This is a genomic window from Psychromonas sp. psych-6C06 (assembly GCF_002835465.1).
In the GTDB taxonomy this organism is placed as follows: domain Bacteria; phylum Pseudomonadota; class Gammaproteobacteria; order Enterobacterales; family Psychromonadaceae; genus Psychromonas.
Window position 1 is genome coordinate 477,741 of the sequence record NZ_PIZM01000002.1, and the last position, 115,343, is coordinate 593,083.

General features: G+C 39.8%; 103 protein-coding genes (2 of these 103 cut by a window edge). 16 read left to right on the plus strand and 87 right to left on the minus strand.

The window, feature by feature from the left end; genetic code table 11:
- The 8 genes from CW745_RS05335 to CW745_RS05370 form a co-directional block, all read right to left on the minus strand.
- Positions 1 to 251: the beginning of a beta-N-acetylhexosaminidase gene (locus CW745_RS05335; protein ID WP_101107479.1), read on the minus strand. The gene continues 1,660 nt to the left of window position 1, outside the view; only the first 251 of its 1,911 coding nucleotides appear in the window; the start codon lies at positions 249 to 251; the stop codon falls past the left edge of the window.
- Positions 252 to 260: 9 nt separating this feature from the next.
- A complete protein-coding gene (locus tag CW745_RS05340) occupies positions 261 to 1,136 on the minus strand; it encodes an N-acetylglucosamine kinase (protein WP_101107480.1) in 876 nt (291 codons plus the stop codon).
- A gap of 105 nt (positions 1,137 to 1,241) precedes the next feature.
- Positions 1,242 to 2,951 carry a glycoside hydrolase family 9 protein gene (locus tag CW745_RS05345; protein ID WP_101107481.1) on the minus strand — a complete coding sequence of 570 codons (1,710 nt, stop codon included), beginning with the start codon at positions 2,949 to 2,951 and terminating at the stop codon, positions 1,242 to 1,244.
- Positions 2,952 to 3,033: 82 nt separating this feature from the next.
- Complete coding sequence (locus CW745_RS05350) at positions 3,034 to 4,029, minus strand: ABC transporter ATP-binding protein (protein ID WP_101107482.1); 996 nt, start codon at positions 4,027 to 4,029, stop codon at positions 3,034 to 3,036.
- A 30-nt stretch (positions 4,030 to 4,059) separates the two neighbouring features.
- Positions 4,060 to 5,073, minus strand: a complete 1,014-nt coding sequence (locus CW745_RS05355) for an ABC transporter ATP-binding protein (protein ID WP_101107483.1) — start codon at positions 5,071 to 5,073, stop codon at positions 4,060 to 4,062.
- Positions 5,073 to 6,119 (minus strand): ABC transporter permease, encoded by a 1,047-nt coding sequence (locus CW745_RS05360; RefSeq protein WP_101107484.1) that lies wholly within the window; start codon positions 6,117 to 6,119, stop codon positions 5,073 to 5,075. Before CW745_RS05360 ends, CW745_RS05355 begins: the two co-directional genes overlap by 1 nt.
- 4 nt (positions 6,120 to 6,123) lie before the next feature.
- Positions 6,124 to 7,107: an ABC transporter permease gene (locus CW745_RS05365; protein WP_101107485.1), complete on the minus strand. Its 984-nt coding sequence runs from the start codon at positions 7,105 to 7,107 to the stop codon at positions 6,124 to 6,126.
- A gap of 229 nt (positions 7,108 to 7,336) precedes the next feature.
- Positions 7,337 to 9,007 (minus strand): ABC transporter substrate-binding protein, encoded by a 1,671-nt coding sequence (locus CW745_RS05370; protein ID WP_101107486.1) that lies wholly within the window; start codon positions 9,005 to 9,007, stop codon positions 7,337 to 7,339.
- Between the two features lie 683 nt (positions 9,008 to 9,690).
- On the opposite strand from CW745_RS05370, the gene CW745_RS05375 reads away from it, so the two are divergent.
- A complete protein-coding gene (locus CW745_RS05375) occupies positions 9,691 to 13,050 on the plus strand; it encodes a response regulator (RefSeq protein WP_202973157.1) in 3,360 nt (1,119 codons plus the stop codon).
- Here the strand turns inward: CW745_RS05375 and ampD are convergent.
- From ampD to mazG, 4 genes are all read right to left on the minus strand, one after another.
- Positions 13,042 to 13,608, minus strand: coding sequence for a 1,6-anhydro-N-acetylmuramyl-L-alanine amidase AmpD (ampD, locus tag CW745_RS05380; RefSeq protein WP_238596702.1), 567 nt, complete (start codon positions 13,606 to 13,608; stop codon positions 13,042 to 13,044). The genes CW745_RS05375 and ampD overlap by 9 nt on opposite strands.
- 223 nt (positions 13,609 to 13,831) lie before the next feature.
- Positions 13,832 to 15,130: a phosphopyruvate hydratase gene (gene eno, locus CW745_RS05385; protein ID WP_101107488.1), complete on the minus strand. Its 1,299-nt coding sequence runs from the start codon at positions 15,128 to 15,130 to the stop codon at positions 13,832 to 13,834.
- 144 nt (positions 15,131 to 15,274) lie between these two features.
- Positions 15,275 to 16,912 carry a CTP synthase gene (locus tag CW745_RS05390; protein ID WP_101107489.1) on the minus strand — a complete coding sequence of 546 codons (1,638 nt, stop codon included), beginning with the start codon at positions 16,910 to 16,912 and terminating at the stop codon, positions 15,275 to 15,277.
- Positions 16,913 to 17,113: 201 nt separating this feature from the next.
- Positions 17,114 to 17,929, minus strand: coding sequence for a nucleoside triphosphate pyrophosphohydrolase (gene mazG, locus CW745_RS05395; protein WP_101107490.1), 816 nt, complete (start codon positions 17,927 to 17,929; stop codon positions 17,114 to 17,116).
- A gap of 113 nt (positions 17,930 to 18,042) precedes the next feature.
- Here mazG and CW745_RS05400 point away from each other — a divergent pair, with 113 nt between their 5' ends.
- Together CW745_RS05400 and CW745_RS05405 are read left to right on the plus strand one after the other, a co-directional pair.
- A complete protein-coding gene (locus CW745_RS05400; protein ID WP_101107491.1) occupies positions 18,043 to 19,071 on the plus strand; it encodes an efflux RND transporter periplasmic adaptor subunit in 1,029 nt (342 codons plus the stop codon).
- A complete protein-coding gene (locus CW745_RS05405; RefSeq protein WP_101107492.1) occupies positions 19,071 to 22,253 on the plus strand; it encodes an efflux RND transporter permease subunit in 3,183 nt (1,060 codons plus the stop codon). Before CW745_RS05400 ends, CW745_RS05405 begins: the two co-directional genes overlap by 1 nt.
- 328 nt (positions 22,254 to 22,581) lie before the next feature.
- On the opposite strand, the gene CW745_RS05410 is transcribed toward CW745_RS05405, so the two are convergent.
- The 4 genes from CW745_RS05410 to frsA all read right to left on the minus strand — a co-directional run bounded on the left by CW745_RS05410 (position 22,582) and on the right by frsA (position 26,855).
- Positions 22,582 to 23,829: a glutamate-5-semialdehyde dehydrogenase gene (locus CW745_RS05410; RefSeq protein WP_101107493.1), complete on the minus strand. Its 1,248-nt coding sequence runs from the start codon at positions 23,827 to 23,829 to the stop codon at positions 22,582 to 22,584.
- 76 nt (positions 23,830 to 23,905) lie between these two features.
- On the minus strand, positions 23,906 to 25,021 hold the full coding sequence (gene proB / locus CW745_RS05415; RefSeq protein WP_101107494.1) for a glutamate 5-kinase: 1,116 nt from the start codon (positions 25,019 to 25,021) through the stop codon (positions 23,906 to 23,908).
- Positions 25,022 to 25,165: 144 nt separating this feature from the next.
- Positions 25,166 to 25,552 (minus strand): sigma factor-binding protein Crl, encoded by a 387-nt coding sequence (gene crl / locus CW745_RS05420; RefSeq protein WP_101107495.1) that lies wholly within the window; start codon positions 25,550 to 25,552, stop codon positions 25,166 to 25,168.
- Positions 25,553 to 25,595: 43 nt separating this feature from the next.
- Positions 25,596 to 26,855 (minus strand): esterase FrsA, encoded by a 1,260-nt coding sequence (frsA, locus tag CW745_RS05425; RefSeq protein WP_101107496.1) that lies wholly within the window; start codon positions 26,853 to 26,855, stop codon positions 25,596 to 25,598.
- 31 nt (positions 26,856 to 26,886) lie between these two features.
- Between frsA and CW745_RS05430 the strand changes: the two genes are divergently transcribed.
- Positions 26,887 to 28,080, plus strand: a complete 1,194-nt coding sequence (locus CW745_RS05430) for an NnrS family protein (protein ID WP_101107497.1) — start codon at positions 26,887 to 26,889, stop codon at positions 28,078 to 28,080.
- Between the two features lie 43 nt (positions 28,081 to 28,123).
- Here the strand turns inward: CW745_RS05430 and CW745_RS05435 are convergent, their stop codons facing one another.
- Positions 28,124 to 30,088 (minus strand): cation:proton antiporter, encoded by a 1,965-nt coding sequence (locus CW745_RS05435; protein WP_101107498.1) that lies wholly within the window; start codon positions 30,086 to 30,088, stop codon positions 28,124 to 28,126.
- Positions 30,089 to 30,389: 301 nt separating this feature from the next.
- On the opposite strand from CW745_RS05435, the gene CW745_RS05440 reads away from it, so the two are divergent.
- Complete coding sequence (locus CW745_RS05440) at positions 30,390 to 31,271, plus strand: GGDEF domain-containing protein (RefSeq protein ID WP_101107499.1); 882 nt, start codon at positions 30,390 to 30,392, stop codon at positions 31,269 to 31,271.
- Between the two features lie 37 nt (positions 31,272 to 31,308).
- Here the strand turns inward: CW745_RS05440 and tilS are convergent, their stop codons facing one another.
- From tilS to rpsB, 17 genes are all read right to left on the minus strand, one after another.
- Positions 31,309 to 32,631, minus strand: coding sequence for a tRNA lysidine(34) synthetase TilS (gene tilS / locus CW745_RS05445; RefSeq protein WP_101107500.1), 1,323 nt, complete (start codon positions 32,629 to 32,631; stop codon positions 31,309 to 31,311).
- Between the two features lie 20 nt (positions 32,632 to 32,651).
- Positions 32,652 to 36,179, minus strand: a complete 3,528-nt coding sequence (dnaE, locus tag CW745_RS05450; RefSeq protein WP_101107501.1) for a DNA polymerase III subunit alpha — start codon at positions 36,177 to 36,179, stop codon at positions 32,652 to 32,654.
- 183 nt (positions 36,180 to 36,362) lie between these two features.
- A complete protein-coding gene (rnhB, locus tag CW745_RS05455; RefSeq protein WP_101107502.1) occupies positions 36,363 to 36,977 on the minus strand; it encodes a ribonuclease HII in 615 nt (204 codons plus the stop codon).
- Complete coding sequence (lpxB, locus tag CW745_RS05460; RefSeq protein WP_101107503.1) at positions 36,970 to 38,118, minus strand: lipid-A-disaccharide synthase; 1,149 nt, start codon at positions 38,116 to 38,118, stop codon at positions 36,970 to 36,972. Before lpxB ends, rnhB begins: the two co-directional genes overlap by 8 nt.
- A gap of 73 nt (positions 38,119 to 38,191) precedes the next feature.
- On the minus strand, positions 38,192 to 38,992 hold the full coding sequence (gene lpxA / locus CW745_RS05465; protein WP_101107504.1) for an acyl-ACP--UDP-N-acetylglucosamine O-acyltransferase: 801 nt from the start codon (positions 38,990 to 38,992) through the stop codon (positions 38,192 to 38,194).
- A complete protein-coding gene (fabZ, locus tag CW745_RS05470; RefSeq protein ID WP_101107505.1) occupies positions 38,992 to 39,444 on the minus strand; it encodes a 3-hydroxyacyl-ACP dehydratase FabZ in 453 nt (150 codons plus the stop codon). The genes lpxA and fabZ overlap by 1 nt, the downstream gene beginning before the upstream one ends.
- Before the next feature lie 10 nt (positions 39,445 to 39,454).
- Positions 39,455 to 40,477: a UDP-3-O-(3-hydroxymyristoyl)glucosamine N-acyltransferase gene (gene lpxD, locus CW745_RS05475; RefSeq protein WP_101107506.1), complete on the minus strand. Its 1,023-nt coding sequence runs from the start codon at positions 40,475 to 40,477 to the stop codon at positions 39,455 to 39,457.
- 8 nt (positions 40,478 to 40,485) lie between these two features.
- Positions 40,486 to 40,995, minus strand: coding sequence for an OmpH family outer membrane protein (locus tag CW745_RS05480; protein WP_101107507.1), 510 nt, complete (start codon positions 40,993 to 40,995; stop codon positions 40,486 to 40,488).
- Positions 40,996 to 41,054: 59 nt separating this feature from the next.
- Positions 41,055 to 43,475 carry an outer membrane protein assembly factor BamA gene (bamA, locus tag CW745_RS05485; protein ID WP_101107508.1) on the minus strand — a complete coding sequence of 807 codons (2,421 nt, stop codon included), beginning with the start codon at positions 43,473 to 43,475 and terminating at the stop codon, positions 41,055 to 41,057.
- 99 nt (positions 43,476 to 43,574) lie between these two features.
- The gene (gene rseP, locus CW745_RS05490; protein ID WP_101107509.1) at positions 43,575 to 44,930 is read right to left on the minus strand and encodes a sigma E protease regulator RseP; all 1,356 of its coding nucleotides are present in this window, start codon (positions 44,928 to 44,930) and stop codon (positions 43,575 to 43,577) included.
- Entirely contained in the window at positions 44,924 to 46,123 is a 1,200-nt protein-coding gene (gene ispC, locus CW745_RS05495; protein ID WP_101107510.1) for a 1-deoxy-D-xylulose-5-phosphate reductoisomerase, read from the minus strand. The genes rseP and ispC overlap by 7 nt, the downstream gene beginning before the upstream one ends.
- A gap of 3 nt (positions 46,124 to 46,126) precedes the next feature.
- On the minus strand, positions 46,127 to 46,981 hold the full coding sequence (locus CW745_RS05500; RefSeq protein WP_101107511.1) for a phosphatidate cytidylyltransferase: 855 nt from the start codon (positions 46,979 to 46,981) through the stop codon (positions 46,127 to 46,129).
- A 31-nt stretch (positions 46,982 to 47,012) separates the two neighbouring features.
- Positions 47,013 to 47,753 carry a polyprenyl diphosphate synthase gene (gene uppS / locus CW745_RS05505; protein ID WP_101107512.1) on the minus strand — a complete coding sequence of 247 codons (741 nt, stop codon included), beginning with the start codon at positions 47,751 to 47,753 and terminating at the stop codon, positions 47,013 to 47,015.
- Positions 47,754 to 47,811: 58 nt separating this feature from the next.
- Positions 47,812 to 48,369, minus strand: coding sequence for a ribosome recycling factor (gene frr / locus CW745_RS05510; protein WP_101107513.1), 558 nt, complete (start codon positions 48,367 to 48,369; stop codon positions 47,812 to 47,814).
- Between the two features lie 42 nt (positions 48,370 to 48,411).
- Complete coding sequence (gene pyrH / locus CW745_RS05515) at positions 48,412 to 49,146, minus strand: UMP kinase (RefSeq protein ID WP_101107514.1); 735 nt, start codon at positions 49,144 to 49,146, stop codon at positions 48,412 to 48,414.
- A 180-nt stretch (positions 49,147 to 49,326) separates the two neighbouring features.
- The gene (gene tsf, locus CW745_RS05520; RefSeq protein ID WP_101107515.1) at positions 49,327 to 50,199 is read right to left on the minus strand and encodes a translation elongation factor Ts; all 873 of its coding nucleotides are present in this window, start codon (positions 50,197 to 50,199) and stop codon (positions 49,327 to 49,329) included.
- Between the two features lie 105 nt (positions 50,200 to 50,304).
- Positions 50,305 to 51,042: a 30S ribosomal protein S2 gene (rpsB, locus tag CW745_RS05525; RefSeq protein WP_101107516.1), complete on the minus strand. Its 738-nt coding sequence runs from the start codon at positions 51,040 to 51,042 to the stop codon at positions 50,305 to 50,307.
- A gap of 388 nt (positions 51,043 to 51,430) precedes the next feature.
- Here rpsB and map point away from each other — a divergent pair, with 388 nt between their 5' ends.
- Positions 51,431 to 52,219 (plus strand): type I methionyl aminopeptidase, encoded by a 789-nt coding sequence (gene map / locus CW745_RS05530; RefSeq protein ID WP_101107517.1) that lies wholly within the window; start codon positions 51,431 to 51,433, stop codon positions 52,217 to 52,219.
- A gap of 102 nt (positions 52,220 to 52,321) precedes the next feature.
- Positions 52,322 to 54,934, plus strand: coding sequence for a [protein-PII] uridylyltransferase (gene glnD, locus CW745_RS05535; protein WP_101107518.1), 2,613 nt, complete (start codon positions 52,322 to 52,324; stop codon positions 54,932 to 54,934).
- A gap of 60 nt (positions 54,935 to 54,994) precedes the next feature.
- Here the strand turns inward: glnD and CW745_RS05540 are convergent, their stop codons facing one another.
- The 3 genes from CW745_RS05540 to CW745_RS05550 form a co-directional block, all read right to left on the minus strand.
- Positions 54,995 to 56,047 (minus strand): ABC transporter ATP-binding protein, encoded by a 1,053-nt coding sequence (locus CW745_RS05540; protein WP_101107519.1) that lies wholly within the window; start codon positions 56,045 to 56,047, stop codon positions 54,995 to 54,997.
- The gene (locus tag CW745_RS05545; RefSeq protein WP_238596704.1) at positions 56,047 to 57,597 is read right to left on the minus strand and encodes an iron ABC transporter permease; all 1,551 of its coding nucleotides are present in this window, start codon (positions 57,595 to 57,597) and stop codon (positions 56,047 to 56,049) included. The genes CW745_RS05540 and CW745_RS05545 overlap by 1 nt, the downstream gene beginning before the upstream one ends.
- Positions 57,598 to 57,670: 73 nt before the next feature.
- Complete coding sequence (locus CW745_RS05550) at positions 57,671 to 58,687, minus strand: Fe(3+) ABC transporter substrate-binding protein (RefSeq protein WP_101107520.1); 1,017 nt, start codon at positions 58,685 to 58,687, stop codon at positions 57,671 to 57,673.
- Positions 58,688 to 58,873: 186 nt separating this feature from the next.
- On the opposite strand from CW745_RS05550, the gene CW745_RS05555 reads away from it, so the two are divergent.
- Positions 58,874 to 59,116, plus strand: coding sequence for a PTS transporter subunit EIIB (locus CW745_RS05555; RefSeq protein WP_101107521.1), 243 nt, complete (start codon positions 58,874 to 58,876; stop codon positions 59,114 to 59,116).
- Between the two features lie 64 nt (positions 59,117 to 59,180).
- On the opposite strand, the gene CW745_RS05560 is transcribed toward CW745_RS05555, so the two are convergent.
- The 3 genes from CW745_RS05560 to CW745_RS05570 form a co-directional block, all read right to left on the minus strand.
- Entirely contained in the window at positions 59,181 to 60,584 is a 1,404-nt protein-coding gene (locus CW745_RS05560; protein WP_101107522.1) for a sigma-54 dependent transcriptional regulator, read from the minus strand.
- A gap of 1 nt (position 60,585) precedes the next feature.
- Complete coding sequence (locus CW745_RS05565) at positions 60,586 to 61,701, minus strand: ATP-binding protein (RefSeq protein WP_101107523.1); 1,116 nt, start codon at positions 61,699 to 61,701, stop codon at positions 60,586 to 60,588.
- A 161-nt stretch (positions 61,702 to 61,862) separates the two neighbouring features.
- Entirely contained in the window at positions 61,863 to 63,314 is a 1,452-nt protein-coding gene (locus tag CW745_RS05570; RefSeq protein WP_101107524.1) for a sigma-54 dependent transcriptional regulator, read from the minus strand.
- A gap of 335 nt (positions 63,315 to 63,649) precedes the next feature.
- On the opposite strand from CW745_RS05570, the gene fliS reads away from it, so the two are divergent.
- The 8 genes from fliS to CW745_RS05610 are packed head-to-tail and all read left to right on the plus strand — an operon-like array spanning position 63,650 to position 70,942.
- Positions 63,650 to 64,042: a flagellar export chaperone FliS gene (fliS, locus tag CW745_RS05575; protein ID WP_101107525.1), complete on the plus strand. Its 393-nt coding sequence runs from the start codon at positions 63,650 to 63,652 to the stop codon at positions 64,040 to 64,042.
- Positions 64,043 to 64,050: 8 nt separating this feature from the next.
- On the plus strand, positions 64,051 to 64,347 hold the full coding sequence (locus CW745_RS05580) for a hypothetical protein (protein ID WP_101107526.1): 297 nt from the start codon (positions 64,051 to 64,053) through the stop codon (positions 64,345 to 64,347).
- Positions 64,348 to 64,394: 47 nt separating this feature from the next.
- Positions 64,395 to 65,585 carry a UDP-N-acetylglucosamine 4,6-dehydratase gene (locus CW745_RS05585; RefSeq protein WP_101107527.1) on the plus strand — a complete coding sequence of 397 codons (1,191 nt, stop codon included), beginning with the start codon at positions 64,395 to 64,397 and terminating at the stop codon, positions 65,583 to 65,585.
- A 9-nt stretch (positions 65,586 to 65,594) separates the two neighbouring features.
- On the plus strand, positions 65,595 to 66,743 hold the full coding sequence (locus CW745_RS05590; protein WP_101107528.1) for a LegC family aminotransferase: 1,149 nt from the start codon (positions 65,595 to 65,597) through the stop codon (positions 66,741 to 66,743).
- On the plus strand, positions 66,730 to 68,190 hold the full coding sequence (locus tag CW745_RS05595) for a NeuD/PglB/VioB family sugar acetyltransferase (RefSeq protein WP_101107529.1): 1,461 nt from the start codon (positions 66,730 to 66,732) through the stop codon (positions 68,188 to 68,190). Before CW745_RS05590 ends, CW745_RS05595 begins: the two co-directional genes overlap by 14 nt.
- Positions 68,177 to 69,232 carry an N-acetylneuraminate synthase family protein gene (locus CW745_RS05600; RefSeq protein ID WP_101107530.1) on the plus strand — a complete coding sequence of 352 codons (1,056 nt, stop codon included), beginning with the start codon at positions 68,177 to 68,179 and terminating at the stop codon, positions 69,230 to 69,232. Before CW745_RS05595 ends, CW745_RS05600 begins: the two co-directional genes overlap by 14 nt.
- Positions 69,232 to 69,912: an acylneuraminate cytidylyltransferase family protein gene (locus CW745_RS05605; protein ID WP_101107531.1), complete on the plus strand. Its 681-nt coding sequence runs from the start codon at positions 69,232 to 69,234 to the stop codon at positions 69,910 to 69,912. Before CW745_RS05600 ends, CW745_RS05605 begins: the two co-directional genes overlap by 1 nt.
- Positions 69,905 to 70,942 carry a nucleotidyltransferase family protein gene (locus CW745_RS05610; protein ID WP_101107532.1) on the plus strand — a complete coding sequence of 346 codons (1,038 nt, stop codon included), beginning with the start codon at positions 69,905 to 69,907 and terminating at the stop codon, positions 70,940 to 70,942. The genes CW745_RS05605 and CW745_RS05610 overlap by 8 nt, the downstream gene beginning before the upstream one ends.
- Before the next feature lie 198 nt (positions 70,943 to 71,140).
- Here the strand turns inward: CW745_RS05610 and CW745_RS05615 are convergent, their stop codons facing one another.
- The 47 genes from CW745_RS05615 to fliH all read right to left on the minus strand — a co-directional run.
- Entirely contained in the window at positions 71,141 to 73,135 is a 1,995-nt protein-coding gene (locus CW745_RS05615; protein ID WP_101107533.1) for a 6-hydroxymethylpterin diphosphokinase MptE-like protein, read from the minus strand.
- A gap of 151 nt (positions 73,136 to 73,286) precedes the next feature.
- Positions 73,287 to 75,350, minus strand: coding sequence for a flagellar filament capping protein FliD (gene fliD / locus CW745_RS05620; RefSeq protein WP_101107534.1), 2,064 nt, complete (start codon positions 75,348 to 75,350; stop codon positions 73,287 to 73,289).
- A gap of 177 nt (positions 75,351 to 75,527) precedes the next feature.
- Positions 75,528 to 75,914, minus strand: a complete 387-nt coding sequence (locus tag CW745_RS05625; RefSeq protein ID WP_101107535.1) for a flagellar protein FlaG — start codon at positions 75,912 to 75,914, stop codon at positions 75,528 to 75,530.
- Positions 75,915 to 76,015: 101 nt separating this feature from the next.
- Positions 76,016 to 77,962: a flagellin gene (locus CW745_RS05630; RefSeq protein WP_101107536.1), complete on the minus strand. Its 1,947-nt coding sequence runs from the start codon at positions 77,960 to 77,962 to the stop codon at positions 76,016 to 76,018.
- Positions 77,963 to 78,284: 322 nt separating this feature from the next.
- Entirely contained in the window at positions 78,285 to 78,971 is a 687-nt protein-coding gene (locus CW745_RS05635; RefSeq protein WP_101107537.1) for a MaoC family dehydratase, read from the minus strand.
- A 17-nt stretch (positions 78,972 to 78,988) separates the two neighbouring features.
- Positions 78,989 to 79,690: an orotidine-5'-phosphate decarboxylase gene (gene pyrF / locus CW745_RS05640; protein WP_101107538.1), complete on the minus strand. Its 702-nt coding sequence runs from the start codon at positions 79,688 to 79,690 to the stop codon at positions 78,989 to 78,991.
- 104 nt (positions 79,691 to 79,794) lie between these two features.
- Positions 79,795 to 80,958, minus strand: a complete 1,164-nt coding sequence (lapB, locus tag CW745_RS05645; protein WP_101107539.1) for a lipopolysaccharide assembly protein LapB — start codon at positions 80,956 to 80,958, stop codon at positions 79,795 to 79,797.
- A gap of 6 nt (positions 80,959 to 80,964) precedes the next feature.
- The gene (locus CW745_RS05650; RefSeq protein ID WP_101107540.1) at positions 80,965 to 81,252 is read right to left on the minus strand and encodes a lipopolysaccharide assembly protein LapA domain-containing protein; all 288 of its coding nucleotides are present in this window, start codon (positions 81,250 to 81,252) and stop codon (positions 80,965 to 80,967) included.
- 138 nt (positions 81,253 to 81,390) lie between these two features.
- Positions 81,391 to 81,678, minus strand: coding sequence for an integration host factor subunit beta (locus CW745_RS05655; protein WP_101107541.1), 288 nt, complete (start codon positions 81,676 to 81,678; stop codon positions 81,391 to 81,393).
- Between the two features lie 82 nt (positions 81,679 to 81,760).
- Entirely contained in the window at positions 81,761 to 83,431 is a 1,671-nt protein-coding gene (gene rpsA, locus CW745_RS05660) for a 30S ribosomal protein S1 (RefSeq protein WP_101107542.1), read from the minus strand.
- A 104-nt stretch (positions 83,432 to 83,535) separates the two neighbouring features.
- On the minus strand, positions 83,536 to 84,213 hold the full coding sequence (gene cmk, locus CW745_RS05665) for a (d)CMP kinase (RefSeq protein ID WP_101107543.1): 678 nt from the start codon (positions 84,211 to 84,213) through the stop codon (positions 83,536 to 83,538).
- Between the two features lie 15 nt (positions 84,214 to 84,228).
- Entirely contained in the window at positions 84,229 to 85,017 is a 789-nt protein-coding gene (locus CW745_RS05670) for a VacJ family lipoprotein (protein WP_101107544.1), read from the minus strand.
- Positions 85,018 to 85,038: 21 nt separating this feature from the next.
- Positions 85,039 to 86,328 carry a c-type cytochrome biogenesis protein CcmI gene (ccmI, locus tag CW745_RS05675; protein WP_101107545.1) on the minus strand — a complete coding sequence of 430 codons (1,290 nt, stop codon included), beginning with the start codon at positions 86,326 to 86,328 and terminating at the stop codon, positions 85,039 to 85,041.
- Complete coding sequence (locus CW745_RS05680) at positions 86,328 to 86,789, minus strand: cytochrome c-type biogenesis protein (RefSeq protein ID WP_101107546.1); 462 nt, start codon at positions 86,787 to 86,789, stop codon at positions 86,328 to 86,330. Before CW745_RS05680 ends, ccmI begins: the two co-directional genes overlap by 1 nt.
- A 1-nt stretch (position 86,790) precedes the next feature.
- Positions 86,791 to 87,327 carry a DsbE family thiol:disulfide interchange protein gene (locus CW745_RS05685; RefSeq protein WP_101107547.1) on the minus strand — a complete coding sequence of 179 codons (537 nt, stop codon included), beginning with the start codon at positions 87,325 to 87,327 and terminating at the stop codon, positions 86,791 to 86,793.
- Positions 87,328 to 89,280: a heme lyase CcmF/NrfE family subunit gene (locus tag CW745_RS05690; protein ID WP_101107548.1), complete on the minus strand. Its 1,953-nt coding sequence runs from the start codon at positions 89,278 to 89,280 to the stop codon at positions 87,328 to 87,330.
- Positions 89,281 to 89,292: 12 nt separating this feature from the next.
- Positions 89,293 to 89,763, minus strand: a complete 471-nt coding sequence (gene ccmE, locus CW745_RS05695; protein ID WP_101107549.1) for a cytochrome c maturation protein CcmE — start codon at positions 89,761 to 89,763, stop codon at positions 89,293 to 89,295.
- Complete coding sequence (ccmD, locus tag CW745_RS05700; RefSeq protein ID WP_101107550.1) at positions 89,760 to 89,966, minus strand: heme exporter protein CcmD; 207 nt, start codon at positions 89,964 to 89,966, stop codon at positions 89,760 to 89,762. The genes ccmE and ccmD overlap by 4 nt, the downstream gene beginning before the upstream one ends.
- Before the next feature lies 1 nt (position 89,967).
- On the minus strand, positions 89,968 to 90,720 hold the full coding sequence (locus tag CW745_RS05705; RefSeq protein WP_101107551.1) for a heme ABC transporter permease: 753 nt from the start codon (positions 90,718 to 90,720) through the stop codon (positions 89,968 to 89,970).
- A gap of 31 nt (positions 90,721 to 90,751) precedes the next feature.
- A complete protein-coding gene (gene ccmB / locus CW745_RS05710) occupies positions 90,752 to 91,420 on the minus strand; it encodes a heme exporter protein CcmB (RefSeq protein ID WP_101107552.1) in 669 nt (222 codons plus the stop codon).
- Complete coding sequence (ccmA, locus tag CW745_RS05715) at positions 91,413 to 92,048, minus strand: cytochrome c biogenesis heme-transporting ATPase CcmA (RefSeq protein WP_101107553.1); 636 nt, start codon at positions 92,046 to 92,048, stop codon at positions 91,413 to 91,415. The genes ccmB and ccmA overlap by 8 nt, the downstream gene beginning before the upstream one ends.
- 98 nt (positions 92,049 to 92,146) lie before the next feature.
- Entirely contained in the window at positions 92,147 to 92,539 is a 393-nt protein-coding gene (locus CW745_RS05720) for a DUF2802 domain-containing protein (protein WP_101107554.1), read from the minus strand.
- A gap of 12 nt (positions 92,540 to 92,551) precedes the next feature.
- A complete protein-coding gene (locus CW745_RS05725) occupies positions 92,552 to 93,040 on the minus strand; it encodes a chemotaxis protein CheW (protein ID WP_101107555.1) in 489 nt (162 codons plus the stop codon).
- 67 nt (positions 93,041 to 93,107) lie between these two features.
- Positions 93,108 to 93,761, minus strand: coding sequence for a chemotaxis protein CheW (locus CW745_RS05730; RefSeq protein ID WP_101107556.1), 654 nt, complete (start codon positions 93,759 to 93,761; stop codon positions 93,108 to 93,110).
- On the minus strand, positions 93,761 to 94,534 hold the full coding sequence (locus CW745_RS05735; RefSeq protein ID WP_101107557.1) for a ParA family protein: 774 nt from the start codon (positions 94,532 to 94,534) through the stop codon (positions 93,761 to 93,763). Before CW745_RS05735 ends, CW745_RS05730 begins: the two co-directional genes overlap by 1 nt.
- Positions 94,535 to 94,536: 2 nt before the next feature.
- Positions 94,537 to 95,478 carry a flagellar motor protein MotB gene (locus CW745_RS05740; protein ID WP_101107558.1) on the minus strand — a complete coding sequence of 314 codons (942 nt, stop codon included), beginning with the start codon at positions 95,476 to 95,478 and terminating at the stop codon, positions 94,537 to 94,539.
- Positions 95,478 to 96,236 carry a flagellar motor protein gene (locus CW745_RS05745; protein WP_101107559.1) on the minus strand — a complete coding sequence of 253 codons (759 nt, stop codon included), beginning with the start codon at positions 96,234 to 96,236 and terminating at the stop codon, positions 95,478 to 95,480. The genes CW745_RS05740 and CW745_RS05745 overlap by 1 nt, the downstream gene beginning before the upstream one ends.
- Positions 96,229 to 97,413, minus strand: coding sequence for a chemotaxis response regulator protein-glutamate methylesterase (locus tag CW745_RS05750; RefSeq protein WP_101107560.1), 1,185 nt, complete (start codon positions 97,411 to 97,413; stop codon positions 96,229 to 96,231). Before CW745_RS05750 ends, CW745_RS05745 begins: the two co-directional genes overlap by 8 nt.
- 15 nt (positions 97,414 to 97,428) lie before the next feature.
- A complete protein-coding gene (locus CW745_RS05755) occupies positions 97,429 to 99,627 on the minus strand; it encodes a chemotaxis protein CheA (protein WP_101107561.1) in 2,199 nt (732 codons plus the stop codon).
- Between the two features lie 11 nt (positions 99,628 to 99,638).
- A complete protein-coding gene (locus CW745_RS05760; protein ID WP_101107562.1) occupies positions 99,639 to 100,394 on the minus strand; it encodes a protein phosphatase CheZ in 756 nt (251 codons plus the stop codon).
- A gap of 12 nt (positions 100,395 to 100,406) precedes the next feature.
- Positions 100,407 to 100,790, minus strand: coding sequence for a chemotaxis response regulator CheY (gene cheY, locus CW745_RS05765; protein WP_026339155.1), 384 nt, complete (start codon positions 100,788 to 100,790; stop codon positions 100,407 to 100,409).
- Positions 100,791 to 100,945: 155 nt separating this feature from the next.
- Complete coding sequence (locus CW745_RS05770; protein WP_101107563.1) at positions 100,946 to 101,650, minus strand: RNA polymerase sigma factor FliA; 705 nt, start codon at positions 101,648 to 101,650, stop codon at positions 100,946 to 100,948.
- Positions 101,651 to 102,511, minus strand: a complete 861-nt coding sequence (locus tag CW745_RS05775; protein ID WP_101107564.1) for a MinD/ParA family protein — start codon at positions 102,509 to 102,511, stop codon at positions 101,651 to 101,653.
- Between the two features lie 32 nt (positions 102,512 to 102,543).
- Positions 102,544 to 104,004 (minus strand): flagellar biosynthesis protein FlhF, encoded by a 1,461-nt coding sequence (flhF, locus tag CW745_RS05780; protein ID WP_101107565.1) that lies wholly within the window; start codon positions 104,002 to 104,004, stop codon positions 102,544 to 102,546.
- A gap of 13 nt (positions 104,005 to 104,017) precedes the next feature.
- Positions 104,018 to 106,075, minus strand: a complete 2,058-nt coding sequence (flhA, locus tag CW745_RS05785; protein WP_101107566.1) for a flagellar biosynthesis protein FlhA — start codon at positions 106,073 to 106,075, stop codon at positions 104,018 to 104,020.
- 126 nt (positions 106,076 to 106,201) lie between these two features.
- Complete coding sequence (gene flhB / locus CW745_RS05790; RefSeq protein ID WP_101107567.1) at positions 106,202 to 107,341, minus strand: flagellar biosynthesis protein FlhB; 1,140 nt, start codon at positions 107,339 to 107,341, stop codon at positions 106,202 to 106,204.
- A gap of 11 nt (positions 107,342 to 107,352) precedes the next feature.
- Positions 107,353 to 108,147, minus strand: coding sequence for a flagellar biosynthetic protein FliR (fliR, locus tag CW745_RS05795; protein ID WP_101107568.1), 795 nt, complete (start codon positions 108,145 to 108,147; stop codon positions 107,353 to 107,355).
- A 22-nt stretch (positions 108,148 to 108,169) separates the two neighbouring features.
- Positions 108,170 to 108,439: a flagellar biosynthesis protein FliQ gene (fliQ, locus tag CW745_RS05800; protein ID WP_101107569.1), complete on the minus strand. Its 270-nt coding sequence runs from the start codon at positions 108,437 to 108,439 to the stop codon at positions 108,170 to 108,172.
- 8 nt (positions 108,440 to 108,447) lie between these two features.
- Positions 108,448 to 109,194 (minus strand): flagellar type III secretion system pore protein FliP, encoded by a 747-nt coding sequence (fliP, locus tag CW745_RS05805; protein ID WP_101107570.1) that lies wholly within the window; start codon positions 109,192 to 109,194, stop codon positions 108,448 to 108,450.
- On the minus strand, positions 109,187 to 109,600 hold the full coding sequence (gene fliO / locus CW745_RS05810) for a flagellar biosynthetic protein FliO (protein WP_101107571.1): 414 nt from the start codon (positions 109,598 to 109,600) through the stop codon (positions 109,187 to 109,189). Before fliO ends, fliP begins: the two co-directional genes overlap by 8 nt.
- Positions 109,597 to 109,998: a flagellar motor switch protein FliN gene (gene fliN / locus CW745_RS05815; RefSeq protein ID WP_101107573.1), complete on the minus strand. Its 402-nt coding sequence runs from the start codon at positions 109,996 to 109,998 to the stop codon at positions 109,597 to 109,599. The genes fliO and fliN overlap by 4 nt, the downstream gene beginning before the upstream one ends.
- A 21-nt stretch (positions 109,999 to 110,019) precedes the next feature.
- Positions 110,020 to 111,036, minus strand: coding sequence for a flagellar motor switch protein FliM (gene fliM / locus CW745_RS05820; protein WP_101107575.1), 1,017 nt, complete (start codon positions 111,034 to 111,036; stop codon positions 110,020 to 110,022).
- A gap of 31 nt (positions 111,037 to 111,067) precedes the next feature.
- Positions 111,068 to 111,604 carry a flagellar basal body-associated protein FliL gene (fliL, locus tag CW745_RS05825; RefSeq protein WP_101107576.1) on the minus strand — a complete coding sequence of 179 codons (537 nt, stop codon included), beginning with the start codon at positions 111,602 to 111,604 and terminating at the stop codon, positions 111,068 to 111,070.
- A gap of 78 nt (positions 111,605 to 111,682) precedes the next feature.
- Positions 111,683 to 113,104, minus strand: coding sequence for a flagellar hook-length control protein FliK (locus CW745_RS05830; protein ID WP_101107578.1), 1,422 nt, complete (start codon positions 113,102 to 113,104; stop codon positions 111,683 to 111,685).
- Between the two features lie 60 nt (positions 113,105 to 113,164).
- Positions 113,165 to 113,611: a flagellar export protein FliJ gene (gene fliJ, locus CW745_RS05835; RefSeq protein ID WP_101107580.1), complete on the minus strand. Its 447-nt coding sequence runs from the start codon at positions 113,609 to 113,611 to the stop codon at positions 113,165 to 113,167.
- 9 nt (positions 113,612 to 113,620) lie between these two features.
- Positions 113,621 to 114,952: a flagellar protein export ATPase FliI gene (gene fliI / locus CW745_RS05840; protein ID WP_101107582.1), complete on the minus strand. Its 1,332-nt coding sequence runs from the start codon at positions 114,950 to 114,952 to the stop codon at positions 113,621 to 113,623.
- A protein-coding gene (gene fliH / locus CW745_RS05845; RefSeq protein ID WP_101107584.1) for a flagellar assembly protein FliH crosses the window boundary here: on the minus strand, positions 114,945 to 115,343 show its final stretch. The gene runs 537 nt beyond the window's last position; 399 of the gene's 936 nt are visible here — the last part of the coding sequence; its start codon lies off the right edge, out of view; the stop codon is at positions 114,945 to 114,947. Before fliH ends, fliI begins: the two co-directional genes overlap by 8 nt.

Sequence of the window (115,343 nt, forward strand, 5' to 3'; positions counted from 1 at the left end):
GACTTAATTGTAAAAGTGATTTGATAATAATCACCCGCTTTGATCACTTCATTTTCGCTTGGCGTAATTTTGGTAAACGTACCAATTTGTTCGACATGACCTTTGCTCATTGACTCAGGGAAAATAAAGCGAGCAAAGTCTAAGGTTAGCAACCAATCTTGTAATGGCGCATCAGTTAAATTATGCAGTGTTAACTGTATTAAATTGTCTTTGCTGTTTAAGACAGCAATATCAAGTGAGAAATTTTTCATATAAGCCTATTAATACAAATTATGTTCAGGATTTCCGGCCATCATCAATGCACCGTTCATCGCATCACCCTGTGGTTGCACTAACCATTCTCTTACCGTTGGCTCTAACCAATCGACAATACGCTCACCAATACTGCCCATCAAAGCAATTTTATTTGCTCCACGTTTATGAAGGGCCAATAAAAACATATCGATATCTTCAGCGCACTGCTTAAGAAGATTAACTGCAACACGATCACCTGCTTTAGCATATTTAAAAATAGCGGGTGAAAATTGTCCATAATCACAAGGTCTTGCTGATTTAGACCAATCTACTATCTGATCAAGGTCGTTATTAAAATGATCAAGTACATGATCGACTAACTCGGTTCGTGCCTTAATACCATCATAAGCAAGCAGTACATGTTGGATAAGGCGCAAACCAGTTACCGCTCCACCGCCTTGATCAGAGATAGGAAACTCTCGACCACCAACAATATATTGTTCGCCCTCTTTGATTAAAATACCACAGGAGCCAGTACCAGCAATCATGATTGCACCATCTGCTCCATTATGTGCGCCTAAGCAAGCGCCATACGCATCAGTATTCAACGTTAAGCTCGCAAAAGGGTGTGGTAGTTTCATAAACTCAAGCCAAGCTGATTTTTGCTCTGCCCCTGCAAGCGCTAACCCTACATGCATATCTTTAAAATGAGATTCAGTTAAACCTGCTTGTCGACTAGCAAGCAATATTGCTTCAATAATTGAATCCATGGCAACTTGTACACCTAATAAAATATTGGCGCTACCTGTTTTTGCATCGCTTAAGACTTCACCTTTTGCGTTACAAATACGTGCACGGCAAGATGTACCGCCACCATCAATTCCAACTGTCCATTCTGTCATCGTAAACCTCACTCTTTTGCTGGTAAATTATACTTAATAGTAAACTACAAAACAAAGAATGGGAACGTCCCCATTTGTTTTATTCTACTCAACATTTAGCTCAAACTAGCCAATGGAAACTGTTGAATATTGTGCCATGATCGCGAGTAAGAACCAACCACCATGGGGGATCCACTGTTCACCCCAACGCCAATTTTGCAACATATCATCAGCTTGGTCTTGTGGCTTAAACGCAATATCTGACTCATTATCAAAACCACTAGTAATACCGTTACATACACCACCTTTAGCATTAAAGAAGCCAAGATCTGGAAGATAATCGGGATTGTTATAACCCACACCATCAAACATACACATGTCATACGGATTTAAACCGACAATCCAATTTAAAGCTGACTGGGCATAAGCGTCGAGCGAAGTAATAAGTTGTTCATCAGTTAGGTGTTTTTTACTTAAATGCACCATTGAAGCTAAAGAGCCTAAACGCGCATTTTCGCCTTGCCACCAATAACCACTCTCATTGTTATGACTGATGAAAAAAGCACTACGTTTTGTTTCATTGACACCTTTAACATATTGCCTTGGGTAATCAAATGGGTTGAAAACTTCACTGCTGATCGATAATTCAAATTTTAATGCATTGGTAATCACTTGAATTGTATTTTGTTGCAATTCAACGTCGTCTTCTATCTCAACGTATTGACTTAATGCAATAACAGGAAGGCCAGCTTCTGCCGCATGGAAGTAGGGACGAGAGCCATCACTATTGGCAGCCCAAAAATGCAACTGCTGTTCATCGGATTTCTGACGAAGTGTTAGTTTATCAGCCCATAATCGAGCTTGTTGTAAGTATTTTTGGTCTGCACTACTGCTATACAACTCAACAGTAGCCATCAAAGCACAGTATTCATCGATAATGTTAGCGACACCGTCATTGCAATAAAGATGATTATGTTCAACAAGATGCCAATAAGCTTTTTCAGCAGCGTTTAAATACTGTTCAGCAGTAAATTCACCACCAGTGGGTCTTCGGTATGCAACGGCAAGCGCAGCGATAGCAATTCCAGCACCTTGACGAAATGCAGCTTGGTAATCTTCGGTTTTATCACCTGATTGCCTTTCATAGGCGCATAATTCACGCTGCGTGGGATCTTTGCTCCACTTATCAAAAACCGTAGTGTAGAAATAACCGCTTTCACTTTGCATACGCATAATGAAGTCGGCACCAAAAATGGCCTCTTCTTGTAAGCGTACGACTGAATATTTAGCAAATTCGTTGTTATTTTTAAGCAGGTCTAAACCTTTAAACATATTCCATACAATCATAGGGATCTGCTGTGGGTTCATGTAATTAGCAAAAGAAAGATGACTAAAATATTTACTTAAATCACCTGAAGCATCATACCAGCCGCCATGCACGTCTACTTTTTTATCACTTCCTAAAACTAACGCTTGATGATCATGCTTATCGTAAATGCCACCACAACGTTGCCCTTTGAAATAATGTAAAAGATCAGAAAAGCAGTGCCCCATTAAAAGGCCAGTCCCTATTTCAAAAGAGTGAGATTGAACATTATCAAGACGTAAAAAATAGTGACCAGCAGTTTGAAAATCAGAGAAATCAATGAGGTAAAAATAACCTTGTGACCATTGGTCGACAGTGCCGGATGATAAAATGGGAAGATGTTGGATTGCTTCTCCGCTAGTGGCGGATACTAATTCTATTTGCGAGATGTTTAAACGTGTTTCAGTTTGCAGAACTGCTTGCTTTGCCCCAACACATTCATAACCGATATGATTGGTAAGTAATTTCACTTAACCCCCTAAAAACATCCCCGAGTATTTACTCGGGGATAACTAAATCACCACTCTAAGGAGAGTTGAGTGGTGTATTCAACTACTGATCGTGCAAATGACAACGCACAAAGTGGTTTTCTGCAAGTTGTGTTACACCAGGTAACTCATCTTTACAGCGTTGTGTTGCATGTAAACAACGACCAGCAAATGGACAACCGATTGAATCTGGCGTCCAAAGTGGGATTTCACCCTTATTACCTTCAAGCTTGCTATGGATAGATTTGCTTGGATCAGGCACAGCAGAAACAAGAAGCTGCGTATATGGATGTTGTGGACGATGAATGATTTCATCTGTATCGCCCCATTCAACCATGTGTCCTACGTACATTACACATAAATCTTCAGCGATGTAACGTGCTGTTGCGATATCATGCGTGATGTAAAGTAATGACATTTTACGTTCAGACTTCATCTCTTCCATTAGGTTTAGTACACCTGCACGGATAGAAACGTCAAGCATTGAAGTCGGCTCATCGGCTAATACAACCTCTGCACCTACTGCAATATTTCGCGCTAAGTTAACACGTTGACGCTGTCCACCTGACAGCTGATGCGGGAACTTGGCAGCCGTTTCTTTAGCAGGGTTTAAACCAACTTGCTCAAGCAGATCGTAAATACGCTCTTGTAGTTCTTTATCGTTACCCGGTGTTACTTTTTTGTGAATCTTTAACGGGCGCGCAATATGATGGAATATATTATGCGTTGGGTTTAAAGAACCAAACGGGTCTTGCCATACCATTTGAACACCTTCACGGTATTTCATTAGGTCAGCGTGCTTTTTAATTGTTTGAATGTCGCGACCACGGTATAAAATTTCACCGCTCGTTGGTGCATACATTTTTGCAATCATCTTCGCGATAGTTGATTTACCAGATCCTGATTCACCTACTACCGACATACCGCGACTTTTGTACATTTTGAACGATACATCATTAGATGCACGCATCATTGGCTGTTTTAAAGCGTTACTGCTGACCTTGAAATCTTTTATGATGTTCTTGCCTTCAATCAGTAACTCGCCATATTTTTCACTCATAATTTTTTCCTTCTAAATCCGATGGTCTGTCTACGCTGTTTCAACTTCAACGAACTTGATTGCTTCACCTGCTTTCGCTAAATGACAGTTAGACATATGTCCAGCTTCAATTTCGCGTAGCGGGTTAGCGGTAGTACGGCAAACTTCTTCAACACGTGTACAACGTGCTTGGAAGCGACAGCCAGTTGGAATATCTAACAGATTCAGTGGATTACCAGGAATACCAATTAATTCTGCTTTAGGCCCAGTTAACGATGGGAAAGAGTTACCTAAACCATGTGTATATGGGTGATACGGATTTTTCAAAATATCTTGCGCACTTGCCACTTCGATTAGCTGACCAGAATACATGATGCCGATACGGTCTGAGAACTCTACCATTAATGATAAATCATGCGTAATGAATAGAATTGAGAAACCAAACTCTTCTTTTAGTGCGTAGATTTTTTGTAGAATTTCACGTTGTACAACAACATCAAGTGCCGTTGTTGGCTCATCCATAATGATTAGTTTTGGATTAAGCGCTAAGGCAATCGCGATAACCAAACGTTGACGCATACCGCCTGAAAATTGGTGCGGGTAATCCGTTAAACGATTTGGATGGATATCTACAATTTGTAATAACTGTTCAGCGCGTTTAACTGCTTCATACTTATTTTTATTCGTATGGCGCATGATAACGTCGGTGAACTGATCAACGATTGGAATTACCGGATTCAATGCATTCATTGCACTTTGGAATACCATCGACATTTGGCTCCAACGGAACACAGTCATCTCACCATCGCTCAGTTTCATGATGTCATTCATTTTGCCATCATCATCGGCAAAGAATACTTCACCGCCACTAATAAATGCGGGTGGCTTATGTAGACGCATTAAAGCAAATGCAATCGTTGATTTACCACAGCCAGACTCACCGGCTAGACCGAATACTTCGCCCTTACCAATATCAAAGCTTACGTTATTTACAGCTCTTACATCGCCCGCTGCGGTGATGTAGTCAACACAAAGGTTGCGGATTGAAATTTGTGGAGTAGTCATTATTTTGCATCCCTTGCTAAGTCTTTTTCACCAGGAAAGTGTGGCGCTTCAGCTTTTACATGAGCGGCACGTGCTTTTTGATCTGCTTTTTGCATTTTTGCAAAACGTTTCATACCAGGGTTTGAACGTAGTTGTGGATTCGCAATTTCATCTACCGCGAAGTTTAACAGTGCAAGACCAATCGAAAGTGTAATCAGTGCACCACAAGGTGCCATTAATTCCCACCATGCGCCAATCAACATTGAAGATGATGTTTGTACGTTATACAGCATGATTCCCCAACTGATTGTACCTGGGTCACCAAGACCTAAGAACGAAATAGTTGCTTCCATCATGATTGCATACATTACAGAACCGATGAAACTTGCACCTACGATAGAGATAAGGTTTGGTAGTATCTCGATAAAGATAATACGTATACGAGACTCACCTAATACTTCAGCAGCTTTTACAAACTCTTTTTCACTTAAAGACATTGTTTGAGCGCGTATTACACGTGCGCCCCATGCCCAGGATGTGAAACCAATAATCAGAGCAATGGTTAAAGGTCCCGCTTCACCGATGAAAGCAGCTAGTACAAATAGTAATGGGTATTGTGGGATTACTAACATGACGTTCATTGCAGCTGATAAAATATCATCAACGCGTCCGCCAAAGTAACCAGCAGAGATACCGATAATTGTCGCTAAGAAACATACAACGATACCAGCACCAAAACCTACCGCTAGTGATACACGTGCACCGTATGCAAGCTGTGACCAAATATCGCGGCCCATACGTGATGTACCCATAACATGCTCAGCTTTTTTCGACATTAACATAGTACGTTTGTCATTTGCTAAGTTAGTTGCAACCCAACCATCCGGAGATGCTTGTGCAATTTTAACAACCATACTTGGGTACTCATGTGGTTTACCCGTACGCTTGTCTGGAACGTGACCAGTAATTAATGGCGCGAAGACAGCCATAAAGATAAACGTAAATAGAATAATTGAACCAAATAACGCTTTATTGTTATTTTTCAATATATTAATAATACCTTTCATAGTTTTATGCTCCCTTACGAAGGCGAGGATCTAGCAATACATAAAGCATGTCCGCTAGTAAGTTGAAGAACAACATAAACAATGTCATAACTAGTAACTGACCTTGTAGTACCTGATAATCACGTGCATTGATTGCGTTTAACAGTACTGTACCAAGACCTGGGTAGTTAAAGATGATTTCAATAATCATTTGACCACCGATTGCCATACCGAGTGACATAGAAAGTGCAGTTACACTTGGTAGCATTGCGTTACGTGCAGCGTAGTTAAATACAACACGGTTTTCGCTTAGGCCCTTACCTTTTGCCATGGTGATGTAATCTTCACCTAACAAGTTAATCATGTTGTTACGCATTGCGATTAAGAAACCACCAACTTGTACAATCGTTGCACCAAGTAATGGTAAAACAGCATGGTAAGCAACATCTTTAATAAAGGTCCAGCTAGTCCAGTCAGGTGTTACACCAGGAGTATATGCGTAACTAGTCGGGAACCATCGCAGACTAATTGCAAATACAAAGAGTAACAACATTGCTGTTACAACCTGAGGTACCGCTTGAATAACCAACATACCAGGGGAGAAAATGGTATCGAACTTACTGCCACGTTTCCAAGCAGCAAAAATACCTAAGATAGAACCCATCGTGAATGACAATAGTACCGCACTACCAGCTAAAAATAGTGACCAACCAACTGCATTCCCCAGTACTGTATTTACTGATAGTGGGTAAAATTGTACTGAAACACCTAAGTCCCAGGTTAAAACACTTTTTAAGTACATACCAAATTGTACATAAAGAGGACCATCTACAAAGCCTAGTAGCTCTTTCATCGCTGCAATACGCTCAGGCGTTACCTGTACAGTTGCATTCGCGAACATCATGGTAACTGGGTCACCTGGCATCGCGCGCGGAATAATAAAGTTCAAGGTTGCCGCAAATAGCAACGCAATAAAGTAAAACGATAAACGTCTTAAGAAAAACCCCATAACTTACACCTTAATAATCCATTACTTTGTCCACTTCTTTAAGTGGCATATGGAATATGGAAAAAATGAATTACGACTTTCTAGTCATAATAATAAAAATCGGGAAGAAAAAGAAAGGCACCGCACTTGTGTGCCATAAATCTACAAACTATTTAACTGTCTTAACAAGCTCGTAACATAAAGGAGCTTAATTAAAAAAGGCACACAATGTGTGCCTTTCGAAAACCGATTATTTAACCGGTTTTAAGTCTAACACTTGAAGTAGACGCTCAGGAATACCAGCCCAAATCATTGGACGGCCACCTGGGTTCTTCTCGTTCCACCAACCTGCAAAACGGCCTGTGTTGTACTGGAAGTTGTATAGACCAGACATTACAGGGATAGTCACTTGATCTTCAGCAATGATTGCTTGGATTTCGTGAGCCATTTTAAGTTGCTCTGCTTTATCAGCAGTTTTGTAGAAGCTACCTAATAAAGAATCAACTTTCTCGTTTTTCCAATGGTGCATTGCGAAACGTGGCGATGCAGAGTTTTGGAATTTAGAGTTGTAAGCGCTGTCCCAGTATGTGTATGGGTCAGAACCGTGGAAGTAGTTAGTGTAAGCTACATCGTAAGTCGCATCTTGCATCGCTTTGTTGTAAACAGCGAAATCAGGAGTACGTGCTTTAGCTTGGATACCAACTTCTTCTAGTTGCTCAACAGCAAGTTGTACTGTGTTGTTGAAATCAGACCAGCCATTTGGCGATTGAATTTCAAGAACAAAAGATTTACCAGATGGAGTTTCAACGAAACCATCATCATTTAAATCTTTAAAGCCAGCTTTAGCAAGTAGTGCTTGAGCACCTTCAACGTTGTATGTGTTGAATTTTTTGTACTTGTTATGTACTGCTTCATCAGACCATGCTTCGAAAGCGTAACCAAGACCAGAAGCGAAATCATTTGTTACACCAGCACCGTAGAATGCGATGTCGATGATTGTTTGACGGTCAATAGCCATTGAGAATGCACGACGGAAGTCAACGTTAGTTAATGCTTCGTTTTTCGCTGCATCTGGGTTCTTGAAGTTAACAACAAACGCTTGAGTACCAGCTGGCGTTAACCAGTATTTGTGGTTAGGGCTCTTAGAAGCGTAAGTCTTATCCATATCTGGGATGAAAGATGAAGACCAATCGATTTCAGAGTTGATTGCTTTAGCAAGGAACTGATCGTTGTTAGCAATTTGTGGCATACGGATACAATCAACATCTAGATTGTCAGCGTCCCAGTAAGTTGCTTCTGTACATTGAACGTATAGCGTAGGAGTAAACGTTTCAATTGCAGTGAAAGGACCAGTACCTACTGGATTTTCATTCATAAACTCTTCAGGCTTATCAATTTTTGACCAGATGTGTTGTGGAACAACAGGTACTTTAACGATTTCGTAAGGTGCATTTGAGTTAGCTTCAGCAAGTGTAAACTCAACTTTGTATTCGTTAACTTTCTTCGCGCCAGTTACGATTTTGTTCGCACCAGTTTGGTCTAGACCTGGGTTGTTTTTAAGAAGGTTGAATGTATAAACAACATCATCTGCAGTGTATTTTTCACCGTCAGACCATTTAACACCTTCACGGATATCGAATGTTACAGACTTAAGGTCTTTAGCCATTTCGAAACCAGTTGCTAAACGAAATACAGGAGTATTACCTTTCATTTCGTTGAATACAGCCATTGGCTCATAAATGAAGTCAGTAGTTGTACGTAGGTTTGTAGCTAGGAACGGGTTAAAGTTACGGATTAAAGTTGGGTAAAAATCAGGAACGATTGTTACTTCACTTTTTGCAACTGCAACTTGAGGAGCTAATGTAGCAGATGCTGCTAATACTAGCGCTGTGATTTTCGTTTTTTTAAAATTGGCAAACATTTAGTAATCCTTACTATTTATTCTAACAATTAATAATTATACGTATTTACATTTATTAACTATAAACAGCCTCATTCTTGAGTAGATTCATAGCAACAAATCCGTTTCAAAACCAACACTGATAATATATTAAAATATTTTTGTGCACGGCTTGTGGGGTGTAGAAAACTACACTCTCGAACAAGAGTCAATACACCCCCACGTAAAAAACGTCAATATAACTTAAAACAACGTTAAAAACGTTATTATTAGTTTTTTCAACAAGCGCCATTTAGCTTACTTCTTTGCTTTAGATCACTTTTACCTTAAAAACAAAAAACACAAAAGTTAGTAACCACAAACCCCAAAGCACCCAAAATAAATCAAAACAAAACGTCAAACAGTAAAACAAGTTTTTAACAAAGGTAAAAAACAATAAAATTAACTAGTTTTGCCGATTCGTTGTGACCCTGCTCGCACTTTGTGAAAGATGCTTGGCAAAAACGTTAATTTATTAAAATGGCAGACTATTTCATGATAAATTAGCATTTAATTTCAAAGCAAATAAACAGCCTTTTTACACTTAATTAATATCGATTAATGGACATTAAAACTCATTGCTTTTTATATAAGAAAGAATAAAAAAACAGCTATTACTTTCACTTTTATCTCTTTATTTTAGTCACTAACTTGGTTTCAAATTAATGTATACAAAGCAACAAAACAATAAACTCAAAAATACAGTTATGTTAGCCTTTCTTGCGCTTAGCATTATCCCTTTAACTCTTATTTCTCTTTTTTTTCTTTATACACAAAGCCAAGATCTAACCGAACAAAGTAAAATTCAACTTACCGCATTACGTGATAGCCAAGAGTTACAAATACAAAATTATTTCAAAAGCCAAGAATCTAAGGTACGTAGCTTTGCACGCTCTGAATTAGGGATTTCAAGCGGAGGTAGATTTTATGGGTTAGTTTCAGCCTTTGAACACCTCGGGAGAAATGAACAGGAGGCACAATTACATGCGCAGTCGCGTTATATACTAGGCAGTGGCGATCAAAAAAATAATGTAGTCAACAGTGACGCACCCAATTTTACTGGAAGTGAACGTTACCGTTTGATTCATAAACGTTACCATCATCGATACCTTGATCTGCTAACTAACTATGATTTCACAGATATTTTACTGGTTAATTTACAAGGAACCGTTGTCTATTCTGCAAAAAAGAATGCCGAATATGGAACGAATCTTATCGATGGTAAATTTCAAAATAGTTCACTGGCCGATACTTTCAGACGTTTATCTCAACAATTACAAAGAAATGATCAAAAAGGTATTCCAGTTATTTTCTCTGATTTTAGTGAGGAGGATAATCAACAAATTGCTTGGTTTGCAGCCCCTATTACTGAACAGGGATTTCGACATAGCTTTGTCTTTTTTAAATTAGACAATAGCAAATTAACTTATTTATTGAAAAAGTCCAATATTGGGCAAATGAACACCCTCTTAACCGATACACAATCTATTTCACGTATCAAATTAGATGAAGGTGAAAACTTAACGATGCGTGATGAAAGTATTGCTCAAGCAGTTAATGGCTTTACTTCTGTCGATAGCTTCAAAAATATTGCTGGTGAAAATATATTAGCCGCCTTTACACCAATAACGGTGCAGGGAAAAATATGGGCACTTGCAATTGAACTACCAGAGAAATCTGCGTATGCACGTATTAGGCAACTTGAAAGTGTTTTTATGTTAACTTTAGTTGTTGCTCTCACGATGGTAATTATTGGTTCTCACTATTTATCTAATTCAATCACCGCACCTATTCTTAATCTAGCGTGGATTGCTGAACGAATTGCGGCAGGAGATCTCAATCAGCGAGTAAGTGGTACACAACGCATGGATGAAATTGGCCGTTTAGCGATTAGTTTTGCACGGATGAAGCGTTCTATCCGCGAAAAACTGCAACTTATTAATGAACAAAAAGAGGAGTTAGAAACCAACCTCACCCTAATCCAGCAACAGAATAATGACTTGCAGTTAACCGACAAACTTAAAGATGAATTCTTGGCAACGACCTCACACGAACTGCGTACGCCACTTCATGGCATGCTAGGCATTACTGAAACCCTTCGCTCTGGGGCTTATGGAAGCCTTACTACTGAGCAGCAATATCAGCTTGAAGTCATTAACAACAGTGGACACCGTTTAGCGCACCTTGTAGATGACCTACTTGATTACCATAAAATGCGTTATGGTAACCTATATATCAATAAAAATGCTGTTGACCTTTCCTCGGCTGTCCATCTTGTTTTAGAGCTGTCTAAACATTTACTGGATAACAAACCTCTTCGTATTATTAATCAAATCCCAGATGATTTAGTGCTCGTTATTGCTGATGAACAGCGCCTTGAACAAGTCCTTTACAACCTAATTGGTAATGCTATTAAGTATACCGTTGAAGGTAAAATAATTATCTGCTCTAAAGTGCTTGATGATAAGGTACAAGTACAAGTTATTGATACCGGACATGGTATTGATGCGGCACAACTTGATCAGATATTTGAGCCATTAAGTCAAGCAACAGTCGATAGCCCTTATTACCGTCAAGGGGCTGGCTTGGGATTATCAATAAGTCGCCAACTTATTGAACTGATGGGTGGCAACCTTTATGTTAGTAGTCAGCAGCATATCGGCACTACTTTTAGCTTTACCCTCCCTATTGCATCAGAAATAGAAGGTAAAGAAAATAGTTTCCCAACAGCACAACATTTTCAAGCACCAATTCCTTATCAGCAAGTTAATGTAACAACCGATTCATTACCTAATAATCCGGACGCCCCATTACTATTGGTTGCAGATGATGAAGCAGTTAATTTACAGGTATTAATGAGCTTCCTGCGTTTAGAAGGGTTCCGCGTCAAAACGGCAATGAATGGACCAGAAACATTAGAGTTACTTGCAGAAGAGCAACCTGCATTGTTACTTCTGGATGTTATGATGCCGGGCATGAGTGGCTACGAAGTATGTCAGGAAATCCGTAAACTGCATAATAGCAGCGAACTCCCCATTATTATGTTAACTGCACTCAGTCAGAGTAAAGACAGAATACGTGGCTTTGAAGTAGGTGCAAATGATTACGTTAATAAACCTTTTAGCCAAAAAGAGATTTCCGCTCGAATTAATGCCCATTTACAAGCGACACAAACTCAAACATTAAGTAGTCAAAATAAGCACCTTGAACATACCCTAAAAGAGCATGAGCTCGTCGAAGCATGTTTATTAGAGACACAACAACACCTACTAAGTCTCTTAGAGCATAGTCCTGACGCGATTCTTTGTATCCGTTTTGATGAAAAAATACACTTTGCTAATCATAATGCTGGTAAGTTATTTAAACGCAGCCCACAACAACTGCAACGCTATAGCCTTGATGATATTTTAATTAAACGCAGTATCGAACATTATGATAAACAAACCAATGAATTGGATATTTATATTGATGGCAAGGTAACAAGTATCACCGCTTCAGTTATCCCACTTCCCAAACAGTCCGGCTTGCATTCCTTACTCGTTTTTTGCACTGACAATAATTATGATGTACAACGCATCAACAATCTAGAAGTAGCTGTTGACGCACTTTCTAGCTATGCATTTGACGGTAACAGTGAACAGTTACAAACACTTAAAGAACTAGGAGGAGAGTTCACGCGACTAGTTGATAAAGCAGAAGGTAAAGGTAACGATAAAAAACAACTCAAACGTGAGCTTTTGGTGGATGTCATGACTCAGGTCATGAACTATTGGGAAAGTGAAAGTGGAAAAACAAAGTTTGAACTTGCAGAACAAAGCCAACTTTGGCGAGTTTATCTTGATAGAAGCACGTTACAAACTCGCACGCTAGATAAATACCTGCACATAGAAACACTACCCAAAACGCCACGTTGGCGAACGGTACTCAGCACTATTGATTATGTATTAGACCATTGCAACGCAGAGAATAAGCAACGTGAGAAAATAGAAAAGTTACGTTTACAGCTTCAAAAGCTATTAGCCTAATCCAATCGTATTATCTTGGGGTAATAAGCTAAAGTAATACCCCCAATCAAAAAGGTACCCCGGGTCACTTTTTCGCCCTGGGGCAATGCCACTATGACCAATGATTCGTTGTTTGGTTAATAATGGATAGTGGTTTAGCAGTTCTACTGTTAACTCAGATAGGGCTTTATATTGTGCTCGTGTATAAGCAGATTTATCTGTACCTTCTAGTTCGATGCCAATTGAGTAATCATTACATGCCTCAACACCATCAAAACTTGATACTCCTGCATGCCAAGCACGTTTATCAAAGGGGACATATTGTTCTACACGCCCATCTCGACGAATTACGCAATGTGCAGACACTTCAAGCCCCTCTAAATCACTAAAACTAGGGTGTTGATTACAATCTAAGCACCCAGTAAAAAGTTGCTCTATCTGTTTACCGCCATATACGCCTTCCGGCAAGCTAATACAATGAACTACCAATAAGCTCACTTGCACACTCTCAGGACGCTCATTGAAAAAAGGTGACGTTAATTGTATCGCTTTATCATAAACGCCTGTTATATCTATCAAATTCACTCCAAGCTTATTCCACATAACAAAAATGTAACACAGTATTCATAAGATTCAAGTTCCTCTCTCTTTCAAGCCTTCATGCTTCTGGCCCTCAAGCCTCTAGCTTAAGTCCTTACAGCTTTCTAGCTTTTCTACAGGCAAAAAAAATCCCCGCAAAGCGAGGACTTTAAAACAGTCAGCTGAAAGCTAATAGCTGACAGCTTAAGTTACAAATCAGTGATTACTGACCTTTAACTTCTTTAAGACCGTTGTAAGGTGCTTTTGAACCTAGAGCTTCTTCGATACGTAGAAGTTGGTTGTACTTAGCAACACGGTCAGAACGGCTTAGAGAACCAGTTTTGATTTGGCCTGCAGCAGTACCAACAGCTAGATCAGCAATTGTTGCATCTTCAGTTTCACCAGAACGGTGAGAGATAACAACAGTGAAACCAGCGTCTTTAGCCATTTTGATTGCAGCTAAAGTTTCAGTTAAAGAACCGATTTGGTTGAACTTGATTAAGATTGAGTTAGCAATACCGTTGTCGATACCACGCTTAAGAATCTTAGTGTTTGTTACGAATAGATCGTCACCAACTAATTGGATTTTGTCACCCATTAGTTTAGTTTGGTGTGCGAAACCATCCCAGTCAGACTCGTCAAGACCATCTTCGATAGATACGATTGGGTACTTGTTAGTAAGATCTTGTAAGAAGAAGTTAAACTCTTCAGAAGTGAATTTTTTACCTTCACCTTTAAGATCGTAAATGTTTGCTTCTTTATCAAAGAACTCAGATGCAGCACAATCCATCGCTAGAGTGATGTCTTTACCTAGCTCGTAGCCAGCGTTTGCAACAGCTGTTTCGATTGCAGCAAGTGCAGCTTCGTTAGACTCAAGGTTTGGCGCGAAACCACCTTCATCACCAACAGCAGTTGAGTGACCGCCAGCTTTAAGTACTTTAGCAAGGCTATGGAATACTTCAGCACCCATACGTAGGCCTTCACGGAAGTTAGCAGCGCCAACAGGTTGAACCATGAATTCTTGAATATCTACAGAGTTATCTGCATGCTCACCACCATTGATGATGTTCATCATTGGAAGAGGCATAGAGTAAACACCAGAAGTACCGTTTAGGTCAGCGATGTGAGCGTATAGAGGCACCTTCTTAGAAGTTGCAGCAGCTTTAGCTGCAGCTAGAGAAACAGCTAGGATAGCGTTTGCGCCAAATTTAGCTTTGTTCTCAGTACCGTCTAGGTCGATCATGATTTGGTCAAGTTCAGCTTGTGCTAGTGCATCTTTACCAGCTAGTGCTTCAGCGATTGGACCGTTTACAGCTTCAACAGCTTTAAGAACACCTTTACCTAAGTAACGCGCTTTATCACCGTCACGTAGCTCAAGTGCTTCACGTGAACCAGTAGAAGCACCTGATGGTGCAGCAGCCATACCGATAGAACCGTCAGCTAAGTGAACTTCAGCTTCTACAGTTGGGTTACCACGTGAATCCATGATTTCACGACCAAGTACTTTTACGATATTAGACATAATGTTTCCTTTAGTATTTTAAAAAAGTTTAAAAATTTTGCTTCTATTACATTTTTCTAGCTTGTTACATCCCAGCTAGGATGTAACTGAGTAACACGTTATTTCGTAAGTTTCTAACAAAATTTCATGCTCTGTCAACAAAAACTAATTAAATCGACCTTGTTGATGATCTATCGCAGATTTTATGAAACCTTTAAACAAAGGATGCCCATCTCGCGGTGTTGATGTGAACTCTGGATGGAATTGCGCAGCAACAAACCAAGGATGATTTGGGTTTTCAATAATCTCTACTAATTTTTTATCTTCCGACAACCCAGTTACTTCCAGTCCCGCTTTTTTCAGGATTGGCAACAGATTGTTGTTTACTTCGTAACGGTGACGATGACGCTCAAAAATCTCTTTGCTACCATACATTTCCAGTACTTTAGAGCCCGCTTTTAAATGACACTTCTGAGAACCAACGCGCATTGTCCCACCTAAGTCCGAGTTTTCAGTACGTAATTCTACCTCACCAGATTTATCGATCCATTCCGTGATTAAACCAACAACCGGTTGTTCTGTTGTTGGATCGAACTCTGTTGAGTGCGCATTAATAAGCCCTGCTACATTTCGAGCATATTCGATTAATGCCACTTGCATACCTAAACAGATACCTAAATAAGGTACTTTGTTTTCACGCGCATATTCAGCTGCTAAAATTTTACCTTCAATGCCACGCTCACCGAAGCCACCAGGGACAAGAATCGCATCGACATTTTTAAGTATTTCAACACCTTTAATTTCAACATCTTGAGAGTCGATGTATTTAATTTTTACTTTTGCAGCGTTTTTCAAGCCACCGTGCTTAAGTGCTTCATTCACTGATTTATAAGCATCTGGTAGCTCAATATATTTACCAACCATACCGATAACGACTTCATTAGAGGTATTAGCTTCTTCAGAAACAACCTGTGACCATTCGCTCAAGTCTGCTTCTGGACAGTTTAACCCGAAACGTTTGATACAGATTTCATCAAGGCCTTGCGCTTTTAATAAAGCCGGAATTTTATAGATTGAATCTACATCACGTAATGAAATTACAGATTTCTCTTGAACATTACAGAATAATGCGATCTTAGCACGCTCATTGGCAGGAAAACTTACTTCACTACGACAGATAAGAATATCAGGCTGAATACCTAAACTACGTAACTCTTTCACAGAATGTTGAGTCGGTTTAGTTTTTACTTCACCGGCTGTTTTTAAGTAAGGAAGCAGTGTTAAATGCATAAACATTGCATTTTCACGGCCTACTTTTAGGCCTAATTGACGAATCGCTTCAAGGAAAGGCTGTGATTCAATATCACCTACCGTGCCACCAAGTTCAACAATAGCAATATCGTGGCCTTCTCCTCCAGCAATTACACGATCTTGAATTTCATTAGTGATATGAGGGATAACTTGAATCGTTGCGCCAAGGTAATCACCGCGACGCTCTTTCGCTAATACTTCAGAATAAACGCGACCAGTAGTAAAGTTATTACGCTTGGTCATTTTGGTGCGCACAAAACGCTCGTAATGCCCCAAATCTAAATCAGTTTCAGCACCATCATCGGTTACAAATACTTCACCATGTTGTGTTGGGCTCATTGTGCCAGGGTCAACGTTAATATATGGGTCAAGTTTTAAAATGGTAACATCAAGGCCACGCGCTTCTAAAATAGCAGCTAAAGATCCCGCTGCAATACCTTTACCAAGTGAAGAAACTACCCCACCCGTTACGAAAATATATTTTGTCGTCATAGTAACCCTGAAAATGTATGAGAGTGTAAGAGCTGCTATTTTCTTTTTAAAATGCACAAAACATCACCTTATAGACTATAAGTGATGCTTAGATGACAGTTTTAAATTATTTAGAAAATAGAACGTTTAGATGGGAATGCAGTATAGCAAGACCTCTCATTTTGAACAATCTTTTTAAAAAGATCTTGCACTGTTTATAATTTATAATTTTTTAATTTCATTCCAAATTCCATCTAGCTCAGTGAGGCTACAGTCTTGCATTTTTTTGCCCTGTTTTTCGACCGCTTGCTCAACTAAACGAAAACGTTTTTCAAACTTCTGATTTGCTTGACGTAATACAGTTTCAGGATTGGCATTTAAGTGACGTACTAAATTAACATTAGCAAAAAGTAAATCTCCTAATTCATCTTCAACACGTGCCTGTTTTTCTTGTTCCGTTAAATCGGTTCGCTTTACTTCCACTAAAACTTCATCAATCTCTTCATGGATTTTAGCGACAACTGGGTCAAGTTCTGCCCAATCAAAGCCAACATTAGCGCAACGTTTCTGAATTTTATGCGCACGATTTAGCGCAGGTAAAGCTAAAGGGATATTATCTAATACACTCTCAGCCTGCTGCATCTGTTTCGCTTTTAATAAACGCTCTTTTTGCTTCTCTTTTTCCCAGTTTGCATGAACCGCTTTTTCATTCTCAAAACGTGCTTCGCTAAAGACATGAGGGTGACGGCGTACTAGCTTTTCATTGAGCGTTTCTAATATATCTGAAAATTCAAACAAGCCCTGCTCTTTAGCTATTTGCGCATAAAATACCACCTGAAAAAGCAGATCGCCTAGCTCTCCCTTTAGATCTGAAAAGTCTTGTTGCTCAATGGCATCTGCAAGTTCGTATACTTCTTCGATAGTATGAGGAACAACGGATGCAAAAGTTTGTTTTTTATCCCATGGGCAACCCGTTTCAGGATCTCGTAAACGGGCCATTATTATCAATAACTGCTGTAAACTATCCACATCTCTCATAATTGCCTCTAAATGATTTTTTCTTATTAATAAAATGATGAACGACTTGATAATTAGACTTTACTTTATTAGTATAATCTAATAAATGTATTATTCATTAACAGGGACCGATCATGCACAGTCAATTTAATCACCGACGTACATTCATTATCAGCCTATTATTTTCAATATTATATAGCAATCAGCTTTTCGCTGACACGCTATATACGGTCAATAATGCCGAGAGCGAACAGATGGTACAACTTGATGCGACAGTGGAAGCGATCGATAAAGCGACTTTATCGTCACAAACAACCGGGCGTATTATTAAAATTAACTTTGACAATAACGATTATGTTCGTAAAGGCGAAGTATTACTTGAAATAACCAATAAAGAACAGGGAGCTCAATTAGCAGCGAGTGAAGCACAACTGTTAAGTGCGAAAGCAAGCTATAACGAAGCGCAACTTACCTATGCACGTTATAAAAAACTGTTCCCTAAGGGGGCTATTTCACAGGGCCAATTAGATCAAGCAGAAGCGACGGCAAATACGACTCAACAGCAAATAAAAGCGGCACAGGCTAATTTAATTCAAGCCAAAGAGTCTTTAAATTATACCATTGTAAAAGCACCTTTCTCTGGGGTGGTAACAGAGCGACACGTCGAAGTGGGGGAGACCGTTAATCTCGGTGAGCCTCTTTTTTCTGGCATGTCACTGGATAACCTACGCGTAGTCAGTGAAATTCCTCAACGTTATTTAAACGTATTACGTGATAACCCATCTTTTATTGTAACGTTACCAGATGGTAGCCAGCTTTACTCTGATAAGATCACGCTGTTTAGTTATGCTGACCAGCAATCTCATGCCTTTAAAATACGCATAAACTTACCTAAAACCGATAAGCTACTGCTACCAGGAATGTGGGTTAAAGCACAGTTTTCTAGTGGTAAACGTTCATCAATTTTAATTCCAAACAGTGCCGTGCTGACTAATAATGAGCTAACTGCTGTTTATCGAAATGTAAACGGTAAAGCCATATTAACGCAGGTGCGCTTGGGTAATAAAAGTGGCGATTTTGTAGAAGTATTAGCCGGATTACAAAGTGGCGATAAAATTAGTGTAGATGCCTATCAGCAATTACAAAGCTTGGAGCCTCAATAATGAATAAGCAGCTTAATATCTCTGGCAGAGTTGCAGCCAGCTTTCAAAATTCAGCAATCACCCCGCTACTTGCTATTGTCGGCTTATTACTTGGCTTTTTCGCTATTATTGTCACGCCGAAGGAGGAAGAGCCACAAATTGATGTTACTTTTGCGGATATTTTTGTTCCTTTCCCTGGCGCAAGTCCAAAGGAAGTTGAAAACTTAGTCACTACACCATTAGAGCAGATTATTTCTGAAATAGACGGAATTGATATGACCTACTCTTTTTCAGATCACGATGGTGCGATGCTTATTGTGGTGTTTAAAGTAGGTGTAGCGCGTAATGATGCGATAGTGAATCTATATAATCAGATTTATAGCAATATGGATAAATTGCCACAAAATGCAGGTATCGGGCAACCACTGATTAAACCACGTGCCATTGATGATGTACCTATTTCAGCCGTCACTTTGTGGTCGAAGGATAAACAAGTTACACCACAGCAATTAACACAGGTTGCACACGGTCTTGAAAGCGAACTGAAACATATTGCTGGTACGCGAGATGTTTTTACTATTGGTAGACACCTATTAACCTTAAATATTCGTATTGATCCAATCAAAATGAACAGCTTTGGGGTGAGTTATGATGCTATTAATCAGGTACTAGGTAGTAATAATATGCGCTCTAATGCCGTGTCTTTAGTGCAAAATAATCAGCTTATTAAAGTACAAACAGGCCAGTTCTTACAGAATATCAGTGAAGTTCAAAAACTAATTGTCTCCGTGGAAAACGGCTTTCCCGTTTATTTACAAGATGTAGCTGAAATAACACTTGCAGGTGATATTCCCCATCAGAATGTACTGCATGGCGAAGGAGATAAACTCTATCCGGCGGTTACGCTTGCGATAGCAAAACAGCCCGGCAAAAATGCGGTTGATGTAACACAGGCAATTGCAAAGCGCCTCGCTGAATTAGATAACAGACTTATTCCTGATAACATTGAAGTCACACTCGCCCGCGATTATGGCGCGACGGCAAAAGATAAATCAGACACCCTGATTGGCAAACTGATTTTTGCGACCAGTGCAGTAATCGTATTAGTGCTATTAACCATGGGATGGCGAGAAGCAATTGTCGTTGGTGTCGCGATCACCATCACCTTAACCATTACGCTGTTTGCCTCCTGGGCATATGGTTTTACTCTTAATCGTGTATCTCTATTTGCATTGATATTTTCTATTGGTATTTTAGTCGATGATGCCATTGTGGTCGTTGAAAATATACATCGCCACATGCAATTAAGCAGTAAAAAATTACTCGAAATAATTCCTGTTGCCGTTGATGAAGTCGGTGGCCCTACGATTCTTGCCACATTAACCGTTATCGCAGCCCTTTTACCTATGGCCTTTGTGAGTGGCTTAATGGGCCCATATATGAGCCCTATTCCTATCAACGCAAGTATGGGAATGTTAATTTCCTTGGCGGTTGCTTTCGTGCTTTCACCTTGGTTAAGTGCAAAACTGCTCAAGCATCATAAACCTTCAGAAGTGGTGACTAACACAAAACAAAATACCGACTTCATGACACGCCTTTTTAATAAATTGGTGGGTACCTTTATTATTGGTGACAACGCACGAAAAGCGCGCTGGTTATTATTTTTCGGCGTTATCATATTGATTGCTAGCTCTGTATTACTGCCCTTCAAGCAACTGGTTGTCATGAAAATGTTGCCCTTTGATAATAAGTCGGAGTTTCAAGTCACTGTTGATCTTCCGGAAGGTAGCCCCGTTGAGCAAACGCAGCGCTTATTAGTAGACTTAAGCACGGTTATCGCCACCATTCCTGAGATAAAAGACTATCAACTCTATGCCGGCACTGCAGCGCCGATTAACTTTAATGGTTTGATTCGTCATTATGATCTACGTAGCAGTGCTGAGCTAGGTGATATTCAGGTTAACCTAGTGGATAAGAATGATCGTCAACGCAGTAGTCATGAAATCGCGCTAAGTGTACGCAAAAAATTACAAGAGATTGCTGAGCCTTATCAGGCTAATGTAAAAGTGGTAGAAGTACCGCCTGGGCCACCTGTTTGGTCACCATTGGTGGCAGAGATTTACGGGCCTAATCAGGAGATACGTGAGCAAACAGCCTTAAAAATTGAGGCACTGTTCCATGATGCCGATGATGTTGTAGATATTGATAAAATGTATCCAGATGACCAGCAAAAGTGGCAGGTGAATATTGATCGCGCTAAGGCAAGCAGACTAGGTATTCCCTATGGCAATATCGTTGATGCTGTCACTACCTCGGTGGGAGGCAAAGATATTAATATTTTGCATAGCGATAACCAAAAGTACCCGATTGCGATCCGTTTGCAGCTTAAAGAGGGAGACAAAGTTAATTTAGAACAACTTTTAACCTTGAAGTTAACTAGCCTAAATGGTCAATTGATCGCACTTTCCGAGGTAGTGAAGATTGAAAACACCCAGATGCAAAAACCAATCATGCATAAAAACATGATCCCAATGATCATGGTCACCGCCGATATGGCAGGGCCGTTAGATAGTCCGCTTTATGGCATGTTTGATATTTATCAGCGAATTATTGAGAGTGGCTTAGATATCGAACAGTCTTTTATCGACCAGCCTAAAGGCACTAGTGAAGTTGCAGTATTATGGGATGGGGAATGGAAGATCACCTATGAGACATTTCGTGATATGGGCATTGCCTACGCAGTTGGTATGATCCTTATTTACCTATTAGTTGTCGCGCAGTTTCGTTCCTACATTGTACCACTGGTTATTATGGCGCCGATTCCACTAACGGTTATTGGGGTCATGCCCGGTCACGCGTTATTAGGGCAACAGTTCACTGCGACATCGATGATAGGCATGATCGCACTTGCAGGGATTATTGTGCGTAACTCTATTCTCTTAGTTGATTTTATTAATCATGAAACCACCAGTGGTAAACCTTTCAAAGAAGCGGTGATCCACTCTGGGGCGGTGCGTGCTAAACCAATTATATTAACTGGTTTAGCCGCCATGATTGGCGCCTTCTTTATTTTAGATGATCCTATCTTTGGCGGATTAGCAATCAGTTTAATTTTCGGGATTCTAATTTCAACAGTATTAACATTGGTAATTATTCCAGTGCTTTATTACAGCTTTATGCATAAAAAGTTTGAAAAAGAATGAAAAGGATAGCGTCCACCACAGAAGACACAGAGCGCTTCGCTTTCACATGTGACTCATCAGTGATAAATGCGTAATAGTAAGCGCCACCACAGAGGACACAGAGCGCTTCGCTTTCACAGAGAAAACATCATGATATTCTTGTTGGTTTTCTCGGTGCTTTCGGTGAATTCTGCTAAAGCTTAAGACGCTAACCACAGAGGGCACAGAGCGCTTCGCTTTCACAGAGAAAACATCATGACCTTCTTATTGTTTTCTCTGTGAACTCTGTGGTTAGTGGTTAATGAGCTGTTAGCTGTTAGCTGTTAGCTGTTAGCTGTTAGCTCAAACATTATGAGCGAATTAAGTACTCGCCCACACCTATCCATTTATAAGTCGTTAGCTCTTGTAGCCCCATTGGACCACGCGCATGCAACTTTTGAGTTGATACTGCAACTTCCGCACCTAAACCAAATTGACTACCATCAGTAAAGCGAGTGCTCGCATTAACGTAGACAGCAGATGAGTTAACCGCATTAACAAACTGATTAGCAACCGTGAAATCATTGGTTAAAATGCCATCTGAATGCTGAGAGCTATGCTCACGAATATGTGTTAACGCTTCGCTTAAACCATCAACAACTTTCACACCAAGATGTAGCGATAACCACTCACGTGAGAAGTCACCTTCTTGTGCAACCGTTGCATCATCGCCCAGAATAGCTTTCGCTTTTGGATCTGCGACCAAAGTAACCCCAAGCGGTAATAATTTAGCAGCGAGTTTCGGTAAGAATTCATTGGCAATATCTTGCTGTACTAATAATGTATCTAATGCATTACATACTGAAGGACGTTGTACTTTCGCATTTTCAATAATAGCGATAGACTTTTCAATATCCGCTGATTTTTCAGCGTATAAATGACAAATACCGATACCACCGATAATCACAGGGATCGTACTGTTCTCTTTACAGAACTGCTGTAAGCCAGAGTTACCACGTGGAATAATCATATCCACATATTGATCCATTTTAAGCAGCTCGCCAACTAATGCACGATCTGTATTTTCAATGTACTGAACCGCTGTTTTTGGTAAACCGGCAGCGACTAATGCACCTTGAATGACTTCAACCAATACCAAATTTGAGTTAATCGTTTCTTTACCGCCACGCAAAATACTGGCATTACCTGTTTTTAGGCACAGTGCAGCAATATCAATCGTTACATTTGGGCGCGCTTCATAAATCACACCAATAACACCAACTGGGACACGACGCTTGCTAAGTTTTAAGCCATTTTCTAATAGCTTGCTATCAAACTCTTCTCCAACAGGATCACTTAAACCAATAACGCTACGCAAATCTGCAATGATACCGGCTAAACGGCTCTCATCTAATAATAAACGATCTAATAATGCGTCAGTTAATCCCGCTTGTTTGCCCGCTTCAATATCTTTTTTATTGGCCGCCACGATAGCGCCTTCATTCGCTTCCAGCGCTAATGCAATCGTTTCTAAGGCTGCATTTTTTTGCTTACTGTCGGCAATCGCTAATTCATAGCTTGCCTGTTGTGCTAATTTTCCAATTTCTAATAAGTTCATTTTTGACTTCCTTGATGTAATAAGGTTGGTATGATGCATTACAAATGAGTGCCTTTAAGCGTGCATTCAATTACTATTATAACAAGACTAAATCATCACGATGAATCACAACGCGACCATACTCATAACCTAAAGTTTCTTCAATTTGATCTGAATGTAGACCTTTAATTTTATCAATGTCGATGCTTTTATAACGTGCAACACCGCGTGCAATTTCGTCACCTATTTGATTACAGATAACCACGACATAACCGCGTAAGAAAGTATCTTGAACCTCAACAATTCCTTTCGCGAGTAAACTGCCGCCCGATTTTACAATTGCTTGCTGCGCACCATCGTCGACAATGATTTTTCCTGCCACTCTAGATCCGGCAAAGATCCAGTTTTTACGCGCCTCTAAACTACTGTGCTCAGTAATAAAACGAGTACCAACAGGTTTGTTTTCAGCTGCATCAATAATAACGTTTTTTCGATGCCCAGAAGCGATAACCACTTCAATTCCCGCACGATGTGCAACTGTCGCCGACTCTATCTTCGTTGCCATGCCACCAGTGCCAAGCCCGCCAACACTTCCACCCGCAAGCGCGTGGATTTGGTCGGTAATTTTATCAATTTCAGGAATTAATTTAGCATCCGGATTACTGCGAGGGTCAGCCGTGAATAACCCTGTTTGATCAGTTAATAATAAGAGCTGATCTGCATCGGCTAATAATCCGACTAAAGCAGATAAATTATCGTTATCACCCACTTTAATTTCACGTGTTGCAACCGCATCATTTTCATTGATAATGGGAATAATACGATGTGACAGCAATGTATTTAGCGTATCACGTGCATTCAAAAAACGCACCTTATCGTCTAAATCAGCACGTGTCAGTAGCATTTGCCCGACATGTAAACCATAGATCCAAAATAGGTTTTCCCATTCTCGAATCAATTGACCTTGCCCAACGGCAGCCAACATCTGCTTATTAGCAATGGTTGGCTCTATATCTGGCATATTCAAATGCTCTTTACCGGCAGCAATAGCACCAGAGGTGACAACAATAATATGGTGACCTTGCTTATGCAACAGCGCACATTGACGTACTATCTCAACCATCTGTGCACGGTCAAGCTTTGCAGTACCACTTGTCAGCACACTGGTCCCTAATTTTACAACGATCGTTTTTATTTTAAAGTCGGTTTTCATCGCAACATCATTTAGTTAAGAGCCAAAAACAAAAAAAACAGCAACGAAGGTATCGTTGCTGTTTTTTATTATATCATTGTTATTAGTGGTGTAACTACTTCCTTAATGGCCATTTAACCAGATATGAAAGTGTTGCTTTAAAACCTATGCTAATGCCACTTCAAGGGGCGCTAAGCAAAATCCTGTTTCTGTCTCGATTAGTGTTTTTAAGCGCTCAAGAAATAGATCAAAAGATGCATCAATCAATTTTTGGTCTGCTTTTTTAATCTTACAAGTAACCCAGTCACCATCGAGATTATAAAGGCCATCAAAGCGTTCATAATCATAACCATCGTCAGTACGTGTCACAATTAACCACCAGCCCAAAAATTCTCGCTCTTCAGGCTCTTTTTTATCGTCAACGCAAATTTCTAAACAATCGAAGAAGAATGAACTTTCAGTCGACTGTAGCTTGCGAAAATAGGGACCTAAATCGGTGAATATTTTAAATAAACGCCCACGAGAGGGGGAAAGCGGTAACGCAGATGTCATAATGCTCTAGTTCCTAAAGGAAAATAAAAAACTAATTTATCACTCACTCTTGCAGATGTCTTGTTAACCACTGTGCAGAATAACTTAAAGAGTTCAAATATGATTCAAAAATGGGAGCTTTATCAATAATACGTGACTCCCCTTCGTAACTTGCACGAGCAATTAACTTTAAATCCGCCTCGTTACACATCACATCATTCTTATGACCAATGCTTAATAATGGAATCTCAATACGTCTGCGATGCAAGAGCCCTTGTTTAATTAATGAAAAAGGTACGCAATACTGATACAAGCTTTGCACATCTGAACGTTCGATCTGTGTACGTGAGGCAATACAATCGAGTAACACGGGAGGAAGTTTCTTAAAGTTGTCTAATTTATCAAAAATACTACCTACAGCGGCACCAACAGCAATTACCGACTTAACCGTGTTTGGCTCTAAAAACGCTAATCGGGTAGCAACGTTGCCACCGAAACGCATTCCCATCAGTGCAATGCGACTATGGTCAACCCATGGCACCTCTTTTAAGTAATGAATAATTGCTTGATGTAAGTTCGATGAGTCTTGCTCTAATTTAACACCAGATGAGTGCCCTATACCAGGAAGGTCAACAGTTAACATCGCAATACCAGCGGGCGCTAACTGCTGTTCAAACAGTGGAAATAGTTCACATTGCAACGTATCTAATCCACCACTGACGATAACGACAGGATGAATATCATCAGTGTGGGGAAGGTGTAAGTAGCAGCTAATCTGTTTTCCTTCGAAGGGAACTTTAATCTCTTTTAGAATCATATCTTGATTGTGCTTACAAGATTCTCGATAGCTATTAAATGCCAGCACCTGCGCCTGAATGCTCAACTCATCGGTTTTGAGATGCGGATAACTGGCAATGCTGTACAGCTGCGATGCGCTGTAATAAGCCTCTTTGGCTAAAATATCTAACCCTTGTTGCGCGAAGTCATTGCCTTTTTTCTGGTAACTCATCGCTTTTTGTGTCCATTCATAGCTCCAGTTACCAGAGCGAAAGCCGATCACACTATCTAGAATATCAGCATGGCTTCGTTCATTTTTAGAAACACTAATACGCGCTAAGACATCATAACAGTCGATCATATCGACACCCTGCCAAGCCCAAAGCATAAACTTTAATAAACGGTACCAGCCATCACGCGACTCACCATCCATAATAACATCGTGCAGTTTATGGTTTTTTTTGCTATTGGAATTGGGGATAATCGTGGAAGTTTCTTGCACGTTAGATTTTTGCGTAAATAATTTTTCGGATAAGTTCTCAGACATAAGATTCATCACACTTAAAATAGGAATAAAGATGATACAGATTACCGATAATGCACAAGAACAGCAATTGTTGCCACTGTTTCGTTTAGGCTTTCGACCATTCTTTTTGATCGGGGCACTGTTTGCCGTAGTAAGTATGTTGCTGTGGGGAATGCTTTTATCGGGAACAATATCAATGCCCTCACAACTTCCACTTTCACAATGGCATGCTCATGAGATGTTATTTGGTTTTTCGGGGGCAATCATATTAGGATTTTTGCTCACAGCGGTACAAAACTGGACTGGCTACCCAGGTCTAAAGGGCACAAAACTGGCTATTTTATTTACCCTATGGTGCTTAGCACGGATTGCCCTATTCATATTGCCACCGGAATGGTTTTGGCTAACGGTAATATTAGAGCTCAGTTGGATGCCATTAGCTGCATTAGTACTAGGCAAAGCCGTTTTACATGCTAAACAGTGGCGAAACCTCTTTTTTGTACCGCTTTTACTGGTCATGACACTGCTAAACGCCATGACATTAATTGCTTTTAAAGAATATGACTACATTCTGTCGCAACAAGCAATATGGAGTATGTTGTTTTTAGTCTTTTTTATCATTGCAGTGATGGGGGGACGAGTGCTCCCCTTCTTTACAGCCAAGGGGACGGGAACAGAAAAAGTCTTACCTCTCGTTGCGTTGGAATATGTATCGTTGGCACCACTATTATTACTGGCTGCATTAACTTGGTTTCCTAACATGGCAGTTGTATCTGCGCTTTTAGCTGGACTTGCTGGCATAGCAAACTTGATAAGAGTAATACGCTGGAAGCCGACAATCACACTACCAGTTGCATTATTGTGGTCACTACACCTTGGTTATATTTTATTATCAATAGGCCTCATTTTATATGCCACCTCATTTTTTATCCCTAGCTTTAATCCAACTACAATGATTCATTTAACTGCGATTGGTGGCTTTGGTGGTGTTATATTAGCAATGATTAGCCGCGTTTCATTAGGCCATACAGGTCGCCCTTTAATACCATCAAAATGGATGAGTATTGCATTTATCGCCACTGCTATTTCTGGATTAGTAAGAGTAATTTTTCCATTCTTAATGCCTGATTTATTATTGATGGCATATTGGATAAGTATTTTATTTTGGTGCGCTGCGTTTACTTTGTTTGTGCTTTGTTATGCAAAAATGTTACTTTCTGCACGACTAGATAACAGACCAGGTTAAAAAAGATTGGGCGAGTACATTATATGTGCACGCCCAAAATGCGTTAATTAAGCGACTGATAGCCTTCAGCTTGTAATGCTTGCTCTGCTTTAAGCAACTCACTTTTATCCCCTTGCAATAGCACGACATCCCCCGCTTTAAATTTTGTTTTTTCGGTGACTGCAACTTCTTCACCACTACTTCGGTTTAGCGACTTAATAACCACGCCATTAAAATTAAATTGAACCACTAAACTACCGATAAAGTCAGAGGCTTGCGGTAGCGTAACTGCATGTAACTTTTCAATCGTCCAGAGGCCTTTTTCAGCACGGCTATCTTGGCCATAATAGAAGCCATGTAAATGTTGATATTTGGTTTTTCTTTCACAGTCGAGTCGCTTTAGTATCTTTTTATGGGGGATTCCAGAAAGATATAATACATGCGCTACTAGCATCAAACTTCCTTCTAACACTTCAGGTACAACCTCAGTGGCACCAGCCTCATGTAGCTCATCTAAGCCCTTATCATTTTTAGTCCTCACTAATACTTTAACATCGGCATTGAGGGCTCTAATTTGTGCTAAAAGTGCTAAAGAGCGCTTTAAATCATTAAAAGTGATAATTAACAGTTTAGCCTTCTCAATCCCGGCGATTAAAAGAATCTCACGGCGACTGGCATCACCAAACTCGACCTGCTCTCCGCCCTCACGAGCTTCTTTAACGCGCATAGGATCCCTATCCAACACGATAAAGGGTAATGATTCAGTACGTAAAAACCGTGAAACTATCTGCCCTACGCGACCATAACCACAGATAATAGTGTGATCTGAAAATTGTCCCGGCAAGGTTTTTTGAAAGCGAAAAACTTTCTCATAATGATGTAAGGCTTCACGCGTTATTACCTGACTATATTTCACCAATAGCGGTGTTAACGACATGCTAATCACCCCTGTTGCAATCAATAAAGAGGATAATTGCCCACCAATTAATTCATATTTGCTGGCCAAAGCAACTAAAATAAAACCAAATTCGCCCATCTGAGCGAGTGCAATACCAACGCCTAGCGAGGTCGTTATCTTTTCATTCATGATTAATGCGGCTAGAGTGATTGTAATCATTTTCGCAATCATCATGCCAAACACCATCAGTAACAACACGCCAAGGTTGTCGCGTAAAATATCAAAGCTCAGTAAGGTACCAATAGAGATAAAGAAAATCGCCATTAATATATCTTTAAAAGGACGAATATCGGCAGCTAATTGATGACGATAATGGCTTTCAGCTAACATCATTCCGGCAAGAAACGCACCGAGTGCCATCGACAATCCAAGGAATTGTGTAAACCAAGCGGCTAACAGCGTTACAAATAGATTAGATAGGATAAAGATTTCATCGAAACGTACTCTGCCCATTTCATCAAAAAATTTTGGCAATACCCATCGACCAATAGCGAGTAACACGATTACTGCAAACGCCCCTTTTACAAACGCGATTGAAAGAGGCATAACTAACCCTGATTCCATTCCCGGCATTGCAATAATAGGAATAATGATTAAGAAGGGAACCACAGCGAGATCTTGAAATAGCAAAATCGCAATTGCTAATTTGCCCGTCTGCGAATGCAACTGTTGCTGATCCGTTAATACTTTGACAATTATAGCTGTCGATGACATGGTCAAAATGCCTGCAACCGTAAAAGATTGTTGCCAAGTCATCGTAAATAACTGACAGATAAAGTAGAACAACAGAAAAGAAACGATAACCTGTAAAGCCCCTAAACCAAAAACAGAACGTCGCATCTCAATTAACTTATTGAGAGAAAACTCTAACCCCAATGAAAACATTAAAAACACAATACCGAATTCCGCAATCAATTCTATCTCATGATATGAACCTAAGAAATTAAGCAATGAAGGGCCAAGCATAAACCCAGTAAATAGGTAGGCAATAATATTGGATAGGCGTAAGCGTCTAAACACAATTACGCTGATAATTGCACAACATAGTAATAATAAAAGATCAGTTAACACAGAGCTAAACACTCCCTTAGAAGATCTCCGTCATATTTTTAACGCAGAAAATGTCAAATGCTCGCAACAGAAAATTCTCTTCCTCAACAGAAAAAAACATAAACAAAAGTTTTTGACACTAGCTGTATCGAGCTTTTGTTTAAAATTAGACGCTTACACTAATCCTACAAGCATAGTAAAAATAGAAAAATAATGGTCATTTACGAACAAATTTTTAATTGGCATGAATACTGCTTTGACTCTAAACAGGCGCAATTTATGAGCAATTTCGCAATATCATATTTTAAAAAAGGAGGCCATTATGAAGGCAACAACACACACTACATTAGTAGGCCACCCTACTGATAATAAAGTGTTTAACCTAGTATCAAGTGGTTTAACTCTGAGCAATGAAAGCAAAGTAACATGTTTAGAGCTGTTACAGGAAAGCTTAGATCTTAAAGATCTTCTGACAAATTTTGCCTCTATAGTGGCAAGAATTATCCGCCCATTTAATGTTCGATTTCAGTCGGCTAATGGTTTATTTAGCTTAAATAACCATGAAAAGTACCATTTTAGCAATACTTATAATTTGCCACTTTCATCCAAATGCCCACGCATTGGATCGATTACTTATCAAAGTAATCAACCATTAAGCATGGCAGAAAGTAAACAGCTGATTGAACTGCACGAACTGTTAGTGCCTAATTTGCGTCATGCGCTTAAATTTGCAGAGTTAAATGCATTAGTTTTTAAAGACCATCTAACCAATGTTGGTAATCGCGCTTATTACGATGAAAGCTTACAACGCGCCATTGAACAAAGTAGTCGAGGCCATCAATCGCTGTCTTTGATGGTATTTGATATTAATGACTTTAAGCCTATTAATGATCAATTTGGCCACTTAAAAGGAGATAAAGTATTACAGCAATTTGCCGCTATTCTGACTAAAATTATTCGTAGTTCAGACATGGCATTTCGCTTAGGTGGGGATGAATTTGTACTTATTTTACAGCCAGGTGATCAACATTCGGTTAATAAAATTAGTGAGCGCTTATTAGTAGAGATACAACATACGCCTTTTTTAACAGAACTTAACTTTTCTGCCAGCATGGGATATGCGCACTGGCAAATGGGAGAGGATGCAAAAGTACTTTTTGAAAATGCCGATAAAAAACTCTATATTGAAAAGGCAAATAAATAAAGCCTCAGCCGGTGAATCAATTAATAAATTTACCGGTTTAGGCTTTCCATTTAGAAGAACATATACGCAACTGCTTTGAATAAACAGATTCACACTGAAACAAGCTAGTTGCTTCGACTAACTCACCATTAATAAAGACAAAAGGGAGTCGATCGCGCAACCAAGGGGCAAGATGATGCTCATGAAATAGTTTTTTGATGGTGCGCTTTTTATCTCTCCCAATGGGTCGACAACTAAAGCCCTTTGGTAAATCAGACCTAAAACAGATATCTACCTGATATCTCTCATCTAGATATCCAGACTCTGCATTAATGTGAAATCTGAAATCCCCAGCTTTAATTTTTAAAGGGTTTGTCGCATGCCAACTAACCCGTTGAGCTTCGCATGTAACTTTATTTTTACTCACTAGGTATAACTCATCTCGATAACGGCATACATTATAGCCCTGCAAACTAATTTGTGGCATTGCATCTTGCTGTGCTATCACAACATCTTGCCAAATAGCCGCTAATTGTTTGGTAGAAGGATACGTTAACCCATTCTGTTTAAACCAATGACGTATGACATTACATCGCCTAACTTGAGAAAGGTTTTTAAGCAATTGAATTCGAAGTGATTTTAATTTAGAGTTACACGATTTAAAATCATCAACAGTTATTTCATCTATGAGTTGTTGTTGACTTTGGCAATGTATCGCACTTCGAGCCACTGTTTTGGTAATTGCAGGCCAGCGCGCTTTTAACAGTGGCGTAATACTTTGACGGATAAAGTTACGATCAAACTGTTGATCCTGATTACTCTCATCTTCTACCCATGTTAATGAGAATTGTTGCGCATAATTACTTAATTGCTCACGCGAAAAGTCTAATAAGGGACGCACAAGATAGCCCATCGATAAACATTGTTTGCCAACAATCCCTTGCAAGCCAGTTAACCCTGCACCACGTTTTAAAGCGAGTAGTACCGTTTCGAGCTGATCATCCTGATGATGTCCGGTCACTAAGTAGTGATCTTTGCTCATCGCATGTGTAAGTGCTTGATAGCGTTTATCTCTGGCTAATGCTTCAAGACTTTCGCCATTTTTTTTATCGAGTGTCACTTTGCTAAAAATAAATGGAATCCCCAAAGAAGCACAAGTGATACGACATTGTTCAGCCCAATCATCAGCATAAGGGCTTAGCCCATGATGAATATGCTGAGCAACAACATTACAATTTTCCAAACGTGAAAAAAGGTGCAGTAATACCATTGAATCCAGCCCTCCACTAAGCGCTATTTTAAACTGCGCCTGCGTGGGAGCTAACAACGCGAGCTGCGCCTTAAAAGCGATGAAGACATCATGATTGTTAACCTCTTCCACTTGATTATCCTTTCTTGCGCTTAACCATTTACATGATCAAAATGTAAACAGACATTCTCTTCACCAACGAGTTTAGCGAGAGCAAAAAGAAGATCATCCGTTGGCGTGACCGCCCACGATAAACCTAAACTAAGTTCGGCTTGAGCAGTCGCATTGGTATATTCAATAAATACCGGACATACGCCTCCCATCGCAGGTTCAAGCACATTTTGTAGCTGTGTTTGAAACGGCTCACTATTATCACTAACGTTAATATTATCAGCATGGACTTTGAGACGTAATTTTGAAGCAAAGCGTTCACGAGCTTGCTCTATGCTCATCACTTCACGTGCATTCATTTTTAAGCCACCGTTAAAAAAGTCTTCGCTAACTTGCCCCTGTAAAATGATCACGTTATCGGTCACAAGAAGTTCTTCATACTGATCCAATAAATCGGCAAAAACCGTTATTTCTAAACGCGCACTTTTATCATCAAGAGTAATGATGCCCATTCGTTTACCTGCTTTGGTCACCATCACACGCATACCAAGAATCAGCCCTGCTATACGGCTATTTTGACCACGCCGATTAGGGCTAAGCTCCCCTATTTTAGTACAATGGAAAGAGCGAATATGCGTTTCATATTGATCTATCGGGTGCCCTGTTAGGTATAAGCCTAAGGTCTCTTTTTCTCCCGCTAGCCATTGTTTCTCTGGCCACTTTTCAACGGTCGAGAATTTATTTTCTATCTCTTCACTATCGGTTGTTAATACACCAAACAGATCCGTTTGCCCATAAGATTCCGCTTTTTTATGTTGAATAGCAGCTTCTAAGGCACTCGGTAAGTTAGCCATTAAGGCGGCACGGTGTGGCCCTAAATTATCCAAAGCACCAGCGAGAATTAGCTTCTCTAGGATACGCTTACCACAGCGCTTAAGGTCTATTCGAGTACAAAAATCAAATAGGTCTTTAAATTTACCGCCCTCTGTACGCGCTTCAATAATGGCATCAACAGGCGCTTCACCAACGCCTTTAATCGCCCCTATTCCATAAATAATGCGTTGATTTTTATCAACATTAAATTTGAATAAACCTTCGTTAACATCAGGTGGACATAAGTTCAGCCCCATACGCTGACATTCTGCCACCAGAATAACCACTTTATCAGTGTTATCCATATCCGCAGACATAACAGCTGCCATGAAGTAAGAGGGGTAAAAAGTTTTCATCCACAAAGTTTGATAAGAAACCAACGCATAAGCAGCTGAGTGCGATTTGTTGAACCCATAGCCGGCAAATTTTTCTACTAAATCGAAAATTTTCATGGCTAGCTCGCCATCAACCCCATTTGCAATAGCCCCTTCTTCGAAGGTAGCACGTTGCTTCTCCATCTCTTCCGGTTTTTTCTTACCCATTGCACGACGTAGCATATCTGCGCCACCGAGTGTATAACCCGATAGAACTTGGGCAATTTGCATTACCTGCTCTTGATAAAGAATAATTCCGTAGGTTGGCTCAAGAATGCCCTGTAAAGATTCATGTTGCCACTTTTCATCAGGGTAAGAAACAACCTCACGACCATGTTTACGTTCGATAAAGTTATCTACCATGCCCGACCCTAATGGCCCAGGCCTAAAGAGGGCTACTAAAGCGATCATATCTTCGAAACAGTCAGGCTGTAATCGGCGAATAAGATCCTTCATACCACGCGACTCTAACTGAAATACAGAGGTCGTTTCATAACGTTTTAATAATTCAAAACAGAGTGGCTCAGTAAGGCTGATGCGTTCAATATCGATTAGATCCTTACCATCCTCCTTATTGTGAGCATTAGCCATGTCGATTGCCCACTGCACAATTGTTAGCGTACGTAACCCTAAGAAGTCAAACTTAACAAGTCCCGCGGTTTCAACATCATTTTTGTCATATTGCGTAACCGGATTGTTCCCTTCATCATCACAATACAGCGGTGAGAAATCGGTTATCGTGGTCGGCGAGATAACAACCCCCCCCGCATGTTTACCCGCATTACGAATGGTACCTTCAAGAGTACGACACATATCAATTAAGTCGCGCACTTCTTCACTGCCATCGTAACGCTCCTGTAAACGAGGCTCTTCGACAAAAGCTTTGGTGAGTGTCATGCCAGGCGTCGGAGGAATTAATTTGGAGATTCCATCGACAAAGCCATAGGGATGCCCCAGTACACGCCCAACATCTCGAATAACCGCCTTCGCAGCCATGGTACCAAAAGTGATGATCTGTGATACCGCATCACGACCATAAAGTTCCGCTACATGGTCAATTACCTCATCACGTCTATCCATGCAGAAGTCGATATCAAAATCGGGCATAGAGACACGTTCAGGGTTCAAAAATCGCTCGAACAGAAGCTCTAATTCAAGCGGATCAAGATCGGTAATTTTAAGCGCATAAGCAACCAATGAACCAGCACCACTACCACGGCCTGGGCCAACAGGAATATTGTTATCTTTACTCCATTGAATAAATTCCATTACGATCAAAAAGTAACCGGGGAACCCCATGGTATTGATAACGTCTAGCTCTATCTGCAATCGTTCATCATAAGGTTTACGAATAGCAGCAAAGTCAGGGCTATCTTTGTCAAAAAGAAACTCAAGACGAGCCTCTAAGCCTTCCTTAGAAACATCACAGAAAAATTCCTCAATCGCTTTACCACCGGTTGGAAAATCTGGTAAAAAATACTCCCCAAGACGGAGGGTGACATTACAACGTTTCGCTATTTCGACACTGTTTTGTAACGCTTCTGGAATATCAGAAAAGAGCTCACACATCTCCTCTTCACTGCGCAGATATTGTTCAGGGCTATACTCCTTCGGGCGACGATCATCGCCTAATGTAAACCCTTGGTTAATACATACACGAATATCATGCGCATCAAATAAGTTTTCATCGGCAAAAACCACTTGATTGGTCGCCACCACAGGCAGTTGATATTTTGTCGCCCAATCAAGCGCAAGATGTAGATAAACTTCTTCATCAACACGGTTGGTGCGGATTAATTCAAGGTAATAGCGTTGTGGGAAGTGTGTTTGATAAAATTGCGTGATTTCAGCTGCAATATCTTCATGCCCTTTAAGCAAAATTTTACCGAGATCCCCCTCCTTCGCACCAGATAATAATAATACGCCTTGATTGTGCTCAATAAGCCAATCTTGTTCGATAACAGCACGTCCACCAATATGCCCTCGCAAATACGCTTTTGAAATAAGCTCAGTGACATTTTTATAGCCGTCATTGTCCATAGCAAGCGCTGTTAAACGAAACTGCTCGCCCCCTAGTAATTCACTCTGCACCCAAAAATCTGCACCAACAATTGGCTTAATCCCAGCACCATGAGCTGCACCGTAAAATTTAACGAGGCCACAGAAATTAGTTTGGTCGGTTAGTGCAAGTGCAGGCATATTCATTGCGGCTGTTTTAGCGACTAAAGGCTTAACTTTAGTCAGCCCATCTACCATCGAGAAATCACTATGAACGCGCAGATGAATAAATTTTGGATCAGGTTTCATAACTAATTCGGACATACTATTTCCATAGGATAAAGATAAATAACGCGATAAGGCTATAAGCAATAAGCTGTAAGGCTATAAAGCCAGAAGGCGAGAAGGTTAAAAGCTATAAGGCTTGAAGCATCCCAGCCTTCCAGCCTTTCCTACTTTCCAGCCTTCAAGCTCTCTAGCATTCCAGGCTTTCCTACTTTCCAGCCTTCAAAGAAGCCCTAATACTTTCTTAACGGGCTTAAAGCTTTTGCGGTACTCATCAATTGCACCATATCTTTCTAAAGCTTCAAAGTGCGCTTTAGTCGGGTAACCTTTATGTTTAGCAAACCCATATTCAGGGTATCGAGCATCTAATTCTTGCATCTCTCTATCACGCGTTACTTTGGCAATAATCGAGGCTGCGCTTATCTCTGCCACTCGTGAATCGCCTTTGACAACCGCTTCACTTGGCATATTAAGCGCAGGGCATCGATTTCCATCAATAAATACAAATTCAGGTTGAATAGTTAACCCCTCAACGGCACGTTGCATAGCAAGCATGGTCGCGTGCAAAATATTAATATCATCAATTTCAGAGGGAGAGGCACGGCCCACAGAGATACATAACGCTTTTTCTTGAATCTCATCAAACATCAAGGCTAATTTTTTTTCACTTAACTTTTTAGAGTCGGCAAGGCCAGCAATGGGATTTTTAGCATCAAGAATAACCGCAGCGGTGACGACATCACCAACCAAGGGGCCTCGTCCTACTTCATCAACACCTGCGACTAATTGTACATTAGGGTATATAACCGCTTCAAACTCAGTATTTGTCTTAGCCATTTTTATTCTCTATTAAGTTCACCACTGCTTGTGCGGCTTGTTTATCAGCATCACATTTAATACGTTGATGTAATTCAGTGAATATTTCAATCATCTGTTCACTACCACCTTCGATCAACCTCTCTAACTCATGCACCATATTATCAACGGTGCAATCATATTGACTGAGCTCTTTTACCACTTCTTTATCAGCAATCAAATTAGGCAAGGAGGTATATTTGACACTTGATAGTGATTTCGCAATGACATAGGTTAATGCACTGACTTTATAAGCTACCACCATCGGCGCTTTTGCTAACATTGCCTCTAAGGCGGCAGTTCCTGATGCCAATAAGACCAGATCCGCAGATTGTAAAACGTCACTAGAATGACCATCAAAGAGCGTGATGGGAAGATCTGGGGCGATCTCTGCTATCTGTGCCATAAACTGTTGCTTACGACGATCATTCACCATCGGCACAATAAAATGGTATTCAGGATATTTACGATGAATTATTTTCGCTGTTTCTAAAAACAGTGGGCCTAATACGCCCACTTCCGCTTTACGGCTACCCGGCAATATAGCGAGTAACTTTTGCTCCTTCACTAACGATAGTCTTGATCGCGCATGTTCTTTTTCGCGAATAATAGGTAATTGATCTGCAAGGGTATGACCCACAAACTGACACGGAACATTAAACCGGTCATAAAAAGCTTTTTCAAAGGGTAAAAAAGCTAATACCAAATTTGTTGCTTTGGCAATTTTATGAATACGCCACTGCTTCCACGCCCATACGGAAGGGCTGACATAATGAATAGTTTTAATGCCCTGAGCCTTTAATTTCAACTCAACAGTTAAGTTAAAATCGGGCGCATCAATGCCGATAAAAATATCAGGTGGGTTGTTAATAAAGTGTTCAGTAATCGATTTACGAATTGAAAGAATACTTCGTAACTTACCCAATACTTCAACAAACCCCATTACAGAAAGCGCCTCTAAAGGATGTAATGCTTTACACCCCTGAGCAAGCATTTTAGGCCCTGCAATTCCTTCAAAAATGGCATCAGGGTAATGAATTTTAAGTGCTTTAATTAAACCTTCACCTAGAATGTCACCCGATGCTTCACCCGCAATTAAACCGATTCGTAATGGCTTACCCATAATTTTTTACTCATAAAATATTCTGAAAAAAAAAGGCTCTAATGAGCCTTTTTATAAAGTCTAAGAAGCAAATTTAGCGCACAATACCACGACTATCTTCACTCAAAAAGTCATGTAATACTTTCAATTCAGGACAATCCTGCGCTTTGGAAGCAATTATATTTTTCGCTTCTTCTAAACTATTTCCATCTCGGCATAGGGCTTTGTAAGCGCGTTTTATTTCCATAATAGCAGCACTACTAAAACCACGTCGTTTTAGTCCAACAGAGTTAATCCCCTGCGCCTGAACATAATTCCCTGAAGCCATAAAGTAAGGAGGAATATCTTTATTTACCGCAGAACAACCACCAATCATGGCGTATTCACCAACACGGGTAAATTGATGCAATGCAGATAAACCACCAATAATGACATTGTTTGCCAGCTTAGTATGACCTGCAAGCGTGGCATTATTAGATAAGATTATGTTATCGCCAAGAATACAATCATGTGCGACATGTACGTATGCCATCAATAAATTGTTATTGCCAATCTTAGTGGTACCTTTGTCCTGAGCTGTACCACGATGAATCGTACAACTTTCACGGAATACATTATTATCTCCGATCTCTAAAAAGGTTTCTTCACCATCATATTTTAGATCTTGGCAATCTTCACCCACTGAGGCGAATTGAAATATTTTATTGCCTTTACCCATTTTAGTTGGGCCGTTCACCACTACATGTGGTGCAATCCAACAATTTTCACCGATTTCAACACGCGCACCGATGATGGTATAAGGCCCGATCTCCACATTAGCAGCAATACTTGCTGTTTCATCAATAATTGCTGTAGGGTGAACTTTTGCTGTTTCGTGAATATTGTTATTAGCCATTAAATCTCTCTTCTTGCACACATGATCATTGCTTGACATGCGATTTCACCATCAACTTTCGCGGTACATTCAAATTTCCCCATACCACGACGCTCTTTCAGATAGATAACTTCAAGTTCAAGAATATCACCTGGTACAACCGGTTTACGAAAACGTACTTTATCAACTGACGCTAAAAAATATAGCTCATTTTCCGCAGGTTTACCGTAAGTAGCGAAGGCTAAAACGCCTGTTGCTTGTGCTAATGCTTCAATGATCATAACACCAGGAAAAACAGGAGTTCCAGGAAAGTGTCCTTGAAACTGTGGTTCATTAAATGAAACGTTTTTTACGCCATTTAACGTTTTACCTGGTACATAATCGATAACGCGATCAATTAATAAAAATGGGTAACGGTGTGGAAGGAGATTCATGATCTCTTTAATGTCTAAACTATTTAATTCGTTGCTCACTTAGTATTCCTTAATCTTTATCTTGTAATTGTTTTTCAAGTTGCTTCACACGTTTAAAGAGATCATCTATTTTAAGCGTATAAGCGGTATTTTTTCGCCACTGTTTATTTGCAATCGCAGGTACACCTGAAGAATATATTCCCGGCTCACTTATATCTCGCATGACCATACTATCACCAGTAATCACAACATTATCCGTGATATTTAAATGGCCATTCATAGCAACACTACCGCCCACGATACAACTTTTACCTACTTTCGTGCTACCGGCAATATTTGAGCCTCCGGCAACTGCCGTATGCTCTCCAATAAACACATTGTGAGCAATTTGACATTGATTATCAATTTTAACGCCGTTGCTAATAATAGTATCAGACAAGGCACCACGATCGATGGTGGTTGACGAGCCTATCTCAACATCATCACCAATAAGCACTTTACCAATTTGTGGTATTTTCACCCACTTACCTTGGTGTGGAGCATTACCAAATCCATCACTACCAATCACTGTATTTGCATGAATAATACAACGTTGCCCTATTTCACAGCCATGATAGACCGTGACATTAGGGTAGATTTTACTTTGAGCGCTAATTTTTACATGCTCACCCAACACTACATTCGCAAAAATTTGACAGTTATCAGCGACTTCGACGCCAGCACCAATGACCACATTTTCAGAGATTGCGACATTTTTGCCAATAATAGCACTACTATCAATAATGGCACTTTCAGCAATATTAATATTCAAGTTTGGCGTTGTGTCGAAGATATTCGCTAACATGGCATAACCAACATACGGGTTATCCATGAATAATGCATTACCTTGATAATTGCCCATAATAGCCGTTGGCAAGACAATCGCACTGGCCTGACACTGTTCAAGTTTTGATAACAGTTTTTTATCTGAAACAAAGGTAATTTCACCTTCATTAGCTTGATCAAAAGTAGCTAAGCGATGGATACTTAAGTTACCATCACCAACCAATTTTGCTCCTAATATAGTGGCTAATTGTGCGAGTGTTTGCATCATCTTTCAGCCTACTTTTTGCTAATTTCTTCGATAATAAGATCTGAAATATCGTAACCAGGTTTAGCAAAAACAACCTGTTCGCCATTTAAAATAATGTCGTAGCCTTGCTCTTTAGCAACGTCATTAATAACGTCACGAACTACAATAAGTGCTTTTTGCTGTTCTTCTCCCTGACGACGACGGTTATCTTCTTCAAATGCTTTTCGGTTTATTTTGTATTCTGAGAGCTTCACTTCTACCTTACGTTGCATAGCTGTGACTTCATCATTAGCCATTAGCTCCGCATCACGTTTTAGCGTTTTTTCAATTTTAGTTATCTCTGTTTCTAACGCTTGTAACGCTTCGTAACGCGCTTTAAATTCCGCTTCTAATTTTTTAATAATACGCTCACGTTGCGGTGACTCTTTCATGATTTTTGATGGGAAAACAACTCCTACTTTCTGTATGTCTGCTGCATTCACTGCAGGAACTGTAATCATAGCGACAGCTAAAGTTGCGGCTTTTAAAAAGTTTTTCATGTTAATGACTCCAAAAATAAAAATAAAATGATTGAGTAAAAATTAAACGTATATATTGCTTAGAAAGTATCACCAATGTTAAATGAGAATACTTCTGTTCTATCGCCTTCATACTTTTTCAAGGGCCAAGCAAGGGTAAAGACTAACGGCCCCATTGGTGAAATCCAAGTAACCTGTGCTCCAGCTGAAACACGTATTCTACCTGGTTTTGAATAATCTCCAAAATATTCACAGTTATATGAACAACTTAGTTGATTATAATAGTCATAGTTAAACTCAGTATCCCACACTTCACCGGCATCAACAAAGACACTACTTCGTACTTGTCGTGTATAAGCTTCATCTAGGAAAGGTACAGGGAAAATAACTTCGCCACTCATCGTGTATTTAGCATTACCACCTACCGCATTATCTGTGAATGCCATAGAGCTATTACCGCCATCACTTCCCGTATACATCGCACGAGGTCCAACGGTATTGCTTGAGAAACCACGCAGAGTTCGATAACCACCTGCATAGTAATTCTCGAAGAATGGTAGGATTTGGTCATTACCTTCAAATTGACCATAACCGTTAGCATAACCAAGCGTACCACGTAACAGCGTTGTCCACTCTCCATCTTCGGTGATACGTTGATAATTAGATATTTCAAAATTAACTTTGAAATATTGAAGATCAGAACCCGGTATAGTCATTTTCGCCCAAAGGTCATGTTTCATACCCTGTGTAGCCATACGCCCTTTATCTAGATTATTACGTGTCCACTTAGCGGTAAAATCAAAGTTTTGGAAGTCAACGGCACCATCAGCATCTAACATTGAACCATATATTTCCCAAAACTGTCGTAATTGCTCATAGGCCTTAAGTTGCGCAATACCATTGTTCTCCCAACCAACACTGAACCCTAAACGGTTTATCTCATTCACTGGGAAGCCCATGTTTAAACGTACGCCATAAGTCGTATTGGTGTAATCGACAATGTTCGCTTCACCCGCTTCGAATAGATCATAAAACACACGTACACCGCCACTCACACCATCTTTGGTTAGATATGGTGTAGTGTAATTAACATTTGCACTACGGTTATAATCATTGAATTTAACTTCAAAACCGACCTTATCACCAGAGCCTAAAAAGTTATCTTGGCTAACCCCACCACTTAAACTCAACCCTGATTCAGTACCATAACCAATACCAGCATTAAATGAGCCAGAGGGTTGCTCTTCGACAACAATATTTAAATCGATTAAATCATCACTCACACGCTCTGTGTTTATATCAACCATTGAGAAGAAACCTAATCGGTTCAAACGATTTTTTGAGAGTTCAACACTTTCACTAGAAAGCCAGCCCCCTTCCATCTGACGCAACTCACGGCGTAAAACTACATCCTTAGTAGATGTATTACCTGATATATTAATATTTCGAACATAACCACGCTGCCCAGGCTCTACTGAAAAATTAACAACGACAGTATTCGTTTCATCATCGACTTCAGGGTAAGTGGTAATTTGAGGGTAAGCGTAGCCTAAACGACCAAAATATTTACGCATGTTTTGCTCGGTGGCAGCAACCTGTGAAGCAGCATAAACGTCCCCCTCAGCAAAGGGAACTAAGGATTTAATATCTTCATCATTACCAAGTAGGTTACCAATGAATTGCACACCACCGATATTATAAATTTCACCTTCATCTACATTAACTGTTACGTAAACACCTTTTTTATTTGGTGTTAGTGCTACTTGGGTATCTTCTATCGCAAAACGAATATAACCACGATCTAAGTAATAACTTTTAATAACTTCTAAGTCACCAGCCAGTTTTTGTTTTTGATAGTTATCATCAGCAAAAAAATCCCACCAACCTGCAGAATCAGCAAGTGTGAGTCGTTTTAATAATTGGTTATCGGCAAATATGGTATTACCCACGATGTTAATTTGCTCTATTTTTGCTGTTAAGCCTTCACGGAATACAAACTGAATAGAGACACGATTACGGGGTAACGAAGTTACAATTGCTTCAACTTGAGCGCTGTATTTACCCACACTGTGGTAAAAGTCCTCTAAACTTTTCTCAATACCAGACAAAGTCGTTCTATCTAGCGGTTCCCCCACTTGAATGGAAGAAGACTTAAGTGAGTCCAGGATCTGCTCTTCGGTTAATTTGTCATTACCCGTTAATCCAATATTACTGATCGTTGGACGCTCTTTGACTTTAAAAATAAGTACATCACCAGCACGATCTAGTTCAATAGACTCAAAGTGACTACTTGCATATAACTGTTTAACCGCTTTAGCTAATTGGTAATCATCAACAACATCGCCTTCTCGTATAGGTAAACTTAACAAGGCAGCACCCAATGTAACGCGCTGCAATCCTTCAAATTGAAGATCTGAAATAGTAAATTTTTCAGCGTTAGCTAACATGGAAAAACAGCTACTAAAAATAAACGCTGTTACTAGCAAATATCGGTTAAACATGTTTGTATGAATCCTTAATAACACTTATCTGGTGTTTTAATATAAGTCTGTATTTTATAAACTTCTCAAGTCGCTTTCAATGTAATGATTTATCAACTCTTAGAGCAGATTAAAATCATTCAGTATCGCGATACTCATTAGTGTCATTAAAATAGCCCCGCCGATTTTAAAACCGACTTCTTGAACTTTTTCTGAAACGGGTTTACCGGTTATAACCTCGATAAAGTAATACATCAGATGGCCACCATCTAAAACCGGTAAAGGGATTAAATTCATTAAACCTAAATTTACACTGATTAGCGCAAGAAACCCGAGGAAATACTCAATACCATAATCTGCACTTGTTCCTGCTCCTTTAGCAATGGATACAGGACCACTTAGGTTTTTAACTGATATATCTCCGGTTACTAGTTTAATCAGAGTATCAAAAGTAAGTTTGGTTAACTGTCCAGTCTTCTCGATACCTTTCAAAAAAGCATCAATAGGAGAATATTTTAGTGTCACCCGATAATCTTCCGGGTAAGGTTCGACAATAGGCGCTACACCGATAAAGCCTTTACCTGTTTCCTCTTTCAACTGAGGGGTTAATAACAACGTTAATGGTAATGACTCTCTTTGAACTTTTAATGCCAGCGGTTGTTCTGGAGAACCTTGTATCAATTCAACAAAATGAGCCCAATCTCGTAAGGTTACGCCATCGATAGCAATCAATTGATCATCGGCCTTTAGCCCTGCTATTTCTCCTGCACCACCTTTAGAAACCTCGGCCACAGCTAACTGTATTGTTGGCCGAAATGGCAAGAGCCCCAAGCTATGAATAATAGAATCTTTTTTAGGGTCAAATGACCAGTTCTGCAATGAGACTGTGTATTTAGAAATTGGTTCAACGGGAGCATTTGCTAACGGTTTAATTGTGATATCAAACTCACTTTCACCAATTTGCCCCACTAATGCAAGATTCAGCGCTTCCCAGTCTCCGACTTGAGTTTCATTAATTGATTCTATTTGAAAGCGTTCTGTGGTTGTAATCACTGACATCGGTGAGTTTTCTACCACACCATTAATGATCGGTTTTGCACTATTGATACCAATCATATACATGATAAAAAAGGCAATAATAGCCAATAAGAAATTAGCTAAAGGGCCAGCCGCAACGATAGCAATACGTTGCCATACCGTTTTTTTATCAAAAGCAAATTGTTGTTCATCATCGGCCACGCTTTCAACGCGCCCATCAAGCATTTTGACATAGCCACCTAACGGAATAGCCGCAATTGCAAACTCTGTCCCGTGCTTATCTTTTCGTTTAAATAATACTTTACCAAATCCAATTGAAAAACGATGCACCTTGACACCACAGCGCCTAGCTACCCAAAAATGGCCATATTCATGTATCGCAACTAAAACACTTAACGCAACAATAAATGCGCCTAGATTCCATAAAATGGTTAACATAAGATTTCTCGTCTAATAAGTGATAACGCACGGTTTTTAGCATCACTATCAATCAATAACAACTCCTCGATAGAGCTGTTTGACTGCCTCTTTGATGTTTGTAAAACACGGTCTACCAACTGAGAAATTTGTGTAAACTGGATCTCGCCATTTAAAAAGGCTTCCACAGCCACTTCATTAGCGGCATTCAAGGTGGTGGTAGCCTGTTGTCCTTCGTAACATGCGTCAATAGCGAGTTTTAAACAGGGGTAGCGATTAAAATCGGGAGCGATAAAACTAAATTCAGGAGAGCTAAAAAAATCTAAATTTTCAACACCACTAGTAATCCGCTTCTCCCCCCCCATGACATGCGCAATCGGAGTACGCATATCAGGGTTACCCATCTGTGCAATAACACTACCATCAATATATTGCACCATAGAATGAATAACAGACTGAGGATGGATAATGACCTGTAATTGCTCACGACTTGCATTAAACAACCACCGTGCTTCAATGTATTCGAGGCCTTTATTCATCATTGTTGCAGAATCAATTGAGATTTTTTGTCCCATCGACCAATTAGGATGCTTAACTGCTTGAGCAGGTGTAATGCTAGGGAACTCAGACAAAGCCTTATTTAAAAAAGGTCCTCCTGAGCCAGTCAACAATATTTTCGAAACCCCCTCGGCTTCGAGCTGGCAATGACCAATACTGTTTTGTAAATTCGGCGATAGTGCTTGGTAAATAGCATTATGCTCACTGTCTACTGGCCATAATTTGGCCCCTGATTTTTGTACTGCATCAATAAAGAGCTGACCCGACATCACTAACGACTCTTTATTAGCGAGAAATATCTCTTTGCCTGCCTTAACAGCAGCGAGGGTGCTTTTTAAGCCAGCACCTCCAACAATCGCAGCCATTACACAATCAATTTCTACACTAGCAATCAATTGTAGTAATTCAGCTTCGTTTTTCACTAACGTAGAGCGACAATCTGTTTTCGATAATTTAAAGGCAAGTTCGTCAGTTGCTTTAGGGCAACTCATGGCAACATAATCAGGATTAAACGTTTTGCATAATGCCAACATTTTATCGACACTTTTTGACGCGACCAATAACTTAACACGGTACAATTCTGGATTATTTTGGCAAACAGAAAGTGTACTTGCACCAATAGAGCCCGTTGCGCCCAAAATAGCTAAATTTTTCATCGCTTAGTTTAACCAGAGTAAGTAAGTAAGCGTGAACACAGGAACGGCGGCCGTTAGGCTATCTATACGGTCGAGAATTCCACCATGGCCAGGTAATAAATTTCCGCTATCTTTAAGTCGTGCTTCGCGCTTGAAGATACTTTCGCTTAGGTCACCTAATGCAGAAACAAATGTGGTTATTAATGCAGCGACAAAAAACATTACCACTTTCTCGCCTGGCACAGCAAAGAAAATACTCGCAAGGAAAGCAACAATCATCGCGCTCACTGCACCACCGACAAAACCCTCAATCGTTTTACCAGGGCTTACATTCGGCGCCAATTTATGTTTGCCAAAACGTTTCCCACAGAAATAAGCGCCGGTATCAGCAGCCCAGACCAATAGAAAAACAAACAGTAGTAGTGCACCACCGTAATAGAAATCGTGATGAATATTCACAGATCGTAGTACGACCATAGACCAGAAAAATGGAATTAAAGTCAGTAAACCAAACAACGCTTTTACTGCCTTACTTCGCGCCCAATAAGGGCCACTTTTCGGATAAGTGGCTACTAACACGAGAGAAACAAACCACCAAGCGGCGGTCACAATTAAACCGTTTTCAACCATCGGATGGATACCGGAAACATTCCACAATTGCTCTATTGGTAACAGGATTAACGTAATAGCAAGTACAAAACCAAAAATATATAAAATAGGGCTTGAGGTAGAATCAGAATTTACAAAGCTCGCCCACTCTTTACTGGCCAATAAAAAAATAGCGGCCGTAAACATCATAAAAAATTTAAGAGGTAGCAAAAATATGCCCGCGATGGCAAGGGGAGCCAAAACGAGCGCAGTTATTATTCGTTGTTTCACAGAAACATCCTGTTGAATTTAATTATAAGAATCAGCGCGGTGCAACCTGTTCACTGGTTTGACCAAAACGACGCTCTTTACCAGCGAACACATCCAGTGCATCTTGAAATGCATCGCCATTAAAATCAGGCCATAACACATCACAAAAATACAATTCAGCATAAGCAAGTTGCCACAATAAGAAGTTACTAATACGATGATCTCCACCTGTCCGAATCATTAAATCGACCGCAGGAAGCTCTCCTAAACTAATTGTGTTATTTATTTTATCTTCAGTGATTTCATCTATTGTTAAATCACCCTGTAGTACCATACGTGTGAGCTTCTTTGTCGCATGAGTAATATCCCAACGCCCACCATAATTGGCTGCAACATTTAACACAAGACCATCATTTGCTTGCGTCAAAGCTTCTGCTTGTTGTACTTTTTTTTGCAGACGCTCACTAAAACCAGATATGTCGCCAATTATTTTTAATTTAATATTATGTTTATGTAGCTTTTTGACTTCACTGCCTAAAACCGTGAAAAACAGCTCCATCAACATGTTGACTTCTTTCTCAGGGCGTTTCCAATTTTCACTACTAAAAGCATAAATGGTTAGCACTTCAATCTTTTTTTCATTGGCAAAGCTGATCGCTTTGCGTAATGACTTGACGCCGTGCTTGTGACCAAACACACGATGCTTTCCTTTGCTCTCTGCCCAACGTCCGTTTCCGTCCATTATAATTGCAACATGTTTGGGCAATGCTTGTTGTTCAGTTACCGTTGTCACTTGCACCCTTAGCAATATATTGCTTGAGCAGGTAAGATACTTACCTGCTCACGTCAAATTATACTTCCATTAACTCTTTTTCTTTCACAGCTAATAATTCATCCACTAGCTTGACACTGTCGTTAGTCACTTTCTGAACTAACTCTTCACCTTGACGTTGCTGATCTTCGCTGATCTCTTTCTCTTTTTCTAACTCTTTCAGATCACCATTTGCATCACGACGAATATTACGGATAGCAATACGGCTATTCTCAGCCTCACCACGTACAACTTTAATAAGGTCTTTACGACGCTCTTCTGTTAATGGTGGTAAAGGAATACGAATCACTGTACCTGCAGACATTGGGTTTAAACCAAGGTTAGACCCCATGATTGCCTTTTCAACAGCAGCGATAAGTGTTGCATCAAATACCGTTACCGTTAACGTGCGAGAGTCCTCTGTTGAAACGTTACCCACTTGGCGAAGTGGCGTATTGCTTCCGTAGTACGGCACCATAATGCCATCTAATAAGCTTGGATGTGCACGTCCTGTACGAATTTTTGCTAACTGATTTTTAAATGCTTCGATGCTTTTACTCATTCGCGTTTGTGCATCGTCTTTAATTTCATTGATCATGGTATTTTCCCAAAATATAGATTAAATATTTAATTGTTATTATTACTTAGCGCAATGTGTAATAGTTGTGCCTTCATCTTCACCCAATACAACACGGCTTAAAGCACCTGGTTTATTCATGTTAAAAACACGAATTGGTAAGCTATGGTCACGCGCAAGTGTAAAGGCAGCTAAATCCATTACTTGTAACTCTTTTTCAAGGACAACTTGATAATCAATCTCTTTATAAAGCGTTGCTTCTGGATTTTTTACAGGATCAGCATCATAAACGCCGTCCACTTTAGTACCTTTTAACACCGCATCTGCTTCGATTTCGATACCACGTAAACAAGCGGCTGAATCTGTTGTAAAGAAAGGGTTACCTGTACCTGCAGAGAAAATAACAACGGTGCCTAATTTAAGGTATTTAATTGCTTCTGCCCAGTTATAATCATCACAAACACCATTTAATGGGATCGCTGACATTAAGCGCGAGTTGACGTGTGAACGATGCAGCGCATCGCGCATTGCTAAACCATTCATTACTGTTGCTAACATTCCCATATGGTCGCCTACCACACGGTTCATACCCGCTTCTGCAAGACCAGCACCGCGGAAAATATTACCACCACCAATAACAAGGCCAACCTGCACGCCCGCTTCAATCAGAGATTTAATCTCTAAAGCCATACGATCTAATACGGTTGGATCAATACCAAAGCCTTCTTCGCCAACAAGGGCTTCACCACTTAATTTTAATAAAATACGACGATATGCTGATTTTGGGTTGGTGCTCATAAAATTCATTCCTCTATGTGGGTCTAATAGCAATTTCATTAATAAACTGTTTAAACATCAAACACCTTACTAATAAAATTTCAACGAATTAACCTTTACTGTAAATATAAAAGAACCGCAGAGCTAGCCGCGGTTCCTATTTTTACAATAAACATCAAGCTTATTGTTTAGAAGTCAAGATTACTGACCAGCGGCTGCTAGTGTAGCTGCAACTTCAGCTGCGAAATCTTCTTCTTTCTTCTCGATACCTTCACCCACTTCGATACGGATAAACGTTTCAACGTCAACGCCAGCATCTTTAAGAAGCTTAGCAACTTTGATTGAAGGATCTTTAACGAATGGTTGACCTGTAAGGCTCACTTCACCAGTGAATTTAGCCATACGACCAGAAACCATTTTTTCAGCAATCTCAGCAGGTTTACCACTGTCGATAGCGATCTGTAGTTGAATCTCTTTCTCTTTTGCTACAACATCAGCAGGAACATCTTCCGGCTTAACATATGTAGGAGAAGCAGCTGCAACGTGCATTGCGATATCTTTCGCAAGCTCAGCTTCACCACCAGTTAGTACAGAGATAACACCGATTTTACCGCTGTGTACGTATGCGCCAAGGTTTGCACCTTCAACGATTTGTACACGACGAACAGAGATGTTTTCGCCGATTTTAGCTACTAGGTTAGCACGTGCTTCTTCAACAGTAATATCATCAAATGCTAATGCACCTAATGCTTCAACTTCAGTTACTTTGTTAGCAAGCGCGATATCAGCAACTTGGTTAGCAAATGCTAAGAAGCTTTTATCCATTGCTACGAAGTCTGTTTCACAGTTTACTTCAGCGATAAGTGCAACTGCACCATCTGTTTTCGCTAAAACAACACCTTCAGCTGCAACACGGCCAGCTTTTTTAGCGGCTTTAATTGCACCAGATTTACGCATGTTTTCAATTGCAAGCTCGATGTCGCCATCTGCTTCAACTAATGCTTTTTTACAATCCATCATACCCGCAGCTGTGCGGTCACGAAGTTCTTTAACTTGCTTAGCTGTAATAGCCATTGTCGAATTCCTAATATTTGATCTACAAAAAAAAGGGGAGCCTAAACTCCCCTGATAACTAACCAAGTGTCGATTAGTTAATAAGAGCTTCTAAATTAGAAGGACTTATTTCTCAGCTGTTTCTTCAACAAAACCGTCTGCTTCAGCTGCTACTGCAACGTCTGCTTGACGACCTTCTTTAACAGTCAGTGCAGCTGCATCTAAGTACAGTTTGATAGCACGGATAGCATCATCATTACCAGGAACAACGAAATCGATGTTATCTGGGCATGAGTTAGTATCTACAACAGCGATAACTGGAATACCTAAGTTATTCGCTTCTTTGATTGCAATGTGCTCGTGATCTGCATCGATTACGAAGATTACATCTGGGATACCGCCCATGTTTTTGATACCACCAAGTGTTTTTTCAAGTTTCTCTAATTCACGAGAACGCATTAGCGCTTCTTTTTTAGTTAACTTGTCAAAAGTACCATCTTGGCTTTGAACTTCAAGGTCTTTCAGACGTTTGATCGATTGACGAACTGTTTTCCAGTTAGTCAACATACCACCTAACCAACGGTGATCTACGTAGAATTGATCACAGCTGATTGCAGCTTCTTTAACCGCTTCAGACGCAGCACGTTTAGTACCAACAAAAAGAACTTTACCGTTTTTAGATGCTTTTGCTTCTAAAAAGTTAAGTGCTTTGTTGAACATTGGAACTGTGTTCTCAAGATTGATGATATGAACTTTATTACGCGCACCAAAAATGAATGGTTTCATTTTTGGGTTCCAGTAACGAGTTTGGTGACCGAAGTGTACGCCAGCTTGTAGCATATCGCGCATTGATACTGTTGCCATTTTGAATTTCCTTTAGTAGGGGTTAGGCCTCCACGTATCCCATAAACTCGACCAGTTTCAAAATATGAAAGCAGCACCCCGAGTTACGTGTCGATACGTGTGTGTTATTGTAATTAACATTTTTAGCGAATTTTCATTATTGAAAACAGCCAAATAACGTTAATAAGTTAAGTGAGTTTTAATGATTCAAAACGAACTATTAAACTCGATGCGCTTTATATCACATTAACAAAATCAACTCAATTACTGTCCTAGCAAATTTTAAATAATAATGTACAAATAATAGAATCCTTAAAAATAAAGAGGTCAAACTTCGCTAGCACCTCACCTCATATTTCTTTATAGTTCTATGCTTAACTATCTCAGTAAATTAAGAAGAGAAAATCAGATGGCAGCGAGTATAAAAACACAAGACGAAATCGAAAAAATGCGTATTGCAGGGCAGCAGGCTGCAGATGTATTAACTATGATCGAACCTTTCATACAAGTCGGCGTAACGACTAACGAGTTAAATCAGCGTTGCCATGACTTTATTGTTAATGAACAGGGCGGTATTCCAGCCCCGCTTAATTATCATGGTTTTCCTAAGTCTATTTGTACCTCAGTAAACTATGTTGTTTGTCACGGCATCCCAAATGACAAACCGTTAAAAGATGGTGATATTGTCAATGTGGATATTACCGTCATTCAAAATGGTTACCATGGTGATACCTCTAAAATGTTTATGGTCGGCAAAGCTTCTATTTTAGCGCAACGTCTATCACGAGTTGCTCAAGAATGCTTATATATAGGTATTAAAATGGTTAAACCTGGTGCGCGTTTAGGTGATATTGGTGCAGCTATTCAAAAGCATGCAGAAAATCATAACTACTCCGTAGTACGCGAATATTGTGGTCACGGTATTGGCGCGGTTTTCCATGAAGAACCACAGGTTCTGCATTACGGTAAAAAAGGCACTGGCGAAACATTAAAAGCAGGACAGTGCTTTACTATTGAACCGATGATCAATGCAGGCAAACGCAACTGTAAAGTATTAAAAGATGAATGGACTGTTGTCACTAAAGATAAAAAACTATCAGCACAGTGGGAGCATACATTGCTAGTCACTGAAACTGGCGTTGAAATCTTAACCCTTCGCCCAGAAGAGACAATAGAGCGTATTATTAATCACGATTAATCTAATTACTCTCCTTCATTACTGCATAAGTGATGAAGGCCTGAAGTATGCTAGCGTCACACTTTCAAGTCGGCGCTATGTTCAAACAATCCAGAGGTAGGTATGGATTTCGAAAAGTTCTCTCCAAACAATATCAGCGCAGATAATCTCACCATTCCTTTCATTAAAAACCATATTCAAAGCTTCAATGATTGGCAAGTTGATGCCTTTAAAGGTAAACAAGATATTAGTAAATTAGTGCAACAACGTGCACGTTATATCGATGATTTATTAGCGCTTTTGTGGGATTTTGTTGGATTGAATGAAAGCTATGACCTGTCTTTAATTGCGGTAGGCGGATATGGCCGTGGGGAACTTCATCCTCGCTCAGATATTGATCTCTTGATACTTTCTGAATCTGGCTTTAGTGAGCAATCTGAACAAAAAATTAGCCAACTTATTACTCTACTTTGGGATTTAAAGCTCGATGTGGGTCAAAGTGTACGTACTCTTGAGGATTGTTATGAGCAGGGCAAGAATGACATCACTATTGCAACCAGCATGCTCGAGGCCCGTTACTTAGTTGGTAACAAACAAACCTTTAAAAAATTACAAGGACTACTGGAAAGTGAAAGTTTCTGGCCCTCTAATCAATTTTTTATCGCCAAAAAAGAGGAGCAGATTGGTCGCCATAAATCCTGCCACGGAGATGGGTACAGTTTAGAGCCCGATATCAAAAACGGCCCGGGTGGTTTACGAGATTTACAAACCGTAGCCTGGATCTCCAAATGCCATTTTAATGCTCACAGCTTATTGGAACTCACTAGTTTTAACTACATAACACCGAGTGAATATCGTGAGTTAGTTGATTGCCAAACTTTTCTTTGGACTATTCGATTTGCCCTGCACACCGTCACTAAGCGCCCAGATAATCGTTTGCTTTTTGATTTCCAAAATGAGGTTGCCGCATTATTAGGTTATAGCGGCACGGGTAATCAAGCGATTGAGCAGATGATGAAGGCGTTTTACCAAACGATTCATCGCGTTAAAGAGCTCAATGACATGTTATTGCAATATTTTGATGAAGCGATTTTAGGCAACTTAAATCAGCAAATTGAAAATATTGATGAGCACTTCCAGCTTCGCGATCATATGATCGAGTTAAAAACAGCCACTCTTTTTACTGATCGCCCCGAGATGATCCTACAACTCTTTTTACATGTAGCCAAAGATCCCCGTATCCAAGGTATCTACTCTCCTACATTACGTGAGCTACGCGAAGCACGTCGCTGCTTAACCCAGTGGCTACAAAACATTCCTGAGTGTCGCATTATCTTTATGGAAATTGTTCGTCATCCACGTGGTATGGGGTTACCGCTAACATTGATGCATAAATATGGCGTATTAGCGGCCTATATTCCGCAATGGAGTCGTATTGTTGGCCAAATGCAGTTTGATCTATTTCATGCTTATACCGTTGACGAACACACCCACAAACTCATTAAAAATATTTATAAGTATCCAGTTACCAAAGAGATACATCCACTCGCCCATGAGATTTATAGCTACCTAGAAAAGCCAGAATTGCTGTTTTTAGCAGCTATTTTTCACGATATTGCCAAAGGGCAAAAAGGCGATCACTCTACACTCGGCGCTGTTGATGCCTGTGCATTTTGTGAATTACACGGTCTTGGTCGCTACGAAAGTAAATTTGTTGCATGGTTGATTAAAGAGCATTTAACCATGTCCGTCACCGCACAACGACGTGATATTAGTGACGCGCGAGTTATTATTGAATTTGCAAAAGTCGTGCGAGATGAAAAACACCTTAACTTCCTATTCTGTTTAACGGTTGCTGACATTTGTGCGACCAATGAAGATACGTGGAATAGCTGGAAAGGTACTTTACTTCGTGAACTCTACTACAGCACACAGAAAATGCTGCGCCGTGGCCTTGAGAATCCACCTGATATTCGCGATCGAATTCGCGATAGGCAACGCAAGGCATTAGCACTACTCGTTGAGCAGAACATTCCTGAAAGCGCCGTTAAAGCCTTGTGGAAACGCTTTAATCTAAACTATTTTTTCCGCTACAATTCGGTGCAAATTGTATGGCATACCACCCATCTTTTACAGCATAAAGATCACAGTCAACCAATGGTGCTAATTAGTGATCAGAATGCGCGTGGGGCAACTGAAATTTTTGTTTACCATAAAGATATGCCGGTGCTATTTTCATCGGTTGTCACAGAAATAGATAATAAAAAGCTCAGTGTTCACGATGCAAAGATACTTTCAAGCCGTGATGACTTTTCTCTCAGTACCTTTACCGTCTTAGAGCAAGATGGCGAGCATATTGATCCTGATAAAAAACAGCGTCTGAAAAGTGCGATTGAGATGGCCTTGCTTGAACCGGAGCAGGTAAATACACAACAAACGCGTTTAATGCGCATTAAACGCCAGTTTAAATTTGAGCCCGAAATTACCTTTTTACCGACAAAACGTAAACGTACTCAAATTGAAGTAGTTGCCTTCGACGCACCTGGTATACTCGCTAACATTGGCGAAGTATTTATGATGAGTGGTTTAGTCTTAGATACCGCAAAAATCACCACAATTGGCGAGCGAGCAGAAGATCTATTTATTGTTTCTACTGAAGATGGTGATGCATTAACTGAGCAACAAGAAGAGAACCTAAAAGCACAATTAATTGCGGAGCTAAGCCCAGATAGCTGATATTGGGCGGAAAAGTAGCACTGAGTGTTCAGAATCACTTCTGTTCACTCGCGTTCTTACTTATTGGCTAAACAACACAAAATGGTGATTAAGAATCGACAGCGTCACCTTATCTCCAACTTGAAAATTTTCCTGCAAATTACTCTGCTTAACGATATAAAGCTGACCTTTAAAGCTTACCGTAAACTGCTGAAATGCTCCTAAAAAGTCAATATCAGCAATCGTTGCTTCACCATCTGTAGAAGCATTAATTGCAATCTGCTCTGGGCGTAATAATAGTTGTAACGCATCCCCCTGTTGATATTGAGTAATATTGTCACTGACAAATACCCCCAAATCAGACTTAAAGCTATTTTCAGTTAATACCTGTACATCAATGTAATTACTCTGTCCCATAAAATCAGCAACATAACGCGAATTAGGATAACTATAGAGTTCCTGCGGTGCACCTATCTGGATAATTTTTCCGGCCTGCATTAATGCAATTTTGTCTGCAAAAGCAAAACCTTCCTCTTTTGAGTGCGTTACAAACAATGCGCTCATTTGGTGCTTTTTAAGTAATAATCGAATCTCTTTAATCAGCTGAAAACGAACATGTTGGTCAAGATTTGAAAAAGGCTCATCTAACAACATCAACTCCGGTTGGTATGCTAAAGCACGTGCAATCGCAATTCGTTGTTGCTGCCCCCCTGAAAGTTGATGAGGGAAGCGCTGTGCATACTCACTCAATTGTACCAATGACAACACATTCTCGACGCGTTTTTTCTTTTCATCAAAACGCATTTTTTGTAACGAAAAAGCAATGTTATCAAATACGCTAAGGTGTGGAAAAAGTGCATAATCCTGAAAGATTAACCCTACTTTACGTTTTTCTGGTGGCATATTGACGTTATCGTCATTAACCACATTGCCATTGATACTGATATTGCCACTCAACTCCGACTGTAATCCAGATACAGCCCGTAATAATGTCGTTTTCCCACAACCACTCTCGCCAAGTAAGCAAACAATTTCATTGTCTTGTAACGTAAGATGAAGGTTTTTTAAAATATGATTTTGTTGCTGATAACCTTGATAAAAGCAGTTCAAATTTTTAATTACTAACGCAGACATTAACTGGCCTTCTCTAACAAACGATTGACAACAATAAAGGGCACTAGGCCAATTAATACAATAAGTAATGCAGGCAACGCAGCATATTCAATCATCTCATCGGAGACAAATTGATAAACATAGGTAGCCAAGGTTTCAAAGTTAAATGGACGTAATAAAAGGGCTGTAGGTAACTCTTTCATCGCCTCTATAAATACTAAGATAAAAGCCGTTAACATCCCTTTTTTAATTAATGGAAGGTTAACTCGGCGAATTGTTTGTCCAGCCGTTTGGCCGAGTGAGCGAGATGCAAGATCTAACGAAGGGGAAACTTGCGCTAAACTACTATCGATACTTCCCACTGCTATCGCACTAAAACGGACTAAATAACCGACCACCAAGATAAACAACGTACCAGAAAAGAGTAAACCAACACGTGAAAAACCAAACTCAACAAGTTGCCGGTTAAACCACAAATCTAAACTGGTAAAAGGGATCAACACACCAATCGCCACAACAGTCCCCGGCACGGCATAACCTAATGAAGAAAGGCGAATACACATTTTAGCGAATAATCCGGGCGATAAGCGCTGATAAAAATTAACAAAAAGGGCAATAATAAGCGCGATTGAAGCAACGATGCTCGCCAGCCAAAAACTATTTAACGTATATTGCCAAAGCTCTTCATTAAGCGATACAGAAAAATAATGAACTGCATAAGAGAGAAGCGCACACAGTGGCAATAAGAATGCAAAAAAGAGTAATCCCCATAAAAAGCCTAAAACAGCCCAGCGATGCCAGCCAAACAACTGAAAGCGCAACTCCGTATGAGTTGCACCACTTCTCTGATAAATTTTTTGTTTACGCCGACTATGGTTTTCTAGGCTAATTAGAATAACTAACGCAAGTAACATTAGCGAAGATATTTTAGCGGCAGTTGTTAAACTACCCAGCTCTAACCACGTATCATAAACCGCTGTAGTGAGGGTATTCACGGCAAAGTAATTAACCGTTGCAAAGTCTCCTAATGTTTCCATTGCAATCAGCGATAAACCAACCGCCATTGCCGAACGTGACAGCGGAAATGAAACACGCTTAAAAGCTTGTAATGGAGAAAGACCTAAAGTTCTAGCAGCTTGAAATAGTCCACCCGACTGACCAAGAAATGCACCACGCAACAGGAGATATAAATAAGGATAAAGCGTTAAGGCTAAAATAACGATGGCACCATTAGCAGTGCGAATATCGGGAAAGTAATAATCACTCACTGATTGCCAGTGCATGAATTCACGTAAAAAACGCTGAATCGGCCCACTAAAGTCCAATAGGTCTGTATACACAATAGCAACAATATAAGGCGGAATAGCGAGAGGAAGCATCAAGCACCATTGCAACAGCGAACGGCTAGGAAAATCACAACAAGCAATAAACCAAGCGCTGGGTAATGCAAAGCAAAAGCTTAATAATAAAACGCCAGCGATAACGCCGAGGGTAGTCAGTGTGTAATCAAGAAGGACAGTATCGATAAGGTGCTGAAAACTGCCACTCTCATCAACGGAAAAAGCACTCATTACGAGTGCTAATATTGGCAATACTAATAAAAAAGTTACTCCCCATGGGAGTAACTTATAAAACGAAAATTTCTTAGAGATCAAACTTCACTTCATCCAATAGTTTAACTGCTGCTTTATGTTGCTTAGCAATATCAGCCAGCGGTAAAACATCTGCTTTAAATTCGCCCCATGATGCAACTAATTTTGAAGGTTGTACACCTACTTTTACTGGGTATTCATAATTTACTTCAGCATACATCTGCTGAGCAGTATCACCCGATAAAAATTCCATCAATTTGATTGCATTATCTTTGTTTGGTGCATATTTAGCTAAAACAACACCACTTACATTAACATGTGAACCGGTTGTCTTTTGATTAGGGAAGTTGATACTTACCGCTTCAGCCCAACTAACCTGCTTTGGATTTTCTAGCATTTTACCTAAGTAATAGTTATTACCTAGTGCATAATCACACAGGCCATCTTTTACTGCTTTTACTTGAGCACGATCGTTACCTTGTGGTTTACGCGCAAGGTTTTCTTTTACTTTTTCAAGCCATACCTTGGCATTCTCTTCACCTTCATGTGCAATCACAGACGCAACTAATGATACATTGTATGGATGTTTGCCTGAACGTGTACAAATTTTGCCTTTGAATTCTGGTTTAGCAAGATCTTGGTAAGTGATATCAACAGGGCCAACACGATCTGCAGAAGAATAGATATTACGCACGCGGGTTGTTAAAGCAAACCACTGATTATCTGGATCACGATATTGAGTTGGTATGTTTTTATTTAATGTATCACTGTTTACAGTCTGAGTTAAATCTTGGCTAGTTAGTTTAACAAGACGGCTAATGTCAGTTGTTAATACCAAATCAGCAGGTGAAAGTTCACCTTCACGTTTAACACGCTCGATTAAACCTTTTTTAGCAAATAAAATATTTACTTTAACGCCAGTTTCTTTTGTAAACTTCTCCATAATAGGCTCAATTAAGAAAGCTTGACGGAAAGAATAAACATTCACTTCTTCAGCAATTGCTGTAAGTGAAGTTGCAGTAAGAGCAAGCATCGTAAGGCTACGAGCAAATAGTTTTTTTGGTGACATATAATTTATCCAAATGGTAATAGTTATCAATATGAAAAGGATTGTAATGATAATGATTCCTGTTTGCAACCTATTATTTGAATTTTTATATGCGTGAATCGCTTCAACTTTTCTTCATCTGACACAGCAAACTTGTTTATTTTGAGTATAATATTCAATAATTACATTAACTAAGGGTATATCTCCATGGAACAAACAGTTCAAGAAGTGATTAATGCGGTCGGTGGCTCAAACAATATTAGTAGTTGTACAAATTGCATGACACGTCTGCGTTTAACGCTGAATGATGATAGCAATGTTGATCGTGCTAAAGTAAAAGCTATTTCAGGAGTATTTGGCATTATAGAGGCGGATGAGCAATTTCAAATCGTACTCGGTCCTGGAAAAGCGCAAAAAGCGGCAGATACACTTAATAAGTTAGTTGCTTAAATACAAAAGGCTACGTTAAATACTAACGTAGCCTTTAATTTTTTTGTTATTATTCCTATTAAAATTAAGCAGGCAAAGCTATACCCTGCTCTTTCATTCTCGCTAATTTATAACGCAATGTACGCGGACTGATCCCTAATAATTCAGCGACATCTTTACGTTTACCAGCGCAATTTTGTAATGCTTCTAAAATAATTTTTTGCTCTTGATCCTTTAGCCCCTGACCCAATGCAGCAGGCTCTGGCGACTTTTCTTCGACATCGTCTTTAGCTGTCACTGCGCTCAGTATCTCCTCGGTTTCAGATGGCAATTCGGGCTCTTCTGCATAGATATGCTCAAATTGGATATCTTCCAAAATCAATGATTCTACGTCAATTTTTTGACCATCTGACAAAATAAGTGCACGTTGCATTACATTATCTAATTCGCGAACATTACCCGGCCATGGGTAAGCGTTGAGTAGTGATTTCGCTCGCTCTGTTAATACAGGAATAGCCTGTGACTGGGCAACCGCATGCCTTGAGAGTAAGTGTTCAGAAAGCGGAAGGATATCACCACGACGCTTGTTTAATGGTAACCATTGCAGAGGAAATACATTTAAACGGTAATAGAGATCTTCTCTAAATAAGCCCTCATCAACCGCTTTTTTCACATCTCTATTGCTTGTCGCAAGCACTCGAATATTTAGCTTAATGGTTTTACGCGAGCCTAATCGCTCCACCTCACGTTCCTGTAAAACACGAAGTAACTTGACCTGTAAATCGAGTGGCATTTCAGTGATTTCATCTAATAAAATAGTACCATTTTGTGCTTGCTCAAATTTACCAGGACAAGCCTGTACCGCACCGGTAAATGCGCCCTTTTCATAACCAAAGAGAGTTGATTCAAGCATGCTATCAGGAATAGCACCACAATTTATCGCAATAAAAGGTTGTTCATTGCGAGAAGACTGATCATGAAGATAGCGTGACAACACCTCTTTACCGCTACCACTTGGACCGGTGATCATAACTGATGCATCACTTTGCGCCACTTTTTCGGCCATTTTAAACATTTTAGCTGTACTTGCATCACCGTAAATCGGTGTACAAGACTCGACTTTGTTAACTGGAACATAACGACTTACTTGACTCATTAACACTTCAGGAGAAAAAGGTTTAGCTAAGTAATCAATAGCGCCATCACGAATGGCATTCACTGCGTCATCAATCGTTGCATAAGCGGTCATTAATAAAACCGGTAAGGTTGGAAACTTGTCTTTAATATTTTGTAACAGCGTTAATCCAGACATTCCTCCCATCTGAATATCGCTGATCACCATATCAAATTTCTGTTGATTAAGCGTAATAAGTGCGGCTTCTCCACTATCCACTTCAACACAGTGGTAACCCGCTAATAATAAGGTATCAATTAACGCTTCACGCAATCCAGCATCATCTTCAACAACTAATAATTTTCCTTGAGACATATTAACCTCCTACTGCTTGGTTAAGGGCGACACCTCGATACTCACCTACCCGATGTAGCGGTAAAACCATTGTAAAGCAACTGCCTTTGCCAAACTCTGATTTTACCTCGACGCTACCTTTATGTGCCTGTGCGATAGATTGCACCACCGCTAATCCAAGCCCTGTACCCTGTGATTTAGTGGTATAAAATGCTTCCATCACCTTCGCTAGATCTTCTTTTTCAATACCAGGGCCATTATCCATTACAGAAATTTCAACACTATCATTACCACGACGCTGCGTACTGATATACAGTTGCGCCCCTTTTCCCGTTGCTTCGACAGCATTAGAGATAAGGTTAGTCATGGCACTGGCTAGTGCACTTTTATTGGCCATGATCAGCAAGTCAGGATCAGGTAAGCGACACTGTAAGTGCCCACCGACCTGTTGCAATAGTGTTTCACTGGCATCCTGAACCTCTTCAAGTAATGACACCAACGACACCTCATCGATTATTTTTTGGTTACCACTACGAGCAAAAAGTAACATGTCATTGACTTGGGTTTCTAAGTCGTTAAGACGATTCATCAACTTTCCCTGAAAGCGGGAACGTGAACTTTCATTGAGAGTTTTATTAGCAAGGTTAGCACCATATAACATAGCAGCAGAAAGAGGAGTCCTGATTTGATGTGCTAATGAAGCAACCATTTTTCCCAGCGATGAAAGTCGTTGTAATTTAGCGACATGCTCTTGTAATTGACGCGTAGAAGTAAGGTCGGTTAACAATATCAGTTGACCCGGTTGACCATTTAATGAAGAGATTGATAATTGAATTCGACGCCCATTTTTTAAAGATATCTCATGACCATCATCACTTTTAGGTGAAAATGAACGCTCAATGATATCGCTCCATAATAACCCTTCTAAAGGCTCGCCTAATAAAGATAATGCAACACGATTAGCTTGCTCAATAACACCGTTACCATCAATAACGATAAGACCAGAGGGCAACTCACTATATAGTTGGTCCATATAAGCGGCTTGCGCACGTAGCTGTGTTAACTCACCAGCAAAAGATTCTTGCTCAAGATCTGAAGTCTCATTATGCGAAGTTAGATTGGGCTTATAGTTAGTCATGTTATCACCTACTTAAAGTTTGCTATAAGCAGGTACAAGCAGTATTTATGCCAACCAATAAAAGCTGTTTTACAACAGAGAGTTAAAACGAAACCGCCACAAAAATGACAGACAAAAAAGCCCATCTAAAATGGGCTTATTAACACCTAAGAAAAGTGTGTTTAACCTTCTTTATTGAGGCCATATTTTTTCATTTTTTCAACCAAAGTCGTACGACGCATCGACAGTAACTCTGCAGCATGAGAAACAACGCCATCTTGACTATCAAGTGCTTGGCGAATCATCTCTATCTCAAATTCGGTTAGCTTATTTTTTAAATTCATTCCCTCTGCAGGTAAATGCCCGAGGAAACCTTGTGATTCATCAAACACTTCAGAGTCTTCTGCAACAACAGGCGCATCACCAAACATGCCCGATAACGCATCACGCTCTGCAAGTGACTCCTCTTCTTCGCTATATTGAATATGTTCAATCGCCTCTCCCTGTGCATCAAGATAACGATATTTCAATGGTAAATCATTCAAATCTATAATTTTATTCGCATGTAAAATCAATAAACGCTCTAATAGATTTGATAATTCACGTACGTTACCCGGCCAATTATGTTGCATTAAAGAGTCCAGAGCACGTTGTGTAAATCGCAATGTCGATTTATGCTCACCTTCCAAACGTGATAATAGCTCTTGCAACAGTAGTGGGATATCTTCTTGACGCTCACGTAAAGCGGGTTTCTCAATCGGGAAAACATTTAATCGATAATAGAGATCTTCTCGGAATTCCCCTTTAACGATAAGCTCTTCTAAATTACGGTGAGTTGCCGCTACGACACGTACATCGGCCTGTATAGCTTTAGTACCACCAACACGTTCAAAGGTACGTTCTTGCAACACACGTAACAACTTAACTTGCATCGGCATCGGCATATCGCCAATTTCATCTAAAAATAGCGTGCCACCAGCAGCTAACTCAAAACGACCTTTACGTGCTGAAAATGCGCCTGTAAATGCGCCTTTTTCATGCCCAAAAAGCTCACTCTCTAATAATTCAGCTGGAATTGCACCACAGTTTATGGGTACAAACGGCCCTTTTTTACGACTTGAAACCTCATGAATGGCGCGCGCAACGACCTCTTTGCCAGTGCCAGATTCGCCAAGAATAAGTACGTTAGCGTTACTATCTGACACTTGCTCAATCAAATAACGTATCTCTTGAATACGCAACCCACGCCCAACCAATGATTTAGTTAGATAATGGTTGGCTTTTTGTAATTTCTTTCCTGGATTATGGAATGACTGGCAATAATGTAATAGTTGCGTTAATTGCTCATAAACGATTGGCACACTTAAGACACCTAAATGATTTCCAACGGTTTGAGATGCACCATCTTCGCCTTCGAGGGTTAAAAAAGGTAGCTGTGGAAATGCTTCTGACAACGCTTCTGAAAGTAAATCACCATAAATGACAGCCAGTGGCTTACACTCACTCACTTTCTGTTGTAAATCATCACTTGCAACAGTTTCACAATGCTCGCCAACGAAATGTAATACGGTTTTTAATATATCAGCTTGCTTTTCTTCAACTGCAACTAAATATACCGGTGCTCTCTCTTCCATAAAATTCACTCTTAAAATTTAACTATCGCCAAGTCTAGGACAGTTTTTCATAATTGCGTATGATTATGGTCAAAAACATGACGATGACCATAAAATGACGCTTCACACTACTTAAAATAAAAAAGTAATGACTATTAAATTAAGAAAACAGGTGCTTACAAAGTAGGAATGGTTCTTGCTTTAATAAAACTAATCAACGTTAAAAGCGCTTTTAATAAGACATTTATCATATTAGTGGTCAAAAGTGTCACCTAATCGAAAGAAAAGATGTATTTATAGAAAGCAGATATACAATCATAATAGATAGACTGAAAGTAATTAGTTAAGGAAGCAAAATGCGTCGCTCGATAAAACAATATCAGAATACAAATCTAGCTCATGTCGAACAAGCGGATCCACATACGCTTATTTCACTTGTTATGCAGCATATATTAGGAAATTTAGCGGGAGCCAAAGGCGCGATAGAGCGTAAAGAAATTGAAAACAGAAATAAGATGCTCACTAAGGTGATTGGTTTGATTGGCGAATTGCAAAATAGCTTAGATATGGAGCAAGGCGGTGAACTTTCAGAGAACCTGTATGGCTTATATGGCTATATGATCTCGCAAGTAAATAGTGCAAACATCAAAAATGATGCCACACCATTAGCTGAAGTTAGTGCGCTCATTACCGAGATAAAGTCTGGTTGGGACGGTATCCCGCAAGATATACGTCAACAGTATAAGTAGTGGTATCAATGGATATTTCAACCCAATTAGCAAACCTATTTGCACTCGAAGAAAAGCTTTCAGATTTGTTAGACAATGAACAATATGAAGCCTTTCAACAGCATCAAGATCTTTTTTCAGATCAAATAAAAGCATTGCTAGATAACAACTCAGAGCAAGTATTGGCCACAAAAGTTGAGCAATTAAAAAAGCTAGAAAATGCAGTGGCAGAGTTACAAAATAGATCGGAGCACTATTATCAAGCGTTAAAAGAAAAGTCGTTACAACAACAGCGTAATAAAAATAAAATAAAAGCTTATAAATAACAGGTTTTTAAGCTGAAATATCTTATTTAATGTAAGGATCTACAAATTTGACTGCAATTCTTTCTTTAATTGGTCGCGAAAAGGCACTATTCACCGATGACATTAACCAATATGAGACGCAACTTAGTGAAATAATTTCGCAAAGTAAGTTCTTAGTCATAGGCGCGGCAGGCTCAATCGGGCAAGCGGTTGCGAAAGAGATATTTAAACGCAGTCCATTAAAACTTCACCTTGTGGATATCAGCGAAAATAATATTGTTGAGTTAGTGCGTGATATTCGCAGTTCGCTAGGTTATATCAAAGGTGATTTCCAAACATATGCATTAGATATTGGTTCAATTGAATATGATGCCTTTATTAAATCAGATGGTCATTACGACTATGTTTTAAATTTATCGGCTTTAAAACATGTGCGTAGTGAAAAAGACCCCTTTACATTAATGCGCATGATTGATGTAAATGTATTTAATACCGAAAAAACACTCCAGCAATCAATAGCCAACAATGTTAAAAAATATTTCTGTGTCTCAACGGATAAAGCGGCTAACCCAGTCAACATGATGGGCGCTTCAAAAAGCATTATGGAGATGTTTTTAATGCGTCGTAGCGCTGAAATTACAATATCAACAGCGCGCTTTGCTAACGTCGCATTCTCTGATGGCTCATTGCTTCATGGATTCAACCAACGAATACAGAAACGGCAGCCGATAGTCGCACCAAACGACATAAAACGTTACTTTGTCACTCCACAAGAATCTGGAGAGCTCTGTTTAATGTCCTGCATATTTGGCGAAAATAGGGATATCTTCTTTCCAAAACTAAGTGAAGCTTTGCACTTAGTTTCATTTGCAGATATCGCTAAAAAGTATCTTCAGCAACTCGGTTATGAAGCACATGTTTGCGATTCAGAAGATGAAGCTAGAGCATTGATAGATCACTTACCACAACAGGGTAAATGGCCCTGCCTTTTCACACAAAGTGATACCACTGGTGAAAAAGATTTCGAAGAGTTTTACACCGTTTCTGAAAAGCTGGAGATGAATAGCTATCCAAATTTAGGGATCATTAAAAATGAGTTAGCTTATGATGAGGCCAAAATTATTGAGTTTGAAAAAAGCATATCAGCACTCAAAGAAACACAACAATGGAATAAACAACAACTGGTTGAGTTGTTTAACCAAACCTTACCCTGCTTTGCCCATAAAGAAACAGGCAAATACTTAGACAGTAAGATGTAAGGCCAACCTATGCATCATCAATTAACTAAATTTATTCGCGATATCTACCAAACAAACGACTTTATTCCGTTACATAGCCCGACGTTTCAGGGCAATGAAAAGGCCTATGTATTAGATACGCTTGAGAGCACCTTTGTTTCAAGCGTTGGAAAGTATGTTGATAGGTTTGAAGACGATATCGCACGCTATACAGGCGCAAAAAAAGCCATTGCTACGGTTAATGGAAGTGCAGCACTTCATGCTTCCTTATACCTCGCAGGAATCAAAGAGCATGATCTCGTACTAACGCAGTCCCTTACCTTTGTTGCGACTTGCAATTCAATATATCAACTTGGTGCACAAGCTATTTTTATTGATATCAGCTTAGATACCCTCAGCCTCTGTCCTGATGCCACTGCGCAATACCTTGAGCAACATGCCGAACTAGATTGTGATGGCCAATGCAGGCATAAACTTAGCAAACAAAACATCAAAGCAATTCTTCCTATGCACACCTTTGGGCACCCAGCCAAATTAGAGCAGTTACAAAGAATATGTGAAAAGTGGAATTTAATACTGATTGAAGACGCAGCAGAAAGCTTAGGCTCGTTTTACCAAGGCCAACATACAGGAACGTTTGGCAAGTTTAGTGCGATTAGCTTTAACGGCAATAAGATCATTACGACAGGTGGTGGTGGTATGATCCTTTGTGATGATTTATCAGCAGGAGAGCACGCGAAACATATCACCACAACAGCCAAAGTTGCTCACCCCTATGAATACTTCCATGACCAACTAGGCTTTAATTATCGCTTGCCAAACCTCAATGCAGCGCTTGGTTGTGCTCAAATGGAATCTTTACAGCAAGTTTTAGAGAATAAAAGAGCATTAGCGGCACGCTACCAAACATACTTTAACCATTCTGATTTAACCTTTGTGGTCGAGCCTAAACAAGCTCACTCTAACTATTGGCTAAATGCAATCATATGCCCAAACGAAAAAGTGCGTGATAACCTGCTTATTAAAACCAATGAACAGGGAGTCATGACCCGCCCCATTTGGAAATTAATGCATCGTTTACCGATGTTTAGCAACGCACTAAAAGGAAAAATGGATAACTCAGAATATATTGAAAAACATTTAATAAACCTACCAAGTAGCCCCTATGAAATATCTTGATAAATTAATACTAATTGGTGGAGGGGGCCATTGCACAGCTTGTATAGATGTTATCGAGACAGAGCAACGCTATCAAATACAAGGCATTCTGGATGTTAAAGAAAAAATTGGGCAAACACTGCTTGGCTACCCCTATATTGGAAGCGATGAAGATTTAGTGCAATTTATCAACGATGATTGTCATTTTTTAATTACCATTGGCCATATGGGCAATGCACAAGTCCGTAACAAATTATTACAAAAAATCATCACCTTAAAGGGTAAGTTAGCCACCGTCATTTCACCTATTGCCTATGTAGCAAAATCAGCGAGCATTGGTCAGGGTAGCATTGTGATGCATCACGCCCTTATTAACAGCCAAGTAACGATTGGTGATAACTGTATTATCAACAGTAAAGCACTCGTAGAGCATGATTGTGTAATAGAGAATAACTGCCATATATCTACTGCATCAACCATTAATGGTAATGTTTGCGTTAAAGAGTCTTCTTTTATTGGCAGTAATGCGGTGTGTATACAGGGTGTTAGCGTTGAGAAAAATAGCTTTATCAAAGCGAATCGTTGTTTTAGCGGTATTTCAAATCCGAAAGTCGCAGTATTAACCACCATCTTCCCAATGCAGAAGCAATTTGTAGTTGATTTTTTTGAGTCGATGCAATCTCAATCTTTTTCACAATTCACTATTATTATGCTCAACGATGGCTTTAAAAACTTCAATGAAATCAAGCTACAGTTCCCAAAGCTATCAATTATTGAATTACCAGCTGCAGGGTCTATTGCCAAAAATAGAGCTCACTTACTACAATTTGCAAAGGTGAATAACTTTCAAAAAGTAATTTTTGCAGACAGTGATGACACTTTCAGCAAAAATCGTATATCAGCTTCCCTGAAAGGGTTAATCAAAGCGGATATTGTGGTTAACGATCTGACTTCCGTGCGTAATGGACAAGTTGAGAATGAAAAAATTTACTCTCAACGCTTAACTAACCGCACATCGATTTCACTCGACTTTATTCTCCATAAAAACCTTTTAGGCTTATCTAATACTGCCATTAACTTAAATGCCGTGCCCATCTCTTTAATTAATTTTCCTGATGAGCTAGTCGCTGTTGACTGGTATTTTTTTAGCTTACTACTGATGAATGGCGCAACGGCGCATTTTACTCAAGATTGCATCACATATTATCGTCAGCATGATAGCAATACAATTGGAGCGGGAAGTATCAACAGCAACTTGATTTCTCAGATTATAAATACCAAAGAACTCCATTATAAAAACTTACAGCATCATGGGCCACAGTACACTAAGCTGTTACTTGAAATACAGACACTAAAAGCTCAGATCAGCAATAAGAAATACCTAGAAAAATTAATCACCTTAAACTCCAATTTAACTAAGCCACTATTCTGGTGGGAATTACAGGTTTGCACCGATGAAATTAACTAAGCATGTTGATATTAATAATTACTCAAAACCCTACATAATTGCAGAGCTTGGCTCAAATCATAATGGAGATATGGCGCTAGCGAAAAAATTAATTATTGAAGCAAAAGCCGCTGGCGCGGACTGTGTAAAATTTCAAAGTTGGAGTAAAGACACCATCTTCGCAAGGGTCAAGTACGAGGATAACTACTTCATCGCAGATGATTACCGTGATAGAAGCGATTATACGCTCGAAGAGATTGTTGAAGAATACTCTATTTCAGAAACAGAGCTACTTGAAATGAAATCATTCTGTGATGATGTAGGTATCGATTGTTCTTCTACTCCCTTTTCTAAACAGGAAGCGGATTTTCTTATTGAGAGGCTACATTCTCCTTTCATCAAAGTCGCTTCAATGGACTTAAACAACTTACCCTTTTTAGACTATTTAGCTAAAAAGGGTAAGCCAATGATTATCTCCACCGGTCTCAGTGAATTAAGCGAAATAGACAAAGCAATCAACACGATTGAAACGGCCGGTAATACACAAATAGTCATATTGCATTGTGTCTCAACCTACCCACCTGTTGATAGCGATGTAAATTTGAATAATATAACTACGTTAATGAAGGCTTACCCTGATTACTGTATTGGTTTTTCAGATCACACCATTGGCATTGATATCCCTTTAGCTTCAGTCGCTCTTGGTGCAGCGATAATTGAAAAACATTTTACGCTCGATAAAGAGATGGAAGGTTGGGACCATAAAGTATCAGCAACCAAGGATGAATTAACAGCCATCGTCAAAGGCGCTAAAAGGATAAATGATGCACTGGGTGATTTTCGCATTAAAGCACCGGAATCAGCAGAAAAAATAGCTGAATTTAGGCGTAGTATTGTGCTCAGCCGAGCAATGAAAAAGGGTGAAGTCATTAACCTAAATGATATTGACTATAAACGTCCCGGCACAGGTATTAAGCCAGAATTAACAGAGTTTATTCTGGGCATGCGAATTAATAAAGATTTACCCTTTGATCATATTCTTAGCAAAAGTGATTTAACTTAATGTTGGCGATTATTCCTGCTCGAGGTGGCTCAAAGGGCTTACCTAATAAAAATATTAAACTCCTCAATGGCAAGCCACTGATTGCTTACACCATCGAGGCAGCGCTAGCTTGCTCAAGCATAACAAGCGTATTAGTTTCTACAGATGATCAAGCAATCTACGATGTAGCGATTAACTATGGCGCACAAGAAACCTTTTTAAGGCCGCAAGAGTTAGCGACAGATACGGCAATGGCAATTGATAATTACATCTATACAATTGAACGAATTAATCGTGAACAAAACGCGAATATTAAAGAATTTGTAGTATTACAACCAACTTCACCATTAAGAAACAGTGAAGATATTGAGCAGGCGATAGCGCTATTTAAAAAGAAACAGGCCGATTCTGTTATTAGTTACTGTCAAGAGCATCACCCTATCTCCTGGCACAAATACCTTAACGAATCTGGTCAGTTAGAAGATATATTGCCAAATAACATAGATAACAGACAAGCATTGCAACCGAGCTATTTTCCCAATGGAGCGATATATGTATTCAGCTATAAATTAATCGCATCGCGAAAATATTATTCTGAAAAATCATATCCTTTCATTATGCCTCGAACCCGCTCTGTGGATATTGATAGCATCGATGATTTTAATTATGCAGCCTTTTTATTGGAGAAGTTAAATGCGTAATACCTTCATTCTCACTGAACAAAGCACTCTTTATGATGCAATAAAAGCATTAGATGAAACTGGCATTGGGTTTCTTGCATTTATTGATCAACAAAAGCACCTACTTGGCATACTAACAGATGGGGATTTACGTCGAGGAATACTCAACAAAAAAACTGAAATAATTGACATTATTAATAAAGACCCTGTCACGATCGATTATAACACCCCACAAAAAGAGATTATTGCACACCTTAAAAAACTACATCGACGCCACATGCCCTTAATTGATAACGGTATTTTCAAAGGCGTATTTTCACTCGATGCTATTGATTTTGTTTCAAAGCAAAATGTGGTTGTGATAATGGCAGGCGGATTAGGTTCACGATTAGGAGCATTAACCAAAGACACCCCAAAACCGATGCTACAGGTAGGCGATAGGCCAATGCTTCGACACCTTGTCGAACAATTTAGAGATCAGGATTTCCGACGTTTTATTTTCTGTTTAAACTACAAAAAAGAGGTAATTAAAGAGTACTTTGGCAATGGTAATAAATTTGGGGTGCAAATAGATTATATTATTGAAGAAAAAAGAATGGGCACCGCAGGCGCGTTAAGTTTAATCGAGCAAACAATAGAGTCCCCCTTTTTCGTGATTAACGGTGATGTGTTAACCGATGTCGATGTTAATGCGCTGCTATCGTTTCACCAAAGCAAAAACAACATTGCCACTATGTGTGTGCAACCATACGAATTACAGGTTCCTTTTGGTGTTGTGGTGACAGATGAAAAATCACAGATCGTAGATCTAAAAGAGAAGCCAGTCTCAACTTACAATATAAATGCTGGGATATATGTATTAAACCCAGAGGCATTAAATGCAATTCCTAGAAACCAGTTTTATGATATGCCAACTCTATTTCAACACTTCATTGATAAGGGCAAACAATGTTCTGTGTTTAACCTACATGATTATTGGTTAGACATTGGCCAAAAAAGCGATTTACATCAAGCCAATCAAGATATGAATAATTATAAAGTATCGGAATGAAGCGACACACCTTAACAAAAGTGTGTCGCCTTAGATCATAGCTAAAGAATTAAAAAGCGATCTGTCTTACTTGTTAAAATTCACCCTACCTGTGTTGTGAGTTTGGAAGGGAGAATAACTAACTTCTGCACCTCACGCCTTGGTAGTTTTTAAGTTTTTCCTGCGCAATACGAGAGCACTTTCTAAATTCCATTGCGATTAAAACTTCGCAGGCTTGTTGTAATTTTCACTTAATTCAACAAATAGCCAATCAAAATGAGTATTTAGCGTTTCTAAACAAAACTTAATATATTGCTCTTGTGGTTCACGCTCGGTAAAAAGGTATACATTACTCATAATGTTCGATTGCATATAGTTTAATGAGCCATTTATAAATCGTTGAAAAATTGTTTTAGCCCTATTTATCTCCGTATTATTTAAAAATGCATATTGCTTAGAGAATGCCTCTGCTAGCTCAACTCTTGTATTTACACCTTTCGTAAATGACTGTAATTTTTTAATATAAACTTTAAACTTAGGTATTAATAATTTAAATTCATCATTTAAGTTATTCTTAAGGCCCTCCTGATACTCGAAGCACTCTTCCAATAAATTAGCCACAACATGAGACTTTTCATTAATATTTTTATGCAAAGGTAAATCTGAAATTCGGCAAGCAGTAGACAGTTCTATTTTTGCTCCATCACTTGTATTAATACAAGTAACATTTGGATTAGCCTGTAATAACATTTCTAGCATCATTCGCGAAGCATCAAAAATTTGAGTCGTTAAAACTTCATCAACAAAGTTTCCAGGGACTTTTAGATTACCTTTCATAGTAGGCAGGTTAAATTTTAAATCCGCATTATCATGATAGTAAATACTCTCTTTAGAGTGGTGGCGCTGATCATCTCTAAAACCATAATCGACACCAAATAAAACAAGTTTTTCAAACCCCATCTCTATGGCAATTGATGCAGCCGCATTCGATACCGTTGGGTTAGAGTACAAAACCTCAGTAAATTTATCGGAAATAAACTCTCTAACGAAAGCACCACCAGCATCAAGAGGCTTAAGCACAAGGTGTGCTTTCTTAAATAATTTTAATACCTCCGGATAAACTGTATTTAAACAGATTAGATCGATCTGTTTAAGCTTCTCCTTTTCTCCCATTTTTAAAACAAGATCTAATAAAATAGCAGGACGCTCCATCTCGATATGAATATCAGGTGTAATGTCGTTATTCAGTAGTGTTTTTAAAGCTGTACCGCAAGAAAAAACAATCGCTTCTCCTTTGTGTGCTTTTAAATATTCAATACTCGCGTCAAGTGAAGGTCCATTACCTATAATAAATACTGGCAGATCTCTTTTCTTCGCTTTTGCTGAATCAACTAAGCATGGAAATTGTGACTCTGTAATATTCGACAAAGTGTGGCTGATACCAATGATTTCATCTTCACAAAACCCCCACCCGCTTACATAACGATGGGCAAGATCGTGTACCATTTGAAATGCTTCATTAGTCTGATCACTAAGGTAATGCCTATATAGAAATAACCTAGAAGCGTTAAAATAACCTTTGCGTTTGAATATTTTAGCTATCTCATTGACGAAACCATTGGCATTACCGCCAATTTGTAATGTTAATTGACCGCCTTTTGCAAAGCATGACTTAATCATGTCACCAATATCAACGCTATGAAGCGTACAATAAAAACAATCAACGTCAGGTTCATAAACAAAGGCATAGCGTATATCGACTTGATTAAATATACTTTGTAGGTGATGTCCTAACCCCGTCCCCATAAAAGCAATAAAATCGATTTGGTCACCTTTGGAAAAGGGAGCTGAAGTACTTAAACCAATCTCATCTACACGTTTATCAACAATCTTATCTAAAGTTATTTCATGCTCATAAGTCCGGTTACCATCTCGCTGAACATGGTAAGTAAAGTGTCTAGGTTTTTTTAAAAATTCACTAACTTGCTGTTCACTCAGCTTTTGTGGATCATCGTCATAAATTAGGTTGCCATTTGATACCAGATTTAGATGTCCATTTTCGTCAAAAATTAATTTTACTCGCGTCGGAGTGTAGTTTTCATAAAACTTATAAACATCAGGCATGAATTTTTTTAAGACTGCCATATTATTGACGAACGTCGCTCGGAGCAGTTTAGTTTGAATATCTAAGAGGGGATCTATCGCTTGCGTCATAAATAAACTCGCTTATTGGATTTAATAATTGATTATAGTGAGCAATATGCAAGTTGCTATCCAGAATTTATAACATTCTGAAATAAATAAAAAAATGCGCCATGGATCAAAAATCAATAGCGCATTAAATGTTGTTAAGGAATACTATTTTTTAATTATCTCGGGTATAACCCGGCAGTGCATCTAATGCGCTTGTAAGGTAATTCATGGTATTTCCAAGGGCTGACACCGCCATATCCATAGCATTAAAATCTTTGTATAAACGCGCTTCAAGCTTATCGGTACGATAAGTAAGGTCCGCTTCTTGTCGCTCAAGGTCATTAATTTTTTTATATAATGAATCAATTTTACTATCAATAACCCCTTCACTCAGATCAACATCACCGCTCGTTGAAGTAATACTTTTATCGATAATACTTGTCAGTAAATTATTCATGACTACCGTCATACCTTCAGCAAAGGTGACGTCGCCTCGAGAGCCTAACGCGCCCCCTTCAATTAATAATTTAATGCCCGCTGAATCACCGCTTTCTGATAGTAAGAACTGCCCATCACCCAATGCATCCACACCATCTATTTTACCTTCAACATTCACACCAGCGGTACCCGCTTGTACTCCAAACCCTAAACCAGCTAAAAAATTAGTATCTACTTCTGTAAAAGCAACATTAGAAGTTGAACCATACTTGTTTGAGGTGATCGCTATTTTGCCTGCATCTTCAGCTAAACTGACACTGATCGCTTTGTCGATAAAGTTACTATCTGAATTAATTTTAGATTGTAACTCAGTCATCAAATCACCAATCGTTGCATAGGAGCCTTGTGCAAGATTAATATCATTGGAAATTGAACCATCGACACGCATTTTAAACGTATCATTATCGGCATCAATGGTTAATGGGAAATTAGTACTAATATCCACACCCGTTAATAGCCCTTGAGTCGCTATCTGCGTTACTTCTACACCATATGTACCGGGTTTAGTTAAACTGTTATTGCTTTCAAAAGAGACCAACCCATCACTAGCAGCTCCTGATGCAGTGAAAAAATCGGCAACGCCAGCCATATCATTTTTTAATACATCGGCAAATTTAGTACTATCTAATTCTAAAGTACCATCACGCGCTGTTAATAACCCTAAATCAGCAAAGCTGTGAACAGAACCTTCAATGTGATCTACTTGGGTATTTAATACACCACGCATTAAGCTTTGAATATTTCGAATTGTACTATCACCATTTAAAATACCATTTTCAGCACCGACGCCATTAAATGCTGTTAGCTCATTCATCTGGGTTATCGTACTATTGTAGTTATCAACAAATGCTTGGATCTGTTCTTCAACTTTACTGGTATCTTGGTTAATTGATAGTTTTACTGTTTTTCCAATCTCTGTCGTGCCATTTAAATTCAGTGTTACCCCTTCTATTACACTGGTGATTTCATTGCTATCACGCGTGATTGTAATGCCATTCATCACAATTTCGGCATCCTGAGCAGCAGAGGTTTGATCAAGGTTCTTATCGCTTGCACTGTAGGTAAAACGAGAAAGACCTGTGCCATCGGTATTGTTACCGTCATCATCTGAAACGGTTAACTCAATCGCACTTTCTTCTCCGGTATCTTTGCTGGTTAACACTAAGCGATAGTTATCACCATCATTGATGATCGATGCACTAACACTATAATCGCCATCGTTAATCGCATCACGCATGCCAGCTAAAGAGTTATTTGAGGCATCAATCTCTAATGTTTCTATTGGTTTATCTGCATCTACAGCGAAAGCACTATTGCCTGTGCCACTGTATGCTCCAAAGCGGAATGATATCGTCCCGGTGCCAATTGGCTCGTTAACACTTGAGAATGAATTAGCTGTAGATGAGACGATCGTATGTGCTTGAGCACGCTTATTAACCTCAAACTCCCAGTTGCCCGTTTCTGCACCGATGCCCAATTTTGCATCTAAAATTTCACTGTCGCTACTTGAATAGGAAGCTGCAGAAAAAGAGGAGCTGAGCGCTAAATCTTTATAGGATGATTTAAAAGCGGAAAGGCCACTATTGAGCATGCCAAATGCTGATATTTGTGCAGTTGCTTCTGCTGCAGACTTAGTCATTTTAGCAAGAGCTGGATCTTTTTCTGCGCCAACGATAGCGGTCACAATAGAGTTAATATCGAGACCAGATCCAAGGCCTGTTGAGGTGATTGAAGACATAGAAACTCCTTGCTTGCTAAAATAGATGACAGCAAAAACGATGCAAAAACTAAGCCATAAAAATATAAAACAACATTAAATTATAGAGTTACTGACTAATTTAAAATGATATTGCCCAAGTAAAAATAACACGCTTAGGTAATGATTATAGTACGGCGACGAAAACAAAACCTTTCTTTACACTTTGGTATCGAACAGTATACCTACCACATCATCCATTTTTTTACGTAATACGACTAACTCTTCAGAAGGAATTTGACGAATCACCTCTTGTGTTTCAGCATCAGTCACCGAAATAATCTCTTCTCCGGATTGCTCATCAATACTAAACGATAAGTTGCGTTGCATACTTTGGACAAATGCACTCACCTCTTCTAAGGCAAGCGATACTTCTTTAGGTGATGCTTCTTTGGGCGCTTCTTCAGCCTTTTCCGTTACATTTATTTTATTAATCTGTTCACTTGGTGCAACTGTCTTATTGTTATTAATCGCTTCTTTTTGCGATTTTTCATTATCTAGACCAACTAAACCTGTTGGTGATACCGCTACATTTAAATCTGACATAACGCCTCCAAATTCAATTATTTTATCAACCTGTTAATGGCAAAAAAGCCCCCTAAAATAGGGAGCTATTATTGTGCCATGTTATCTAGCTACCCAGCTTATTACCCAAGCATTGATAGTACACTTTGTGATGAAGCATTTGCTTGCGCTAACATCGATGTACCCGCTTGTTGTAAGATTTGCGCTTTACTCATTTTCGAAGTTTCAGCTGCAAAATCAGCATCTTGGATTCGTGAATTCGCCGCCGATAAGTTTTGCGATACATTTTCCAAGTTAGAAATAGTAGAGCCTAAACGGTTTTGAATCGCACCTAGATTTGCTCGAGACTCGGTGATTTTACCTAAAGCGTCATCAATTCGGTCGATTGAATTTGATGCGTTCGCCGCACTGGTTACACTAAGACCGATACCTACAGCAGTATCACTACCACCTTGCGAAGTCACGCCCAGTTTTGCGAGTGCAGTATCTTTTGTCGCTTCATCGGCAGCATTACTGGTGATAACGACATCTTTTCCACTCTCACCTGTAAGCGTAATTTCGCCAGTTGTTGTCACTGTTGCATTAGCGGCATTACCAATTAACATTGCATTCGAGTCTGCTGAAACTTTAATATCATTACCAGATTGTGAAGTTAACACTAGTTCACCTGAATCTGCATCAGCACTTGCGACTACACCTTGAACACCTGAATTATTGATAGCATTTACCAAGTCATCCATTGTTGCATTAGTCATCGCTCCAGTTAAATCAATTTTAACACCATTCACATTAAAGCCCGTTTCAGCAGCTGCTAATGAAATTTCAGCAGAGTATGAAACTGTTGTTGTTGCTGAAGCAGTTACTCCAGATTCATCTGAGATGGCATTAATAGCAAAGGCTTTATCAGCAGCAGAGGTTCCATTCACTTCACCTAGGTCAACACCGTTAATTTGAATAGCATCATTTGAAGTGATCGTAGTTCCGACAACAGAGCCCCCTTTAACCACGTCTGAGCCAGTTGACACATTGAAACCTAGTGCTTGTACATCTGCGGTACTACCAGCATCAGTTAAGCCTATTTCAATCGCCTCACCATCCGCACTTGTAAGAGCAACATAACCAGCATAGTCATCATCAGTTAGACCAGCTTGAGCACCACCTGCATCGATAGTGATATCTTTACCCGTATCGTTACTTAATACGAGGGCACCATCGCTACTTAATGAAGCAGTTATACCTGATACATCACGGTTGATTGTATCCACTAGTTCAGTTGTATCAGCAGTAGCGCCAATAACAGTACCATTAATACTTAATGTACCATCTGTAGTACCACTTATTCCGCCATTACCTTCTACTGTGTTATAAGCAGAGGCAGTAACTCCTGTTAACCCCTGACTTGCATTAACAGTTTCTTTTACTACTTCTGCCGAATCACCAGCAGTTACCGCTGCGCCACTTAACGCAACACCATTAAGGGTAACCGTACCCGTGGTCATATCAGCGGCTGAATTGGTGCGACCACCATTCAAGTCACCAGTACCTGAAACAGCATTAAGATTTAGATCTTTAGTTGTTACCGCATCAATTGAGAACGATAATGTTTCACCATTATTCGCACCAATTTGTAACGTAGTTGATGAGTTTGAACCATCTAATAAGTTGATTCCATTGAACTGTGTTGTTTCTGCGATACGGTCTAATTCAGAGTATAGTTGATCAACCTCTTTTTGGATTGATGCTCTGTTTGATGAAGAGTTGGTATCATTGGCTGCTTGTACAGATAGCTCACGCATACGCTGCAAGATGTTTGTCATCTCATCCATTGAACCCTCTGCGGTTTGCGCCATAGAGATACCATCGTTAGCGTTACGTACACCTTGATTGATACCTTTAATTTGAGATTGCATACCGGTTGAAATTGCAAGACCAGCGGCGTCATCTTTTGCACTATTGATACGTAGACCAGAAGATAAACGTTCCATTGCTTGGTTACTTACTGCTTGTGATTTGCCTAACTGACGCTGTGCGTTCAAAGACATTACATTGGTATTTACTACTGCAGCCATGATGTGCTCCTTAGTTATAATTTCCTGAATTAAGCTTTAATGCACTTGTATTCAGTTTGATTAAGTATGTATCTTGTATCGACCGCTTAAAAAATAACTTTAGAAAAAATTTAACGATTTTTAACTTTGTTTAAGTAGCGGTTCATTTTCAAAACAGTCGATGTTCAGACTTAATAACTTTATCGACAGTAGAAAAAATAACTTTAGGAAGAATGGGAATATTTTTTAAAAAGAGTGTTTTTATAACCAAGAAACTAAAAAAGCGCTAACAAATAGTTGCTAACGCTATAAAATTAAAGGTATTTATATTTTAAAGTACAGGCTAAAAATAAACACGAACGACTGAAACAGCAACACAGCCTGGGCGACGTGTATTCTTAATTTCGACAGAGATCTCTTTTTCTATCTCAAGACCACGCTTTATAGGGGTTACTTTTATTAAGCGACTGTGCGCGCGAATGACACTACCTGTTTTAACTGGATAGGGGAACCTAACTTGATTTAAACCGTAGTTCACCGTCATTTTGGCATCAGGATAGAGTGGTTTATCAGGATCAACGCTGTCCGTTAAACGCGGAAGCAGTGATAATGTCAAAAAACCATGTGCAATGGTTGTTTTAAAAGGGGACTCTCTATTAGCCCTTTCTACATCATTATGTAGCCATTGTTTATCTTCAGTGATCTCTGCAAACTGATCAATACGGGTCTGATCAATCGTCAACCAATCACCAACATGCACCTCTTCACCAATTTGTGATTGCAGTTTCAAAAATAGCTCCCTTGCATCTGGGCTAAGTTGAATAGGTTTTTGTGCAACATTGACTGTTTTGCCATCTTTTAAAATAGAGTACTCTTTAACCCAAGAGCGAAGTTGTTCACGGTTACTGTTTGCCTTTTTGATAAACAGTGAATAATAGTCACGAATAGTTGGAGACATCCACGGTGTAAAGTCGACCGCAAATTTTTCCATAAATTCCGCTTTATATTTATTGATATCAAATCTTTTCATTTAACAGTTCCTGCAACTTAGAGTGTTGCATTTATTTCTTTTAACACTTTTGCAGGATTGCTTGCTTGCGTTATTGGACGACCAATCACTAAATAATCAGATCCAGAGTCTACCGCTTGCTTAGGCGTCTTAATACGGCGTTGATCGCCACTATCACTTCCCTCTGGTCTAATACCAGGAGTAACCAATTTAAACTTTTCACCCAATAAAGCTTTTAGCTCTGTTGCTTCATGTGATGAACAAACAACGCCATCAAGACCAGATGACTTAGTTAGAGTAGCAAGGCGCTTTACCTGCTCAAGCGGAGATAATTCAATACCAAGCTCTAACAAGTCACTTTCATCCATACTGGTTAACACGGTAACCGCAATTAACAGAGGTGCTTTATCGCCATAAGGCTCAAGAATTGCCTTTGCAGCTTCCATCATTCGACGCCCCCCACTAGCATGGACATTTACCATCCAAACACCTAGATCAGCGGCGGCTTTTACAGCCTTGGCAACAGTGTTAGGAATATCATGGAATTTAAGATCTAAAAACACATCAAAACCTTTATCTACAATCTGTTTGACAAAATCAGGGCCAAAATGGGTAAACATCTCTTTACCAATTTTTAAGCGACAAGTTGTTGGATCAAGTTGATTAATAAAATCTAATGCAGCTTGTTTATTATCATAATCTAATGCGATCACGACTTTAGGGTCGATAATTTGATTCATTTTTATTCTCTTCTATAAGGTAGGACTTAGCTCCTACTTCCAATATATTTAATAATGCTAATGCGTTAGCTGCTCACTACCAATAGATAGCTGACCACTTTATATTATTCGCCATCTAGGCCCCGTATAGGTTTAATTCTTCCCCAGCTTTTACATGAAGGGCATAACCAAAACAGTTTGTTGCTTGAATAGCCACATTTTTGACAACGATACTGTGGACGAAGTTTTATCTGCTGAGCAACTAATTTTTGCAAGAATGATAAGCTTTCTACTTCACTTGATGATTCCGAAAGCGTTAAGTGGTAAGTCATCAGTTGATTAAAGCCTTTCATCGTTGGATTACGGCGTAACTCTTGAAGCATAAAAGACTGTGCTTTTTCAACACTGCGAAACTCTGCAATCAATTTAGATAGCAAGATAACCGCACTTGCACCAGCTCCCAAACTGATAATACGATACAAGTAAGTAATCAACTCTTCTTCACGCCCTAGCTGTTGGTGCAATAACAACAGCTTATCTAGAATGACCTCGGAAAACTCAATATCCACTTCAGGTATTGTTTGTAACGTCTCTAAAGCTTTATCTAAGCGGTTATATCGCTGGTAAAAGTCACTTAAGGCTAAACTTGCTTTAATACAAGCAGGAAATATATCTAATGCTTTCTTATATAGTTTAACCTGAGCCTTTTCTTCATCCATTTCCGAAGCTAAACTACAGTAAAGATAAGCAAGCGTTCGTCGCTTTGCCTTTCCTTTAGCAAGTTTATTTAAACTTTCAGTGACGCTGACAGCATCCTTCCACTCTTTTAATTGCTGATATATATTTAGTAAATTCTCAAGCGCGACCTGCTTATATTCTGGCGATGACTTAAGCTGTACAAAAATTTCTTCACTGCGATCAAACAGCCCTGCTTGGTAAAAGTCTTTGCCTAGCTGTAACATGGCAAGATCACGTTGTTCACGTGTTAATGATGGACGCGCAATTAAGTTCTGATGAATGCGAATCGAGCGCTCTACTTCACCTCGCTGACGAAACAGGTTGCCAAGCGCAAGATGAGTTTCAATCGTTTCGCTGTCAACTTCAAGCAAAGCAATGAAATGATCGACCGCTTTATCTGGCTGATCGCTGAGAAGGAAATTAAGCCCTTTAACATAGTCACTACTGAGTTTATTCTCTTTTTTCTGCTTTTTTTGGTGCACACTGCGCACCCCCATATACCAACCATAAAAGGCAGCGATAGGTAATAAAAGGAAGAATATCTCTTGCACTAAGTGTTAATCTTTTTCAGGAGTGGTACGTAACAGGTTCAATTCTTTACGCTGTTTCTTATTCAGTTTACGTAACTGACGATTTTTTATCATTAAGCGGAGATAAAAAAGAGAACCAAAACAGGCTGAGACAACAAACCCGAGCAAGAAGTTAATCGCAAGTAAGGTTGATAAGCGCATTTCACTTTGCGCGAGTAAATAATTTATATTCACCAATTGCTGATTTTTCAAACCTAAGATAATCGCTATGGCAAACAGTAAAACGATAAGCATGATAGTTAGAAAACGTTTCATATTTCAGCTCTATAGGAATGAATGGTTTACTAAGTGTATTATAAATTGAGCAGCTAATAAATCCGTGATTTAACTTTCGCTAAAATTTAGGCAAAAAAAATGGTGCTTTATAAGCACCATTTTCAAATTTAATATGCATTATGCATTAACGGCATTAACCCGCTCTCTCAACTCTTTGCCTGGTTTAAAGTGCGGTACATGCTTGCCACCCAACTCAACCTTATCTCCTGTTTTAGGATTACGGCCAATACGTGGTGCACGATAATGCAATGAAAAGCTACCAAAACCTCGAACTTCAATTCGCTCACCTTGGGAAAGAGAATCCGTCATCAGTTGTAGCGTTTCTTTTACACTATCTTCAACCTCTTTAATCGACAATTGAAAGTGCTTGCTGGTTAGTCTCTCAATTAAATCAGACTTAGTCATATTTTACCTCATTTTAAGTTAACGAATGCAGTAAGCAGACTCCAGATTAATTAGGAAGGATATTGCTACCCTTCCCCATTAATTATTTGCCTTTAGCTGCATTAAATGCGTCAAGCATTGCATTACCCATGCTTGCTTCATCTTGCTCTTTCAAGCTATCGATTGCTTCTTTCTCTTCAGCTTCATCTTTCGCTTTAATAGAAAGGCTAATTACGCGGTTTTTACGATCAACACCTACGAATTTAGCTTCAACAGAATCACCAGCTTTAAGCTCAGTAGATGCATCTTCGATACGGTCACGTGAAATATCAGCAACACGGATGTAACCTTCAACGCCATCAGCAAGAGTTACAATTGCACCTTTTGCATCAGATTCTGCGATAGTACCGTTAACAATAGACCCTTTCTTATTTTCTGCTAAGTAATTATTGAATGGGTCAGCAGCAATTTGCTTGATACCTAGAGAGATACGTTCACGCTCTGGGTCAACTTGAAGTACAACAGCTTCGATTTCGTCGCCTTTTTTGTAATCAAGAACTGCTTTCTCGCCTTCAACATCCCAGCTGATATCAGAAAGATGTACTAGACCATCGATGTTACCGTCAAGACCGATGAAGATACCGAAGTCAGTAATAGACTTGATTTTACCAGAAACTTTCTGGCCTTTATCGTGTGTTGAAGAGAACTCTTCCCATGGGTTAGCTTTACATTGCTTAAGACCTAGAGAGATACGACGACGTTCTTCGTCGATGTCTAGAACCATAACTTCAGCCATATCACCTAAGTTAACAACTTTAGATGGGTGGATGTTTTTATTAGTCCAATCCATTTCAGAAACGTGAACAAGACCTTCAACGCCTTCTTCAATTTCTACGAAACAACCGTAATCTGTTAAGTTAGTTACTTTACCAGTTAGACGAGTTGATTCAGGGTAACGCTTAGCGATTGCTACCCATGGATCTTCACCAAGTTGCTTAAGACCTAGTGAAACACGTGTGCGCTCACGATCGTACTTAAGAACTTTAACGTTGATTTCATCACCAACATTTACGATTTCACTTGGGTGCTTAACGCGTTTCCAAGCCATATCTGTGATATGTAGTAGACCGTCAACACCACCTAAGTCTACGAAAGCACCGTAGTCTGTTAGGTTCTTAACGATACCTTTAACGTCTTGACCTTCTTGAAGATTCTCAAGTAGCTCATCACGCTCAGCACTGTTTTCAGTTTCGATAACAGCACGACGAGATACAACAACGTTGTTACGTTTTTGATCAAGTTTGATCACTTTGAATTCAATATCTTTGTTTTCAAGGTGAGCAGTGTCACGTACAGGGCGTACGTCAACTAATGAACCAGGTAGGAAAGCACGGATACCGTTTAATTCAACAGTGAAACCACCTTTAACTTTACCGTTGATAACACCGATAACAGTTTCTTGGTCTTCATATGCTTTCTCAAGCTGGATCCAAGCTTCGTGACGTTTCGCTTTTTCACGAGAAAGTTTAGTTTCACCGAAACCGTCCTCTACCGCATCTAGCGCTACATCAACAACATCGCCGATAGCAACTTCGATTTCGCCAGCAGTGTTCTTAAATTCAGCAGCATCGATAGCAGCTTCAGATTTAAGACCAGCATCTACGAATACTAGGTTATTACGAATTCCAACAATTGTACCTTTAACAATTGTACCTGGGCGAGTTTCTACCTGTTGAAGAGATTCTTCAAATAGTTCAGCAAAAGATTCCATCATCTATTTATTCACACTTATTTTATACAACCCATCACAATCCATTCGCGAGGGAGGCAAGAAAAATTATCATTTCATCCATAAAACGATATATAAAAAGCAGTAAGTTATTTTACTGCCAAATTGAGTTTAAGCTTAACTAAATCAATAACTTGACTTACAACTTCATCAATAGATAATGAGGTTGAATCTATCTCAATGGCATCGGTTGCAGGGCGCAAAGGCGCTACAGCACGGTTTCTATCACGATAGTCACGGTCTTTGATTTCGCTTAAAATTTGCGCGATGCTAACATTAAAGCCTTTATTTTGCAACTGATTAAAGCGTCGTTGCGCGCGCTCTTCGGCACTGGCATCTAAAAACACTTTGACGGGAGCATCAGGAAAAACTTCAGTGCCCATGTCACGGCCGTCGGCTATTAAACCTGGTGCTTGATAAAACGCCTTTTGGCGAGCAAGTAACGCATCGCGAACGATTTGAATCGATGCGACTTTAGAAGCGGCCTCTGCAACAACTTCGGTACGTAATTTATCACCCACATTTTGATCATTTAGAATAGTGTCTACACCAACACCATTAGAAACAAAAGCCACCTGTAAATTAAGCGCTAATTCAGCTAATTCTGACTCGTTATCTAAGGCGATATTTTCTTGTAATGCGGCAAACGCTAAAATGCGATATAACGCGCCACTGTCTAATAAATTCCAACCAAGCTTACTGGCTAAAATATGACAAACAGTGCCCTTACCAGATCCACTTGGGCCATCAATTGTAATGATGTTCATAATAATTTTAATCCTCTAATCTATCTCATCCATAAAGTCATCTAGATGTTGATTCTCATCGAATGATTGTCGCTGTCGTTTTTCTTCCATCAATAAATTTATATCTTCACTGAATTGATAGAACTTAAATGCTTCATATTGAATATAAGCTTCTTTAGCAAAGATATAGGGGTCAAGTGACTGCTCCAGTAATTTCTCTTGCCCAAGCACACTTTCACGCTTATCAAGACCATCTAGCCCCCATAATGCACCACTTTGCCAAAAGGCTAGGTAGCTCATAGGAAAATAAAGGCCATCAACAAATCCACCAACTAACTTTCTTGCACTACGAGGGCCGAGTACCGGCACCATCAAATAAGGCCCATGAGGTACATACCAACGTCCAAGTACATTACTAAATGTTTCTCGGCGTCTAGGAATGCCTCCTTTTTCAGCTAAATCAATAAAGCCCAATAACCCAAAAGTGGAATTAATAGAAAAGCGAAGTAGCGCATCAGCGGCGAGTGCAAATTCCAATTGAATCAGGTTATTTACCATCGTAGATGGCTCATCAAAATTTAATACAAAATTATTGATTGCCTTACGCCCAGGAGTAGGAACCCAATCAACATAAGTTTCAGTAACGGGTCGATATATATAAGTATCAAGAAAAAGATAATTAAAATCCCAGATGACGCGATTAATTGGCTCAATAGGATCACTCATCTCTGTCAGATACTCATAATCTCCTTGTGCATTTTGTGCGTTAACTGTAAGTGGCAAGCTTATTAGGCCTGCTAATAACAGTTGAACTCCATTTCTCATTAATTACGCCTTTCTACTGTGTTAAAGTTGCTCTGAAATAATAATGTTAACCGGCATCTCTTGTCCTAGTTTAACGACATCACTGACACCTTCCCAGTCTCCTGATTTTTTCATCACATCACCATGCTTGGACAAGCGAGCTTTAATAATAAATTCACTTTGGTCGCTTAACTTCATGCCTTGCATCATCGCATTTGCATCGGATATTTGAGTCGTAATAGGCAGTTCTGTTAACGCCATTTTAACAGCAGCAATTGGCATTTTAGGGCCAGAAACTGCTTGCGCATAAACAATAATAAAGCCAGATTGCGGAACTACGACATTATCAGCGACCGAGACATTCACACGATAAATAGGCGCACCATCTTCATCATTCGTATTATATTGACTGTCACTCTGTGGTGTGGCCAGTGCGTTTTCTGGAGAAGTTGTAGTGTTTATCTGCTTTTGTGCATAGCTAATGCTGTCACGTAACATAGTGGCTTGCTCAGAGCTTTCATCAATCAATGTTAGCATATGCTTCCAGCGTTTAATGGCGGCCTCATAATCTTGTTTTTCGAGTGCCATAAAAGCATACATTGACCAAGCCTGGAGTTCACTTGGGTTATCAATGAGTAGTTTCTCCAACATTAACTCAGCTTTGTGCTGTGAATACTCATCACCTTTTTGCATTTTTAACTGTGCATAGACAAGCACCACATCAACAGAGGCTGGATTTAAAGCATAGGCTTTTTTAACTGCATCTAGCGCCAACTCAGTGTCTTTAAATACAAGCGCTAAGCGACTATATAACAACCAACCATCTGCATCTTTACTGTCAGAACTAAGGTGAGTACGTAAGCCAAGCATGATATCGCGCAAATCTTGCTCAGTTGGGCGAGCATTTGGATCATTAAACAGTTTTTCCTGTAATGCAGGGTAACGCTGTAAACTTCCCTCCCATGCATCAACCTCTTTATAGGCTCCAATAGACCAATACATAGCAATACTACCGACAATCAATAGCAATAATCCTGGTAGCCAAATAAATCGTCGGCCAGTGCTTGTTGAGGCAATATCGGCATCATTAATATCATCAAGTAGGTTATGTTGTAACTCTTTAACTATTTTATCTTTATCAACCAACAAACCTTGCTGATCATCTTTTTCAAGCTCGGCGATACGTACATCATAAAGGGCTCGGTTGAGTTGGTTACGTTTATCATTATTGCTTTTTGTAGCCCCTTTTTTACTTCCTAAAAAAGGGATAATGAATATTGAAGCTGCGATAATAAGTAACAAAATGGCCCCAAGCCAAAATTGTACAATCATTATTTATCTCCCTGTTTTAGTATTTTTTGCAAGCGACTTTCCTCTTCACTGTCTAACTCATCTTCTTTTCGACTTTTTTTCTGCGCCTGTTTAAAGAGCACGATAAAACCAAAGAGGATAAATAACACAGGGCCTAACCAGAGGAAGATAGTCGCAGGCGTAATAGGCGGATCATAACGGACAAAATTACCAAAACGAGCCACCATATAATCAACGACCTCGTCCTGCGTCTTCCCTTGTTTCACTAGCTCGTAGGTCTTATTACGCAAATCTTTAGCCAGCTCGGCATTTGAGTCAGAAATATTTTGATTCTGGCATTTAGGGCAACGTAATATTTTTGTTAAGTCTTGAAATACTTGCTCTTGCTCCGCGTTGTCAAACTCAAAGGTATCGATCGCACTATAGACGTTTGAAGCAAAAATAGTGCTTAGTAAAAACAGTATTGCTGTTAGTTTTTTCATGTTATTTCATCCCATTAAACAGATCAGCAAGTTGATCTTTCCAAATTCGGGCATTTAAATCGCCAACATGTCGATATTGAATAATGCCATTGCTGTCGATGAAATAAGTTTCCGGCGCACCATAAACACCAAGATCCATTCCTAACATGCCATTCTTATCAAACAAACTTATTTGATAAGGATCTTTCAGATCCGTTAGCCAACGTATCGCTTTTTTACGATCGTCTTTATAGTTCATGCCGACGATGTAAATGCCCTGCCCAGCAAGTTCATTGAGAAATTTATGCTCTGCGTAACACGTAGGGCACCACGTTGCCCATACATTCAACAGCATTTTTTTACCTTTGAAAATAGAGGCGTCATGCTGTTTATTTTCATCGTAAATATCTTGTAAAGTAAACTCAGGAACAGGCTGCCCGATTAACGCCGAGTCTAGCTTTCTCGGATCGCTGTACAGCCCTTTAAAAAGAAAGATACAAGCAATAAAAAACAGTACTAGTGGCACTGATAAAATGACTATTTTGCGTGTATTGGCCATCTATGCTTCCTCACTAGCTGATTTTTTTACACGGTAGCGTCTATCCATCATCATTAATATTCCAGCAAACCCCATCATCAGGGGACCAAACCAGATCCAACGAATGAAAGGTTTATAATAGATACGTACTGCCCATGCTCCATCGGGTAACATTTCCCCCATGGCAATATACAAGTCACGCGTAACACCCGCATCAATAGCTGCTTCTGTCATTGGCATGCGTTGTACGGTATAAATACGTTTTTCCGATTTCATAGTAGTCACGTATTGACCATCTTTTTTAATTGTAAAGACACCCGCTGAACTGGTGTAGTTGGCCCCATCCATATTTTGAATAGAGTCAAAATGAAAATCATAATCCTCAAAGGTAATGCTTTCACCAACCATCAACTTTACATCACGCTCAATGGAGTAGTTTTGCGTCATCGTAATACCGATAATCATCACCGCAAATCCGGCATGACCAATACTCATTGCCCAATGGCTATAACCAAGCTTGGTTAAACCTGTAAACAGCGAGAAGCGATAAGTTGAGCGTAAATACAGCTCATAGCAAGTGGTACTAAGGACCCAGAATCCTAAAAATACGCCCATCAGTGCTAGCCATGTAAAATAGGAGGCGAATATGTATAAATACAATAGTGTTAACAGAGTGCTAATAATCAAAGAGTGAAGCAGTGGTTTATATAGTTCGTTGATACTTTGACGCTTCCAACGTACTAGCGGTGCAACACCTAAAAACAGTGCAAAAGGCACGACTAAAACAGTAAACATACTGTTAAAGAAAGGTTCGCCAATTGAGATACTGCCTAAACCAATCTCTTTGTGGACCAGCGGTAATAGGGTACCTAATAACACCACAATCAAAGCAGCGATGAGTAAAATGTTGTTGGTTAGTAACATCGTTTCACGAGAGAGTAACTGATATCGACCGCGACTTTTTACTTTTGATGCTTGCACTGCATATAGCAATAACGACCCACCTATTACCAAAATCAAAAAGGCTAAAATAAACAATCCACGTGAAGGATCGCTGGCAAATGCGTGCACTGAGACCAAGATACCGGAGCGGACTAAGAAGGTACCTAACAGGCTCAGAGAGAAAGCGCTAATCGCTAGCAATACTGTCCAAGATTTAAATACACCACGCTTTTCACTGACAGCTAAAGAGTGAATTAATGCAGTACCTGCGATCCACGGCATAAACGATGCATTTTCAACGGGATCCCAGAACCACCAGCCCCCCCAACCTAATTCGTAATAAGCCCACCAACTACCTAATGCGATACCGATAGTTAAGAAAACCCAAGCAGCCATCGTCCATGGACGAGACCATTTTGCCCAAGCGCTGTCTAATCGTCCTTCCATTAAAGCTGCAATTGCAAAGGCAAAGGCAACAGAAAAACCAACATACCCCATGTACAACATCGGTGGATGTAATATCAAGCCAATGTCTTGTAGTAACGGGTTTAAATCCCTACCGTCTACTGGAAAATAAGGTAATGTGCGTAGAAATGGATTAGAAGTTAATAAAACAAACAGATAAAATCCAAGTGATAATAATCCCAACACAGCTAATACACGTGCGACTGACTCAACGGGTAAGCGTTTACTTAATACTGCAACTGCAGTTGTCCATAACGACAACATAAATACCCATAATAATAGCGATCCTTCATGGGCTCCCCATACTGCTGATAAGCGATAATACCAAGGCAGTGCACTATTCGAGTTTGTGGCAATATAGGTGACAGTAAAATCATTGATAAGAAAAAGATAGCTCAAAATAATCAATGAGATACTGACAAAGAAAAATTGCAGAATGGTTAACGTTTTAGCTGACTCAACAGCACGCGGTTCGCGCGCATAAATACCATATAAAGGGTAAACCGTTTGTAGCAGCGCCAACATACAGGCTATTACCAGTGCAAATTGGCCAATTTCAGCAAGCATTAGTTTATCCTTTTATTTCTTATAATCAGTTTTAAGGTGGTCCATGCCTTTCAATGCATCGGCAACTTCAGGTGGCATATACTCTTCATCATGTTTTGCTAATACTTCGAATGCATCTATTTGTGTCGCATTGAGTAATTCCCCCTGCGCAACAATCCCCTGCCCCTCGCGAAATAGATCAGGTAAAATTCCATCAAAGAAGACTGTTACGATACCACCACGATTATCGATCAAATCAAAGCTAACCTTTAAACTATCTGGATCACGTTTTACCGTGCCATTAACGACCATTCCGCCAACGCGTAGGCGCTGTCCAAGTTCAGGTTTAATACCCGTCTCATTTTTACCTTCGATAATTTCGGTTGGTGTATAAAACAGATCAATATTTTGCTGTAAAGCAAATAGCACTAAACCGATTGATAATGATAACCCCGCCACTAATGCCGAAGTAATCAATAAACGTTTTTTACGTCTTGGGTTCATAATGTTCCCTCCAAGTTTTTTGCCTTTTTAATGCGCTCCTCTCTTGCGAGTCGCTGCTCTACATTTTTTAAAATTTTATTTTTCTTAGCCACGCTATTCACGACCAAAATAATCAATGCAAAAAAGCTAAGGCCATAGGATAACCACACATAGAAGCCATAGCCTCCCATCGCTATAAAATCACTAAAAGAATTAAATGCCATGTTATTTATTCTCCACAAATTTATCTTTAACTAATGCAGTGACCCAAGGCCTATGACTCTCACGGGCGAGGATTTCATTTCGAAAACGCATTAAACTAACGGCCCCAAGAAAAGCACCAAAACCAACAATCATAATGAGTAATGGCCAAAGCATCTCTGGTGCCATTGATGGTTTATCAAATTTCATGATCGTTGCACCTTGATGTAGCGTATTCCACCAAACAACTGAAAAATGAATAATTGGTAAATTTATTACACCCACCAAAGTTAATATTGACGCGGCACGCCCCGCTAATACTTTATCGGAGAATGCGTTATACAATGCGATAATGCCTAAATAAACAAATAAGAGAATCAGTTCAGAGGTTAAACGCGCATCCCAAACCCACCAAGCGCCCCACATAGGTTTCCCCCAAGCCGCACCAGTGATTAAAGCGATAAAGGTAAACACGGCACCAACAGGTGCAATAGCGGCAATATTCATCTCAGCAAGACGAATTTGCCAAACTAAAGCAATAAATGCCGCGATCGCCATGGTGGAGTAGGCTGCCATCGCCATCATAGCAGCAGGAACATGAATATAGATAATCCGAAAACTATCACCTTGCTGATAATCAGCAGGCGCAAACAATAACCCCCATACTAACCCCACAACAAAGGTGATCACCGTTGCCACAATAAACCAAGGTAATAATTTCCCTGCTAATTGATAGCTTTTCTCAGGCTTTGCATAGGGATGTAACCATTTCCACATAATTAAATAACTCTCCGTCGATATTTATAGTTCAGCTTACGCTAACGCGTAACGCGGCAGCAATTGCAAAGGGTGCTAAGGTCATTGAGGCAATTAACATCGCACCTAATAACGCTAATAGACCAAGGTAAGACTGGCCGTATGCGGCTGCATCAATTGCCATGGTTGAAAAAATTAAAATAGGAATACTTAAAGGAAGCATAATTAAGCTTAATAATATCCCTCCTTTACGTAAACCGACTGTTAATGCAACGCCAATAGCCCCAAGTAGGCTCAGTATGGGTGTCCCAATAAGCAGGGTTAAAAAGAGTGCATAATAGGTCGGTACATCCATCGCCAAAAAAGTTGCTAATAATGGCGAAATAAACAAAATAGGTAGGCCCGTCAATAACCAATGTGCAAACACTTTTGCACTGACTAACCACGCGAGAGAATGAGGCATCAGCATCAACTGCTCAAGCGATCCATCAATAAAGTCATCTTTAAATAGGCGTTCAAATGAGAGCAGTGCTGCCAATAAAGCAGCAACCCAAATAATACCAGGAGCAATACGTGCTAGTAAAATAGGATCAGTGCCGATACCCAGGGGGAAAAGCGTCACAACGATGATAAAAAACCACACCGGATTTAATATATCACTCTGTCGCCTAAAAGCACCTTTAAGCTCTTTACTAACCACCTGTGTAAAGACCTTAAACATAACAGTCATCCAAGGGTTTATGCAGGGTGATTTTTGATAATCGTGGCGCCTTGATAGATAAATCCTGATGAGTTGTCAGTACAACAATGCCACCTTTATCTGCATGCTGAAGAAAAAGGTCTTCTAATACCTTAACACCTGATTTGTCTATCGCAGTAAAAGGCTCATCTAAAACCCACAACTGGCAATCATTTAACCATAAACGTGCAAGTGCAACTCGTCGCTGCTGTCCTGCAGAAAGTTGCCCAGTAATAATATCTTCATAACCTGCAAGGCCAACTTTTGCCAAAATCTCCCATAGATCTGCACTTTCATAACTCGGTTGTAAATGCTGAAAGAACTGCAGATTTTCTAGTGCCGTGAGCTCAGGCTTAATGCCCGTTTTATGACCAAGATATAGCAGTGTTTTTAGGTAAGTTTCACGATCATTATTCATAGCCTCTTCCTGCCAAAGTATTTGACCATCATAAGGAAGAGACAAACCAACTAGGAGACGAAAAAGACTCGTTTTTCCAACCCCATTGGGGCCTTCAACTTGCACTATATCACCGCGATTAACGCTAAAGGAGAGATCTTTAAATAAGATCCTATCTTCTCGGACACAGGTTAAATTTTCACAGCGAAGCATCTGGCAACCTAAATAAAAAATCGAAAAACGGGCATAATAAGACACAGCATCCTAACTTATCTCTGCAGATAAAGATAGGATGATGATAAATAGCCACGTTATTTTTTATGCAAATTAAGCAATAACTCTGCTTCAGCACGAGGCAGTTCACACTCGTTCATTAGCTCCTCAATGGTAGCACCAAGCTCAACCATTTTTGTTGCACGAGTATAAAGTCGATTCTCAGGTGCTTGTGCAACTAAATTTTGTTGGTTTTCTTGGGTTTTTCTGATGAGAAGTTCTAGTTGTTGAATTTTTTTACCCATGCCAACACTCCCCGAATGCAACTCAACAAACTGTTGCTTAAAACGTTCGTTATTTGCAAGAACAGACTTCAATAGAAGCTCTAAAGCATGGTTTTTTTTCGCTTGTTTTTTAATTAACAGGAAACTAATAATAAAAAAAATAATGGCTAACACTAGGGTTAGCCAAGGAAGGTATTGTAAATACATTGTTCACTCGATTTATAGTAGGCTTAACTCATCCCACTCATCATCACTGAGTAACTTGTTTAAATCAACTAAAATAAGTAAACCATCATCACGATTCGTTACACCTTGAATAAATTGTGAACTCTCTTCAGTTCCTACATGAGGTGCAACTTCCATTTCTGATTTTTTCAGATAAACAACTTCAGCAACACTATCAACGAGAATACCAATTACCTGTTTTTCAGCTTCGATAATTACAATACGGCTGTTATCGGTAATATCAGCAGGCATTAGGCCAAAGCGGGAGCGAGTATCAATAACAGTAACAACATTACCACGTAGGTTGATGATACCTAGCACATAGTCTGGGGCACCTGGCACCGCTGCAATTTCGCTGTAACGCAGGATTTCTTGAACCTGCATTACATTAATACCATAAGTTTCATTTTCTAGTTGAAAAGTAACTCGTTGGAAAATTTCATCATCTGAACCATTATCTGAGCTGCTGTTATCTCTATTCATAATATTCTCTACCCAATTTATTACATTAATGAATTTATATTAGTTGCTAATTGTAATTTTACCAGTACTAATTCCCATGAATATTCATACCACTATTCAATAGTTTAACTAATTCTTCAGCATGGATCAGAGCGCACATTTTTTCTTTCACCATACCAGCAAGCCAAGGACGCTTGCCTTGCACTTCTCGCCACTTAATCTGTGAGCGTGTTAACGTTTCAGTTCCGACTAATTTCTCGCAGGATAAGCCCCACTGTGTAGCTCCTAATAAAATATAGTGGCTATAGGCCAGCGTGTCAGCGGATTCACCAGTATTTATCCATTTTGCTGTATCAACAATATTAAAGAGAGATTCATTATGGGTCATTACTCCAGAAAACCAGGGTGGCTTACCAATTAATACATTCATTGAATCATCAAGGTGGTGAATCCCCCCTAAATCAGTTAATGGTACCGCAAACGTAAGCCCAGATAACTCAAAAAACAACACCTGAAATTCATTTTCAACTTCAATATTTTTCCAAGCTTTCTTCGTTTCAACTGGCACTTGTGTAGGCGCTATTTGCTCAGTTTTCTCTGAAAAAACTAATTGCTCTGGTAAACCAGCTACGTTCACAGGTAGCGTTTCTGATACAGGGGAATCAATTACTTGCGTCGATGTTTTTTCATTTAGCATTGAGCTAAAGTATTCGGCCATCGCTTCATCATTATGGTTCTTCATTAATAGGGCTCAATTTGTAACAGGTAGTTTAGTAATGTTTCATAGGCAAAAGTGCCACGACAATTATGCGAATAGAAAGAAACAGGGAGGTGTTGCAAACTTGCATCACGGAATTTTGTATCGATAGGAATGACTCCACTCCAAACATTACTGGAGTATGTCGCTTTAACCTCTTCTAAAGTATTGAGCGAAGCACGCGTTCGTTTATCAAACATGGTTGGAATGATACAGTAATTAAAATTTGTATCGCGAGATTTTTGCATTATTTGCAGCGTTTTTACCATTCTTTCTAAGCCCTTTGAGGCTAAAAATTCAGTTTGAACAGGTACTAAAATTTTATCGCAGGCGGCTAATGCATTAACCATCATAACACCCAATACAGGCGGGCAGTCTATCAATACAACATCGTAATCATCTTCGACAAATAATAACTGTTTCTTTAAAAACAGCCCCATTCCTTCTTTATTGCCGAGGACTCTATCTAACGTTGCTAACGCCATAGAAGCAGGTATTAGAGAGAGATTATCAATTTCAGTCGGCAGAATTACTTGTTCAAATTGTGCTTTGTTTTGTGCAGGCTCTTGAAAAAGATCATATAAACTAACAGGTAGTTGGTCTGAATCATATTGCAGATAACTGGTTAATGAGGCATGCGGATCCGTATCAATCAGTAAAACTCTAAAACCTCGCTCTACAAGGAGCCCCGCTAATGAGATGACTGTCGTTGTTTTACCAACACCACCTTTTTGATTTGCTACCGTCCAAACTAACAACGCTATTCCTGCCTTGTGGTTATAATTAATCGATTATTAGGTAAATAAACTTCGCGCATCTCTTTGCTATCTGGTTTAGGATCAGTTGACTCAGCAGCGCTATTTTTCTGTATAGATTTATCTTCCGATAATTCACTATTTTTCTCAATAGTTACCACTGCATATTTTGAGACAGCGATAACAACCCGACGACTTTTTAAAGGATCAACGCGGTTATTCTCATTAAGAATGGGAGAGAAGCGACCATAAGCTTCAACAACCATCCGCTCTCCTGATATACCAAGCTCATTAAACGCATGCAAAACACTAAACGCACGCATTCCCGAGAGCTCCCAATTAGATTGGTATATTTCATTAGCAATGGTTTCATCATCGCTGTATCCACGGATTCGAATCAAATTATTAACAGGCGCTAAGACCTCTGCGATGGATTGTACAACTTGGTTCGCAGAGTTTAATAAAGTATGACTGCCTCCAGCAAACAAGATCTTTCCTCCCATCTCAATGGTTAACCAATCACCATTAAGATCCACTGCAACGCTTTGATTGTTTGCATCTAATGAAAAAAGCTTATCTAGTGCTAATTTTATTTCACTTAGCTCTCTACCCGCTTGCAATGTTTGTACATCGGAAAGTTCATCATCAGCTTGATCTTGAGGGGCATCGGAAAGTAGAGCAGGCCCCATTTCATCAACAATACTGTTGCTGTTGTGAGTTAAAATACCTTCTCTATTAGCGCTAAAAAGGGACTGGTTAAGTAGTTTACTGGCACTTTGAAAGCTCAGCATAACTTCTTTATACTGCTCTTTATCATTTACTGATACTGCATATAGAACAACAAAAACAGCAAACATTAGGGTCATAAAATCAGCAAAAGAAACAGTCCAACGATGTAAATCATTGCCCTTATGCATCTGCATTCTAGAGCGGGGTCTTACACGCATTAGTATGAGGCTCTATCAATATAACCGTGTAAACGGCGCTCAAGTAATAAGCCATTATCGCCATGTGCAATCGCAAGTAACCCAATCAACGTCATCTCTTTATACAGGGCGACAAATTGATAATGTAAACGAATTTTATTGGCAATAGGTAAGTAAATAAAATTGGCGAAGCCAACACCATAAATTGTCGCAACAAATGCTACGGCAATCCCAGAGCCTAATTTTTCAGGTTGATCTAAATAACTCATTGCTTGTATCAAACCAAGCACGGCCCCGATAATACCAATCGTAGGACTATACCCTCCCATCGACTCATAGAGCTGTGCGCTTCGCTCTTGATGCTCACTATCAAGATCAATATCTTGCTGTAAAACATCTTGTAAGATGACTTGATCACAACCATCTATTAACATCGAAAGTCCTTTTTTAGTAAAAGGATCTAAACTTTTATCTTGTTCGTTTTCTTTCTCTAAACTTAGCAGGCCATGTTGACGTGATTTATTAGACCATCTTTGGATTTTTTTAGATTGCTCTAACAGTGAATATTTAGGGGCTGAAAAAATTTGAGGTAATAAACTAAGTGCGTGTAATAACTGCTTACTAGATGTTTGCACTAAAATGGCACCAAAGGTTCCACCAAACACAATTAAAAATGCGGGTAGATCAAATAAACCCGCTACTGATGAACCATGATAACTTTGCGCAAAAAGGATGCTTGTAACGATAATAACAAAGCCAAAAAGCCCAAGTTTATTCATACTTCAATTCCACTAAAATACGCCTTGAAACTTGATCTAGTGGCAATGATTCTGTTGCAATACCAGCTTTAGTAACAGCTTGTGGCATACCATAAACGACACAGCTTGCTTCATCTTGAGCCCAAATTTCAGCCCCCTGCTCTTTTAACATTCTCGCACCATCTCGACCATCAGCCCCCATGCCAGTTAATACAACAGCTAGCACTTTTTTTCCATAAAACTTTGAAAGAGATGCAAATGTAATATCAACACTTGGTTTGTAATTAAGCTTTTCACTACCATCATGAATACGTATTTTGGCACTACCTGAACGCCCATCTAATAACATTTGCTTACCACCAGGCGCTAAATATGCACAACCGGGTTGTAAAACATCACCGTCACTGGCCTCTTTAACACTAATTTGACAAAGGCCATTCAACCGCTCAGCAAATGCTTTAGTAAAGGTACCAGGCATATGTTGGATTAATAAAATAGGCAGTTTAAAATTACGAGGAAGTGCAGTTAACACAGTTTGTAATGCAACAGGACCGCCCGTGGAGGTGCCGATAGCAAGCACCTCGTAGCTTTTTCCTGATGCTTTAAAAAATTTATTTGCTGGTACTGAGTCGACCACTTTGGTCGCTGCTTTAAGGGGTTGAGTTTGTCTTAACTGAGCGGTAGTTTGGACTTTAGGTGCATGATTACGCTCATTTAATTTTTTTAAAGCAGATAATGCGGGTTTAGGTGTAGAATTAGCGGTAGAAGTCGGTGAGGATTTAGAAGTAACACGTGACACTCGTCGTGAAGCAATCGCTTGTATACGTTGCTGTAATAATTTAATAGCCTCTTCTTTATCTCTTGCAATATCTTCAAACTTCTTGGGAAGAAAATCACTGGCTCCAGCCTCAAGCGCATCTAATGTAGCACTTGCACCTTGATGAGTTAGTGAAGAAAACATTAATATCGGCAATGGATTGATTGCCATAATTTTCTTCACTGCAGTTATGCCGTCCATTACCGGCATCTCAATATCCATGGTCACAACATCAGGTTTGTATTTTGCAACCATATCGATCGCTTCTTGGCCATTATTTGCAGTTGCAATCACTTCTAATGCGGGCGATTTATTGATAATTTCACTAACACGGCGTCGAAAAAAACTTGAATCATCAACAACTAAGACTTTAATCGCCATACTATTCCTTATACTTTATGCGTAATGTTTCAATAAACTCGGTAAATCAAGAATTAATGCAATTCCCCCATCACTGGTGATAGTTGCACCAGCCATACCAGGTGTTCCTGACAGTAGTTTATCTAGTGCTTTGATAACCACTTCCTCTTGACCTAATAAAGCATCAACTACAAAGGCAACTTGTTGTATGCCTAATTGCACAATAACCACATGCCCAACGCCAGTCCCTTTTTCAACAGCAGGCTTATTAGGCGCGAGCCAATCACTTAAATAGAACAATGGAATTGCTCTATCACGGATAACAATAGTTAGTTGGTTATTAACAAGATTTGTTTTACTTAAATCCAGATGGAAAATTTCATTAACATTTGTGAGTGGTAATGCAAATGTCTGTTCAGAAACAACAATCATCAACGTTGGTAGAATAGCTAAGGTTAATGGAACTTTAATCTCTAAACGAGTCCCTTTACCTAATTCTGAATCAATTGATATCGACCCGTTAAGCTTAGTAATACCTGTTTTCACAACATCCATTCCAACACCACGGCCAGAAATATCTGAAATTTCAACTTTAGTTGAGAAACCCGGTGCAAAAATCAAAGAGTATGCATCTCGATCACTCATTCGATCAGCACCATCTTGATCGAGAATACCTTTATCCATTGCGATCTGTTTTAGTTTGTTTGCATCCATCCCTGCACCATCATCTTCAATAACGAGCAATATATGATCGCCTTCTTGAGATGCAGAAAGTAAAACTCGGCCCTCTTTATCTTTACCTGATTGCATACGTATATTTGGCATCTCTATGCCATGATCGACAGAGTTTCTTACTAAATGCACTAATGGATCAGCAAGAGCTTCCACTAAATTTTTATCAAGATCAGTTTCTTCTCCGACTAACTCTAAACGAATATTTTTCCCAAGTGTTCTCGCTAAATCACGGACAACACGCGGGAACTTACCAAATACTTTTTTGATCGGCTGCATACGGGTTTTCATCACCGAGCCCTGCAGGTCACCAGTAACAATATCGAGATTAGCTACCGCTCTTGAGATCTCTTCATCTTCTGAAGTCGATTCCAAGCTAACAAGACGGTTTCTAACTAATACCAGCTCACCAACCATATTCATGATTTCATCAAGAATTGCTGTATCGACGCGCACTGTAGGTTCAGCCTTAGCAACGGCAGCTTTCGGAGGAGCTTTAGGTGCAGCAGCCGCTGGCATTGCTTTTTGAGCAGGCTCAGCTTTTGGCTTAGCAACAGGTTGTGGAGCAGGATCAGGTTTAGCGACCTCCGCGATAGGCTGAGGGGCAACAGGTTCAGTAGTTTTACCTGTTTGCGCACTTTTTCCTTCACCATGTAACTCATCTAATAGAGATTCAAATTCATCATCTGTAATTTCATCACCATCAGTGGCGAGCAAAGACTCTGGAGAAGCATCGGGTGTTCCACTATGCGCCCCTTTCCCATGTAATTCATCTAATAAAGATTCAAACTCATCATCATTAATTTCATCAATGCTTGTAGAAGATTTCTCGACCGATGCATCAGGGACTGAATGTTTTCCTGCACCGTGTAATTCATCCAATAAAGATTCAAATTCATCTTCACTTATCTCTGCATTTTCAGCACTTGCTGGCTGAGCTTCAACTTTAGAGCCTGATTGTGCATGTAGTTCATCTAATAGCGCATCAAATTCAAATTCATCGATTTCATCATTGACCTCTGTAGATTCAACAACAGGCTCAGGCTCAGCGGCAACTTCCACAATAGGTTCAGGGACAGTTTCCTCTGCTTCAGCGACAGCTGCCTCAGCAGATTCAGGTTTACTTAAACGGTGTAATTCAGAAACAATATCCGCAGGGGCGGCCATAACATCTTCGCCATTTTGAACAGCTTGAAATTGTTCGTTTATAACATCTAACGCAGCTAAGATGGTATCCATGAGCGATGAGCTAACAGAACGATTTTTCTGACGCAAACAGTCAAAAACATTTTCTGCACCATGGCATGTTTCGACCAATTCAGTAAGAGAAAGAAATCCTGCGCCACCTTTTACAGTATGGAATCCACGGAAAATGGCATTAAGTAACTCGGCATCATCGGGATTATTTTCCAATTCAACCAATTGCTCAGATAGCAATTCTAAAATCTCTCCTGCTTCAACTAAAAAGTCCTGCAGAATCTCTTCATCTACTTCAAATGTCATTTTCCGTTTCCTTAAAATCCTAAGCTAGAAAGTAAATCATCAACATCATCCTGCCCATTGACTACATCATCACGCTCTTCTGCGTTCATGATTGGGCCTTCCGCTTCAATATCTTTCTTAACACTTTCATTTTCTAGTGTTGTGTCAACCGCTTGTTCATCAGAACTACACACTTTTAAAATGCCAACAAGCTTTAACTCAATCTCTTGCACAAGTTCAATGACCCGTCTTATCATCTGCCCAGTTAAATCTTGAAAATCTTGAGCCATTAAAATATCGGTTAATGAACTACGCAGGTTCTCTGCACTTAATGATGAATCACTAATTAGACCATCGATTTGATGGCAGAGTTTTTTAAAGTCCCCTAATGCCAGATCACGTTTCATCAGGCTTTGCCAATTAGGCTTCACATTCTCAAGATCGGTAATTAACTTATCAGCAATGGGTAAACAATTATCGACTGCATCCATGGTTTTATTCGCGGCCTTGTCAGTCATCTCGATAACATAATTTAAACGGTGTTTTGCATCGGGAATATCATGTCCCGCCATATCGATTAGTCGGGTATCATTCTGAAAACTAAGCAAAGTATCGTGAAGTTCACGTGTTAGCTCACCTACTTTATCAAAAACTTTACCGTCACTTGATGTGGTATCGTAGGCATTTTCAACGATTTCATTTGCTTCACTTATCTCATTAGCTTCCAAGTGAGCAACTAACGCTTTAGCTTGTGATAATGAGAGTAGTGGCACGTTTTGATCGGCCATCATGTACTCCTTCTAGCCTAAGCGTTCAAATACTTTATCTAGCTTCTCTTTTAACGTGCCTGCAGTGAAGGGTTTAACAATATAACCATTTACGCCGGCTTGTGCTGCTTCGATAATCTGTTCTCGCTTAGCTTCAGCAGTCACCATTAACACTGGAAGATGCTTTAATTTAGGGTCTTTGCGAATCTCTTTTAATAGATCAATCCCTTGCATAATAGGCATATTCCAATCCGTTACCACAAATTCGAAATCCCCCTCTTTAAGCATCGGCAAGGCAGTATTACCATCATCAGCCTCAAAGGTATTTGTAAAACCAAGATCTCTTAATAAGTTCTTGATTATTCTTCGCATTGTTGAAAAGTCATCAACAATTAACACTTTCATATTTCTATCCAAAACGTTCCCCTAAGTAAAAACTGAATTTTGTTTTTATCTACTTGAAATAAATATAAGTAAATATTCAAAAAAGGCACAATTATAAATTGTTATTTTTTTTCTTCTTGAGCCAAGTGTGACTCATCTCTTATCAAAACATCTATTTTGCGTATTATCTAAGCTGTTTGAGCTTTTGCTTTTAAACGATGTAGTGCTTGTGAATGAATTTGGCTAACCCTTGACTCACTGACATCAAGTACTAAACCTATCTCTTTAAGGTTTAGCTCTTCGTCATAATAGAGTGATAATACTAATGCTTCTCGCTCGGGTAGTTCTTTGATCATTGACACTAATTTATCTGAGAATTGTGCTTCACTCACTTCATTAAAAGTACAGTCGTGACTGACAGGCTCATTAGATAACCCTTCATCTGCTCCCGCTATATCTTCATAAGCAATAAGCTTGGCACAGTTAACATCACGAAGCATATGCTGATATTCAGGTAGTGTTAATGATAGTTCGGCGGCAACTTCTGCTTCTTTAGCATCACGTCCAGTACGTTTTTCAACTTCTGAAATAGCATTTGCAATACTACGGCTATTTTTATGAACAGATCGTGGAACCCAATCTCCACGGCGCATTTCATCAAGCATAGCACCACGAATTCGAATGCCAGCAAAAGTTTCAAAGCTAGCTCCTTTACTAGCATCAAAATTCCTAGCTGCTTCCAATAAACCTATCATGCCGGATTGAATAAGGTCATCAACTAATACACTAGCTGGTAACCTTGCCATTAAATGATAGGCTATTTTCTGCACTAAATCGCTATGACGCTCAATGAGATCAGAAGTATTATTGTAATAGCCCTTGGTTTTAATCACCTATAATTGCTCATCTACATTATTAAGTAATAATTTTTCGATAAAGAATTCTAAGTGCCCTCCTGGCTGATGTGGAATTGGCCAATCACAAGCTCTATTAGCAAGCGCTTTAAATGCCAGTGAAGCAGGGGTTTTAGGAAAAGCCTGTACGACCACTTTTTGCTTCCGTACAGCTTGACGGACATTACCATCAAACGGAATACAAGCTACGAGCTCTAATGACGCATCTAAGAACCGATCGGTTACACGAGTCAACTTAGTGAACAGATCTTGACCTTCTCGCAAGCTACGTACCATGTTGGCCACAATCTTAAATTTGTAAACACCATTTTGTTTACTGAGTATTTTAATCAGTGCATAAGCATCAGTAATCGAAGTTGGCTCATCACATACCACCATTACCACGTCTTGTGCTGCTTGTGCGAAGCTGACTACCATATTTGAGATACCTGCTGCGGTATCAATTAAAAGCATATCAATCGGTGTCTGCAAGGCACTGAAAGCTTGAATAAGGCCAGCATGCTCAACATCGGTTAATTCAACCATTGATTGTGTACCTGATGTGGCAGGGATAATCATCACCCCTTCTGGGCCCTCAACAATTACCTCATCTAATGTACACTCACCAGATAATACATGCGATAAATTTTTGGTGACTCGAATTCCTAACAATACATCGACATTGGCAAGCCCTAAATCGGCATCAAGTACCATGACGCGTTTACCGCGTTGAGCAAGAGAAACAGCCATGTTAAGTGTTACGTTAGTTTTACCAACACCACCTTTACCACCGGTGATAGCCACCACTTTCACCTGATTGTTTTTCATTCTTCTTAAACCACTTGCTTGGTCTGAAATCATATTACACTCATCTAAATCGTTAATTTAAAATTCTATTCGTTGTCAAAGGTACTAAACCATTGATGCTGTTCTTGCTCGAAAATCTCATTCATCATGGTTAATGTACCCGCTATTAAGTTTTCAACACTAGCAATCTCAATATCTTCAGGAACGCGTTGCCCAGTTGTCACGTAACTAATGGGTAAAGCATGTTGCATAGTGACACTTAGTAATTCACCTAGGCCAATACTTTCATCTACTTTAGTTAATATACACCCAGCAAGCGGAATTCGCTTAAAGTGTGCCATCGCCTCTTCAACAACACGACGCTGCGCTGTCGATGAAACCACTAGATAACTTTGAATATTGACACGGCTATTACGCATCAATGTATCAAGCTGCTCCGATAAACGAATATCTCTCTGGCCCATCCCTGCAGTATCAATTAAGACCAAACGCTTTTCTCTAAATTGATATAAAATTTCCGATAATTCATCCGCATCTTTTGCAACCCTGACACTACACCCCATTATTTTCCCATAAGTAGCCAGCTGCTCGTGAGCACCAATTCGATAAGTATCAGTGGTAATTAAAGCGACTTGGTCGGCACCATATTTCATTGCAAATTGAGCGGCTAGTTTAGCAATAGTAGTGGTTTTTCCTACGCCAGTAGGGCCTAATAATGCAATGGCGCCCCCCTGTGATAATATCTCATTTTTTCCAATATAGATCTTATCTTGCAATAATGCCTGAATATACTGCTGAACTTCTGTCGAAGAGGCATCTTCTGGGATATAACTCGCAAGTTGATCGGCAATATCCTCCGAAAACCCCGCTTTAGTCAACCACTTAATGATCATTGCACGAATCGGTTCTTTGCGTTCCATCTCTTGCCACATCAGCCCAGAAACTTGGTGTTCAAGTAATTTACGTAGTGATGCCACCTCAGCACCAATTTTAGCCATATCAGTATTATCATTGCGTGAAGAGGGAGGTGCCTTACGAGGAATTCCAGCATTCACTTTGACGGGTTGTTCGCTTGATGTCCAATTCTGTTGCTCCGCAAGCGTTCTTGGACGGTTGCTTTTTGACACTTGCTCAGACACAGCAGAAAAAGCGGGTAACTCTTCTCGACTCGGGGCTGCGGGTTTAACGCTTTTTCTGGCTCTATTTTTAGCTTGTTGATTTTCAACCTTACCAAAAAATGAGTTTAATGATTTAGCAAAATCTTCACCGCTCTCTTTAGCACCATTACGGTGACTCTTCTGCAATTTCAGAGGGGCTTTTTCAGCGCGAGAAGAAAGCTGAACATTGTCATCTTGCAGACCATCAAAAGAATCCTCTTTTTTCTGCTTCGCTTCTGCTTGTTTTGCTTGGTAATCAACAGCCGCAACAATCTCAATGCCACCGACTACTTTTTTATTAGACATGATGACGGCATCAGGGCCTAACACCTCTTTTACCTCAACCATTGCTGTGCGCATATCTTTTGCAAAAAAACGTTTAATTTTCATCTGTTATACCCAGCTATTGTCCAATAGAACTTATTATTTTTATCTGTTTATCATCAGGAATTTCCTGATACGAGAGCACATGCAAACTTGGAATAGTATGTTTTACAAACTTAGACAAGGTGCCCCTTAATATGCCTGACGTCAGTAACACTGCAGCTTGACCAATCAATTCCTGTTGCTGGGATGCTTCAATCAACGAGCTTTGAATGCGTTCCGCAAGCCCAGGTTCAATACCAGCCCCCTCATTTCCTCCTGCCTGCATCGACTGATGCAATATTTGTTCCAACTCAGTTGATAGGGTTATTACTGGTAACTCAAGTTCATTGCCTATTATCTCTTGAACAATCATACGTTTAAGTGATATGCGGCAAGCGGCAGTGAGCACTTCTGCATCTTGGCTACGCGGTCCATAATCAACCAAGGTTTGTACGATAGTACGAATATCACGCACTGCAACATTTTCATTAAGTAAGCTTTGTAACACTTTTACAACGGTGCTTAATGAAAGAATCTCAGGTACTAATCCTTCAACTAATTTTGGATGTTTCTTAGCTAATAAATCTAGCAAACTTTGTGCTTCTTCATGACCTAATAACTGTGCTGCATTATTGCTTAATATTTGGCTTAGATGCGTTGCTACAACTGTTGCGGTATCAACAACCGTGTAACCTAAAGCTTGCGCTTGTTCGCGTTGTGTTTCATCAATCCAAGTGGCTTCTAAACCAAAGGCGGGATCAATTCCCGCAACCCCATCAATCGGACCAAAGACCTGACCAGGGTTAATCGCCATATCTTTATCATGATAGATATCAGCACTTCCACAGCCAACTCCCATCAGTGAAATATTATAATTATTAGGTGATAAATCAAGGTTGTCGCGAATGTGCACAGGTGGAATTAAAAAGCCCATCTCCTGTGAGAGTTTCTTACGAACACCTTTGATTCTATCTAACAGTTCACCACCTTGACTCTTATCTACCAACGGAATAAGTCGATAACCCACTTCTAACCCGATGGTATCGACACTGCGAACGTCATCCCAGCCTAGTTCTTTTACTTCAGCAGGTTCACCAGAAGTCGCTAATGCGCCCCCCTCTTCACCAGATTCTTCGTTTGCTTGCTGTTTTTTAACTCGGTTTAACTGCCAATAAGCACCGCCAGCAGCAATACCACCAAGGGTAAGAAAAGCAAGGTGTGGCATACCTGGTACAATACCCATAATTAATAAAATACCAGCCGTGATCATCAACGCTTTTGGATCGTCAAACATTTGACCCAGCATACGTCCGCCCATATCAGCAGAGGTATTTTCACGCGTTACCGTAATCGCAGCCGCGATGGAAAGTAATAGTGAAGGTATCTGTGCGACTAAGCCATCACCAATTGTTAGTATCGTATAGATTTCAGCGGCTTCTGCCATCGGTAGATCATACTGCGCCATACCAATAATAAAACCACCGATGATATTAATGAACAGGATCATAATACCTGCAATAGCATCACCTTTTACAAATTTACTCGCACCATCCATTGAGCCGTAAAAATCAGCCTCCATGGTTACCTCTTCTCGGCGAGTACGCGCTTGCTCTTGGTCTATTAGCCCAGCATTCAAATCAGCATCAATGGCCATCTGTTTACCCGGCATTGCATCCAAGGTAAAGCGAGCACTAACTTCTGATATTCGTCCTGCACCTTTAGTAATTACCACGAAGTTAATGATCATCAAAATTAAGAAAACAATTAAACCAACCGCTAAGTTACCACCTATAACAACCGAGCCAAATGCTTCGATAACATGACCAGCGGCAGCGCCACCTTGATGGCCTTCTAACAATACGACACGTGTTGAGGCGACATTAAGTGCTAAGCGCATTAACGTCGCGATCAGAAGTACAGTCGGGAAAGCAGCAAAATCGAGTGGTTTTTTAGTGTAGATAGAAACCAATAAGACCACTAGTGCTAACGCAATGTTAAACGTAAAAAGCATATCCAACAGCAAGGTTGGCATCGGCAAAACAACCATCGCTAACGCGGCAAGCACCATGACAGGGGTGCCTATTCCGGTCAGCATTTTTGATTTATTGAGCCAAAATGAGGCAAATAATGTATTAATGTGAGTAACCTGTATTTTTATTATGTATGTTTATTATGTAGCAAGCATCAGGCCATGTGCGGAAAAAATCATAAGAACTTGAAGTTAATCGTTATATTGGAAGCCTTTGGGAATATTTAAATCGTCAGGTAATGCTTTCGGACGACCTGATTTCCCCTTACGAAACTGCTCAAGTTGATAAATATAGGCGAGAACCTGGGCAATTGCGACAAATAGCTCTTCAGGCACCTCTTCACCGATTTCAGTAGTATGATAAATCGCACGGCATAAGGGTGGAGATTGCATTACGGGCACTTCATATTCACGTGCCACTTCTCTTATTTTAAGCGCCATAAAATCGACACCTTTAGCTACAATATAAGGTGCTCTCGCCCCATCTTGCTCATATTTAATCGCGACAGAATAATGCGTAGGATTGGTTACGATCACATCAGCATCGGGTACATCGCCCATCATTTTACGCTGTGATGCTTCATATTGAAGCTGCCTGATCCGTTGTTTAACCTCTGGTTTACCTTCTGAGTTACGGTATTCATCTTTGACCTCTTGTTTGGTCATTTTTAACTCTTCTGTGTGTTTATGTATTTGATAGGGAACGTCTACAACCACAATCAACAACATTGAACAACAAAGTAAAATAAACATCCAAGTGATCATATCTAAAGCTTCAAATACACTGCCCGGTAATGGTGTCATAGAAAGGTGTAAAATATGTTCAAAAGTAGCAGCAAGAATCGCCCAAGCCATACCTATCACAACCAGTACTTTTAATATTGATTTTAAAAGCTCAACCCAAGCTTGCATACCAAGCATTCTTTTAAGGCCAGCCTTCGGACTTAACCTATTCCATTTAGGCATCATCGCTTTGGTACTAAATAACATACCACCTAATAATGAACTTCCTAGAATAGAGATAATAAATAGCATTAACAAAATAGTGAACATCGGCATTGCTAACCCCTTAAAACTGGAGGTTAGGTGGATCCACATATATTCTGGGGAAAAGAGTACACTGCGCTCAAAGGTAAAAGCGCGCTTCATCATTATGGATAACTCGTAGGCCAAGCGATCGCCAAACACGAGCATTGAAAAAGCGGCAGAGATCAGTACAGAAGCAGTCGCAAGCTCTTTAGAGCGGGCAACCTGCCCCTTTTCTTTGGATTTTCGTAATCGCTCGGGTGTGGCCTCCTCGGAGCGTTCAGTACCATTTTCATTCTCAGCCATGGTTTATTCCCCTAGGGTTGTTTCTCACAAACACCATTCAAGAGTTCGCAAATGGTAGTAATGCCACGTAACCATTGATTTTCAAAGTGAGTTGGTACATTAACCAAGGTTACCCATAATACAAATAAACCAAACACCATGCTGATAGAAAAGCCCAAACTGAAAATATTTAACTGTGGCGCTGCTTTGGTCATGATACCAAAGGAAAGATTAACCAATAGCATCGCTACCATGGATGCGATCGAAAAAGCTAATGCAGCTTGGAACATCACCGAAAACCATCCAGCCAATGTTCTATAGTCGGTTGCCAGTAAACCTTTCATCGATACAGGAAGCGTTTCAAAGCTTCTAATAATAAGTTCGATCATCAGCAGGTGTCCATCAACACCAAGGAACAATAAGGTAACTAATAACACGTAGAACTGCCCCACAACGGGAGAAGATTGACCATTCATGGGATCAGCCATAGAAGCAAAACCAAGGCTTGTCTGCATCGCAATGATTTGCCCCGCCACGACAAAGGTCTGCACCACGAAAATTGAAATGGTACCAATGGCTATGCCGATCAAAACTTGCTGTAAAACAACAAAAGCACTCGCTAACGAAAATAACTCAATTTCCATTGGTGCGGCCGGCAATATCGGAAAAACAGCGACAGTAACGGCGAGTGAGTAGAATAAACGAACACGTTTTGGTGTAGTTCTCGATCCGATTGCAACCATCACCATTAACATGGCTGCAATACGTGAGAATGACCACAGGTAAGTGGCGATCCAGTTCATCAGCGCTTCTGCAGAAAAATCCACAACTAGCTCCAGCTAATCATAATTAACCCACAACCTGTGGTATTTGATCAATCATAGCATTGAAAAATTCAATTAATTTACCAAACCCCCAATGTGCACCAAATGCTAATGCAATCAATGTCATCATTAATCGTGGTAAAAAACTCAATGTTTGTTCGTTAATAGAAGTCGCGGCTTGAAATATTGCCACCACCAAGCCAATCAATAGGCTAGGAATAATAGCAGCAGAGACTAATAACAAAACAGTCCACAATGCCTGACGGAATATATTTACAAAAACTTCGGGTTCCATTTCACCTCCTACAACAGGCCAAAGCTGTTCGCGAGACTACCCATGATCAAGTTCCATCCATCGACCAATACAAATAACATAAGTTTAAAGGGTAAGGAAACTATCATCGGAGAGAGCATCATCATCCCCATTGCCATCAAAATACTGGCCACCACTAAATCGATAATTAAAAAGGGGATGAATATCATGAATCCTATCTGAAACGCAGTTTTTAATTCACTGGTTACAAAGGCTGGAATCAATACTGTAATTGGGACCTCTTCAGGCGTATCGACTTGTACATTTGCGATCTCTAAAAAGGTTTCTAAGTCTTTTAGACGAGTTTGCGATAACATAAACTCCATCATCGGCTTTTTCCCCACCTCTAGCGCCTGTGCAATGGGCATGTCTTCATTAAGATAAGGCTGCAAAGCAGTTTCATTAATTTTATCGAAAACCGGAGTCATAATAAAAAAGGTTAAAAATAGTGCGATGCCGTTAATCACTTGATTAGAAGGTGTTTGCTGTAAACCAAGTGCTTGCCTTAAAATCGACATCACCACGACGATACGAGTAAATGAAGTCATGAGAATAAGCATTGCAGGTAAGAAGCTCAGCGCCGTCATAAACGCTAAGACTTGCAATGTCACACTATACTCTTGATCGCCTCCCGCATTGGTCGTTACCGTGACCGCAGAAAGTGCACCAGGCTCAGCGAGTAAAGACGGAGAAAAGAAATAGAGCAGACAGGCGATTAATACAAGAAATTTATTCATTACGTTTAGTACTTATTTTAGAAAGTAATGTGGCAAAGGGAGTGTTTGCATCTTGCTGTTGCATCTCACTCTCTTCATTCTCAGGGATAGAAAACGTATCTAACAGATTGATATTTTGCTCAGTGACACCAAGCAGATAACGCTTTTCGTTAACTTCGATAATCTGTACTCTACCCTTATTAGTCAAAGGCTGCGTTGCAACTATCTTTATCTGGTGATATCCCTTAGGGTTGCGAATCAAATTACTTTTTTTCATTAAAAAAGCAAAAATAAAAATACAAGCCAACACTAATAATAGGGAAGCAATCATACTACCAACAGCTAAATCAGGCGGTGATTTAAGTGCCTCTTCTGCCCAACTAGTTGCGGGAAATAGCAGCGTAACAAGCAGAGCAGAATACTTCATTTTAACTTCTTAATTCTTTCTGTCTGGCTAATCACATCAGTCAAACGAATACCAAACTTATCATTAACAACCACGACTTCGCCATGGGCAATTAAGGTGCCATTTACTAATACATCTAATGGCTCACCGGCAATACGATCTAATTCGACGACAGACCCTTGGTTTAATTGTAAAAGGTTACGAATATTTATTTTACTGCGCCCCACCTCCATTGAGATGGTCACCGGAATATCCAAAATACTGTCTAAACGAGCATGTTCCTCAGCACTGAGTGGCTCGGCAGTATCTTTTAATTCATCGAGTTCAATGTTGCTAACATCATCTCCACCTTCTCCTGCGTCGCCTGATTCTTCTAATGCAGCAGCCCATTCGTCAGCCATATCTTGCTCTGTGCTCATAACTCTCTTCCTATCTATTAACTAGTCTTTTAAATTACCCAGTTGAAGCTGTGTATTTTGTACTTCTGGTCGTTCAATACGCTCAGTAATTTTTAATGCTAAATTTTCATGACTCTGCCCAAGTGTCGCCCTAAAAGTAGGTAACCCCTCAACAGAAACTAACATTGAATCCGGTAACTCAACGGGAATAATATCGCCCGCTTTAAAATCCATCATGTCGCGCAAACGTACCTCTTTTTCCAGTAACTTAGCGGTTAAGTCAACATCTACATCCATGATTTCATCTTCTAATGCCTGACTCCAACGTTGATCTGTATCTTCTTTATCACTTTGTACACCGGCATCCAATAATTCTCGAATCGGCTCTAGCATCGAGTAAGGCATAGCAATATGAAAATCGCCTCCGCCTCCATCAAGTTCGATATGAAAAGAGTTAACTACAATGACCTCTGTGGGGCTAACAATATTAGCCATTGCCGGATTTACTTCTGAATCTAGATATTCAAATTCGGCATCCATCACGGGTGCCCATGCATCATGGTAATCTTCAAAAATTATCTTTAATAACATCTGAATAATACGGCGCTCTGTCGGTGTAAACTCACGCCCTTCGATTTTGGCATGATGACGACCGTCGCCTCCGAAGAAATTTTCCACCAAAATAAACACTAGACGTGCTTCCATGGTTACTAAACCGGTCCCTTTTAGCGGACGAAAACGAACCATATTAAGGCTGGTAGGAACGAATAATGTATGCACATACTCGCCGAATTTTAGCATCTGTACGCCATTAATAGAGACCTCTGCGGTATGGCGTAACATATTAAATAAGCTGATGCGTAAGTGTCGCGCAAAACGCTCATTAACCAGCTCGAGTGTTGGCATACGACCACGAACAATACGGTCTTGCGATGAAAAGTCAAAATGAACAAGAGACTCTTCGCCTCCGCCATCTCCACTTTCAACGACATCCTCTTCAACATCATCGACGCCATGTAATAACGCATCAATTTCGTCTTGGGATAATAGATCTGCCATAAAAAACCTTACTAATTAAAAAATGTGATGATCACTGTAAAACAAAACCGGTAAATAAAACCGTATCGATAAGTTCTTTTCCTTCTAGCTTCTTGGTCGATTCATTAAGTGCTTTAAGGGCATACTCGCGAAGTTGATCTTTACCTTCAGGGCTACGTAATTGGCCAACGGTCGCGGCGCCAAAAATACGTACCAACGTACCTTCAAGTAATGGAATATGTTTTTTTGCTAAGGTTTCGTTTGTTGTGCCACGCACTAATAGCTGTACTTTAATTTGCACTAGACGATCGCGTTTACCATCCATAACGTTAAAAACAAAAGGCCTTGGCATCGCAACATAACTTGCTGCGCCACTATTTTCGCCCTCTACTTCCGATGAAGTTTGTTGTTCCGAAGTTTGATCAGCAGAAGCCTCTGCGCTATCCCCACTAAAAAGTAAAAAGTATGCAGCTGCGCCTCCACCTAACAAAAGCACTACTGCAACAATTATGATAATTAATTTTTTCTTACCACCACCAGCTGTGGCTCCTTCATCCAACGATAACTCTTCGTTCTCTTCCCCAGCCATATCAGTGTTTCCCTTTCTCTATGATTTTAAATGTAATGGTGCTGATTTTAATGCATATTAGCCACAAATCCATATCCTTTAAGCATAATAATCAATTCCTTGAGGTGAGAGCGGTATTTGTGACGCTACCCATTCACTTTGTTCATTACTGAGGATACTTTCTGAATTGCTATTACGTTGTTCTGATACCACTTTTTGTTGCCCTTTATCCGATTGTGACTGTTGCTGAGAGCTACGTTGCTCAACACTGGCTTCACCTAAATTAATCCCCTGTTGTGCTAACTGTTCTCGTAATCTTGGTAAGTTCTGCTCAATAATGTCACGACTTTGACCAACCTGTGTTTGAATCGCGACCTGTAGCTGATCCTGTTGCACCTGTAATTTAATATGCATAGAGCCTAATTCTGCCGGATCAAGCCGAATAGAGACCTCTTGCTTTCCTTGCCCAATCATCATCATAATACGTTCACCGATTAATGCTGATGCATGTTTTGATTGCAATTCAATAGGTTGCTGTAACAAAGCTGACTGCGTTAATGTTACGTTATTATTCACTATTTGGCTGGTTGGGCTTGCTAAGCGATCATTTAAGGCACTCGTTAGCGCAACGGGGCGCAATACGTTAGTATCTTGTGCTTGATTAAAAAGAGGTTTTTCCCCCTCTCCTTTTAAGCCTGCCATCATGCTTTCTAGTTTGTCACTGTTTGTGCTACTTTGCTTAAGAAAATCATCAGTTAGTTCATCATCAGATAACACATTCTCAGGATTTAACCTGCTATTTTTATCTGCCTCAGACGGCCCCTCTTTTTCTGTTTTTTTAGCACGGCCTCCCCCATTAACGAGCACTTCAACATTGCCTAAAGGCTTATGCTCCGTAACTTTAGTATTGGTATTTTTTGCCGTTTCTATTTGCGCTAAAATAGGGTTTACTGGTGCTTGCTCTTCTGAAGTTTGGACTGCCCCTTCAGCATTTATGTTATCGGCTTTTATCACCGTATTTTGTGGATCTTTGTCAACCATATCCTGCTGTTTTTGACTCAATTCATTTTCAGCGGGTTTAGTTTGATGCGGTTGTAAATCTTCTTCTGTAGATGACATTGTTGAATCATTATTTGAACGAGGTAGATCCTCCAAATCTTCAGCATCTAAATCTTGTTCAAGTTCCTCATCAGTCCCTAATAACAGCGGCTCAGCATCAAGTTGCTCATCAGCCTCTAAAGCTTCAACGACCGTTTCATCATCAATCCCTTCCAATGAATCTATTTCAGGCTGTACTTCTACATCAAGCAGTTCATCTTCAGCAGATAGAAGCTCATCAACAGTGTCTTCTGGATTTTCTGCTTCAATCATGCCATCGAGAAGATCAGAGAAACGTGTTGCGCTTTTCTGATCACCTTCCTGTCCTTCGACAGAATCAATCTCTTCAACGGTATTTGCTTCAGCATCTATTTTTGCTGAAGAAGCTGGAGCCGGAGATAATGGTAAAATAGCTTGCATCATAAACTCTCTTTAAAAGGGTAGGTATTGCCGTTCTTGGTCAGTTAATTAAATGTAAGCAATTTATAGACCAGATTGCTTTTGAAAGTGTTGAAAAGTAGTGAACTCATCCATTAACACTTGCTCTTTTTTATCTTCTAGTCGACGCTTTTTAAGCGCCTTTTTTTCCAGTAACATCCCCATCGCTTTACAGCTTACCTGTGCTTCTACCCACATTTTTTTATGCGCTTGTACATCATACTCAAATTTAATCAAACCTTGCTGATGCTGAGTAACACCTTGATCTATTTGCACAATAAACTGCTGATATTTTCCCAAATCGGCAATAGAAAGCCCTTGTGATCCTTTTTCACTCAATTGACTGATGTACTGACGGCGGTATTGATGGAGGTTTTGTAATTGCTGGCGCTGTTCAAATAACGTTTGTTGAGCGCGTTGGTATGCTTGTAACGCTTGCTCAACTTGTTTCTCGCGTTGTTCATAGACAAGCTGTAATGCATCTCTGGCCATTTTTTATCCTTAACTATTCACAAACTCCTGCGTTAATGTCGCGAGCTGTGTCAAACAATCGTTATAACTAATACTGTCCTTCATTCCCTGTTGCAAGAAGTGATCCAATTTAGGCCGTATAACAATAGCTTTATCGATACGAGGATCGCTGCCCCTTGAATAGGCACCAATAGTGATTAACTCTTTGTTTTCTTCGTATAAAGAATAAGCTTGTTTTAATACTCGCGCGAGGGTTTGGTGCTCATCTGATGTCACCATAGGCATCACACGACTGATCGATTTTCCTACATCAATAGCTGGGAAATGCCCTGAATCTGCAAGTTCACGCGAAAGAACAATATGGCCATCTAAAATCGCACGAGAAGCATCGGCAATCGGATCTTGAAGATCATCACCTTCTGTTAATACGGTAAAAAATGCACTAATAGAGCCTTGATTTTCATTACCGTTACCCGCGCGTTCAACTAATGCAGGCAACTTAGCGAATACAGAGGGGGGATAACCTTTGGTGGCAGGGGGCTCTCCAATTGCGAGCGCGATCTCACGTTGCGCCTGAGCAAAACGAGTTAATGAATCCATCAATAACAATACATTTAACCCTTGATCACGAAAATATTCAGCAATCGTTAATGATGTTTCACAGCCTTTCAAGCGCATTAATGGTGACGCATCGGCAGGAGCCGCAATCACAACGGCACGTTTACGTCCCTCTTCACCTAAAATCTCTTCGATAAACTCCTTTACTTCTCGACCACGCTCACCAATCAACCCGACCACAACCACATCTGCAGTTGTGCCTCGCGTCATCATGCCGAGCAAAACACTTTTCCCTACCCCAGAACCCGCAAAAAGGCCCATCCTCTGGCCCTGTCCAACGGTTAATAAGGAATTAATCGCTTTAATGCCCACATCAAGTGGTTGCTTTATCGCTTTGCGACTTAACGGATTAATACGTGGATTGTTATATTGACTAGTTTGCGCAGTGACAATCTCACCTTTACCATCGATCGGCTTGCCAATACCATCAAGTACTCGGCCAAGTAACTCCATGCCCACTGGAATACCTTGTGCAATGGTTTGTGGGATAACACGCGCACCGGGTACGACACCAGTTAATCGCTCACTAGGCATCAAGAAAAGGCGCTCTCCTGAGAATCCCACGACTTCTGCATCGATAAAACCTTCATTAGTCTCAACGTGACATAAGCTTCCTACAGCAGCACTACAACCTACGGCTTCTAAAGTTAGTCCCACCACACGAATCAGCTTTCCTGACACGACGGGGTGTGTCACTGACTCGCCAGTTTGGTATTGGCTAAATCGTTGATTAAAACTATTCATTAGATTGAACTTCAGGAGGGTTTTCAGGTGCGACTTCGGATACGTTTTCAGATTCTAATTCAGGTGTTTGAACAGTAGACTCATTTGCCAGTGATGGCGGTATTTCAGTTGTTAAAGGTAGCTCGTTAAGCAAGCTTGAATCATCGTTTTTAGCGGGTAGTTGCTCATGGTTCTCTTTAAAAAAGTTTTTTAGGACCTGTTCAACACGAGTATCAAAAGCAAAGTCTACACTCGAGACCTGTGTATGAATTTGGCAATCACCGCGCATTAACGCAGGTTCAGCCTGAAGGTCCCATCCTCGTTGTATACATTGCTTCTCTGAATAGGCGCTTTGCACAAAGGCAAGATCATCCGGGTGAAGTTGAATGACTAACTTTTGTTCACTGATAGG

Bases quoted from the DNA above. Each gene is read 5' to 3' on its own strand.
- CW745_RS05340 (WP_101107480.1), bottom strand. From the start codon at position 1,136: ATGACAGAATGGACAGTTGGAATTGATGGTGGCGGTACATCTTGCCGT.
- CW745_RS05350 (WP_101107482.1), bottom strand. From the start codon at position 4,029: ATGAGTGAAAAATATGGCGAGTTACTGATTGAAGGCAAGAACATCATA.
- CW745_RS05355 (WP_101107483.1), bottom strand. From the start codon at position 5,073: ATGACTACTCCACAAATTTCAATCCGCAACCTTTGTGTTGACTACATC.
- CW745_RS05360 (WP_101107484.1), bottom strand. From the start codon at position 6,119: ATGAAAGGTATTATTAATATATTGAAAAATAACAATAAAGCGTTATTT.
- CW745_RS05365 (WP_101107485.1), bottom strand. From the start codon at position 7,107: ATGGGGTTTTTCTTAAGACGTTTATCGTTTTACTTTATTGCGTTGCTA.
- CW745_RS05370 (WP_101107486.1), bottom strand. From the start codon at position 9,007: ATGTTTGCCAATTTTAAAAAAACGAAAATCACAGCGCTAGTATTAGCA.
- CW745_RS05375 (WP_202973157.1), top strand. From the start codon at position 9,691: ATGTATACAAAGCAACAAAACAATAAACTCAAAAATACAGTTATGTTA.
- eno (WP_101107488.1), bottom strand. From the start codon at position 15,130: ATGTCTAATATCGTAAAAGTACTTGGTCGTGAAATCATGGATTCACGT.
- CW745_RS05390 (WP_101107489.1), bottom strand. From the start codon at position 16,912: ATGACGACAAAATATATTTTCGTAACGGGTGGGGTAGTTTCTTCACTT.
- mazG (WP_101107490.1), bottom strand. From the start codon at position 17,929: ATGAGAGATGTGGATAGTTTACAGCAGTTATTGATAATAATGGCCCGT.
- CW745_RS05400 (WP_101107491.1), top strand. From the start codon at position 18,043: ATGCACAGTCAATTTAATCACCGACGTACATTCATTATCAGCCTATTA.
- CW745_RS05405 (WP_101107492.1), top strand. From the start codon at position 19,071: ATGAATAAGCAGCTTAATATCTCTGGCAGAGTTGCAGCCAGCTTTCAA.
- CW745_RS05410 (WP_101107493.1), bottom strand. From the start codon at position 23,829: ATGAACTTATTAGAAATTGGAAAATTAGCACAACAGGCAAGCTATGAA.
- proB (WP_101107494.1), bottom strand. From the start codon at position 25,021: ATGAAAACCGACTTTAAAATAAAAACGATCGTTGTAAAATTAGGGACC.
- crl (WP_101107495.1), bottom strand. From the start codon at position 25,552: ATGACATCTGCGTTACCGCTTTCCCCCTCTCGTGGGCGTTTATTTAAA.
- frsA (WP_101107496.1), bottom strand. From the start codon at position 26,855: ATGTCTGAGAACTTATCCGAAAAATTATTTACGCAAAAATCTAACGTG.
- CW745_RS05430 (WP_101107497.1), top strand. From the start codon at position 26,887: ATGATACAGATTACCGATAATGCACAAGAACAGCAATTGTTGCCACTG.
- CW745_RS05440 (WP_101107499.1), top strand. From the start codon at position 30,390: ATGAAGGCAACAACACACACTACATTAGTAGGCCACCCTACTGATAAT.
- dnaE (WP_101107501.1), bottom strand. From the start codon at position 36,179: ATGTCCGAATTAGTTATGAAACCTGATCCAAAATTTATTCATCTGCGC.
- rnhB (WP_101107502.1), bottom strand. From the start codon at position 36,977: ATGGCTAAGACAAATACTGAGTTTGAAGCGGTTATATACCCTAATGTA.
- lpxB (WP_101107503.1), bottom strand. From the start codon at position 38,118: ATGGGTAAGCCATTACGAATCGGTTTAATTGCGGGTGAAGCATCGGGT.
- lpxA (WP_101107504.1), bottom strand. From the start codon at position 38,992: ATGGCTAATAACAATATTCACGAAACAGCAAAAGTTCACCCTACAGCA.
- lpxD (WP_101107506.1), bottom strand. From the start codon at position 40,477: ATGATGCAAACACTCGCACAATTAGCCACTATATTAGGAGCAAAATTG.
- CW745_RS05480 (WP_101107507.1), bottom strand. From the start codon at position 40,995: ATGAAAAACTTTTTAAAAGCCGCAACTTTAGCTGTCGCTATGATTACA.
- bamA (WP_101107508.1), bottom strand. From the start codon at position 43,475: ATGTTTAACCGATATTTGCTAGTAACAGCGTTTATTTTTAGTAGCTGT.
- rseP (WP_101107509.1), bottom strand. From the start codon at position 44,930: ATGTTAACCATTTTATGGAATCTAGGCGCATTTATTGTTGCGTTAAGT.
- ispC (WP_101107510.1), bottom strand. From the start codon at position 46,123: ATGAAAAATTTAGCTATTTTGGGCGCAACGGGCTCTATTGGTGCAAGT.
- frr (WP_101107513.1), bottom strand. From the start codon at position 48,369: ATGATCAATGAAATTAAAGACGATGCACAAACGCGAATGAGTAAAAGC.
- pyrH (WP_101107514.1), bottom strand. From the start codon at position 49,146: ATGAGCACCAACCCAAAATCAGCATATCGTCGTATTTTATTAAAATTA.
- tsf (WP_101107515.1), bottom strand. From the start codon at position 50,199: ATGGCTATTACAGCTAAGCAAGTTAAAGAACTTCGTGACCGCACAGCT.
- rpsB (WP_101107516.1), bottom strand. From the start codon at position 51,042: ATGGCAACAGTATCAATGCGCGATATGCTACAAGCTGGCGTACACTTC.
- map (WP_101107517.1), top strand. From the start codon at position 51,431: ATGGCAGCGAGTATAAAAACACAAGACGAAATCGAAAAAATGCGTATT.
- glnD (WP_101107518.1), top strand. From the start codon at position 52,322: ATGGATTTCGAAAAGTTCTCTCCAAACAATATCAGCGCAGATAATCTC.
- CW745_RS05540 (WP_101107519.1), bottom strand. From the start codon at position 56,047: ATGTCTGCGTTAGTAATTAAAAATTTGAACTGCTTTTATCAAGGTTAT.
- CW745_RS05545 (WP_238596704.1), bottom strand. From the start codon at position 57,597: ATGAGTGCTTTTTCCGTTGATGAGAGTGGCAGTTTTCAGCACCTTATC.
- CW745_RS05550 (WP_101107520.1), bottom strand. From the start codon at position 58,687: ATGTCACCAAAAAAACTATTTGCTCGTAGCCTTACGATGCTTGCTCTT.
- CW745_RS05555 (WP_101107521.1), top strand. From the start codon at position 58,874: ATGGAACAAACAGTTCAAGAAGTGATTAATGCGGTCGGTGGCTCAAAC.
- CW745_RS05560 (WP_101107522.1), bottom strand. From the start codon at position 60,584: ATGTCTCAAGGAAAATTATTAGTTGTTGAAGATGATGCTGGATTGCGT.
- CW745_RS05565 (WP_101107523.1), bottom strand. From the start codon at position 61,701: ATGACTAACTATAAGCCCAATCTAACTTCGCATAATGAGACTTCAGAT.
- CW745_RS05570 (WP_101107524.1), bottom strand. From the start codon at position 63,314: ATGGAAGAGAGAGCACCGGTATATTTAGTTGCAGTTGAAGAAAAGCAA.
- fliS (WP_101107525.1), top strand. From the start codon at position 63,650: ATGCGTCGCTCGATAAAACAATATCAGAATACAAATCTAGCTCATGTC.
- CW745_RS05580 (WP_101107526.1), top strand. From the start codon at position 64,051: ATGGATATTTCAACCCAATTAGCAAACCTATTTGCACTCGAAGAAAAG.
- CW745_RS05590 (WP_101107528.1), top strand. From the start codon at position 65,595: ATGCATCATCAATTAACTAAATTTATTCGCGATATCTACCAAACAAAC.
- CW745_RS05595 (WP_101107529.1), top strand. From the start codon at position 66,730: ATGAAATATCTTGATAAATTAATACTAATTGGTGGAGGGGGCCATTGC.
- CW745_RS05600 (WP_101107530.1), top strand. From the start codon at position 68,177: ATGAAATTAACTAAGCATGTTGATATTAATAATTACTCAAAACCCTAC.
- CW745_RS05605 (WP_101107531.1), top strand. From the start codon at position 69,232: ATGTTGGCGATTATTCCTGCTCGAGGTGGCTCAAAGGGCTTACCTAAT.
- CW745_RS05610 (WP_101107532.1), top strand. From the start codon at position 69,905: ATGCGTAATACCTTCATTCTCACTGAACAAAGCACTCTTTATGATGCA.
- CW745_RS05615 (WP_101107533.1), bottom strand. From the start codon at position 73,135: ATGACGCAAGCGATAGATCCCCTCTTAGATATTCAAACTAAACTGCTC.
- fliD (WP_101107534.1), bottom strand. From the start codon at position 75,350: ATGTCTTCAATCACCTCAACAGGCCTTGGATCTGGTCTCGATATTAAC.
- CW745_RS05625 (WP_101107535.1), bottom strand. From the start codon at position 75,914: ATGTCAGATTTAAATGTAGCGGTATCACCAACAGGTTTAGTTGGTCTA.
- CW745_RS05630 (WP_101107536.1), bottom strand. From the start codon at position 77,962: ATGGCTGCAGTAGTAAATACCAATGTAATGTCTTTGAACGCACAGCGT.
- CW745_RS05635 (WP_101107537.1), bottom strand. From the start codon at position 78,971: ATGAAAAGATTTGATATCAATAAATATAAAGCGGAATTTATGGAAAAA.
- pyrF (WP_101107538.1), bottom strand. From the start codon at position 79,690: ATGAATCAAATTATCGACCCTAAAGTCGTGATCGCATTAGATTATGAT.
- CW745_RS05650 (WP_101107540.1), bottom strand. From the start codon at position 81,252: ATGAAACGTTTTCTAACTATCATGCTTATCGTTTTACTGTTTGCCATA.
- CW745_RS05655 (WP_101107541.1), bottom strand. From the start codon at position 81,678: ATGACTAAGTCTGATTTAATTGAGAGACTAACCAGCAAGCACTTTCAA.
- rpsA (WP_101107542.1), bottom strand. From the start codon at position 83,431: ATGATGGAATCTTTTGCTGAACTATTTGAAGAATCTCTTCAACAGGTA.
- cmk (WP_101107543.1), bottom strand. From the start codon at position 84,213: ATGAACATCATTACAATTGATGGCCCAAGTGGATCTGGTAAGGGCACT.
- CW745_RS05670 (WP_101107544.1), bottom strand. From the start codon at position 85,017: ATGAGAAATGGAGTTCAACTGTTATTAGCAGGCCTAATAAGCTTGCCA.
- ccmI (WP_101107545.1), bottom strand. From the start codon at position 86,328: ATGATTGTACAATTTTGGCTTGGGGCCATTTTGTTACTTATTATCGCA.
- CW745_RS05680 (WP_101107546.1), bottom strand. From the start codon at position 86,789: ATGAAAAAACTAACAGCAATACTGTTTTTACTAAGCACTATTTTTGCT.
- CW745_RS05685 (WP_101107547.1), bottom strand. From the start codon at position 87,327: ATGGCCAATACACGCAAAATAGTCATTTTATCAGTGCCACTAGTACTG.
- CW745_RS05690 (WP_101107548.1), bottom strand. From the start codon at position 89,280: ATGCTTGCTGAAATTGGCCAATTTGCACTGGTAATAGCCTGTATGTTG.
- ccmE (WP_101107549.1), bottom strand. From the start codon at position 89,763: ATGAACCCAAGACGTAAAAAACGTTTATTGATTACTTCGGCATTAGTG.
- ccmD (WP_101107550.1), bottom strand. From the start codon at position 89,966: ATGGCATTTAATTCTTTTAGTGATTTTATAGCGATGGGAGGCTATGGC.
- CW745_RS05705 (WP_101107551.1), bottom strand. From the start codon at position 90,720: ATGTGGAAATGGTTACATCCCTATGCAAAGCCTGAGAAAAGCTATCAA.
- ccmB (WP_101107552.1), bottom strand. From the start codon at position 91,420: ATGTTTAAGGTCTTTACACAGGTGGTTAGTAAAGAGCTTAAAGGTGCT.
- ccmA (WP_101107553.1), bottom strand. From the start codon at position 92,048: ATGCTTCGCTGTGAAAATTTAACCTGTGTCCGAGAAGATAGGATCTTA.
- CW745_RS05720 (WP_101107554.1), bottom strand. From the start codon at position 92,539: ATGTATTTACAATACCTTCCTTGGCTAACCCTAGTGTTAGCCATTATT.
- CW745_RS05725 (WP_101107555.1), bottom strand. From the start codon at position 93,040: ATGAATAGAGATAACAGCAGCTCAGATAATGGTTCAGATGATGAAATT.
- CW745_RS05730 (WP_101107556.1), bottom strand. From the start codon at position 93,761: ATGAAGAACCATAATGATGAAGCGATGGCCGAATACTTTAGCTCAATG.
- CW745_RS05740 (WP_101107558.1), bottom strand. From the start codon at position 95,478: ATGCGTGTAAGACCCCGCTCTAGAATGCAGATGCATAAGGGCAATGAT.
- CW745_RS05745 (WP_101107559.1), bottom strand. From the start codon at position 96,236: ATGAATAAACTTGGGCTTTTTGGCTTTGTTATTATCGTTACAAGCATC.
- CW745_RS05750 (WP_101107560.1), bottom strand. From the start codon at position 97,413: ATGGCGATTAAAGTCTTAGTTGTTGATGATTCAAGTTTTTTTCGACGC.
- CW745_RS05755 (WP_101107561.1), bottom strand. From the start codon at position 99,627: ATGACATTTGAAGTAGATGAAGAGATTCTGCAGGACTTTTTAGTTGAA.
- CW745_RS05760 (WP_101107562.1), bottom strand. From the start codon at position 100,394: ATGGCCGATCAAAACGTGCCACTACTCTCATTATCACAAGCTAAAGCG.
- CW745_RS05775 (WP_101107564.1), bottom strand. From the start codon at position 102,511: ATGATTTCAGACCAAGCAAGTGGTTTAAGAAGAATGAAAAACAATCAG.
- flhF (WP_101107565.1), bottom strand. From the start codon at position 104,004: ATGAAAATTAAACGTTTTTTTGCAAAAGATATGCGCACAGCAATGGTT.
- flhA (WP_101107566.1), bottom strand. From the start codon at position 106,075: ATGCTGACCGGAATAGGCACCCCTGTCATGGTGCTTGCCGCGTTAGCG.
- flhB (WP_101107567.1), bottom strand. From the start codon at position 107,341: ATGGCTGAGAATGAAAATGGTACTGAACGCTCCGAGGAGGCCACACCC.
- fliQ (WP_101107569.1), bottom strand. From the start codon at position 108,439: ATGGAACCCGAAGTTTTTGTAAATATATTCCGTCAGGCATTGTGGACT.
- fliP (WP_101107570.1), bottom strand. From the start codon at position 109,194: ATGAATAAATTTCTTGTATTAATCGCCTGTCTGCTCTATTTCTTTTCT.
- fliO (WP_101107571.1), bottom strand. From the start codon at position 109,600: ATGAAGTATTCTGCTCTGCTTGTTACGCTGCTATTTCCCGCAACTAGT.
- fliN (WP_101107573.1), bottom strand. From the start codon at position 109,998: ATGAGCACAGAGCAAGATATGGCTGACGAATGGGCTGCTGCATTAGAA.
- fliM (WP_101107575.1), bottom strand. From the start codon at position 111,036: ATGGCAGATCTATTATCCCAAGACGAAATTGATGCGTTATTACATGGC.
- fliL (WP_101107576.1), bottom strand. From the start codon at position 111,604: ATGGCTGGGGAAGAGAACGAAGAGTTATCGTTGGATGAAGGAGCCACA.
- CW745_RS05830 (WP_101107578.1), bottom strand. From the start codon at position 113,104: ATGATGCAAGCTATTTTACCATTATCTCCGGCTCCAGCTTCTTCAGCA.
- fliJ (WP_101107580.1), bottom strand. From the start codon at position 113,611: ATGGCCAGAGATGCATTACAGCTTGTCTATGAACAACGCGAGAAACAA.
- fliI (WP_101107582.1), bottom strand. From the start codon at position 114,952: ATGAATAGTTTTAATCAACGATTTAGCCAATACCAAACTGGCGAGTCA.